Here is a 110,132-nt window from a genome sequence, read left to right as displayed (position 1 = left end):
GGAGGAGCCGGCAGGGCCGTCCAGGGAGAGCGACGACTGTCCGTACTCGGGCAGTGCCGATCCGCGGGCGACGAGCGTGCGCTCCAGACGTGACTCCCCGCGCACGCCACGGCGACGCCCGAACAGCAGGTGCGCCACGGCCAGCAGCACGAGGTTGACGACGACGGCCACGGCGAACAGCAGGAGGGGGCTGAGGTCGATGCCCGCGCTGTCGGCCGTGCCCCACGTGATGATGCCGAACAGGCTCGTGGGCGCGAAGGCACCGGCGCTCAGTCCGCAGCCCATCGACAGGGCCATGAGGATGGGATCGATCCCGCGCTTCCGCGCGATGCTCATGCCCATCGGCGCCATCACCAGGCCGCCGAGGGGCGCGCCCATGGCGGAGACGGCGGCGGTCAGCAGGAAGAACGTCGTCGGGAGCACCGCGTCGCGGTCCCCGACCTTCGCCAGCGAGGTGTCGATGAGCCAGTCGATGGTGCCGTTGCTGTGGGCGATGCCGAAGAAGTAGGTCACGCCGACGAGCAGCACGAGGATGCTGAGCGGGAACCCGGCGACCACCTCCTCGAGCGTCATGTCGGCGAGCCAGAGGCCGACCACGGCGGCGACGGGGAACAGGACGATGCCGATGTTCACGTTGCGGGCGGCGGCGATGCCGAAGACGACGACGAAGATGCCGAGCGCGACCAGCTGACCGGTCATGGTTCCTCCAGGGTCGGTGGGGGACGAGGCGACCTGGTCCGTCTGGTGGACCGACGTGCCGCCTGTCGGAACGAGCGTGTAACGTAGACCACACAGCGACCAGGAGCAAGCGGGACAGGGAGGCGACATGACGACGGCCAGCGTGGTCACGGCCTTCGCCGTGCTCGAGCACGTCGCGGAGCACCAGCCGGTCGGGCTGTCGGACCTGGCGCGTGCGGCCGACCTCCCCAAGAGCACGGTGCAGCGGTGCCTGCTCACGCTGCAGGAGATCGGGTGGGTCGAGAGCTCGGGGTCGGCGCCGACGCGGTGGTCGATGTCGCTGCGCGCGCTGTCGGTCTGCGGGACCGCCGGGGCCCGCGAGAGCCTGCGCGACCTGGCGCTGCCGATCATGAGCGACCTCCAGCTCGTGACGACCGAGACGGTGCACCTCTGCGCGCCGGACGGCGACGTGCTCGTCCTGCTGGAGCGGCTGGACACGTCGCACGCGCTGAGGGCCTTCCTGCCGCTCGGCGAGCGCATCCCCCTGCACGCGTCCGCCACCGGCCTGGCCTACCTCTCGGCCTGCGACGACGCCACCGTCGAGCGGTACCTGGCCGGCCCGCTCGAGCCCCGCACACCGAGCTCGCTGGTCGATCCCGACACGATCCGCGCCGAGCTGGTGCGCATCCGCGAGCGCGGCTACTCCGTCAACGAGAACGGTCTGTCGAGCGGCATCAGCTCGGTCGGTGCCGCCGTGCTCTCCCGGTCCGGCGTCGTGGGAGCCCTGTCCGTGTCGGGCCCGTCGATCCGCATCGAGCCCTCGAGGTTCACCGAGCTGGGCACCCAGGTGGTCGAGTCGGCGAGGCGGCTGAGCCGCCTCCTCTGAGAGCTCAGGCCGGGGGAGTCCCGTCGCCGAACGGGGAGCCGCCCAGCTCCTCGCGGTGGTGCGCCGTCGTCCACCCGGACAGGTCCGGGCCCTTCGGCACGATGCTCGTGGGGTTGATGTCGGTCTGCACCACGTAGTAGTGCTGCTTGATCTGCTCGAAGTCGGTCGCGTCACCGAAGCCGGGGGTCTGGTAGAGGTCGCGTGCGTAGCCCCAGAGCGCCGGCATCGTCGCGAGCGTCTGGCGGTTGGCCTTGAAGTGCCCGTGGTAGACCGCGTCGAAGCGGGCCAGCGTCGTGAACAGGCGCACGTCGGCCTCGGTGATCGAGTCGCCCATGAGGAAGCGACGCGTGGTCAGGCGCTCCTCGAGCCAGTCCAGCGCCGTCCAGAGCCGGTCGTAGGCGGAGTCGTACGCCGCCTGCGACCCGGCGAAGCCGCAGCGGTAGACGCCGTTGTTCACCTCGGTGAAGACGCGGTGCATCACGTCCTCCATCTCGTCGCGCGTGGCCTCGGGCCAGAGGTCGGGGGCTCCGTCGCGGTGGTGGTCGGTCCACTCGAAGAAGAAGTCGTGGGTGATCCACGGGAAGTCGTTCGTGACCACCTGGCCGCTGGCGACCTCCACCACCGCGGGCACGGTGATGCCGCGCGGGTAGTCGGGGTAGCGCGCGAAGAAGGCGTCCTGCAGGCGGGGGATCCCCAGCACCGGGTCGACGCCGTCGGGGTCGAGGTCGAACGTCCAGCTGCGCTTGTCGTGGGTGGGTCCGGCCAGGCCGAGCGAGATCGCGTCCTCGAGCCCGAGCAGACGTCGCACGATGACCGTGCGGGTGGCCCACGGGCACGCGAGCGCGGCGACGAGGCGGTAGCGGCCGGCCTCGACGGGCCACAGGGGAGCGTCCTTGGCCGGGGGCTTGCCCGTGCCGGCGCCGCGGTCGTCCACCGGCTCGCCGCCGGTGCGCGTGATCCGGTCGGGGATGTAGTTCATGTCGCGGTCGAACTCCTGGCCGCTGGTCACGTAGGAGCCGGTCGTGGACTGGTCGCTGCTCATGCCCCCAGTCTGGCCGACCTCGGGGAAGGGTGCAGTGCGGTAGGGGTGTCTGGGCGGTGGGGGTGTCTGGACGGTGGGGGAGTCCGGGCAGTGGGGTAGTCTGGTCTGCGATGTACGCGAGCCGACTCCTTCTCTGCCGCGTCGAGGTCCACTAGGTCGGGCCCCTCGGCGCGGAGTTCGTCATGCACCGGCCGCACGATGACCCAGACGAACACCCCGAGGAAGAGCCCATCATGACCGAGCCCACCCGCTCCCAGCCCGGCCACCACGGCCTGGCCAGCAACGTCGTCTCGCCGCAGAAGGCGTCGCCCATGCCGTTCGGCCGCTACCGCCCCTTCGCGCCGATCGACCTGCCCGACCGCACGTGGCCCGCGCAGACCATCACGCAGGCGCCGCGCTGGCTGTCCACCGACCTGCGCGACGGCAACCAGGCCCTCATCGACCCCATGACCCCGGTGCGCAAGCGCCGGATGTTCGAGCTGCTCGTGCGCATGGGCTACCAGGAGATCGAGGTCGGGTTCCCGTCCGCGAGCGAGACCGACTTCCAGTTCGTCCGCTCGCTCATCGAGGACGACGTCATCCCCGACGACGTGACGATCTCGGTGCTGACCCAGGCGCGCGAGGACCTGATCGAGCGCACCACGCAGTCGCTGGCCGGCGCGCGACGGGCCAACATCCACCTGTACAACGCCGTCGCGCCGCTGTTCCGACGCGTGGTTTTCAACGCCTCGCGCGACGAGGTGCGGGCCATCGCCACGCGTGGCACGGAGCTGGTCATGAAGCACGCCGAGCAGAACATGGCCGGCACCGCGTTCGGCTACCAGTACAGCCCCGAGATCTTCACGGGCGCCGAGCTGGAGTTCAGCGTCGAGGTCTGCAACGCCGTCATGGACGTCTGGCAGCCCGAGGACGGCCGCGAGATCATCCTCAACCTGCCCGCCACGGTCGAGATGGCCACGCCCAACACGTACGCCGACCAGATCGAGTGGTTCGGCCGCAACGTCCAGCACCGCGAGAACGTGGCGATCAGCCTGCACCCGCACAACGACCGCGGCACGGCCGTCGCCGCCACCGAGCTGGCCATGATGGCCGGCGCCGACCGCGTCGAGGGCTGCCTGTTCGGCCACGGCGAGCGCACCGGCAACGTCGACCTCGTCACCGTCGGCATGAACCTGTTCAGCCAGGGCATCGACCCGCAGATCGACTTCACCGCCGGTGGCATCGGCATCGACGAGGTCCGACGCACGGTCGAGTACTGCACGAGCCTGCCGGTGCACCCGCGTCACCCGTACGCGGGCGACCTGGTCTACACCGCCTTCTCCGGCTCCCACCAGGACGCCATCAAGAAGGGCCTGGAGGACCTCGACCGCATCGCCGCCGAGCAGGGCGTCGACGTCTCGGAGGTGCCGTGGGAGGCGCCCTACCTGCCGATCGACCCGCACGACGTCGGCCGCACGTACGAGGCCGTCATCCGAGTCAACAGCCAGTCCGGCAAGGGTGGCGTGTCCTACCTGCTGAAGACCGAGCACCAGCTCGACCTGCCGCGACGTCTGCAGATCGAGTTCAGCCGGGTCGTGCAGACACTGACCGAGGGCGAGGCGGGCGAGATCACTGCCGACGGCATCTGGGCGGCGTTCAGCGGCGAGTACCTCGAGCGCGAGGAGCCGTACTCGCTCGTGACCTTCAGCTCCACCACGTCGGCCGACGGTCACGACCAGCAGGTCGTCGACCTCGTCGTGCGGGGCCAGGAGCGCTCGTTCAAGGGCGAGGGCAACGGCCCGGTCGACGCGTTCGTCGACGGCATGCGTCAGGCCGGGTCCGACATCCGGGTGCTCGACTACACCGAGCACGCGCTGTCGTCCGGTGGTGACGCGCTCGCCGCGGCCTACGTGGAGTGCGAGATCGCCGGCGAGATCGTGTGGGGCGTGGGCATCCACGCCAACATCGTCATGGCCTCGCTGCGCGCGGTCGTGTCGGCCGCCAACCGGGCCGAGGCCACCACGATCCCCACCGCCTGACCGGCTCGTCCGGTCGACGCGGTGCACGTCGACGAGCACGGTGGCGGGACGCCGGGTCCACGAGATCCCCGGCCCCGCCTCCGTCCTCGACGACGTCGACCGTGACGGACGTGGCGGCTTCACCCAATCGTCACCACTGCACCGTCCGGTCGGTACAGACACGGGCTCTCCTGCTGACTAGCATCGGTGTGACGCCGACCACCCCTCGGTGTCTTCCGTACGCGACGTGACCCGTCGCCGGCTGCAGGAGGTCCCGTGTCCCGATCCATCAACACCGTCGCGGTGTTCGGACTGGGGAAGGTCGGCGAGCTCGTCGCCGACCTCCTGGTCCGCGCCCAGTTCTCCGTCGTCGGGTACGACGCAGCGCCGCGCGACGACCTGCGCTTCGCGTCGCACGCCGTCGACGTCTCCGACACCACGGCCGTGCGCAAGGCCCTCACCGACGTCGACGCCGTCGTCTCCTGCCTGCCGTACCACCTCAACATCGCCGTGGCCGAGGCCGCGTACGACACCGGGACGCACTACTTCGACCTCACCGAGGACGTGCCCACCACCAACCGGGTGGTGGAGCTGAGCGCCAAGCGTCCGGAGTCGGCGTTCGTGCCGCAGTGCGGCCTCGCCCCCGGTCTCATCGGCATCGTCGGCGCCTCGCTCGCCGAGGGCTTCGAGCAGATCCGCAACATCGAGCTCAAGGTCGGCGCCCTGCCGCAGAACCCCACGGGGCTGCTCGGCTACGCCTTCAACTGGTCGGCCGAGGGCGTGGTGAACGAGTACCTCAACGACTGCGAGGTGCTGCGCTCCGGCCGTCGTCAGATGGTGCCCGCGATGACCGAGAAGGAGCGCGTGTTCATCGCCGGCATCGAGCTGGAGGCCGCACTCACGTCCGGTGGCCTCGGCACCATGTGCCAGACCTACGATGGACGGGTCAGCCGCCTCGACTACAAGACGCTGCGCTACCCCGGCCACTTCCGCCAGATGCACTTCCTGTTCGACGAGCTCAACCTGCGCGAGCGTCGCGAGGAGGTCGGCCGCATCCTCGTCGACGCCAAGCCTCCGGTGAACGACGACATCGTCTACCTGCACGCCGCGGTCGAGGGCACCAAGGCCGGTCAACCCTTCCGCGAGAACTACGTCCGCGGCTACCTGCCCATCGACATCGACGGCCGCACCTGGCGTGCCATCAGCTGGACCACGGCCGCCTCGGCGGTGTCGGTGGTCGAGCTCGTCGCCGACGGCGTGCTGCCGCACGCCGGCTTCGTCGCCCAGGAGGACATCCGCCTGGCCGACCTCTTCGCCACCACCTCCGGCCAGCTCTTCGCCTCCCACGGAAAGGTCTCCCCGGCATGACCGACGTCAGCACGCGTGCCCTCGACATCCTCCAGCGCCTCGGCGCCGGTGATCCCTTCGACGCCGCAGGTGGCCTGTCGGCGACGTCGCCGATCGACGGCCACGAGATGGGTCGGCTCGTCGCGCACTCCGCCGCCGACGTGGCCGACGCGGTGGGTCGTGCCCACGAGGCGTTCCTGCAGTGGCGCACGGTGCCCGCGCCGGTGCGTGGCGCGTTCGTGCGTGAGCTGGGCGAGCTGCTGCGCGAGCACAAGGACGACCTCGGCGCCCTGGTCAGCATCGAGGCCGGGAAGATCCTGAGCGAGGGCCTGGGCGAGGTGCAGGAGATGATCGACATCTGCGACCTCGCGGTCGGCCTGTCGCGCCAGCTGCACGGCCTGACGATCGCGACGGAGCGTCCGGGTCACCGGATGATGGAGCAGTGGCACCCGCTGGGCGTCGTCGGCGTCATCAGCGCCTTCAACTTCCCGGTGGCGGTGTGGTCGTGGAACGCGGCGCTCGCGTTCGTGTGCGGTGACGCCGTCGTGTGGAAGCCCTCGGAGAAGACCCTGCTGACGGCGCTCGCGTGCCAGGCGCTGGCCGCCGAGGCCGCGCGTCGCACGGGTGCGCCGGAACACCTGTCGCAAGTCGTCCTGGGTGCCCGGGAGGTGGGGGAGGCGCTCGTGGACGACCCGCGCGTGCCGCTCGTCTCGGCCACCGGCTCCACCCGCATGGGCAAGGAGGTCGCACCCCGCGTGGCGGCGCGCCTCGGCCGCACGCTGCTCGAGCTCGGCGGCAACAACGCCGCGATCGTCGCGCCCAGCGCCGACCTCGACCTCGCCGTGCGTGGGATCGTGTTCTCCGCCGTCGGCACGGCCGGCCAGCGGTGCACGTCGCTGCGCCGCGTGATCGTGCACCACAGCATCAAGGACGAGCTCGTCGAGCGCCTCGCCAAGGCCTACGGCACGCTGCCGATCGGCTCGCCGCTGGAGCCGTCGACGCTCGTCGGGCCGCTCGTGGACCAGACGTCGTTCCGGGCGTTCGGCGACGCGATCTCCCGCGCCCAGGGCGACGGCGGCACCCTCGTGACCGGCGGTGGGCAGGACGTCGCGGCCAGCGACGCGACCGGCGGTGGCTACTACGTGCAGCCCGCGATCGTCGACATGCCCGCCCAGACCGACGTGGTGAAGGAGGAGACCTTCGCGCCGATCCTCTACGTGCTCGGGTACGAGACGATGGAGGAGGCGCTGGTCCTGCACAACGACGTCACCCAGGGGTTGTCGTCGTCGATCTTCACCCTCGACGTCCGCGAGGCCGAGACGTTCCTCTCGGCCGTCGGGTCCGACTGCGGCATCGCCAACGTCAACATCGGGCCCTCCGGCGCCGAGATCGGTGGCGCCTTCGGAGGCGAGAAGGACACCGGCGGCGGCCGCGAGTCCGGCTCGGACGCCTGGCGCGCCTACATGCGCCGCGCGACGAACACGGTCAACTACTCCACCGAGCTCCCGCTCGCCCAGGGCGTGGAGTTCGTGTGAGTGGGGTGGGTCCCACCGAGCTGCGAGCGCGGTTCGCCCGGTCCCTCTCGGAGCTCTACGGCTCGGAGGTGCCGGCCTACACCACGCTCGTGGACGCGTGCGAGCACGTGAACGCCGAGGTGCTCGAGCGGCGGGGTGAGGACGCTGAGCGGCTCGGCTCCATCCAGCGCGTGACGGCCGAGCGGCACGGGGCGATCCGGGTGGGCACGGCCGCCGAGCTCGCCCAGGTGGGCCGGGTCTTCGGCGCGTGCGGCATGTACCCCGTGGGGTTCTACGACCTGCGCGAGGCCACCCCGCCGATCCCCGTCGTGAGCACCGCGTTCCGTCCCACCTCGCGCCTCGAGCTCGCCGAGAACCCGTTCCGCGTGTTCACCTCGGTGCTGGTGGTCGACGACCGGCGTTTCTTCGACGAGCGCACCGAGGCGCAGCTGCGGGAGTTCCTCGACGCGCGCACGCTGTTCCCCGACGAGCTGCTCGACCTCGCCGACCGCATGGAGAGCGAGCACGAGCTGTCGCACGACCAGGCCGACCGCTTCCTCGAGCTGGCCACCGCGTCCTTCGCGCTGTCCGACGAGCCGGTCGACCGCACCTGGTACGAGCACCTCGAGTCGATCTCGAGCGTCGCGGCCGACATCGGCGGGGTCACGTCCACGCACATCAACCACCTCACCCCGCGCGTGCTCGACATCGACGCGCTCTACGCGCGCATGGGCGAGCTGGGCGTCGAGATGATCGACCGCATCCAGGGCCCGCCGAGGGTGGAGCCGGGTCAGGGCGTCGACGTGCTGCTGCGGCAGACGTCGTTCCGAGCGCTCGACGAGCCGCGGCGCTTCCGCGAGGCCGACGGCTCGGTGGTCGAGGGACGACTGCGGGTCAGGTTCGGCGAGGTCGAGGCGCGCGGCGTGGCCCTGACGCCTGCCGGCCGCAACCTCTACGACGGGAGGGGCTTCCGCGCCTTCCCGACCACGGACGAGGACCTGCACCGCACCGGTCTGGCCTACTACACGCGCGACCACGCGGGCCGGCTCCAGCCGATCGTCTACGAGGACTTCCTGCCGAAGTCCGCCGCCGGCATCTTCGCCTCCAACCTGACGTCCGACGGCACGGCCGACACCCGTCGACGCGCCTCGGTGCGTGACGCCGCCTGGATGCAGGAGGCGCTGGGCCGCGAGCTGCACGACCCCTACGCGCTCTACGAGCGCGAGAGGGGGGGAGGGCGGGGCAGCTACTCGACGCGCTCCATGACGGACTTGTAGCCGGTCGCGGTCTGGGTGAACGAGTCCTCGCTGCACGTGTACTGCACGGGCCCGCTGGCGGGCTGCAGCTCCTGCTCGCTCTCCTTGCCGTCGGCCAGGCGCACGGTGAGGCTGCCGTCGACCTCGCCGAGCACGAAGCTCATGGTGTCGCCGCTCGTGCTCACGTCGTAGGTGACGGTGCCCTCGAAGATCGCCTCGCCGCCCGCGGCCTCCAGGGCGAGCGTGGCGGGCGTGCCGTCGTAGGTGACCGTCTCGGTGCCGTCCTCGGTGATCTCGAGCGTGCGCTTCACGTCGGAGATGGTGAACTTCCCCTGCTCGGTGTCCACCGTCTCGGTGTGCTCGGTGGTGCGCCACGTGCCGACGAGGCACTCGTCGAGGCCGCCTGCCGCTGCGTCCTGGTCGGCCGGCGCCTCGCTCGAGGGGGCGGACCCGCCGGCCGCGGACGGTGCCGTGGCGGTGTCACCGTCGGACGAGCGCCCGAACGCGAATCCCGCGGCCACGGCGCCTCCGATCACCAGCACGGCGCCGAGGGTGATGGCCACGACGACCCACGTCCGTGGTGGTTGCTTCTGCCCGCCCTGCGGCTCCGGCTGCGGAATCACCTGGGTGTCGTCGTCCACGATGCCCTCCCGAGACATTCACCTGCTGCGTGCTCGCAGACACCTTCGCACGGATCGAGCACAGCGTCGACGTCCCCGTCCCGATCACTCCTCGCGTCGTGAAGGATTTGCGATGATCCGGGCGTCGTGGAACGTCGAGAACCCTTCGAAACGCGGAGCGGGGCGGGTTCAGACCCAGATGGGGGCGCCGTCGGCGGGGTCCTCGGAGAGGCGCAGCGCCGTGCCGCGGGCGATGCGGCGTGCCGTCCACGCGGCGGCGCCGGCGTCGAGCAGGTCGTCGAGGGCGGCTCCGCGTGGCGGGCTCGTGGGGAGCTCGATGCCCTCGGAGCGCAGGAGCGCGCGACGTCGGGCCGCCCCCTCGGCGAGCTTCTTGCGCTCCACCAGCGGCTCGCCCGCCAGCTCGGCGAAGCTCGACTCCGGGTGCACCTCGTGCACGGGGACGTCGGGATCGGTGGCCAGCCAGTCGCGCACGTCGCGGATGGCGGGGAAGAGGCCGAACGACTGGCGGCTCAGGCCCAGGCCCGTGGCCTCGCGGTTCAGCCGGTTCGCCTCGGCGTACTCCGTGGCGTCGACGGCGGAGGCGGCCGGGGAGTTGAACACCGTGGACGCCCGGCCCGGCAGACGTCGCCGTGCCTCCCGCTCGGCTGCGCGCCCCTGCGTCTCGGGCAGCGCGAGCGGGATGTCGATGCCCACGACGTCGACCGGTCCCGCCGCGTCGACCAGCTCGCCGATCGTGGGCGCGACGAGGACCAGCACGAGGTCGCCCTCGCTCCAGCGCACCCCGATCCAGCCGCCGCGGCAGCCGTCGACGCCCAGGACCTCCACGTCGGCATCCTGGCAGCGTCGTCGGACCCTGTCGGTGGGTGGGGGCAGTCTGGACCCATGAGCAAGGACGTGCAGATCACCATCGACTGCGACGGGCCCGGTGCCCTCGCCGTCTTCTGGGCCGAGGTGCTCGGCTACCAGGTGCAGCCCCCACCGCCGCCCTTCGCGTCGTGGGAGCAGGCCCTCGACGCGTTCGGCGTGCCGGAGTCCGAGCGCGACTCCCGGTCCGCGGTGGTCGACCCCGCCGGCATCGGGCCGCGGGTCTTCTTCCAGCGGGTCCCTGAGGGCAAGCTGGTCAAGAACCGCGTGCACCTGGACGTCAGGGTGGCGCCGGGTCTGGAGGGCGAGGAGCGGATGGCCGCGCTGCAGGCCGAGTCCGACCGGCTGCGGGGTCTCGGCGCCCGCGAGCTCTACCGCGTCGAGCCCGACGGGGGCACGGAGGCCGGGTTCATCACCATGGCCGACCCCGAGGACAACGAGTTCTGCCTGGACTGACGGCCTCGCCGGCCCCGAACCGTCGGCCCGGCCAGGCATGATGGTGCAGTGAGCCTCTATCGAGACCAGGGTGTGGTGCTGCGCACCCACAAGCTGGGCGAGGCCGATCGCATCATCACGCTGCTCACCCGTCAGCGTGGCCTCGTCCGCGCGGCCGCCCGGGGGGTGCGCAAGACGTCGTCGCGGTTCGGCGGCCGGCTCGAGCCGTTCATGCACGTCGACCTCCAGCTCGCGGAGGGGCGCACCCTCGACACGATCGTGCAGGTCGAGACGCTCGGTGCCTACGCCCGCGACCTCGGTCTCGACTACCCGGCCTACACGGCGGGCACGGCGATCCTCGAGACCGCCGAGCGGCTCGTCACGCACGACGGTGAGCCGGCCGTGCAGCAGTACCAGCTGCTCGTCGGCGCGCTGGCCGCTCTCTCGACGCGGCGCCAGCCGCCGAGCACGCTGCTCGACTCCTACCAGCTGAGGGCGCTCGCCGTGGCCGGCTACGCCCCCAGCTTCTCCGGCTGCGCCCGGTGCGGGCTCGAGGGACCGCACCGCAACCTGCACGTCCCCTCCGGCGGCATGCTGTGCGACGGCTGCCGCCTGCCCGGGTCGTCGGCACCCTCGCCCTTCGCCGTCACGCTCCTGGCCGCGCTGCTCGCGGGTGACTGGCCGGTGGTCGCCGAGGCCGACGACCGCACCCGCCGCGAGGCCGCCGGTATCGTCAACGCGTACCTGTCGTGGCACCTGGAGCGCGGTCTGCGCTCCATGGGCCACGTCGACCGTTGAGCCACCCCGAACCCGGCCAGGAGTCATGAGCCCCGCACCCGCCCGTCCTGCCCGCGGCCGCCCCGAGCCGCGCGCGCCGGAACCGCACCCGTCGGGTGCCCGCCCGCCCCAGCTCGAGCCGCACCAGGTGCCGCGCCACGTCGCGGTGGTCATGGACGGCAACGGGCGGTGGGCCAAGGAACGCGGCCTGCCGCGCACGGAGGGTCACAAGCGCGGCGAGTTCGCCCTGCTCGACGTCGTCAAGGGCGCCATCGAGGTCGGGATCGAGGCCGTGAGCGTCTACGCCTTCTCCACCGAGAACTGGAAGCGCTCGCCCGAGGAGGTCCGCTTCCTCATGGGGTTCAACCGCGACGTGGTGCACCGTCGCCGCGACGAGATGCACGCCCTGGGGGTGCGGGTCCGTTGGGCGGGTCGTCCTCGCCGGCTGTGGCGCAGCGTCATCAACGAGCTCGAGACGGCCGAGCGCCTCACCCGGCACAACGACGTCCTGAGCCTCACCATGTGCGTCAACTACGGCGGCCGGGCCGAGATCGCGGACGCCGCCGCGGCACTCGCCCGCGACGTCAAGGCGGGCAAGGTCGACCCCGACCGCGTCACCGAGCGCACCTTCGCGCGCTACCTCGACGAGCCCGACCTGCCCGACGTCGACCTGTTCTGGCGCACGTCGGGCGAGCAGCGCACGAGCAACTTCCTGCCATGGCAGTCGGCCTACGCCGAGCTGGTGTTCTCCGACATCGCCTGGCCCGACGTCGATCGGCTGGCGCTGTGGGCCGCGGTCGAGGAGTACGCAGGTCGCCAGCGTCGGTTCGGGTCGGCATGAGCACGGGCGACATGGAGCCGGGCGGCATGGACATGGGCGGCATGGACACGGGCGGCACGAGCACGGGCGGGGGCGCACCCGTGCGCGGACCCAAGGCACCACCTCGGCGCCTGCTCACGGACTGGACCACCACGGCCGGCGTGGCCGGCGACGGGCTCGCGGCCCTGGTGGCCGCCGACGACGCGGTGGCCGAGGCCATCCATCTCGCGACGCTGGGCTACGAGGTGTTCGTGCTCGACACCGTCACGCCCGACGACTCCACGCCGCCGCGGGTGCACGTGGTGCCGATCTCCGCGGCCGAGGTCCCGGAGGTCTGGCACGACCGGTTCGCCCTGGTCGTGGCCGACGTCGCGTCGTCGGCAGCGGTCGTGCCGTGCGTGGCCGAGGCCGGTCTCCTCGTCGTCATCGGCGACGCGCCGGTGCCGTCCGACCTCGCGCCCGGCCTGGTCGAGGTGCGCGTGGAGGTGGGACCCGATCCGGACTCCCCGGTCGTGGAGCGGTTCCGGGCGGTCCACGCCCGGCTGTGAGGGTTCTCTACGATCCCTGCATGCGCCTGCGTCGAACCGCCGTCCTGCTCGCTGTCGTCCCGCTGCTGGGTCTCGCCGCCTGTGGCGACGACTCGGACTCCTCGGGCGCCGCCTCCGACGAGGGGTGCTCGTGGGTCGAGACCGGTGGTGCGGCCAAGCAGGTCGACCCGCCGGCCGACGACGCGGAGCCGGCGGGCTCGGTCGTCATCACCATCAACGGGCAGGACGTGCCGGTCGAGCTGCTCCCCGAGCCGGTGTGCGCCACGACGTCGTTCACGTCGCTCGCCGAGCAGGGCTACTTCGACGACGCCCCCTGCAGCCGCGTCAGCGACCCGGCGGCCGTTCCCTACGGCATCATCCAGTGCGGCGACCCGACCGGCACCGGGACCGGTGGGCCGGGATACTCCTTCGCCGACGAGCTGACGGGGGAGGAGGCCTACCCGGCGGGCAGCGTCGCGATGGCCAACGCCGGGCCCGACACGAACGGCTCGCAGTTCTTCCTGAACTTCGCCGACTCGGACTTCCCGCCGGACTACACGGTCTTCGGCACGATCTCGGCGGACGGCCTGGCCGCGCTCGAGGACGTCGCCTCGGTCGGCGCCGAGGGTGGCGCCCCCGACGGACCGCCGGCCGAGCCGATCGTCATCGACTCGGTCCGTCCGGTCGAGTAGCGCCTGCCCCGGCTCGGTAGGGTCGAGGCATGCGTGTAGCCAGGTTCGCCGGGGACGACGATCCCCGTTTCGGAGTGGTCGGTGACGAGGACGGCACCCCCACGATCGCGGTGCTGAAGGGTGACCCGCTGTACGCGGGGTACGAGCTCACGGGCCAGAAGGTCGCGATCGACGACGTGCGCCTGCTGGCGCCGGTGATCCCCCGCAGCAAGGTGGTGGGCATCGGCAGGAACTACGCCGCGCACGCGGCCGAGCTCGGCAACGACGTGCCCGAGACGCCGCTCGTCTTCCTCAAGCCCAACACCAGCGTGGTCGGTCCCGGTGACCCGATCGTCTACCCGGCGCAGAGCTCGGACGTGCACTTCGAGGGCGAGCTGGCCGTGGTGATCGGGCGCATCTGCAAGGACGTGCCCGCCGAGGACGTCGACAAGGTGATCTTCGGCTACACGGTGGCCAACGACGTGACCGCACGAGACCTGCAGCGCACGGACGGCCAGTGGGCCCGCGCCAAGGGCTTCGACAGCTTCTGCCCGCTCGGCCCGTGGATCGAGACCAACCTCGATCCCGCCGACCTCCGCGTCACCACCGAGCTCGGCGGCGAGGTCAAGCAGGACGGCCGCACCAGCGACATGGTGTTCTCCGTCGCCGACATCGTCGCCTACGTCTCCTCGTTCATGACGCTGCTGCCCGGCGACGTCATCCTCACCGGCACCCCCGACGGCGTCGGACCGATGCAGGTCGGCGACTCGGTGAGCGTCACCGTCGAGGGCATCGGCACCCTCACCAACCAGGTGGTCTCCCATGACTGACGTCAGCCCCGAGACGACCAGCACCGCTTCCGTCCCTACCGTGGGCGACGACGTGCCGGTGGTCGCCCGCTTCTGCCCCTCGCCGACCGGCAACCCGCACGTCGGCATGGCGCGCACGGCGCTGTTCAGCTGGGCGTACGCACGCCACCGCGGTGGCCGCTTCGTGTTCCGCATCGAGGACACCGACGCGAGCCGCGACAGCGAGGAGTCCTACGACCTGCTGATCGACGTGATGCGGTGGCTCGGACTCGACTGGGACGAGGGCGTCGAGGTGGGCGGCCCGAACGGGCCGTACCGCCAGAGCCAGCGGATGGAGGTGTACGCCGACGTCGCGCAGCGCCTTCTCGACGCGGGACTGGCGTACAAGGCCTACGACACCGCCGAGGAGCTGGAGCAGCGTCGTGACGCGGCGCGGGCCGCCGGTCGGCCCAGCGGCTACGACGGACTGCACCGTGACCTCACGCCCGAGCAGCGGGCCGCCTACGAGGCCGAGGGCCGGCAGCCGGTCATCCGGTTCAAGATGCCGCAGAAGGACTGGACCTTCGACGACCTGGTCCGCGGACCGATCACGTTCGGCGCCGAGAACGTGCAGGACTTCGTCATCGTGCGCGCCAACGGTCAGCCCCTGTACACGCTGACGAACCCCACCGACGACGCGCTCATGGGCATCACCCACGTGCTGCGCGGCGAGGACATCCTCAGCTCTACGCCCCGCCAGATCGCGATGTACGAGGCGTTCGCGCAGATCGGCCTCGGTCACGGCATGGTCCCGCGCTTCGGCCACCTGCCCTACGTCACGGGCCAGGGCAACAAGAAGCTGTCGAAGCGCGACCCCGAGTCCAACCTCCTCGGCTACCGGGAGCAGGGCTTCCTGCCCGAGGGGCTGCTCAACTACCTCGCCCTGCTGGGCTGGTCGCTCCCGGCGGTCGACGGCGTCGAGCGCGACGTGTTCACGCTCGAGGAGATGGTCGAGGCCTTCGAGATCTCCCGGGTCAACCCCAACCCGGCCCGCTTCGACCTCAAGAAGTGCGAGGCGATCAACGGCGACCACGTGCGGCTGCTCTCCGACGAGGACCTCCGCGCCCGGCTCGTGCCGCGGTTCGCGGCCGAGGGCCTCGTGCAGGATCCGCCCACGGAGGCGCAGAGCGCCATGCTGGCCGCCGCGGTGCCCCTCGTCCACGAGCGGATGGGGCTGCTCACCGAGGCCGTCTCCATGCTGCGGTTTCTGTTCGTCGACGAGGCGGACTTCACGATCGACCCCGACGACCGTGCGAAGCAGCTCGACGAGAAGGGCCTGGAGGTGGTGCAGGCCGCCCTCACGGCGCTGGAGGCCATCGGCTCGACCGTCGAGTGGTCGACGCCCACGATCGAGGGCGCGCTGCGCGCTGCGCTGGTCGACGACCTGGGGCTCAAGCCGCGACTGGCCTTCGGTCCGGTGCGGGTGGCCGTGACCGGCAGCCGCATCTCGCCGCCCCTGTTCGAGTCGATCGAGCTGCTGGGTCGGACACGCACGCTGGAGCGTCTGCGCGCGGCGCTCTGACCCGACCCGGACGTCGAGGCGGGGGCCGCACCCGGTTTGGGGGAGCGCATCGGCGTCGGGTAAGGTTTCTCCCTGGTTCGGACGCCGTTCGCAAGGACGGTGCTCGATACCCCCATGGGGTATGGTGTAATTGGCAACACAGCGGTTTCTGGTACCGTCGTTCTAGGTTCGAGTCCTAGTACCCCAGCGAAGACCGGGTCTGTGATCCGGTCCGCGCCCCGTTGGTCTAGCGGTTATGACGCCGCCCTCTCAAGGCGGAGATCGCCGGTTCGAATCCGGTACGGGGTACGAAAGGGTGCTGTACGTGCCGCAGGCACGACCAGTCTCTTTCACACGGCTCTTCGGGGCCGGGGCCCCGTTGTGTAGCGGCCTAGCACGTCGCCCTCTCAAGGCGGTAGCGCGGGTTCGAATCCCGTCGGGGCTACCACGCACCACCGCAGACCCCTCGACCCCTGGTCGGGGGGTCTCGTGCGTTCCTGCGACCGCATCGTGGTGCGTTGCTCGGCTCGGTGGCGTGCTGCGGCTGCTTTGGGGCTGGCGGGGCTTCGAGCTGCGGCTGCGCTCCTCCGGCTGGGCTTTGACCTGCGGCCGCGTCGCTGTGGCCGCGAGTCGACCCGCCCTCCGAAAGGGCCTCGACCGGCGGCGGGGTCCGGGCTCGGGTGATCTTTCGGAGTGCGGCTGGGGGTGACGCAGGATTCTGCGTTCGTGCGTGATGGATCGAAGGATGCTGCGTTTGCTACGGGATCCCGTCGTGAACGCAGCATCGTTCGGGTTTGTGCACGCGAAGGCAGAATCTTGCGTCCGCAGGGGGCGACTCGTGCGGCGGGTGGGCAGGGATTCTCCCTTCGCGCGGGACGGTCCACGCGAAGGGAGAATCCCTGCCCTCCAGGGCGCCAATTCGTCGCCACGATGCTTCCTTCGCGAGGAACGGTCCACGAGAAAGGCGAATCGTGGGTGGATCCCGCGCAGATGGAGAATCGTGGCCGCGCCCCGCAGACCCACCCGAGCCCGGACCCACCGCTCCGGTCGAGGCCCTTTCGGGGAGCAGGTCGACTCGCAGCCACAGCGACGCAGCAGTGAGTGCGAACCCGACCGGGCACCGCAGACCCCATCAGGACGAGGATCCCGCTCCGGTCGAGGCCCTTTCGGAGACCGTCCCGACTCGGGGTCGCAGCGACGCAGCATCAGGTGAGGACGCAGCCACACCGACGCAGCAGCGCGGGAAGGCCCAGCCGAGCGACGCAGCAGCAGGCCGAGACCTCGGCAGCCAGGGAGCGGCGAGGGGAGTGGCGGGAGGCGTGAGCCGGCGCCCCTAGGGTGGACCCATGCCTCCTGCTCGCATCGCCGTGCTCATCGACGCCGACAACGCTCCTGCCTCCAAGATCGGCGCGATCCTCTCGCAGGTCGCGAAGTCCGGGAACGCGCACGTGCGCCGCGCCTACGGCGACTGGAAGAACTCCCACCTCAAGGGCTGGGAGGGCCGGCTGCAGGAGTTCGCGATCGCCCCGGTGCAGCAGTTCGCCTACACGAAGGGCAAGAACGCCTCCGACATCGCCATGGTCATCGACGCCATGGACCTCCTGCACGCGGGCGTGGCCGACGGCTTCGCCATCGTCTCGAGCGACGCCGACTTCACGCCGCTCGTCATGCGCCTGCGACAGTCCGGCGCCGAGGTCCTCGGCTTCGGCGGGGAGAAGGCGCCCAAGGCGTTCCAGAACGCGTGCTCGACCTTCTACAAGCTGGAGACGCTGCGCGAGGACGACGACACCGAGGACGACACCGAGGACGACGCGGACGAGGCCCCCGACGACGCCCCGGCCGCCTCCAACGGCCGGGCACGTCCTTCCTCCCAGCGCGCCTCCCAGCGGGTGGACGGCGCCAAGCTGCGCAGCGACCGACAGCTCGTGCGCATGCTCCGCACGGCCGTCGACGAGGCGGCCGACGACGACGGCTGGGCCCAGCTCTCGAAGGTGAGCGACCAGATCCGCAACCAGTCCTCGATCCAGCCCGGCAACTACGGCTACGCGAAGTTCAGCGGGCTCATCGAGGCGATCGACCTGTTCGAGGTCAAGCGCGCCGACGGCAAGTCGGTGATGGTGCGGCGCAAGAAGCGCGGCGGACGCTGACCCAGCGGCGGAAGGGCACGGCACGGCGTGTCCGATTCCCGCCAGACGTGCTTGCCCCCACGGGGCACGATGGTCGGCATGGAGGACTTCGACGAGCGCTACCGCGCGGTGAGCTCGCGCGACGAGCGCTTCGACGGGATGTTCTTCACCGCGGTGCGCACCACGCGCATCTACTGCCGTCCCTCGTGCCCGGCGACCACCCCGCTCGCCCGGAACGTGGAGTTCCACCGCACGGCCGCGGCGGCAGAGGCGGCCGGCTTCCGCGCGTGCCGACGGTGCCGTCCGGACAGCTCGCCCGGGTCGCCGGAGTGGGACGTCCGGGCCGACGCCGTGGGGCGTGCGGTCCGGCTGGTGCGCGACGGCGTCGTCGAGCGCGAGGGCGTGCCGGGGCTGGCGCAGCGGCTGGGCTACAGCGAACGGCACCTGAACCGCATGATCACCCAGGAGCTCGGTGTGGGACCTCTTGCGCTGGCCCAGTCGCAGCGCGTTCGCACCGCGCGGCTGCTGGTGGAGACGACCGACATGCCCATGTCCGACGTCGCCTTCGCGGCGGGCTTCGCGTCGGTCCGCCAGTTCAACGACGCCTTCCGGCGCGCGTACGACCGCTCGCCCCGCGAGATGCGCCGACGCGGCGCCGGCGGCTCGACGGCGGGGGAGTGCCTCCGACTCCGGCTCGCGCTCCGGCGCCCCTTCGACGCCGACGCGCTCGGGGGCTTCCTCGCCGACCACGCCGTGCCCGGGCTCGAGGTCGGTGAGGGACGCAGGTTCGCCCGGGTGCTCTCGTTGCCGCACGGCACTGCCGTCGCCGAGCTCGTCCTGCACGACGACCACGTGGCGTGCCGGGTGCAGCTGCAGGACCCGCGGGACCTCACGGCGGCCGTCGCCCGGCTGAGGCACCTGCTCGACCTCGACGCCGACCCGATCGCGATCGATCGAGCGCTGGGCGGCGAGGCGGGTGGGGCCAGGGACGTTGGGGCCGGTGACCTCGGCGTCCTGGTGGAGGAGCGGCCGGGACTGCGTGTGCCCGGCACCGTCGACGCGTTCGAGACGGCCGTGCGCACGGTCGTCGGGCAGCAGGTGTCGGTGAGCGGCGCGCGGACCGTCATCGGTCGGCTCGTCGCGGCCTCCGGGGAGCCGGTCGAGCTGCCCCTCGCCCAGGAGCTCGGACTCACCCACGCGTTCCCGACCGCCTCGGCGCTGGCCGCGGTCGATCCCGAGACCCTGCCGATGCCCCGGTCCCGTGGGCGCACCGTCGTCGCCCTGGCCCGTGCGGTCGACGTCGGTGACCTCGTGCTGGACGGCGGCGTCGACCGCGAGGCCGTCAGCCGCGCGCTGCTCGCCGTGCCCGGCATCGGCCCGTGGACCGTGGGCTACGTGCGCATGCGCGGGCTGGGCGATCCGGACGTGCTCCTCGAGACGGACCTGGTGCTCCGGCGGATCCTCGACGCCCGAGGGACCACCGACGCCGACGTCAGGCGATGGGCGCCCTGGCGTTCGTACGCCGGGATGCACCTCTGGACCGAGCACCTGGCACGGCAGGCCTTGACCACGACGAGAGGATCGAGAGCATGAGCACCCGTTGGATGGACTCACCGATCGGCGGACTGCGCCTCCACAGCTCCGCGGGGCTCCTGACCGCGATCGAGTTCGGGGCCGAGCCGCAGGGCCGTCCCGCCCCGGACCCGCTGCTGGACGACGCCCAGCAGCAGCTGCAGGAGTACTTCACGGGCGACCGCCGTAGCTTCGACCTGCCGCTCGCGAACGACGGCACCGAGTTCCAGCGCAAGGTGTGGGGCGAGCTGCGCCGGATCCCGTTCGGGGAGACGGCCAGCTACGGCGAGATCGCCCGACGTCTCGGCTACGAGCCCGTGATCTCGAGGGCCGTCGGCGCCGCCAACGGCGCCAACCCGCTGCCGATCGTCGTCCCGTGCCACCGGGTGGTGGGTTCGGACGGCTCCCTCACCGGCTACGCCGGGGGAGTGGAGCGCAAGAGGGTCCTGCTCGAGCTGGAGCGTCCTGGCCTCTTCTGAGGACTCAGACCTCGGAGGCGAAGACGACCCGGTTCTCGGTGTACCGACCGATCCCGCGGTCGTAGGGTCCCGTGCAGGTGATGAGGCGGAGCTGGGACCCCGCGGCCCTGCCGTAGACGTCCTCGGTGGGAAAGCGGCTGTCCTGCGGCACGTCGCGCACCTCGGTGACCTCGTAGGTGCGGCGCTGTCCGCGAGCGTCGAGGACGCTCAGCCGCTCGCCGACCTCCAGCTCGGTCAGCCGCGCGAACACGGCCGGCCCGGTGCGGGAGTCCTTGTGGCCCACGATGACGGTGGGGTAGGTCTCGCCCGGCTTGCCGCCGCCCGTGAACCAGCCGACGCGGGCCGGATCCTCGGGTACCTCGAGCTCGCCGCTCCCCGCATCGATGCCCAGGCCGATGAGCGACTCGTCCAGACCCAAGGGCGGGATCGTCACGCGGATCGGGGCTGCAGCGGCCCGCGGGGCCTGGCTCGACGGCGCGGCCGTCGTGGCCGTCTCAGCCGGTCGCGGGGCAGGGGCCCGGTCCTGCCCGCCACACCCTGCGAGGAGCGTGACGAGCAGGACCAGGCCGGCGAGTCGGCGAATCTCAGGCACCCTGACGACGACGTACGGCGACGGCGCCCGCAGCAGCGAGTCCGACGAGCGTCAAGGCGACGTAGGGAGCAGCCGGGGTGGAGCCGGCGGTCCCGCCCTCCCCGGTGTCGACCCCGTTGCGCGGGACCACGCGATCCTCGTCGTCGGCGTTCTCCTCACCGGCGTCCTCGTCATCGGTCCCGCCGCTCTGCGGACCGCCGGCACCGTTGGCCTCGTCCAGGAGCTCCTGGCTGAAGGCCAGCTGACCGCGCACGGCGCCGGGGACGTTGGCGGCCGTGTGGGTGTCGGCCGAGAAGCCGGCGGGGTTCGCCTCGATCTGGTCGAGGGTGAAGCCCGTGCCGGTGTCCTGGCCGTCCGCGCTCAGGCCGGTCGTGAACGGTCCTTCGGAGCAGCCGCTGCTGTTGCGGATGTCGGAGTCCTCCGGGCCGGGGTTCGGGAACGACAGGCGCGGGGGCCCGTTCTGGCCGGCCGGCGTCTGGTGGATGTGCGTGGCGGTGCGGGCGGCGCTCTGGTACGGCGGGTCGACGCCCTCGGTGGTGATGTCCCAGCAGATGATCTCCTCGTCGGAGTTGATCAGGAAGATGAACGTGCCGGAGCCGTCCTCCTGGCCCACGCCGACCGTGCCGTCCGGCCCGACGACCTGGTCACCGGTCGCCTCGGCGACGAACGCGCTGGTGAAGGTCTCCGGGCGCTCGACCTGCTCCGTGGTGTCGGCTGTCGCGGTCGAGGCGAGACCGCCGAGTGCCAGAGGCAGTGCGGCGGCGAGGCCGGCCGTTGCGGTCCATCGAGTCGATCGGGTCATGGTCGTCCCTTCGTCGTGTGGCGTCCGGCGACGCCGGTCGTGACGGGATACGCCGCGGAGCGCCGGTGCGTTCACGAGGAAGGCGAGGGATCTTCGTGGAGAACGTTCGCGGCCGACGCGGCGTACACCTCTGCATGACCGCCTCCGTGACCGTGTTGCCGTGCCCCGGCACGCCGACGGGCCTACCGTGGAGCAACCTCGCGAGAAAGGCGGTCCGGATGACGGCTGGGGGCTTCGACGTGCGCTCCGCGTACGCCGAGCACGGCCGTGACCTCCTGGGCTTCGCCGTGAACGCCGTGGGCGACCGGGGCCTCGCCGAGGAGTGCGTGCAGGAGACCTTCACCCGCGCCTGGCAGGCACGCGAGCGCTTCGACCCCGCCCGGGCGTCGTCGAGGACGTGGCTGTTCGCGATCGCTCGCAACGTCGTCATCGACGCAATGCGGCGCCGTGGGCGCCGCCCGATGACGCTGGTGCCGGACGTCAGGGAGCCGCGTGAGGTCCGACCGCCGGAGAGCGACCAGGTGGACGACCACGTCGGCCTGGTGTGGGCGCTGGCGCAGATCTCCGCGGACCAGCGCCGCGTGATCGTGGCGGTGCGCCTGGAGGGTCTCACCTACGATCAGCTGTCCGAGCGCGACGGGGTGCCGGTCGCGACGCTGCGCACACGGATGTTCCACGGCCTGCGCGCCCTGCGCGCGCTGCTCGACGAGGAGGGAGCCTCATGACCACGCCCCAGGAGCGCATCGACCAGCTGCTCGCGGCCGCTGCCACGGGCGACCTCGACGAGGCCGAGGCCGCCGAGCTGGAGGCGTTGGTCGCCGAACGTCCCGAGCTGCGCGCCGAGCTCGACGCGCTGCGCAGCGCCGTGGGGACGCTCGACGAGTGGGCCCTCGCGGGCGGTGCGTGGAGCGACGTGCCGCCCTCGACCGCGCTCGACGCTGCCATCGGCCGGATCGGGGCCACCGGAGCAGCGGCCGTAGCCCCTGCGCCCCGTCCGCGGTCGAGTCGTCGTCGGCTGGGGCTGGTCGCCGCCGCCGTGGCGCTCGTAGCGGCCGGCTCGGCGACCACGCTCGGCGTCCAGGCCGTCCTGGGCGACGGCACCGTCGAGGGCCCGCCCGGCACGCTCGGCGCCGTCGAGCGGCTCGCTCCCTCGGTCAGCGACGACAGCCCGCTGCCCGGGCGCGTCGATGCGGCGTTCGTCGCCCACACGTGGGGCACGGAGGCCGTGCTCGACGTCGCCGGCACCCGGCCCGGTGAGGTCTACGTCGTCTACGTCGTGGACGAGCAGGGGCGCGACGTGGAGGCGGGCGCCTTCCTGGGCTCGGCGGTGGAGGTCCACTGCCGCATGAACGCCGCCGTGCTGCGCGAGGACGTCGCGGGCCTGCGCGTCGCGGACGCCTCCGGCGTCACGGTGGCGACCGCCACGGCGCCCACGCTGTGAGCTGGACCCCGGGCCCGCGCAGGTTCACCTCCGCGTCACCTCCGTCTGCCATGATTCGGCCGAGTCCGACCATGCGAGGAGCGAGATGGCCAAGGTGAAGAAGTCCGAGAAGGCGTCCGGCGGCGGCGTGAAGAAGTCCTCGAAGAAGGGCGGCCCGAGCAGCGAGAAGGAGCTGGCCAAGGCGCAGTGGCAGGTCGAGAAGCTGCGTGGCTCGGTGGATCAGCTCGAGCGCAAGCTCGAGAAGGCCAAGGGCAAGGCGGCGCAGTGGAAGGCCGAGGCTCGGCAGGAGCGATCCAAGGTGGCCAAGCTCGAGGCCAGGCTCCGTCGCGCCACCCGTGACGCCCCGGTCGACCACGCTCCGCCTGCGGAGCGCGGGGACCTTCCCGTCGAGGAGTCGCCCGTCCCCGATGAGTCCTGGACCGTGGTGCGGCTGCGCGCGGCGGCCCGCGAGAAGCAGGTCCCCGGTGCGTCCCGGATGACGAAGGGCGCGTTGCTCGAGGCCCTGCGCGCGTAGACGGAGGTCAGCCGGCGCGGCGCAGGCTCTGGCTGAGCCGTTCCGCGGCGGCGGCCACGGCAGGCGCGTGCATGCGCCCCGGCTGCCGGGTCAGGCGTTCCAGGGGGCCGGAGACCGACACGGCGGCGACCACCTTGCCGGAGGGGGAGCGGACGGGGGCGGAGACCGATCCGACGCCCGGCTCGCGCTCGCCGACGCTCTGCGCCCATCCGCGGCGACGCACGGCGGACAGCTCGGCGGCCGAGAAGGTGGCCTTGAGCAGCCCCTTGTTCATGCGCTCGGGGTCCTCCCACGCCAGCAGGATCTGGGCAGCGGACCCGGCGGCCATGGTGAGCTGGCCTCCCACGGGGATGGAGTCGCGCAGACCGGTCGGACGGTCCGCCGCCGCCACGCACACCCGGAAGTCGCCCTGGCGGCGGTACAGCTGCGCCGACTCGCCGGTGATGTCGCGCAGACGCGCGAGCACCGGTCCCGCAGCGGCCAGCAGGCGGTCCTCGCCGGCCGCGGCGGCGAGCTCGCCGAGCCGCGGTCCGAGCACGAAGCGACCCTGCATGTCGCGGGAGACGAGACGGTGGTGCTCGAGCGCCACGGCGAGCCGGTGGGCCGTCGGCCGTGCGAGGCCGGTCGCGGCGACCAGCCCGGCGAGGGTGGCGGGTCCGGGCTCGAGGGCCGAGAGCACGAGAGCGGCCTTGTCGAGCACACCCACTCCACTGGCGTTGTCCATGCCTTGATACTGCCGTATCGTATGGTGAGACGCAAGTGCTAGGCTGACGCTGCACTGACGACGACGCAGAGGAGAGATGATCGCGATGGGCAGGACGCTCGCGGAGAAGATCTGGGACGACCACGTCGTCCGCACGGGCTCCACAGACAACGGGGGCGAGCCCGACCTGCTCTACATCGACCTCCACCTCATCCACGAGGTCACGAGCCCGCAGGCGTTCGACGGCCTGCGGCTGTCCGGCCGCCCCGTCCGCCGGCCCGACCTGACCCTTGCCACCGAGGACCACAACATCCCGACGACGGACCTCGACAAGCCGATCGCCGACCCCGTCTCCCGCACCCAGGTCGAGACGCTGCGTCGCAACGCCGAGGAGTTCGGCGTCCGCCTGCACCCGATGGGTGACATCGACCAGGGCATCGTCCACGTGGTCGGACCGCAGCTGGGCCTCACCCAGCCGGGCATGACGATCGTGTGCGGTGACTCCCACACCTCCACCCACGGCGCCTTCGGGTCGATCGCCTTCGGCATCGGCACGAGCGAGGTCGAGCACGTGCTCGCCACCCAGTCGCTGTCGCAGGCCAAGCCGAAGATGATGGCCGTCGACGTCGACGGCACGCTGCCTCCCGGGTCGACCGCCAAGGACCTGATCCTCGCGCTCATCACCCAGGAGACGACCGGTGGCGGCCAGGGCTACATCGTCGAGTACCGCGGCGAGGCGATCCGTGCGCTCTCCATGGAGGAGCGCATGACGATCTGCAACATGAGCATCGAGTGGGGAGCGAAGGCCGGGCTCATCGCTCCGGACGAGACCACCTTCGAGTACATCCAGGGCCGTCCGCACGCTCCGCAGGGCGAGGCGTGGGACGAGGCCGTGGCGTACTGGACGAGCCTCACCACCGACGACGACGCCCACTTCGACAAGGTGATCCGGATCGACGCGTCCGAGATCACGCCCTTCGTCACCTGGGGGACGAACCCCGGCCAGGGCGCACCGCTCTCGGGCACGGTGCCGGATCCGGAGAGCTTCGAGGAGCCGACCGAGCGCGAGGCAGCCGCGAACGCCCTCGCCTACATGGGTCTGGAGGCCGGCACGCCGCTGCGTGACATCAGCGTCGACACCGTGTTCGTCGGCTCGTGCACGAACGGCCGGATCTCCGACCTGCGCCGCGCCGCCGAGCTCATCGAGGGCCGCACGGTGGCCGAGGGCACGCGCATGCTCGTCGTGCCCGGCTCGGTGCGGGTTCGGCTGCAGGCCCAGGAGGAGGGTCTCGACCGGATCTTCACCGACGCCGGCGCGGAGTGGCGCGGAGCGGGATGCTCCATGTGCCTCGGCATGAACCCGGACCAGCTGACCCCGGGGGAGCGCAGCGCCTCCACGTCCAACCGCAACTTCGAGGGACGCCAGGGCAAGGGCGGCCGCACCCACCTCGTCTCGCCCGACGTCGCCGTGGCCACGGCCGTGCTGGGCCACCTGGCCAGCCCGGCCGACCTCGAGCCCGTCCCCGCGACCGCAGGAGCCTGATCACGATGGAGAAGTTCACCTCGCACACCGGCGTCGGCGCCCCGCTGCGGCGCAGCAACGTCGACACCGACCAGATCATCCCTGCCGTCTACCTCAAGCGCGTCACGCGCACCGGCTTCGAGGACGGACTGTTCGCGGCCTGGCGCAACGACCCCGAGTTCGTCCTGAACCGCGACGCCTTCCGCGACGCGACCGTGCTGGTGGCCGGTCCGGACTTCGGCACCGGCTCGTCGCGCGAGCACGCCGTCTGGGCCCTGCAGAACTACGGCTTCAAGGCGGTCGTCAGCTCACGGTTCGGTGACATCTTCCGTGGCAACTCCGGCAAGGCGGGGCTGCTGGCCGCCCAGGTGGACGACAAGGTCGTGCAGCGCCTGTGGGACCACCTCGACGCGAACCCGGGCGCGACCGTCACGGTCGACCTCGAGTCGCGCACGGTGCGTGCCGGTGAGGGTCCCGACGCCATCGAGGACTCGTTCACGATCGACGACTACACGCGCTGGCGCCTGCTGGAGGGTCTCGACGACATCGCGATCACGCTCTCGCACGACGACGACATCGCCACCTACGAGAGCCGGCGCCCCGCGTTCAAGCCCGCCACGCTCTGACGGCACGCCCCGAGCGGTACCGGGGCGCTACTCTCCGTCCATGACGACGGGGGTGGTCCGGAGCAGGACCAGACGTGCTGCCGCGAGGGTCCTGGCAGGTCTCGTGGCCGCGGCGGTGCTGACGGGCTGTGGCGTCGACGACGACGACGTGGCCGCGCTCGAGGAGCTCGCCGGCGTCGAGCGAGCGAGCTCAAGCTGCGAGCTGGGCCGCTGCAGCGTCCGCGTGGAGGTCCGCCCGACCATCCGCGCGGCGCAGCTCACCACGGTGTTCGGCGAGGCTCGCGACACCGGCGCCACCACCGTGGAGGTCGTCGAGGGTGAGACCGACGACGCTGCGTCGTCCGAGCCGCGTGACTCCGACCCCCGGGTCTCCGTGTCGCTCGACGAGGACAGCGAACGATCCGCGGACGCGGCCACGGCGCGCCTCGCCGTGGCCAGCTTCGAGCTCGCCGGTGTCTCGTCGTGGGGCCTGACGCGTGCCGCCGACCGCAGCACGCTCACCGCGTCGGTGCAGGAGTCGCCCGATCTGCGGTGGCCGACGGGCCGTGACCTGTGGGACGGCGTCGCGACGCTCCCGAGCCCGGAGATGGTCCTCACGACCCGGCCGGAGAACCGGTCCGGGGCCAGCCGGCTCGTGGTCTCCGAGGAGTACCCCGAGCGTGCCGTCGCGTTCACGGTCGCGGTGGCCGAGGAGTTCGGGGCGTCCCGTCTCACCGGGGTGAGCATCGGGTCCCGGCCCGAGGTCGAGGAGCAGGAAGGGCAGGAGGGGACGGGGGTGCTCCTCGGGGTCCGGTCCGCCTCCGACGCGACCGCGCTGGAGTCCCTCCTCGAGGACGCGCGGGGTGGAGACGGACTCGCGGTGGCCGTCGTGGTGGCCGACAACGTGCTCGCCGCCCGTCCCGACCCGACGCAGGATCCCGACGGCGGCGACACCGGCACGGAGGCCGACCGCCGCGCCCTGCTCAGCAGCCTCGAGGACGAGCCCGCCGTGAGCGCCTCGGTCCAGGCCAACACACTCCGGGTTCGTGCCCTGGGCCCGCTCGACGAGGTGCGCGCGGCCCTCGAGCGCGCCCGCCGCGCACATCCCGACGCCTACGCACGCGTGCCCGTGACGGTCGAGCCCGACACCGTGCTGTCCGGTACCGGTTCGGGCGATCCGGAGGAGCAGGAGATCGACCTGTCGACGGTCGGCAGCCTCGACCTGCTCGACCTCGTGGCCGACCTCGGCGAGGTCGACGGCGCCGGTGCGGTCGGCGTGCAGGCGCACGGCGAGAAGTACGACTACCTGAAGCCGCCCTCCGACACCGACGCCTTCGTCTCCGTCCGTGCGGAGCGGCCCGGCATCGACGAGCTGGACGCGCTCGTGCAGGACGTGGCCCGGGTGCTGTCCCGCTGGAAGGGCCCCGAGACGTCTCTCAGCATGTCGATCGGCGTCGAGGACCCGGAGGGGCGTCAGGCCTCGGTGGTCCTGCGCATCGACCGGCGCGCGGGCACGTGGGTCGCCAGCTCCTCGGAGCGCGGGACCGAGGACAGGATCGCGAGCGGCATCCGGGCGTGGACGTCGGCGTCGTGAGCGGACCGCGATGACCAGGGTCGTCGTGGAGGTCGCCTCCGTCGTGCCCGCGCCACAGGAGGTGGTGTGGGCTCGCGTGGCCTCGGTCGAGGGCATCGACCACGAGCTGCGCCCGTGGCTCTCGATGGCGTTGCCTCGTGGCGCGACGGGCCTCGACGTGCACTCGCTCCCGGTGGGTGTTCCGCTGGGGAAGGCGTGGATCCGTCTGTTCGGGGTGCTTCCGGTCGAGTACGACGACCTCACCGTGGTCGAGCTCGACCACGGCCGTCGGTTCCACGAGGTCTCGCGGATGCTCAGCGCGCGGCGGTGGGAGCACGAGCGCACGCTCACGCCCGGCCCCGACGGAGGCACGCACGTGCACGACCGACTCACGGTCGAGCCGCGGCTCGCGCTCGCGGCCCCCGTGGTCCGCCGGCTCGTCGAGGCGCTGTTCGCCCATCGGCACCGCCGTCTCGCGCGGTGGTGCGCCACGCGGTCGACCGGTCCCTAGGCCTGCTTCGTGACCGCTGCGTGGATCTGGGCGACCTGCTCGGCGATGAGCGGCACCTGGTGCAGCAGCTCCAGCTCGGACTGCAGCTCCGCGAGGAGGTCCTTGACCTCGCCGAGAGCCTGCCGGGTCTCGGCCAGCGTGACGTCGACCGTGCTGAGGGTCGTGTCGACGCTGCCGAGCGTGCCGTCGACACGGCCGAGCACCCCGTCCACGTTCTTCAGCGCCGCGTCGGCACGGTTGAGCACGGCGGCGGGATTCGCGGGGAGGAGGGCCATGCACGACCAACGAGCCGAAGGGCTTCTCGTCACCCCGGGCGCCGACACGGTCCCCACCGCGGGGACCGCGACGTCGAACGAGCCTCTCTCGTCATAGGCTCGCCCCCATGGATCGCCCTGCGGATCGCCTCGTGCTCCCGAGAGCCACGCGGTGGATCGTCCGGATCCTCCGTCCGTTCCTCATGGTGGCGACGAAGCGGGACTGGCGCGGCGTCGAGAAGCTGCCGACGGACGGTGGCTACGTGCTCGCCCCGAACCACCTGTCGCACCTCGACCCGATCCTCATCAGCCACTTCATGGTCGACCACCAGGTCGCGCCTCGGTTCCTGGCGAAGGACACGTTGTTCTCGGTGAAGGGGCTGGGCGCGATCCTGCACGGCGCGGAGCAGATCCCGGTCCACCGCAGCACCGAGGGCGCCGCCGAGTCGCTGCGCTCGGCCGTGGCCGCCGTCGAGTCGGGCAAGGTCGTCACCATCTACCCCGAGGGCACGATCACCCGCGACCCCGAGCTCTGGCCCATGAGCGGACGGACCGGGGCCGTGCGCGTGGCCCTGGCCACCGGTCGACCCCTCGTGCCCATGGCCCAGTGGGGGGCCCAGAAGATCCTGTGGCCCTACACCAAGGTCCCGAAGTTCCTCCCACGCAAGACCATCCACGTCGTGATCGGCGACCCGATCGACCTGTCCGACCTGAGGGACCGACCGCTCACCGAGGAGGTCCTGCGCACCGCCACGGGTCGACTCATGGACGCGCTCACGGCGATGGTCGGCGAGATCCGCGGTGAGCTGCCGACCGGGCCCCGCATCGACGTGCACACGCTGGCCCGGCCGCGCAGCGACTTCCGGGCGCCCCTCGAGGGCGGCCCCGCCCCCGCACCGCATGACCCCGCACCGCATGACCCCGCACCCGCCGATCCCGGCGGTGCCGACACCCCGAAGGAGCCGTGATGGTCAGGACTGCCGTGATGGGAGCAGGATCGTGGGGCACCGCGTTCGCCCTGGTGCTGGCCGACGCCGGCAACGAGGTGCGGCTGTGGGGACGCCGAGCCGAGCTCTGCGACGCGATCAACGCCACCCACGAGAACGCCGACTACCTGCCGGGGATCGAGCTGCCCGAGGCCATCCGGGCCACGAACGACCCCCGGGAGGCGCTCGACGGCGCGGAGGTGGTCGTGCTGGCGGTCCCGTCGCAGCAGCTGCGTGCCAACCTCGGGGACTGGGGCGCCGCGATCGGTGACGACGCCGTCCTGGTGAGCCTCATGAAGGGTGTCGAGCTCGGGACCCACCTGCGGATGAGCGAGGTCATCGCCGAGCTCACCGGTGCGGGCCCCGAGCGCATCGCCGTGGTCACCGGGCCCAACCTCGCCAAGGAGATCGCCCGCCGCGAGCCGGCGGCCAGCGTCGTGGCCTGCGCCGACCAGGCCGTGGCCGAGCGCCTCCAGCAGCTCTGCCACACCGCCGCCTTCCGGCCGTACACCAACACCGACGTCATCGGCTGCGAGCTGGGCGGCACCACGAAGAACATCATCGGGTTGGCGGTGGGGGTGTGCGTGGGACTCGGGTTCGGCGACAACACCAAGGCGTCGGTGATCACGCGCGGGCTGGCCGAGACCGCCCGCCTGGGCATCGCGATCGGTGCCGACCCGCTCACCTTCTCCGGGCTCGCCGGCATGGGCGACCTGGTCGCGACCTGCTCGTCCCCGTTGTCGCGCAACCGCAGCTTCGGCGAGAAGCTGGGCCAGGGGCTCAGCGTCGAGGAGGTCACCGCGCAGACGCGTCAGGTCGCCGAGGGCGTCAAGTCCTGCCAGTCGGTCGCCGAGCTCGCCGCCGCGCACGACGTCGACATGCCGATCGTCGCCCACGTCGCCGCGCTCATCGCCGGCGAGATGGACCCGGAGAACCTGGTCAAGGCCCTCATCTCGCGCGAGGCCAAGCCCGAGGTGCGCTGACGCGGACGTCGCCCCGAGGCGTCAGATCGACGCGAGGGAGCGTTCCACGTCGTACCAGATGTCCTCGACGTCCTCGATGCCCACGGACAACCGCACGAGGTTCTCCGGCACGCCGGTCGGCTCCTGCTCGTGGCGCCGTCGCCGCTCCCACGTGGACTCCACGCCGCCGAGGCTCGTGGCGTAGGTGATGACGTCGGACAGCTCGGTGACCTTCTGCGCCGTCTCGGGACCGCCCAGGACCTCGAAGGAGACGATCGTGCCCCAGCCGGGGTAGCGGACGCCGGTGACGACCCGCGACGTCTGCAGCCGGCTGGCGATCTCGCGGGCGTTGGCCTCGGCACGGTCCAGGCGCACGTGCAGGGTGCGGATGCCACGGGTGGCGAGCCAGCACTCGAGTGCGCCGGGGATGGCGCCGAGGTTCGCGCGCCGTGCCTCGATGGCCCGGTGCGCGCGGTCGCTCCCGGTGACGACCGCGCCCAGGATCACGTCGCTGTGGCCCGAGATCAGCTTGGAGGCCGAGTGCACGACGAAGTCGGCCCCGAGCTCGAGCGGCTTCTGGCGGAGCGGCGTCGCGAAGGTGTTGTCGACGGCCACGGCCGTGCCGGACCGCGCGGCCTCGCTCGCGATGCGCTCGATGTCGGCCACCTCCAGCAGCGGGTTGGTGGGCGACTCCAGCCACACGAGGGCGGCGTCGTCGGCGGCGTCGATCACGGCCTGGGTGTCGGTGACGTCGACGAGGCGCAGGTCGATGAGTCCGCGCCGGGCACGCTCGCGCAGCTGCACGAGGGTGCCGGAGTAGGCCGCCGCGGGTGCGACGACGGCCGCCCGCGCGGGCACGAGGTCGAACACCGCGGTCGTGGCGGCCTGGCCGGAGGCGAACGCCAGGGCGCGTCCGCCCTCGAGGGCGCCCAGCACCTCCTCGAACGCGGTCCAGGCCGGGTTGCCGTGCCGCCCGTACTCGGAGTCCCCGCCGGGCACGAGCGCGCTCGCGAGCGTGATCGGTGCGTTGAGTGGTGCCCCCGGGGTGCGAGCGGGTCGACCGGCTCCGACGGCGATCGTCGAGGAGGAGAGGTCGGGTCCGTGCATGGCCACCATTGTGCCCGGCCGGTCCGCATCGGCCCAGGGCCCGGGGACCCCCTTCCGTCGGTGACGTGGCGCACGCTCGGGAGCGGGGTGTCCGGGCTAGGCTGTCGTGCGATGAACTCCAGCGCACCGGCAGTGACTCCGACGGGGGACTCGACCGCTCGACCCAGGGTCGCCGTCGTGTTCGGCGGTCGGTCCAGCGAGCACGGGGTCTCGTGCCTCACCGCCCGCAACGTGGTGTCCGTGATCGACCGGGGTCGGTACGACGTGACCACCGTGGGGATCACCCCCGATGGACGATGGGTGCGCGACGACCTCGGGGGCGTCGTCCCCGACGGTGGTCTGCCGCACGTCGATCCCGACGGGGCGCCGTTCGCGTGGGAGGAGCTGCGTGACGTCGACGTGGTGCTGCCGCTGCTGCACGGCCCGTGGGGCGAGGACGGCACGATCCAGGGTCTCCTCGAGATGGCGGGCGTCCGGTACGTCGGCGCAGGGGTGCTCGCGAGCTCCGTCGGCATGGACAAGCCGTTCACCAAGACCGTGTTCTCGGCCGCCGGGCTGCCGCAGATCGCCTACGTGACGATCACCCCGCGCCAGTGGGAGCTCGAGCGCGAGAAGGTGCTGGACCGGGTGCGGGCGCTGCGGCTCCCCGTGTTCGTGAAGCCCGCACGCGCCGGCTCCAGCTCGGGGGTGACGAAGGTCGACGACCCCTCGCAGCTCGTGGCCGCGGTGGAGGCGGCCCGTGAGCACGACCCGAAGGTGATCGTGGAGGCGGCCGCGATCGACAAGCGCGAGCTCGAGGTCGGCGTGGTCCAGCGTCTCGACGGCACGGCCGAGGCGAGCGTGGTGGGCGAGGTCCGCAACGACGACGCGACCCACGACTTCTACGACTTCGAGGCCAAGTACCTCGACGGCTCGAGCGCCAACCTCGTGCCCGCCGACATCTCCGACGTGCTGTCCGAGCGGATCCGCGCCTACGCGATCCAGGCCTTCGAGGCGCTGGGCTGCGAGGGGCTCGCCCGCGTCGACTTCTTCCTCACCGGCACGGCCCCGGACGGTCTCGTGGTCAACGAGATCAACACCATGCCGGGCTTCACCTCCACGTCGATGTTCCCCGTGCTGTGGGAGGCCAGCGGGGTCTCGTACGCCGACCTGGTCGACCGCCTGCTTCAGCTGGCCCTGCAGCGCGAGCCCGGTCTGCGCTAGGCCGGTCTCGGCCGAGTGGCCGCGGCGAGGGTGGTGCCGGACTCACGCACGATTCTGCCTTCGAGAGTGAGCCTCCGAAGGATTCTGCAGTCGCGACGGGATCCCGTCGCGAACGCAGCATGGTTCGAGCTTCCGCGCACGAACGCAGAATCTTGCGTCACTCCGGCGGCGCTCCGGGTGCCGCCTGATTCCGGACCCGACGCTCAGCCGCGGCAGGGCTGCTCGACCGGCAGGTGCTTGTCGATGCTCTCGGCGAGGTCGACGAGCACGTCGGCCGCGGGGTCGTGCACGGCCGGGACGTCGACCTCGACGTTCGCGCGTCGGCCGACGGTCGTGAAGCGGAAGCCGTCGGCCGTCTGCTCGTCGAACCAGTCGACCCCGTCGACGAGCTTGCACTCGGAGGTCGGCTCGAACGCCTCCGGCGTGGGGACGCCGCAGCGCAGCACCACGGGTGGGTCGCCCCACGCTGCGGCGGGGACGTCCTGCTCGAGGGTGCGCCGGTCGAGGCCGTCCACCGACGAGGGCAGGTCGGCGATCAGTGCCGCGCAGTCGACGTCGGTGCCCGGTGCGGTGGGGTAGGCGTCGACGAGCACGCCGCTGCCGCAGGCCGCGAGCGGAAGGAGGCTCGCGGCGACGACGAGGCCGAGACGGCGCCCGGCGTGGCGGGGCACCGTCAGATCTTGACGACGGGGCAGGTCAGCGTGCGGGTGATCCCGGGGACCTTCTGGATGCTCTGGACGACGAGCGTGCCGAGCTGGTCCATCGAGGGACCTTCTGCGCGGACGATCACGTCGTACGGGCCGGTGACGTCCTCGGACACCGTGACACCCTGGATCGCGGCGATCTCCTGCGCGACCTGGGAGGCCTTGCCGACCTCGGTCTGGACGAGGATGTAGGCCTGGACCGTCATGCTGACCTCCGTGCTCGGGAACCTCGACACCATACTCGACCTCGCAGGTGGGTCGCCGCCCGGCTGGTCCACAATGGGCGGGTGCCAGCACAGGAGCAGGGAGCGGCCGACGGCTCGAGTCCGTCGTCGGTGTCCGACGTGGGCGAGTTCGGCCTCATCGACCAGGTGCGGGCGGCCGCGGGATCGCACCCGCGGGTGCTGATCGGACCCGGTGACGACGCTGCGCACGTGCGGACCCACGACGGGACGTTCGTGGTCTCCACGGACCTGCTCGTGGAGGGTCGGCACTTCCGGCGCGACTGGTCCTCGGCGCTCGAGATCGGCCGCAAGGCCGCCGCGGCGAACCTGTCGGACGTCAACGCGATGGGGGGTGTGGCCACGGCGCTCACGGTCGGGCTCGGCGTCCCCGCGGACACCCCGTCGGCCTGGGTCGTGGAGCTGGCGAAGGGGTTCGAGCAGGAGGCCGCCCTCGTCGGTGCACACGTGGTGGGTGGCGACATGACCGCCAGCGACGTCGTGGTGGTCGCGGTCACCGTCATGGGCGACGCGCCGCGACCGGTGCGCCGGTCGGGCGCCTTGCCCGGCGACGTCGTGGCGGTGGCAGGACGGCTGGGCTGGTCCGCCGCCGGCTACGCCGCGATGAGCCGCGGTTTCCGCTCGCCGAAGGCTGCGGTGGAGGCGCACCGCTGCCCCCGGCCCCCGTACGCGGCGGGTCCGGCCGCCGCCGATGCCGGTGCGACGGCGATGATCGACGTGAGCGACGGCCTCCTCGCCGACCTCGGCCACGTCGCCGTGGCCAGCGGTGTGCTCATCGACCTGCGGTCGTCGACGCTCGCGATCGACGAGCCCGTGCGCACCGTGGCGGAGGCGCTCGGCACCGATCCGCTCGCGATGGTCCTGACCGGGGGCGAGGACTTCGCCCTCGCGGCCACGTTCAGCTCGGCGACCGAGCTGCCGGACGGGTGGTCCGTCATCGGCTCGGTGCGCGACGTCGCGGGGGACGAGTCGCCCGCGGTGCACGTCGACGACGCCCCCTGGGACGGCGACACCGGCTGGCAGCACTGGCGCTGACCGGCGAGACCCTCCCCGCCGTCGCCACGGCTGCGCTGCGCCGTCCTGCCGTCCGCTGATCGAGTAGCCGCCCCGGCGACGAAGGAGCACGGGGTGGCGTATCGAGATCGAGGCCCTGGCGCCGCCGAGCGGGAGCGTCAGTCCTGGATGCGCGCGAACGGCTGGGCGGCCTCGAGCTCGTAGGACAGCTCGAGGAGGGTGCGCTCGTCACCGTGCAGGGCCTGCAGCTGGACACCGATCGGCAGACCTTCGCCCGTGCGACCCATCGGCAGCGAGATCGCGGGGGAGCCCGTCGCGTTGTTGAGCGGGGTGAACGCGGCGTACCGCACGAGGCGCTCGAACATCTCCGGGAACGGGACGTTCGGCGACAGGTGACCCAGCCTCGGCGTGGTGTGCGCCAGGACGGGGGAGAGGGCGGTGTCGAGCCGGTGCTGCGCGAAGTGCTCGCGCAGCTCGCGCTCGCTGCGCTTGAGCGTGCGCAGCGCGCCCGGGGTGCGCCAGAACGACCGCGCGAAGCGCCGTGCCAGGTGCTGCGTCAGCGGGTCGGTGGCCGACTTGTCGAACTGCGGGTGCATGACCCGCTTGCCGAAGTGGTGGGTCGAGAAGGCCAGCATCGCCCAGTAGTGCTTGAACGCCTCGGCGAAGGCGTCCGCGGCCGGCAGCGGCACCTCCACGACCTCGTGCCCGAGCGACGTGAGCACGTCGGCGGTGGCCAGCGTGGCGGCGCGGGTCTCGTCGTCGGTGGGCGAGTCGGGGACCGAGTCGACGACCAGGCCGATGCGCAGTCGACGGTCCCCGGGGCCCTCGACCAGGCCGACGAGCGGCAGCCCGGGGGCGGTGCGGTGGGCCTCGGCGGCGGCCAGGAAGTGCGCCGTGTCGCGCACGGTGCGGGTGACGACGCCGTTGCAGACGACGTCGACGGGCATCTGGGCGGCGTGGGCGTCGGGCGCCAGCCGGTCCCGGGTGGGCTTGAGCCCCACGAGGCCGCACGCGGCGGCGGGGATGCGGATGGAGCCGCCGCCGTCGTTGGCGTGGGCGATCGGCACCACGCCGGACGCCACGAGCGCAGCCGCGCCGCCGGACGACGCGCCGCTGGAGAAGTCGGTGTCCCACGGGTTGCGGGTGGGATCGGCCTGGTCGAACTCCGTGCTGGCGCTCCAGCCGAACTCCGGCAGGGAGGACTTGCCGAGCGGGACGAGGCCGGCGGCACGCAGCTGCGTGGTGAACGGCGCGTCGGCCGCGGCCGCTGTCGGCGGGATGGCGCGCGAGCCCTGCCGCGTGGGCAGGCCCGCGACGTCGGTGTTGTCCTTGACGAACGTCGGGACGCCGGCGAGTCGACCCGTCAGGGGGCCGGACGCCAGGGCGAGCGCACGCTCGAAGTCGTCGACGACGATCGCGTTGAGGTGCGGCTCGACCACGGCTGCACGGGCGACGGCAGCCTGAGCAGCCTCTACCGCGCTGATGCTTCCATCGGCGATCGAGGCTGCCACGCCGACGGCGTCGAGCTCACCGAGAGCATCGTCGCCGAAGGCATGGACGTGCTTCAGCGGCTCACCTTGCCGGCCTTGAGGCACGACGTGCAGACGTTCAGGCGCTTGGGGGTGCCGTCGACCACGGCGCGCACGCGCTGGATGTTGGGGTCGAAACGACGCTTGGTGCGTCGGTGCGAGTGGGACACGTTGTGGCCGAAGCCAGGTCCCTTGGTGCACACGTCACAAACCGCTGCCACAGTGACCACTCCTGCTAACTCGATACGGGGATTCGTCGGACGACGAAAGATGAGGGGCGCCCGCACGGCGGGCAACCGCTCAAGGATAGCCGATGGCCACCGGGCGGGGCCAATCGCCCGTCGCGGGTGCCGCCGGTACGTCCTGGGGCCACGCTAACCTCACCCCATGGTGCTGCGCCTGCGTCCCGACGCCTTCCGTGCGTGGACCCAGCTGTGCGTGCAGGCGCTGTCGGCCACCCGGGCCGAGATCGACGCGCTCAACGTGTTCCCGGTCCCCGACAGCGACACCGGCACCAACGCCTACCTGACCTTCGTGGCCGGGGCCGACGCGGTGGCGGCGCTGCCCGACGACGTCGCCCTCGCCGACCTCGTCCGCGCCCACACCGACGGTCTGCTCACGGGAGCCAAGGGCAACAGCGGCGTCATCCTCTCCCAGCTCGTGCGCGCCACCTTCCACGACCTGTCCCTCGACGCCGCCGTCGAGCCCGCCGACGTCGCGCGGTCCTTCCGCGCCGCGTCCGACGCCGCGCACGCCGCCGTGGGCCGGCCGGTCGAGGGCACCATCCTCTCCGTGGCCCGGGCGGCGGCCGAGGGGGCCGAGCACGCGGTGGAGTCCGGCGCGGAGGCCCGCGACGTGTTCGCCCTGGCTGCCGCGTCGGCGCGGGTCGCGCTGGCCAGGACGCCCGAGCAGATGCCGAGGCTCGCCCAGGCCGGCGTGGTCGACGCGGGCGGGCGCGCCCTCGTGGTGGTGCTCGACGCCACCGAGCGCGCCCTCACCGGCCGCGCTCCCGAGCCGGCCGCCCATCACGTGCCGCGCCCCGTGGCGCCCGCGGGCGACGACTTCGTCGAAGGGGGTCCGGGCTACGAGGTCATGTACCTGCTCGACGCCGACGACAGCGAGATCCCCGCACTGCGCACCGCGCTCGACGGGCTGGGCGACTCGCTCGTCGTCGTGGGCGGCGAACGGCTGTGGAACGTCCACGTGCACGTCGACGACGTGGGCGCCGCCATCGAGGCAGGCATGCAGGCCGGCCGGCCGTACCGCATCGCCGTCACCCACTTCGCCGACCAGATCGCCCGTCAGCGGGGCGAGGCCGCGGTCGGTCGTGCCGTCGTGGTGGCCGCCACCGGCGCCGGGCTGGCCGACCTGTGCCGCGAGGCCGGCGCGCACGTCCTCGAGTTCACCCGTGACCGTCCCGTCGACGTCGCCACGATGCTCGGGACGCTGCGCTCCCTCGACGTCGCGGAGATCGTGGTGCTCCCCAACAACCAGCGCTATGTCGGCCTGTTCGACGCGGCGGCCAAGCAGGTGCGCGCCGACGGCGTGCGCGTGGCCGTCATCCCCACGCACGCCCAGGTGCAGGGCCTGGCGGCACTGGCGGTCCACGACCCCGGCCTGGACTTCGACGAGGACGTCGTCGCCATGTCGAGCGCGGCCGCCCACACCCAGCACGGCGCCGTCACGGTGGCCACCGAGCCGGGCATCACGATGGCCGGCCCGTGCGACGTCGGCGACGTGCTCGGCGTCGTCTCCGGCGACTTCGCGGTGGTCGGTCACGACGTCGCCGAGGTCGCGGGTGCGGTCCTGGACCGGCTCGTGTCCCCGGCGGCCGAGCTGGTCACCCTGGTCGTCGGCGACGGAGCCGACGACGACGTCGCGCAGGAGCTGTCCCGCCGCCTCCGGGCCGAGCGGGTCGACGTCGACGTGGTCGTCTACCAGGGCGGCCAGGAGAACTACCCGCTGTTCGTCGCGGTGGAGTAGGAGTGGGGCAGTGAGCACGACCCCCACCGGCACGCCGACCAACCCGCCGGCCAACCCGCCGCATCGTCGGTTGCGCTCGGTCGTCGGCGACGCGACGGCCAAGAAGCTGGCCACGCTCGGGCTCGAGACCATCGACGACCTGCTGCGCCACTACCCGCGGCGCTACGTGTCGCTGGGCGAGATGACCGACCTCGCGGCGCTCCAGGTCGGCCAGTACGCCACGGTCATGGCCCGCGTGGTCGAGACGGTGAACCGACGCTTCGGCCCGGGCGGTCGCAAGACACGTACGGAGGTGACCATCACCGACGGGAACGCGCGGATCACCCTCACCTTCTTCTCCCAGCCGTGGCGGCAGGCGCAGCTGGCGCCTGGCACCGTCGGGCTGTTCGCCGGTGAGGTCGGGGCCTTCAACGGCCGTCTCCAGCTCACCCACCCGTTGTACGAGCCGCTCGAGGGCCCCGACGCCATGGAGGGGCGGATCGCGCGCGGCATCATCCCGATCTACCGGGCGAGCGCGAAGATCCCCTCGCTCGCCATCGAGCGCTCCGTCGAGACGGTGCTGGCGATCGCCGACGTCGAGGACCCGGTCCCGGCCGACGTCCGGGCGTCCCGGGGCCTGCCGGCCGCCCCCGAGGCGTTCGAGATGATCCACCGGCCCCGCTCCACCGAGCAGTGGCAGCTCGCGCGCGACCGCTTCCGCTTCGAGGAGGCGTTCGTGCTGCAGACGGTGTTCGCCCAGCGTCGGCACGCCGCCCTGGGTCAGTCCGCAGCACCGCGACCCCGTCGCGTCGGCGGTCTGCGCGACGCCTTCGAGGAGCAGCTGCCGTTCACGCTCACCGACGGCCAGCGCGCCGTGGTGGCCGAGATCGAGGCCGATCTCGCCCGCGAGCACCCGATGCACCGGTTGCTCCAGGGCGAGGTCGGCTCGGGCAAGACGATCGTCGCGCTCCTGGCCATGCTCCAGGTCGTCGACGACGGGGCTCAGGCCGTGCTCCTGGCGCCCACCGAGGTGCTGGCCGCGCAGCACCACCGTGGCATCACGGCCATGCTCGGGGCGCTCGCGCAGGGCGGGATGCTCGGGGGAGCGGCCGAGGGCACGCGCGTGCGGCTGCTCACCGGGTCCATGGGGGCCAAGGCGCGCAAGGAGGCCCTGCTCGACGCCGCGTCCGGTGCCGCCGGGATCGTCATCGGCACCCACGCGGTGCTGCAGGACACCGTGCAGCTGGCCGAGCTCGGGCTCCTGGTGATCGACGAGCAGCACCGGTTCGGCGTCGAGCAGCGCGCCGTGCTGGTCGACCGCACGGAGGTCAAGCCACACGTCCTCGTCATGACGGCCACCCCCATTCCGCGCACGATCGCGATGACGGTGTTCGGCGACCTCGAGACCTCGACGTTGAGCGAGCTGCCCGGCGGACGTCGGCCCATCCAGACCACGGTGGTCCCGGCGGCGGAGCGGCCCGACTGGCTCGCCCGGGCTTGGGACCGGGTGCGCGAGGAGGTCGCCGACGGCCGCCAGGCCTACGTGGTCGTGTCGCGGATCGGCCAGGACGCCGAAGGGGCAGCGGCCGAGGCCGCCGACCCCGACGCGCCACCGACCCGGTCGCTGCTGGACCTGCACGACGAGCTGGCTGCCGGGCCGCTCGAGGGCCTGCGCCTGGGCATGCTGCACGGACGCCAGCCGGCCGACGAGAAGGACGCGACGATGACCGCCTTCGCCCGGGGCGAGATCGACGTGCTCGTCGCCACGACGGTGATCGAGGTGGGGGTCGACGTGCCCAACGCCACGGTGATGGTGGTCGTCGACGCCGAGCGGTTCGGCGTGTCGCAGCTGCACCAGCTGCGCGGACGGGTCGGTCGTGGTGGCCACCCCGGCCTGTGCCTGCTGGTCACCTCAGCGGAGGAGGAGTCGCCGTCGCGCGAGCGTCTCGACGCGGTCGCGTCCACGTCCGACGGCTTCGCCCTGTCGCGGCTCGACGCCGAGCAGCGGCGCGAGGGCGACGTGCTGGGTGCCGCCCAGTCGGGCATCCGCAGCAGCCTGCGCCTGCTGTCGGTGGTCAAGGACGAGAAGGTCATCGCCGACGCGCGCGAGGTCGCGACCGCCTTCGTCGAGTCCGATCCCGCGCTCGACTCGGCACCGGACCTGCGGCTCGCCGTCGACCGGCTCGAGCAGTCCCGGCAGGCCGACTACCTGGAGCGCACGTGACGCGGGTGATCGCCGGTCGGTGGGGCGGCCGCCGGCTCCGCACGCCCCCCGGCGACGGCACCCGTCCCACGTCCGACCGTGTGCGCGAGTCGCTCTTCGCCTCGTTGGTCTCGCTGTTCGGGGGCCTGGACGGGCTCCGGGTGCTCGACGTCTACGCAGGATCCGGTGCGCTCGCCCTCGAGGCGCTGTCGCGTGGTGCCGCCTCGGCCGACCTGGTCGAGTCCGACCGTCGGGCAGTGCAGGTGGCGCAGCAGAACGTCCGCGACCTCGGCGCCGAGGCCGTCGTGCACCGCACGAGCGCGGCGAGCTTCGTCGGGTCGGCGACGGGTCCCTACGACCTGGTCCTCCTGGACCCGCCCTACGCCGTCAGCACCGACGACGTCGCGGCCGTCGTCAGCGGGCTCCACGCGGTGCTGGCCGACGACGCCGTGGTGGTCGTGGAGCGCTCGACCCGCACGCCGTTCGTGTGGCCGCCGGGCTTCGAGGGCTTCCGGGAGCGGGCGCACGGCGAGACGACCGTGTGGTTCGGAGCCCGCAGCGACGAGCCCTGATAGCGTCGGCGCCGTGACCCGTGTCGTCTGCCCCGGCTCCTTCGACCCGGTGACCAACGGTCACCTCGACATCGTGCGCCGGGCGTCCCGGCTGTTCGACGAGGTGGTCGTGGCCGTCCTGGTCAACGAGAACAAGAAGAGCCTGTTCTCGCTCGAGGAGCGCATGGACCTGCTCGCCCGAGCCACCTCCGACCTGCCGAACGTGTCGGTCGACTCCTTCCAGGGCCTGCTGGTCGACTTCTGCACCGAGCACGACGTGTCGGCCATCGTGAAGGGCCTGCGGGCGGTCTCGGACTTCGACTACGAGCTGCAAATGGCCCAGATGAACGGCAGCCTCACCGACGTCGACACCGTGTTCATCCCCACCAGTCCCGAGTACTCCTTCCTGGCCTCGAGCCTGGTCAAGGAGGTCGCGAAGGGCGGGGGAGACGTGAGCGGGCTGGTGCCCGACTTCGTGCTCGCGCGCCTGGACGAGGTCTTCGGCCGCTCCTGAGCTCCGGCGGACGGCTCAGTCGTCCGGCAGGGTCGGCATGGCGGGCCGCTCGCCCCGCCCGAGCTGGGCACCTCGACGCACCGCGCGTGCTCCGAAGCGGTCACGCACGGCGTCGACCGCCGAGTCGAGCCCGGGGTCGTCGGCGGCCGTGAGCGGGAGCAGCAGCTGCTCGCCGTGGTCGTCGAGGCCGGCAGCCTGGAAGCCGACGAGGGTGATGCCCCGCCGAGCGATCTCGCCGTGACGCGATCGCAGCAGGTGCATCACCGCCTCGAGCAGCACCTGGGTGTGGGCGCTCGGCCGGGGCAGCGTGTGCGAGGTGGTGGAGCTGGTGAAGTCGTCGAACCGCACCCGCAGCACCACGGTCGACGCCGTCCGCCCCGCCGAGCGCAGACGCCGCGCCACGCGGTCGACGAGGCCGAGCAGCACCACCTCGACCTCCTGAGGGGTGCGTTCACCCCGGCCGAGGGCGTGCTGGGCCCCCATGGAGCGCCGCGACGGACGGGCCCGCACCCGCCGCGGGTCGTGGCCCGAGGCGAGGGCGTGCAGATGTCCGGCCGCGCCGGCACCGACCAGCGAGGCGAGCTCGCCCCGCTCCAGGGCGGCGACGTCGGCGATGGTGCGGATGCGGGCGGCGTGCAGCTTCTCGGTGGTGCGCGGCCCGACGCCCCAGAGGGCCTGGACCGGCAGCGAGAGTAGGAAGCGGCGCTCGTCGTCGAGCGGGATCACGAGCAGACCGTCGGGCTTGGCCATGGCGCTGCCGACCTTGGCGAGGTACTTGGTGCGCGCGACGCCCACCGAGATGGGCAGCCCGACCCGCTCGCGCACGTCGGCGCGCAGCTGCGTGGCGATCTGCGAGGGCGCGCCCCGGATGCGTCGGAGCCCACCGACCTCGAGGAAGGCCTCGTCGATCGAGACGCCCTCGACCAGCGGGGTGGTGTCGTCGAAGACGGCGAACACGTCGCGGCTGGCCTGGGTGTAGGCCGCCGGACGGGGCGGCACCACCACCAGGTCGGGGCACAGCCGGAGGGCCTGCCGCAGCCCCATCGCCCCCTTCACGCCACGCGCTCGTGCCTCGTAGGAGGCCGCCATGACCACCCCGCCGCCGACGGCCACGGGCCGGCCGCGCAGCGCGGGGTCGTCGCGGATCTCGACGGAGGCGAAGAAGGAGTCGAGGTCGGCGTGCAGCACCGTTCCCTCGCGCTCCGCCGACGTCTCCACGGCTCGAGGGTCCCACCGTCCACCGACATACGGGGGCCCGTCGGTCCGGGGAGGCCCTGAAGGGTCCGGGCGGCTCGGAGGGTGCAGGTACGCGATTGGTGTCGCGGTGCGGGCACCGGTTATGATGGACGGCGGCCTGCTTGCAGGCCGTGATCTGCTGTGCACATCGACGGACGGACGTGAACGTGCAACCGGGCCCCTTGGTCTTCGACACCCAGGTGTTGGGACGCCGACCAGGGACCGAGCGTACGTTCACCAGGACCATCGAGGCGCCTGCGGATCTGGGCCACGACGTCTACGGCGTGCCCGAGGGATCGTCCATCGATCTCGAGCTCCGGCTCGAGGCCGTCATGGACGGGGTGCTGGCCACCGGTACCGCCTCGGCGCGAGCAGTGGGCGAGTGCGTCCGCTGCCTGGACCGGCTCGACGACACCGTCGTGGTGGACCTGCAGGAGCTGTACCTGTACGACCCGATCGGCGCCGGCGACGGTGCTGAGGAGGACGGGGAGGAAGACGAGCTTCCGGCCCTCGAGGACGACCTGCTCGACCTCGAACCCGTCCTGCGGGACGCGGTGGTGCTCGCACTGCCGCTCAACCCCGTGTGTGATCCGGAATGTCCGGGACTGTGCCCCGAGTGCGGGGCGCGCCTCGCGGACGATCCAGACCACACACACGGCGATCCGATCGACCCCCGCTGGGCGTCGTTGGGCCGCTTGACCCAGAACCTCCCGGGCGATGTCCCGGGGCCGAACAAGGAGTAGATCGTGGCAGTTCCGAAGCGGAAGATGTCGCGCAGCAACACGCGCCACCGCCGTTCGCAGTGGAAGACCACGGCGACCACCCTCGTCGACTGCGCCAACCCCGCCTGCGACTCGAAGGTCGTCCCGCACCGTGCGTGCGGTGAGTGTGGCCAGTACGGCGCGCGCGGTGAGCGTCGACAGGTCCTCTGATCCTCAGGGCCACGAAGCCCTGAGGGAGGTGCTCGGCGTCCCCGACCTGGACGCCGATCTCCTCGAGCACGCCCTGACGCACCGCTCGTACGCGTACGAGAACGGTGGACTGCCCAACAACGAGCGCCTGGAGTTCCTGGGCGACTCGGTGCTGGGTCTCGTCGTCACGGACGCGCTCTTCACCAACCACCCCGACCTCGCCGAGGGGCGGCTCGCCAAGCTGCGGGCCGCCGTCGTGAGCGCCAAGGCGCTCGCCGAGGTCGCGCACACCCTCGACCTCGGCTCCCACATCCGTCTGGGCCGCGGCGAGGAGGCCACGGGCGGACGCAACAAGTCGTCGATCCTCTCCGACACGGTCGAGGCCGTCATCGGGGCGATCTACGTGCAGTTCGGCATCGAGCGTGCCTCGGAGGTCGTGCACACGGTCTTCGACCCGTTCATCGCCCGTGCCGCCGACCTGGGCGCCGGGCTGGACTGGAAGACGTCGCTGCAGGAGATCGCCGCCAACCACGACCTCGGCGTGCCGCGCTACGCGATCGAGAGCGAGGGCCCCGACCACGACAAGACGTTCGCGGCGGCCGTGCTCGTCGGGGACCGGCGGTACGAGGGCGGCACCGGTCGTTCCAAGAAGGAGGCCGAGCAGCAGGTCGCCGAGATCGCGTGGCGGGCCATCACGGCCGAGGTGAGCCCGGCCGACGCCGTCGAGGTCTGAGCGGTACGTGCCCGAGCTGCCCGAGGTCGAGGTCGTCCGGCGAGGCCTGGACACCCATGTCGTCGGTCGTACGGTCACGGCCGTCACGGTGCACGACGTGCGCTCGCTGAAGCGCCACCTGCCCGGCGCCGCCGACTTCGTCCCGCGGCTCGTCGGCCGGCGGGTCGTGTCGGCGCTGCGTCGGGGCAAGTACCTGTGGCTGGTGCTCGACGGCGACGAGGCGCTGCTGTGCCACCTCGGCATGAGCGGGCAGATGCTCATCAGCGACGCCGACGCTCCCGCGCCCAGGCACCTGCGCATCGTCCTGGACCTGGACGACGGACGCCAGCTGCGTTTCGTCGACCAGCGGATCTTCGGCGGCATGATGCTCGCCGACGTCGACGACGAGCAGGTCCCGACGACCATCGGCCACATCGCCCGCGACCCGCTCGACCCCGCGTTCGACCCCGCCCTGTTCGCCACGCGCCTGCGCCGACGTCGCACGGGCGTCAAGAGGGCGCTGCTGGACCAGACGCTGGTGTCGGGGGTCGGCAACATCTACGCCGACGAGTCCCTGTGGCGGGTGCCGCTGCACTACGCACGCGCCACCGAGAACCTGCGCGTGCGCGAGGTCGAGTCGCTGCTGGGCCACGTGGTCGACGTGATGGGCGAGGCGCTCGAGCAGGGCGGCACCTCCTTCGACGCGCTGTACGTGAACGTGAACGGCCAGAGCGGCTACTTCGACCGCTCCCTCGCCGCCTACGGCCAGGAGGGCGAGCCCTGCCCGCGCTGCGGCACCCCCATCCGCCGCGACGCGTTCATGAACCGCAGCTCCTTCACCTGCCCCCGCTGCCAGCCCCGCCCCCGCAACGGCCGCTTCTGACCCGGTCCCGCACCCCCGGGGCGGGACCAGCGATTCCCATCAGCTGATGGGAATCACGAGCTCACCTCGGTCTTCTGCGACTCACCCTGGCGTGCCTGCCGAGGTGAGTGGGGGAGAACCATGGTCAGTGCGGGGCCTCAGCGCCCGTCGCGGGGGCCGAACGTGGTGAGGGCCTCGACGTCGCCGGCTGGGCGGCGCAGCGTCTCCTCGGCCCAGGCCGCCACCCCCGACCAGCTCGATCCCGCGACGACGTCGCGCACCAGCTGGTCGTGGTCGAGTGCGGTCCGCCCGAACGTGACCTGCCCGCCCGACAGCACCGCCCAGCTCGCGCCGTCGTGCCCGTACGGGAGCCCGACGCTGCCGGGGTTCACGACCAGGCGACGGTCGACCAGCCGCAGGTACGGCATGTGGGTGTGGCCGCAGACGACCGTGCGCACGTCGTCGGGCAGGTCGGCGAGCACCTCGGCCCACCGCTCGAGCCGGCTGTCGACGAGCACGACCTCCTGGTCGTCGCGGGGTGTGGCGTGGCAGAAGCGGACGGGACCGAACCCCTCGATCTCCAGCGTCACCTGCTCCGGCATCGCGTCGAGCAGCTCCTGGTGCGCAGTGGTCATCTGGCCGGCTCCCCACACGGAGAGGGGGTCGTCCGCCAGTCCGACGTCGACGCCGCGCGACATCTGCAGCAGCTCGCGGTCCGCATTGCCGCGCACCAGCAGGACCGCCGCGCCGAGCCGCTGGAGCCGGTCGAGCACCTCGGCCGGCTGCGGCCCCCACGTGTGGTCGCCGGTGACGACGACGAGGTCGGCGTCGGCCACGCCCGGCTCGGCGAGCACGGCCTCCAGCGCGGGCAGCACGCCGTGGACGTCGGAGAGCACCGCGACCGTGGAGAGCACACCGACAGCCTGGCACGCCGTGCGCTGCCGCCGTGGCTGCACCACGCGGTAGCGTTCCCGCCGTGGAGAGTCCGTACGGCATCGAGTCGCGGGCGCGGGTCGTCGCGGAGCCGACGAAGCGGGCCGGACGCACCCCGTTCGAGCGCGACCGCGGACGCGTGGTGCACTCCGCGGCGCTGCGCAGGCTCTCGGCCAAGACCCAGGTGATGGGCGCCGGGTTCGACGACTTCGTCCGCAACCGGCTCACCCACACCCTCGAGGTCGCGCAGGTGGCTCGCGAGCTGGGCGCCACCCTCGGCTGCGACCCCGACGTCGTCGACTGCGCGGCTCTCTCGCACGACCTCGGCCACCCGCCGTTCGGGCACAACGGCGAGGTGGCGCTCGACCTGGCCGCGCGCGACGTCGGCGGGTTCGAGGGCAACGCCCAGACGTTGCGCATCCTCAGCCGGCTGGAGGCCAAGACGGTCGACGCCGACGGCCGGAGCGTGGGACTGAACCTCACGCGCGCGACCCTGGCTGCCTGCGTGAAGTACCCGTGGGCGCGCGGGGACGCACCGGACGGCGGCCCGAAGTTCGGCGTCTACGCCGACGACCGGCCGATCTTCGACTGGCTGCGGCTCGGTGCTCCGGAGGGTCGCCGCCCGGTCGAGGCGCAGGTGATGGACCTGGCCGACGACATCGCCTACTCCGTGCACGACGTGGAGGACGCCGTGGTGGGCGGGTGGTTCAGCCTGCTGCCCGGGCGTCTCGACCTGGCGAACGTCTACCACGTGGCGCGCGACTGGTACGACCCCGACGCCGACGACGACCGTCTCGGTGCGGCGCTCGAGAGGCTGCGCGCGATGCCGGAGTGGCCGCGCGAGGACTTCGACGGGAGTCGTGAGGCGCACGCGGTGCTGAAGAGCCTGACCAGCGGACTGATCGGCCGGTTCGCGGTGTCCGCGGAGAGAGCGACGGTCGAGCGCTGGGGGCCGGGGCCGCTCACCCGCTACGGCGCCGACCTGGAGGTGCCGGCCGACACCCGCGACGAGATCGTCGTGCTCAAGTCCATCGCGGCGCACTACGTGATGCGCTCGGACGACCGCGCTCGGCAGCTCACCGCCCAGCGCGAGGCCCTCGGCTCCCTGGTCGCGCTGCTGGTCGCCACGGGCGACGAGCACCTGGAGCCGGAGTTCCGCGCCGACCTCCTGCGTGCCGACGACGACGCGGCGCGCACCAGGGTCGTGATCGACCAGGTGGCCGGCCTGACCGACGTGTCGGCCCGGCTGTGGGCCGACCGGCTCCTCGGTTGACGGCCACGGCCTAGGATCGTCTCGTGGCGGGACTGATCAACGACGAGGACATCCAGCTCGTCCGCGAACGCGCCCGCATCGACGAGGTCGTCGAGCAGTACGTCACGCTGCGCCGTTCCGGCGGGACCATGAAGGGCCTGTGCCCGTTCCACGACGAGAAGACCCCGTCGTTCCACGCCAACCCCGCGCGCGGCACCTTCCACTGCTTCGGCTGCGGCGAGGGTGGCGACGCGATCGCCTTCATCCAGAAGATCGAGGGCCTGAGCTTCGTCGAGTCGATGGAGCGGTTGGCGGCCAAGTACGGCATCCAGCTGCGCTACGAGGAGGGCGAGTCGCGCGGGCCTCGTCGCGACCCTCAGCAGCGCCAGCGGCTGCTCGAGGCCCACCGCCTGGCCGGCGAGTTCTACGCGCAGACCCTCGCCTCGGCCCCCGAGGCGTCGCCGGGGCGCCAGTTCGTGACCGACCGCGGCTTCGACCAGCGCGCGGCCGAGACATTTGCGATGGGGTGGGCCCCGCGGTCCGGCACCGCTCTCATCGCCCACCTCAAGGGCAAAGGCTTCACCGACGACGAGCTGGTGACCGGTGGGCTGGCCCGGCGCTCCAGCCGCGGGCTGTTCGACGCCTTCCAGGGCCGGCTGCTGTGGCCCATCCGCGAGATGACGAGCGAGATCATCGGGTTCGGTGCCCGGCGGATGTTCGAGGACGACTTCATGCAGGGCAAGTACGTGAACACCTCGGAGTCGCCGATCTACAAGAAGAGCCAGGTGCTGTACGGGGTCGACCTCGCACGGCGCCAGATCTCCTCGGAGAGCCGGGCCGTGGTGGTCGAGGGCTACACCGACGTGATGGCCTGCCACGAGGCCGGTGTGCGCACCGCCGTGGCCACCTGCGGCACGGCGTTCGGCGAGGGTCACGCCAAGGTGCTGCGACGCATCCTGCTCGACGACGGCGCGATGCACGGGGAGGTCGTGTTCACCTTCGACGGCGACGAGGCCGGCCAGCGTGCCGCGATGAAGGCGTTCGAGGGCGACCAGCAGTTCGCCGCGCAGACCTACGTCGCCGTGGAGCCGCGCGGGATGGACCCGTGCGACCTGCGCCTGGCCGACGGCGACGCCGGGGTGCGGGCACTCGTCGACGCGCGCATCCCGCTGTACCGGTTCGTGCTCGACAACGTGCTCACCCGGTACGACCTCGACCGCGCCGACCAGCGCGTCGACGCCGTGCGGGAGGCCGTCGGTCTGGCCACGTCGATCCGCGACAAGAGCAAGGTCGAGGAGTTCCTGCGCGAGGTGGCCACGCGCGTCGGCGTCGACGTCGACCAGGTGCGCATGGAGCACCGTCGGTACAAGCCGGCGGTCAAGCCCGAGCGTCGGGTGCCGACGCAGCAGGCCGAGACGCCCGCGCCCGCGCCGCCGCCGCAGCCCTTCGTCAGCTTCGGGGCGCGCCAGTTCGCCGACGAGCGCGAGGCGCTGAAGGCGCTCGCGCAGCACCCTCACCTGGCTCGCGTCCCGGCGGAGAGCCTCGACGACGACGACTTCACGCACCCGGTGGCGCAGGAGATCTGGCGCACCATGCTGAAGGTCGGCCTGCCGGAGCAGACCGATCCCACGTTCGTGCCGCGGGTCTCCGACGCGCTGGTCTCCGACGACCTGCGCCGAGTGCTGAGCCTCGCCGCCATGGAGCCGTTGAGCTCCACCGAGGGCTCCACGGCGCGCGTGGTGACCGCGGTCATGGCCCGGCTCCGCCTGCTCACGGTGGGACGCCTGGTGGAGGACCTGCGGTCCAAGCTGCAGCGCACCGACCCGGCGGAGCAGCCGGACGAGTACCGCGAGGTGTTCAGCCAGCTGCTCGCTCGTCAGGGCGAGTACCGCGAGCTGCGCGACAAGACCTTCGGCGGCGAGTAGCTCCACCGCCTCGTCCCCAGCCGCGGGTCGGGTCGGGACTGGCCCCGCACTGTCGTCCACAGCTGCGCCGAGCACCCTGGATCCCGTCGGCCCCGCGCAGCACGGTGGAGCCATGGACCTGGTGCGCCGTCTCCTGCAGGAGCCACCGCTGGCGCCGGGGGAGGAGCGTCGGCTCGCGCTGGCGTCCCGATCCGGCGACCTCCAGGCGCGCGAAGAGCTGGCGCGAGGCTCGTTGCGTCTGGCGGCGATGCGGGTGCGGGCCCTCGGATTCGGACCGGGTGAGATCGACGACGCCTTCCAGGTCGGCGCGATGGCGCTGCTGGCCGCCGTGGCCCGCTTCGACCCCGACCGCGGCGCCCGTCTCGCGACCTACGCCTGGCCGTGGATCACCCGCGCCCTACAGGAGCACCGTCGTGCCCGGCCCGAGGTGCCTCACGACGTGGTTCCGGAGCCTCCGTCAGTCCCAGGAGGGCACCAGGTCCCGGCTCTTCTCGACGACCTCTCACCCCTGACGTCGGCCGAGCGCGACGTGCTCCTGCTGCGCTTCGGGAGGGCTTCCGACGGGACCTGTCCGACCCCTTGGGCCGACGTGGCGCAGCACCTCGGCGTGAGCGTCTCGACGGCACGACGCACGGGGGAAAGGGCTGTGTCACGACTCCGTCAGGAGGTTGGTAGAGTATGCGATCGGGCTCCCCGAGTGGGAGCCATTCCCCCGTAGCTCAATTGGCAGAGCATTCGACTGTTAATCGAAGGGTTGTTGGTTCGAGTCCAACCGGGGGAGCAAGTCCGTCACTTCGACGCCCGTGGCCAGCGCGATACGCACGACCTCCTCCGCGCGCCACGGGCGCTTGCCTTGCATCCTCAGGGTCATTGACGACTGACCGATGCCGGCATCTGCCGCCACCTGATTCTGTGTCTTGCCTGAGTCGAAGATGGCGAGCTTCACGCGGCGACCAATCTGACGGTCGTAGTCCGGGAACGGGATTACTTCTGCGGTCATAGCGGAAAATCTAGCACCGACACGGCGTGTCGTTGTCATTTTGGCATTCGCGTCTGCATAGATACATCTCATGACGAGAACAAGCGATCGCAACGACAAGGGTCACCGCATCCGCCGGCGCACCCTCGGGCTCGCCGCCACGAGCGAGCGGGCCACGATGGGCAAGGCCTACGAGAACTACGCCACGGCGCAGTCCCTCCACGTCCAGGCCCACAACGCCTACATGGCTGCCCGCCGGCGCGCCGGCGTCCGAGGACGAGGGGCCCTGCCCGATTGGGCCGAGACCGACGCCGGCATCCGCAAGGCCCTCGCGCAGGCCAGCGAGACCGCCATGTACCTCCACGACGCCAAGGCGCAGTACGCCCTCGCCCGACGCGCCGCCGAGCTCGCAGACCGGAACGCCGCATGAGCGCCCCCGTGCCCGAGGACGAGGCCCAGGCCGCAGGGGAGGCCTTCGCCAACCTCCGCGCCGCCAAGGCCGAGGAGCGCGAGCGAGCCAAGGAGCGCGAGCTCGCTCGGCAGAACCTCGACGGCGCCAACAACCGCCTCAAGGAGGCGAGCGCGGCCGTGGAGCGTGCGCTCATGGTGATCGACGATCTGAGCGACGTCCCGTGAGGCGCCGACTCGTGTGCCTCCTCAAGGACCACCGGTGGTGGACCGTGCCCGGCCTCATCGTCGCTCGCGCCGGCTTCATCCACGGCGTGGAGGAGTGCGGGCGCTGCGGCAAGAACAGGATCAAGCCGTGAGGGCCCTCAAGGCAGCCGGCTACGCCGCCATGGCCATCGGCTACGGCGCCGGCGTGCTCTGGCTCGACGCCCTCGCCCGATCGGGGGCCCTCCGATGATCCTGGCCTTCAATCACCGCCACGCCTGCCACATCGCCGGCGAGCAGGTCCAGGACACCGGGATGCGGCAGCGGATCTCCAAGCGCCGGATCGTGAACGCCTCGTGGTGGACCGTCGAGCAGCTCGACGAGCCTGTCGGGCCTCGCAAGCCGCGCGCGATCGCCCCGGTCATCTACTACTCCGACCGGCAGATCTTCCCTCAAGGCACATTGCCCCCGCCGGGCGCCGCCGGCGGCAGCCTCCTCCAGCGTCTCGCACGCGCCCAGGGCGAGCGCCGGCGGAGCCGGTGAGTGCCGTGCGCGCCCCGCATGGCTGGGTGCAGGGCCGACTGCCTGCACCGGCGGATGGTCCTGGACTACCGCCTTGCCAGGACGGCCGAGGAGGCCGTCGCGGAGGAGGTCTCGATCGGCTACGCGACCGAGTACGCCGAGTACGTCGCGGAGCACCCGCTCATCACCTTCAAGGACTGGCTCATAGGCCACCGAACCCGAGAGGAAGTGGTCCCATGAGCCACCTGGAGCACCTCGAACACGAGATCCTCAACGTCCCCGACCACGACGGCGTGTTCCTCGCGATCAGCGCCCAGAACTACGCCGACGCCGACCTCGCCCTCTGGCGCCTCAAGCGCGCCCTGGAAGGCACCGAGCCGTCGCCGGCGCAGGCCGAGCACATGGAGCAGCTCCGACAGAACCGCCGCGAGTGCTATAGCGACCTGCGCGACTGGATGAACGCCCTGGAGGCCGAGCGCCTCCGCCTCACCGAGGGAGTGCGCCCATGACCGAGATCCTCCTGGCCTACGTCGCCGGCGGCCTGTCTGCCACCTGGGGCCTGTGCTTCGTCCAGCTCGTGCGCACCACCAAGCGCGAGGACGACTGAGCCATGGTCTACGCGTACATCGGCTTCCAGGGCCCCTGCGGCTACTGGAAGGACCACCACGCCCTCGACGTCGACACGGTCGTCTACGTGGCCGACCGGCACGACCTCGCCGGCCTGGTCGGCGTCCTCATCGTCGTCGAGGCCATCGCCACGCGCGAGCAGCAAGACGCCCTGGACTTCGCTGAGCAGATGGTCGCGGCCGGCCTCGCGTCGTGGTGGGTCAAGCCGTGAAGCGCGTCGGATACCAGACCGTCTACCTCTGGACCTGCCCCGACTGCGGGGCCCTCTGGCAGCTTCGCAAACGCCCCCGTGCGGGCCGCGACGTCGCCTGTGCGCCCTCCGGGGTGCAGACCCAAGTCAAGCCGCGCGTGTGGACCGGAGCTGGGAAGCGCGGCCACGAGGCCGTCCCGTGCGGTGCAGTGAACACCTCCAAGGGAGAGCGCCAGGGGGTGCCGCCCACCCTCTACGTCTGACAACTCAAGGCCGGTGGAGCGAGACACGCGCGACCGGCCGGGGCGAGAGCCCCACACAACTCAGCGGCACCGAGAGGCCTTCGGGCCCGCCTGGCGTAGTGACCAGGTAACAGACAAGAGCCCCGTGGCGTGGTGCCGGGGCAGGGCACGGCAAGCCTCCCGTACAGGGGCCGGCCGCACCCGATCAGCGCAGGACCAGCGCCCGACAGGGCGCTATCAAGCGAGCCCAAGCGACTGATTCGACCACCTTGTGGGGCACTAGTGGGGGACCACTAGGGGGAAGAGAGACGACGGTGAGGGCGCCGGGAGGCGCTCCGCTGGAGACACATACACCACACCTGAGATACCGAGCCCGACCCAACTGCACAACCTTGCAACCGACTGGATGGAGACGCACATGGCAGGACGCCCCGCCTACGCCGCTGAGCATGGCTGGCTGGAGGACCTCAAGGTCGAGGTCAAGCACAACCGCAAGAACGTGACCACCGCCGCCGCCTCGCTGGGGATGAGCACGGCCACGGCCTACCGCCTGATCGCTGAGGCCAAGGCCAAGGGGGAGTGGTGACGTGGCCGGCAACCACGAGCACATCAAGAACCTGGCAGCGTGGAAGGTCTGCCGTGCTGAGGTGCTGGACCGTGACGAGCACCAGTGCCTCAGGTGTGGCAGCGAGGACGACCTCACCGTCGACCACGTCACCCCGCTCGACGTGCTGTTCGCCCATGGTGTGACCCCTGAGGCCCTGGCCTGGGCGTGTGACCCCGATAACTGCGTCACCCTCTGTCGACGCTGCAACGGCCGCAAGGGCTCCACGATCGAGCACGAGCTCACCCGCACCACCTGGGTTGCGCCGGCCTACGTCGACCGCCTCGCGTGGCTGTTCGACGACCGCGAGCCCGACGACGTCGACGAGGTCGGCATCGTTCTTTGAGAGCGACGGCCAGAAGACCCTCGCCCTCTTCCTTTTTCACCCGAATGAGAGGAAAAATCCGGGATGACTACAGATCAGACACCACCCCCGCGAATCACCGTCTACACCGACGCGATCGCGGAATATCTCGACGCGCAGACCTGGCTCACGGCCGCCGACGCGCCGCTCAAGGTCCACGCCCAGCAACTCGCCCGATCGCTCGACCAGCAGCTCAACGCCAAGGGCGAGATCCAGTCGGCGCTCGCGTCGAGCTTCGACAAGGTCATGGTCCGGCTCGACGCACGCCGGCCCAAGCCCGTCGCCGGCCCGCAGCAGCTCGACGGGCAACTCGACATCTTCTCGGTCACGCAGACCGACTGATCCTGAGAAACCTGACCGGACCATAGACCCATGACAACCGCCGTGTTCGCGCCCACCGAGACGTCGCGGCGCGCCCACGAGCCGGTGGGCGACTGGAAGCCGGCCCGGTACACCGACACCCTCACCGGCACCGACGAATTCACGTCGGCCGCCGACGGGCTCCTCATCGTCGTCATGACCGTATGGCGCTCGACCGAGGGCCCGCTGGAGCTCGACCCGTGGCAGGTCTGGCTCTTGCGCCGGATGCTGGAGACCTACCCCGAGGACTGGCCCGTCGAGCACCTCCGGGGCCGGCTGCGCTACAAGCGCCTCCTGATCTCCATGGGCCGGCAGAACGGCAAGAGCGTCATTGCCGCAATCCTCGCCCTGTACCTCCTCGTCCGCCACGTCCCCGGCCCCAAGGTCGGCGGCTTCGCCTCGATCGAGTCTCAGGCCGGCATCGTCTACGACCGCCTCCGGTTCGCGATCGACAACAGCCCGCAACTGTCCGAGCGCCTCAAGACCACCAAGACGCGCGGCATCGAGTACCGCGACGGCACCGGCAGCTACAACACGTTCCCCGCCAAGGAGGACTCCCTCCAGGGCGAGCCGTTCAGCGGCGCGATCTACGACGAGCTCCACCTGGGCGACATGGCCCTGTGGGATGCGATCGTTCTCGGCCAGCGGTCCAAGCCCGGCGCCATCCTCGCCGGCTTCACCACCGCCGGCGACGACGAGAGCCTCCTCCTCAAGCGCCTCTACGACGAGGCCGACGACGCCCTCGCCGGCGACGACGAACGCATGGGCGTGTTCATCTGGGAGTCGGCCACCGACGAGTTCGGCGCCGACTACGTCCCCACGCCGGCCGACGTGATCGCCGGCAACCCCGCCATCGCCTGCGGACGCATCCCGCTCGACGAGGCCATGGCCGACGTGCTCAAGATGTGGCGAGCCGGCCCCGACGAGAAGGGCGTCACCGGCCGCGATCGCGTGATCCGCTACACCATGAACCGCTTCGTGGAGGGCGCCGCCGACGCCTGGGTGCCGGCCGTCCAGTACAACGCGCTCCGCGGCCTCCTGCCCGACGACCTCGACACGCCGCCCGTCTACGGCCTCCAGCGCACCGAGGATTGGGAGCACGCCACGATCACCGCGAACTACGCCGCCGGCGGCCGGCTCTACTCGAGCCCGGTGGCCACGATCGAGCGACCCACCCAAGAGATCCTCCTGCGCGCCTGCCGCGACCTCGCCAACGCCGAGCGCTGCGCGTTCGCCATGCCCGCCAAGACCCTTCGGCCGCTCATGAAGGCGCTACGCGACGACGGCCACGAGGCCTGGGCCCTGGGCCATGCCGAGCTGCAACAGGCCTACGCGACCGTCCGAGGAGCCGTCAAGACACGCACCCTCACCCACGCCGGCGACCCGCTCACCCGGCTCCAGTCGTCCCGAGCCAAGCCGCGCAAGACCGAGGACGGCACGCGGCTGAGCTCGACGCTGTCCGTGGGCGAGATCGACGCCCTGGAGGCCCTCCACGCCGGCGTCTTCGTCGCCTCGATCCGCGAGGACAGCGGCCTGCAACTGTTCTGATTTTCTCATCTTGAGAACGTCGGCCCGATGGTTGTCCACGTGGGAAACCTTCGCAACCTCGCCCTCCAGGCTCTCGGCGTCGAGGCCCTCGCCGCGCCGACCACCAGCAAGCTCAAGATCCCCGCCCGCGATCGCGCCGGCAAGACCCCGAGCCTCAAGGAGGTCGTCGGGCTCACCGGCGCCTACCGCTCGATCGGACTCCTGGCCGGCATCGGCTCCGGCGTCCCGTTCGCCGCCTGGAAGGGCGCCGAGCTCGTCGAGCGCCAGCCCCAGATCATCCGCAAGCCCGACCCCTGGATCAGCCGCAAGCGTTGGGCCCGTCAGGGCATCACCAGCATGGCCGTCGACGGCAACATGTTCCTCCGCCTCGCTGCCGACCCGCTCGACTCCAGCGACACGCCGCGACCGATCGCCGGCCCGGTCATGAACCCCTTCATGGTCCACCCACGCCGCAAGAACGGCCGCCAGGTCTTCGACGTCGTCGAGAACGGCAAGGCCACCACGCTCTCGGCCGAGCAGGTGCTCCACATCCGCCTCAACGACTTCCCCGGCTTCGACCGGGGGATCTCCCCGGTGACCGCCTGCCGGCTCGCCCTCTCCGGCGCGATCGACACCCACGAGTACGCGTCGACGATCTTCGACGTGGGCGCCATCCCGCCGGGCATCCTCACCAGCGACCAAGTCATCACGCCGTCTGAGGCCACGGCCGCCAAGGAGCAGTGGCACAGCGACGACTCCCGGTTCATCAAGGTCACCGGCAAGGGCCTCAACTTCGTCCCCGTGATCCTCAAGCCCGAGGACGCGCAGTGGATCGAGGCCCAGCGCTTCAACGTCCTGGAGATGGCCCGCATGTGGGGCATCCCGCCGGTCCTCCTCGCCGCCGCCGTCGAGGGCTCGTCTCTGACCTACCAGAACCTCCAGGACGTCCAGCAACACCTCATCGCCACCACGCTCGGCCCCGAGTACCTCGACACCATCGCCGCCGAGCTCACCGAGATCACGCCCAACGGCCAGGAGGTCCGCCACGACTACAGCGGCATCCTCCGGCGCGGCGACAAGGAGCGCATGGAGACCCACAAGATCGCGATCGACGCCGGCGTCTACGACGCCGACTACGCCCGAGGCATCGAGCGCATCCCCGGCCCCGCACCCAAGCGCCCCGCCACCAAGCCCGCCCAGCAGGAGGAGCCCGCAGCATGACCCTCACCGCCCCCGAGATCTTCGGCGCCAGCGCCACCTTCGACGACAAGACCGGCGCCCCGCTCACGCTCCACGTGACCACACCCCTCGTCCTGGCCGAGGCCGCCGAGGGCGAGGCCCGTCGCGAGTTCACCGCCCTGGCGACCACCTACGAGGTGGAGGTCAACCGCCCCAACTGGCGCACCGGCACCGTCCTGTTCCGCATCGCCAAGGGCGCCGCCACCTTCCGCGCCGACGCCAAGGTCTTCTACGGCCACGACTGGCAGAGCGACGGAACGCCCATCGGCCGCGTGGTCTCGGCCACCGAGGCCGTCGAGGGCCCCCGCATCCTCGCCCGCCTCTGGCAGACCACCAAGGCCGACGAGATCTACGCCCTCATGAAGCCCGACGAGGACGGCGTCCCCGTCCTGGACAAGATCTCGATCGGCTTCTACATCACGGCCTACACCGTCGAGGGCGCCGACACCGACGCGCCCGTGCTCGTCGTCACCGGCGCCGACGTGTTCGAGGCCTCCGTCGTCCCCTACCCGCAGTTCGACGGCGCCGCCGTCGACGACGTCCTCCAGATCCGCGACCGCAACACCAGCCCCCAGAAGGAGCCCGACATGACCAGCACCATCACCGAGCCCGGCGCCGACACCGACGTCCTCGCCGCTCTCGCCAAGCTCGACGGCCTGCCCGAGGCCGTCGACACCCTCTCGGCCAAGATCGCCACCATGGGCGCCACGACGGCGCCCGACTCGACGGCCGAGCTGTTCGGGTCGTCCTACGGCGAGTTCGTCAAGGCCATGGCCTCCGGCGACGCCGACGCCAAGAAGTTCGCCGAGGCCCTGGCCGAGGGCGACTACGCCGGCGGCACCTCCGGCGACACCATCTGGGGCGAGACCTGGGTGGGCGACATCGTCAAGCTGATCGAGAACGCCCGCAAGGTGTGGAACCTGTTCGACTCCGCACCGCTGCCCGCCGAGGGCATGAAGCTGGAGTACGGCAAGCTCGCATCCAACACGATCGACGTCCAGGAGCAGGCCGAGGAGGGCGACGCGATCGTCATGGGCAACGTGAAGATCACCACCGCCTTCGCGGACGTCTTCACCTTCGCCGGCGGCTCGCGCCTGACCCTCCAGCAGGTCAAGCGCTCCAGCATCGCCGTCCTGGACCTGCACTGGCGAGCGCTCGCCATCGCGTTCGCCAAGGCCACCGAGGCCAAGGCCCGCGCCATCCGCGCCGCAGCCGCCGCGCACACCACGGGCAGCCTGGGCGAGCTCGACGACTTCGACGGCTGGATCGACTTCCTCGTCGACGGCGCCGTGCACCTCGACGACAAGGGCCTCCAGCCGGAGTACCTCAACCTCTCGGCCACGCAGTTCAAGCGCCTGGCCAAGATCCGCGAGGGCGTCGACGGGCCCTACCTCCTGTCGCGCGACACCGGCCGGATCAGCCTCCTGGACCAGACCGGCGACGTCGCCGGCCTCAAGATCGCCTTCGGTAAGGACGAGAGCCTCGGTGCCAACTTCGTCGAGATGGGCAACAGCTTCGCGCTCAAGACCTTCGAGAGCGCCGGCGCTCCGGCCCGCCTGGGCCCCCAGGAGGAGATCACCAACCTGACCGAGGAGATCGGCGTCTACGGCTTCGGCGCGATCGCCGTCCAGGACGAGAAGGCCCTCGTCCGGCCGGGCGTCTGAGCCATGCCCGACACCCCCGTAGAGGCCACCGCCGCCGATCTCGCGCGCCGCGCCAAGAAGGAAGCGAACGACCCCGACGTCGTCGCCGCCTTCCACGCGGCCGTCGAGCTCGTCGACGAGGCCGTGGTCGACGCCTGGAGGCCGGTGCCGTCTTACGTGCGACGCGAGTGCGTCCTGTCGGCCGGCTACGCCATCCTCGACCGGACCAAGTCCAGCCACGGTGTCGGGCAGCTCACCACCGTCGAGGGGGGCGCGGTCGTCCGCGCCCCCCGCGACCCCAAGGCCTCCATCCGCACCATCCTGGCCGAGTACGTCCTGGGGTTCGGATGAGCCTCTACGCCGCGCGCGCAGACCTCGCGGAAGCCCTGGGGACCGTGACCGGCTACCGGTTCGACGACCACGTGCCGGCGCAGGTCGAGCCCCCCTGCGGCTTCGTCGAGCCGGCAGACGACTACGTGCGCCACACCGACACCTACGACACCGCCGAGGTGTTCGTCACCGTCCGCCTGTGGCTCCTCGTGCCGTTCGTCGACGGCGCCAACGACACCGCCACCAACGACCTCGACAAGTTCCTCAAGGAAGTCGTCACCCGCCTTCCCGAGGACTACACGATCGCCGGTTCCGGCCAGCCCGGACCCGTCACCGCCAACGGCTGGCTGGCCCACGGCATCCACCTCGACCTCACCACCCTCACCACCCTCTAGAAGGAGCACCCCATGGCAGTCTCGACCCGCCTGCGCGGCAACACCGGTCTCGTCCTCAAGCTCAAGGTCGGCGCCGCAGCCGCCATCGAGTTCGGTGGCGACGTCAAGAGCGCCCGCCTCACCACCGAGGACAAGGACGACAGCGACCTCACGTTCGAGGAGGCAGCGAGCGGCGACGTCAAGGACTTCATCCTCGCGCTCACCGCGATCCAGTCCACCGACGCCGGCAGCCTGTGGCGCTTCCTGTGGGACAACCCCGGCGCCGAGATCGTCGTCGTCTACGGCCCCCACGGCAACACCGCCGCCTCCGTGTCCAAGCCGCACTTCACCTTCACCGTGAAGGCGGACGGCAAGCCCGAGGTCGGCGGCGAGGCCCGTCGCACCACCGAGGGCCAGGAGTTCGAGTACGAGCTCAAGGCCACCACCGCCGTCACCCTGGTCACCGCCTGACATGGCCACCGCCGGGGCGCGGGTCGTCGGCCTTCGGGAGACCATCCGCGCCCTGGAGCGGTACGGCGTCGAGGCCCAAGACCTCAAGGACGTTATGGAGCGCATCGGCACCAACGTCGTGCGCGTCGCCCACGGCCGCGTCCGGGTCAAGAGCGGCGCCCTCGACAACTCCATCCGAGCCTCCAAGACCAAGAACAAGGCCGTGGTCCGAGCCGGCGGCGCCCGCGTCCGATACGCCGGCGTCCAGAACTACGGATGGCCCGCCCACGGCATCGCCGGCGACCTGTTCCTCAACAAGGCCGCCGACGACACCCTCGCCGAAACGATCGCCCTCATGGAGGAAGGGCTCCGAGATCTCGCCCGCAAGTACAACTTCACCACTCTGTAGGAGACAACCATGACCGCAGCAACCCCCGAGCAGCCCCAGGCCCCCGGCCCCCAGGCATCCGACTTCGTCTTCACGGACGGCCCCGCGCCCGTCCAGGCCCCCGAGCCGGCCCCCGAGCCGGCCCCCGAGCCGGCCCCCGAGCCGGCCCCCGAGCCGGCCGAGCCCGAGCCCGACCACGACGCCCTCGCGGACGTCGTCCACAGCATCACCAAGATCTACAAGCCCGAGAACATCCCGAACGCCTTCATGCTCCGGGCCCGCATCCGCCTCGACGCGTCCGGGGAGGAGATCCTCGACGACGGCGTGCTCCTGAGCATCGTCTGCGCCGTCTACAGCGAGTTCCAGGCCACCGGCGTCGAGGACTGGGACAAGTGGCTCAACGCCAGTCCGCTCCAGACCGCCCAGATCCTCGCCAAGGCCGCGGGGGTCGACTCCACCGACCCCAAAAGCTGAGGCCGCGACGCGGCAGGAGTACGCCCGGGAAAAGGCCCTGTTCTGCCTTGCCACCGGCATCGCTCCCAGCGAGTACGACCAACTGACAGCGGCCGAAACTGACGCCTTCATCGACGAGATGAACCGCCAGGCCGAACGACGAAAGCACTAGAGGAGGAACCCCAGGTGGCACGACAGACCATCGCCGTCAGCGCCTTGCTCGACGCCGCCGGCATCCGCAAGGGCGTCGACGAGTCCAACCGCCACCTGGGGCGCCTCTCCAAGGGCGCAACGTCACTGTCCCGCCTCCTCAAGGGCGCCCTGGCCGGCGCCGCGATCACCGCCGGCTTCCGGGCCGTCGTCACCGAGGCCAGCGACGCCCAGCAGTCCGTAGGCGCCACCGAGGCCGTGTACGGCAAGTACGCCAACAGCGTGATCCGCTCGTCCAAGAAGGCCGCCGACGCAGTCGGTCTCTCGAGCAACGAGTACCGCGAGCTCTCCAACGTCATGGGCGCCATGCTCAAGAACAGCGGCACCCCGCTCAAGGGCCTGGCCAAGCAGTCCGACCAGCTCGTCCGCCTGGGCGGCGACCTGGCCGCCACCTACGGCGGCACCACCAAGGAAGCCGTCGAGGCCCTGTCGAGCCTCCTGCGCGGCGAGGCCGACCCGATCGAGCGCTATGGCGTCTCGATCAAGCAGAGCGACGTCAACGCCCGCCTCGCCGCCAAGGGCCAGGACAAGCTCACCGGCGCCGCCCGCAAGCAGGCCGAGCAGATGGCCCGCCTCAAGCTCCTCAACGAGCAGACCACCGACGCTCAGGGCCAGTTCTCCCGCGAGTCCTCCACCTACGCCGGGCAGCTCCAGCGCGCGTCCGCGCAGTGGGACAACCTCAAGGCCGCGATCGGCACCCGAGCCCTGCCCGTGCTCACCAAGGCCCTGACCTACATCAACACCAAGGGCCCCGCCGTCGTCTCCCAGCTCCGGGGCGGCGCCGCCGTCATTCGCCAGTTCTTCGACAGATTCACCAGCGGCAGCGGCCAGGCCAGCGAGAAGTTCGCTCAGATCCAGACCACCGTCACCAGCGTTTGGGCCTCGATCAAGAGCACCTTCACCAGCGGCGTGCAGATCGTCCAGAGTCTCTGGGGCACGTTCGGCGCCACCATCACCTCCTACCTCTCCAACACCCTCACCAACACCCTGACGCTCCTGCGGGGCGCGTTCACCGTCATCCGAGGGATCTTCCAGACCTTCTCCGCCGTCCTGCGCGGGGACTGGTCCGCCGCATGGTCCGGCGTCAAGACCATCGTCTCCGGCGCGTTCACCATCGTCCGGGCCGTCGTCGCCCAGGCCCTCAACATCATCCGCAGCCTGGCCCGCGCCGGCCTCGCAGCCCTGCGCGGCATCGTCTCCGGCGCCATGAGCGGCGTGCGCGCAGCCTTCGCCGCCGGCTGGAACGGCGCCAGGAGCCTCGCCGCATCTGCCTGGGCCTCGATCCGCTCCACCGTCAGCAGCGGCGCCAGCCGCGTCGTCGGCTTCGTCAAGGGCCTGCCCGGCAAGATCAAGGGCGCCTTCGGTGACGCCAAGAGCATCCTGTCCGGCGTCGGCCGAGACATCATGCGCGGCCTCACTGCCGGCATCGCAGACGCCGGCCGAGCGGCCGTCCAGAAGGCCAAGGACATCGCCGGCGACGTCAAGGGCGCCGTCACCGGATTCTTCAAGATCAAGAGCCCCAGCCGGCTCATGCGCACCATCGGCCGCTTCATCGGCAAGGGCATGGAGCTCGGCCTCACCGACTCCACCGCCTCCATTCTCAAGGCCGTCCGCCGCCAGGGCGTCAACACCAAGAAGGAGTACCTCAAGCAGGCCCGCGATCTCTCGCGCACCCTCTACGCCAACGCCAAGGCCCGCTACACCCAACTGCGCGACCAGGCCCGCGCCTACTCCGTCGAGGTGCGCGACGCCGCCAAGAGCTACGCCAGCCTGACCAACCTGGGCACCGACCAGCCCGTCACCGGCGCCAGCATCAACCAGTTCCTCACCAGCCGGCTCGACGCCATCCGCGACTTCCGCGACAAGCTCAAGGGCCTCAAGGGCAAGATCTCCAGCGACCTCTACCGCCAGATCGTCGGCATGGGCGTCGAGCAGGGTGGAGCGTTCGCCACCGCGCTCGCCGGAACCTCGCCCGAGGCCCTCAAGGAGCTCAACGCGCTCAACAGCGCCATCGGCAAGGAGAGCGCCGCTCTCGGCACACAGACGTCGGCGGCCATGTACAAGTCCGGCGTCGACGCCGCACGCGGCTTCCTCGCCGGCATGAAGTCCCTGACCTCCCAGATCTCCAAGGCCGGCTCCGGCATGGGCAAGGCCCTGGTCAAGGCGCTCAAGAAGGCCCTGGGCATCAACAGCCCCTCCCGCGTCCTCGCCCAGCTCGGCCGATACAGCGTCGACGGCCTGCGCCTCGGCCTCGACCCCGCAGTCGTCAGCCGGCAGGGCGCGCGCCTGTCCAGGGCGCTCGTGCAGGGATTCGAGCGCCCCCAGCTCTCCGCCGACGTCAGCCGAGCCGGCTTCCGCGTCGGCGCCACCGTCAACCACTTCAAGGTCTACGTGTCCCTCGACGCCTCCATGAGCGAGGCGCAGATGGGACGCGCCTACAAGCGAGCCATCAAGGCCGCAGAAAGCCTCGGTATCGCATGAGCGCCACGCTTCCCTTCCTCTCGCTGGAGATCTCCGCCACCAACACCGGCTCCCGCTGCCTCAACCCCGACGCCCGCTACGGCCTCGCCCGCTGGACGGCCACCGGCGTCACCGCCGACGCCGCCGGCTTCTTCATGGGCCAGCCCAACTCCGGCACGTCGACCATGACCTACGACCCCATCCTCGTGAGTGAAGGTCAGTGGGTCGGGACGACCTACGCCCCCACCGTCGCGAACAGCAGCGGGGGAGGCGGCTTCCGCCAGGTCAGCAGCTTCGTCGACTTCTACAACGGCGCCACCCTCCTGACGTCCGTGGAGGTCCGCCGGATCCTCTGGCAGCCCGGTAGCGGGCCCGTCATCTCCGGCGGCTCCACGGTCAACCAGGGCGCCGCCCAGGCCCCCGCCAGCACGACCAACGCCCGAGTCCGCCACACCAGTACCGGCGGGAGTAGTGCCGCGTCTGTGTGGCTGCGCAGGATTGCCATCCGAGTCGCCGGCAACCGCGTTGACGCCGGCCGGGGCCTGAGTGCCGAGACCTGGACCCCGATCGTCGCCAAGGCCCTCAGCATCGAGACCGAGACCGGCGTCGACGTCGAGGGCGTCGACGAGACGATCGCCGCCGACTCCCTCATCGTCACCATCACCGACCCCACCCTCGACGGCGCCACCAGCACGGCCCTTCGACGGGGGACCGCCATCCGCCTCCGACGCGCCGGCGGCTCCTCGGACCCCATCTGGACCGGCACGATCGAGACCGCCGACACCGACTACGAGAAGGACGGGCGCACCCTCATCGACGTTGTGGCCACCGGCTCCGGCCGCACCCTCAACGACGCCGCAGCACCCATCCTCACCGGCGCCACCTTCACCGAGCAGGGCGCCAGCGCGTGCGCCGCCGCTGGCCTCGGCCTCCAGGACTTCGCCGGCGCGTTCGCAGCCGCCAGTACCGCGCTCCTGGCCCGCGACGACAGCGCCAACGCGGCCACCTGGCTCAAGCGCCTCGTGGCCACCCATGGCGCCGCCATCTACATCGACGCCAACGGCGCTCCCCGCTACCTGACCGCCGGCCAGCTCGCGATCACTCGCACCCCGGCCCTCACCTTCACCGACGTCCCTGGCCAAGCCGGCGTCCGATACACCGGCCTCAAGCTCGCCTACGGCTCCAGGGCCCTCGTCAACGCCCTCAACGTCCGCAAGATCAACCTGGCAGAGGTCGACCCGTCCGGCGTCGTCTACGGCCCCTACGTCGCCGTCGACTCCGAGCTCGACTACGGCCGCGTCTCGGCCGACGTCGAGATCGTCGACGGCGTCCCCTCGACCATCGCCCAGCGCCTCCTCGGCGCCTACGCCACGCCCCGCCGATTCCCCACCGAGCTCACCGTCGACACCCTCGACAACCTCGCGAGCATCCTCGCCCTGTACCCCTACCGGGCCGTCCGCGTCGTCCGTAACGGACTGTTCGACGAGGTCGTGCGCGTGGCCAGCATCAGCCACAAGATCACCGCCACCGGTTGGAAGACCACCCTCAAGTTCAAGCCCCTGGAGACCAGCACCACCGTCGAGCTCCAGGTCCCCACCGCCGGCAGCGAGACCGGCCCTCGTGACGTCGTCATGGTCGACTTCCCCCAGCTGGCCCACCGCACCCGCTCGGCAGCCACTCAGGCCCTCCCCAACAACACCACCACCGTCGTCGCGTTCGATGGCCAGGTCGCCGGCGAGGGCATCCCCTATGACTCCGCCACGCGCACCTTCACCATCGTGCGCGACGGGCGCTACCACCTCAGCGCGTCGTCCGGGATCTCCCCGAACGCCACCGGCGCCCGCGTCCTCGACCTACGCGTCAACGGCACCGCTCGCTTCCGTAGCCGCATCGTCGGATGGGCCAGCACCGACAACATCGTCGCCGCCGGTGGCTCCATGCGACTCAAGGCCGGCGACACCATCGACGTCGCCCTCCTCCAGAACAGCGGCGCCGCCCTCACCATCGTCAATCAGGCCGCGTCCACGTTCATCACCATCGCCCACCTGGGGGCCTGACGTGACGTTCTTCCCCGCTCTCGCCCTCGTCTCAGCCGCCGACCTCGTGCACCCCGGCATCACCCTCGGGACGCCCATCCTGGCCGGCCTGTTCGGACTCCTCGCGATCTACCTCAAGCACCGCCTGGACCGCCAGGACGCCGCGCAGGCCACCGCCATCAAGGAGGCCGCCAAGGCTGCCGTGAGCGCCGCTCTCGCCGCCGACCGATCGGCACCCACCGGCAACGGCTACGCCGGCCGCACCGAGCGCGCACTGGAGCACCTCGTCGACGCCGTGGGCGAGATCAAGCGCGACGTCGGGGGACTGCGCGCCGACCACCGACACCTCGCCCAGAGGGTCGACCGCCACATCGACAGGAGCCACTCATGACCACCACCTACCTCAACCGGTCCGCCTGGACCACCACGCCCAACGGACGAGCCGGACGACCCCTCAAGGCCTCCCGCGTGCTCGGCATCGCCCTGCACTGGCCCACCGGCAAGGCCCCGGTCCTCAACGCCTCCCGAGAGAAGGTGGCCGAGCTCCTGCGCGGCTACCGCGCCGGCCACCTCGAAAAGAAGTGGGCCGACATCGGCTACAACTTCGCCGTCGACGGCTCCGGCCGCGTGTGGGACCTCACCGGGTTCAACATCGGCGCCCACGCCGGCACCGCCGGCAACCCCACTCGCGTCGGCATCGTCCTCATCCTCAGCGAGAACGAGACGCCCAACGCAGCCATGATCTCCGCCGTCCGCGACCTCCGGGGACGCGTGCTCGTCCGCTACCCCAACGCCACCGGCATCGCCGGCCACCGACAGATCCCCGGCAACTCCACTGCCTGCCCCGGCCCCTACGTCCTGCGTCTCATCGCAGACGGCACCTTCCTCAGCAAGGCCACGGCACCCACCAAGCCGACCGTCCCGGCCAGCCGGCTCGGCTCGAGCGGGTTCATCGTCAACTGCGCCAGCCGGCACGCCCGCTGGACGACCCGCGTCCACACCCTGGCTTCGCAGATCCTCGGCAGCGACGCCAGCATCATCTACTGCCTGGAGCTCTACGCCGAGCGACGCGGCGCGCTCACCCGTCTCATCGGCCACCGCTACGTCTTCGCCGGCGTGTCCAAGGGTCGCGTCGTCTACGTCCGCAAGGACCGGTGGAAGGCCGTTGCCGGCACCGACCGGCGCACCGTCCTGGGCCGCGCCAAGAAGGCCATCGTGGGCGTCAAGATCCAGCACGTGGCCACGGGCAAGCGCCTCAACCCCATCGCCGTGCACCTCACCTACCAGCTCGACCGGGGCGCCTACCGCAAGGAGGAGGCCCGCCAGATCGTGCCGTGGGCGCTCAAGAACTTCCCCAGCAACCGGCTCATCATCGCCGGCGACTTCAACACCCCGGCCAAGGCGCGCGGGCGCGTCGACGACGTCGGCCAGATCATGGCCGCCGCCGGCTACCGCGACGTCGCGGAGAAGACCACGACCCCGCCGGAGTACCGGCTCCTGCGCATGTTCGTGGGCGCCTCGGTCGACGTCGACCGCGTCCGCACCTTCGCCAACACCGGCAGTGACCACCGCACTGTCCTCGTCGAGTTCAACGTCCCCCTCTGAGAAAGGCACACATCATGACCCCCTTCACCATCCTCGCCGGCGCCCTCCAGGCCGTCCCGCCGATCGTCCGCCAGGGCCTCCTCGTCCTCTGGGCGCTGGCCATCGTCGCCGTGGGCGGCCTGGAGGTGGCCGACGTGGCCACCGGCAAGGCCAACGACGTCCTCCTCTACATCGGGCTCTACCTGGGCGTGCAGTCCGCGGCCAACGTCGACACCGTGGGCCCCACGGGCGACGTCGAGGAGCTGCCTGAGGCCGACTGAGACCTCCTACCGCCTGTCTCCCGGTAGGAACGGCAACGGCCCCCACGCGATCGCGTGGGGGCCGTTCGCTGTTCGGGTCAGCTTGAGGCTTCGAGCTTGTGAATCTGGCCGCGCCAGCCCGTGACCACACCGACCGGCGTGTCCGGCGCGATGCCGGCCTCCTGCGCTCGCTCGACCCAATGGGCCACCTCTCCCAGCGTCATGCCGCGCTTCTTGTCCTCGTCGTCTACCGACCCTGTGATCGTCACTCCGTTGGCCATGCGTGCATCCTTCCTCATCGGTTGGTCTGTCCGTACCTCATCTGGACCGCCTGCCGGCTCGTGCCGAGCCCTCGTGCGATCTCCGCCCACGAGCGCCCGTGCCGCTCGCGCTGGCCTCGGATGGCCGACGCGATCGCCGCGTCCACCTCGTCGCGCAGCGCCACCAGGTCGACGAGATCCTCCGGGTCCGCATCACCCACGCGCCGGCCGGCTGCGCGGATCATCCGGGGGAGCATCCCCCGTAGGTACTCGGTGGTCTCGATCGCCATGCTGGGCGCCTCTCGTCGTTCTCATGGTGCGAATACCTAAGCATGATGCGAACGTCGATCTACTGTCAAGTCGCGCTTGACACCCCTCACGCGGCCGCGCGGGCAGCGGCCCGCAGCTTCGCCACGCTCACCTTCGTGTAGACCTGGGTCGTCCCGACGCTCGCGTGCCCGAGGAGTTGCGAGACCGCGAGAATGTCCCCGGTGCCTTCGTAGGCCGTCGACGCGTACCGATGCCTGAGCGTGTGCCCGGTCCAGTCGGGCCCCAGCGCCTCCGAGAGCAGCCGCGACACGTAGCCGGCTGTCAGGTGCCCCGACGTCGACGAGGGCGACGGGAAGGCCCACGTGTCGACACGACTGAGCATCGTGTGCAGCTCGTCGTTCTCGACCGGGACCAGGCGCTCCTTGGCACCCTTGCCATGGACCAGGAGGACGCGGTTGTGACGGTCGTAGTCGCGCCGGTGGACCTGCGCCACCTCAGCGGCCCTGAGGCCGCAGTGAGCCGCCAGCGAGGCCATGAACCTCGACCGCTCGCGCGGGTCGCTCACGACGTGGTCGACCAGGCGCTCAGGGGTCGGCCGGGGGAGCCGGCGCGGCGAGGAGATCGCCGGCAGTTGCTCACCGATCCACTCATCCATGTAGCCCCGGCCGTGGCACCAGCGATAGAAGCCGCGCCACACCGACCGCGCCGAGCGCCTGGCATCGGCCTGCCACGTCGGCCGATCGAGCATCGCCACGAGATCCCCGTGGGTCACCGCGAGCGGGTCGGCGTGCGCCTCGGCCAGCACCTTGAGGTAATGCCGGTGGAGTTTGATCGTGCCCGCGCTGCGCCGGATGGCGCGCATCTGTTGCACGTATGAACTAGTAAGACTCTCCCAATCCTGGCTCATGCCCCCGAGCGTGAAGCCAGTCACACCGTTTTGCAGGTCGAGGAGATCATGGCCGGCGCTTCGCCGCTCGGATCAGTGACCGCCGCGACACGATTGGTGCGACGTCGTGCACGTGGTCGTTCAAGGCAGCGCCGGGGCCGTGGAGCCAGGCGAGCGCCTCGTCCTCGTCCTTGAACTGCACCACACGGTTGCCCTCGCCCAGGTCGATCAGCAGCGCCACGCGCGAATCAGCCATGACGCAAATCTCTCATATCCGAGAAGTCCGTACGACTACGGGCTCGGTACGCCGCCAGGTCCACCACGACGCTGTAGTAGGGCCAGGTCGACCACACGCACCCGCCCGCGTGGCCCATTTCCAGCGTGCAGTAGCGGCCGTCATCGAGCCCGGCCGGGCACGGGCGATAATCACGCGCATAGCCGAAGGGTTATTGGTTCGAGTCCAATCGGGGGAGCAAGACGAGCCCGGCGTCCCACAGGACGGCGGGCTCTCTGCTTGTCCGGCAGGGGTGCGCGCGGTCTACCGACCGAGCAGCGCGTCCAGGCCCACCGCGAACGCGGCGGCCAGGCGCACGTCGACGCGAGGGTCTGGTACCGAGACCTCGTAGCGGTCACGTACCGACGCAGCGCGCTCGACCGACATCAGCGGTGATCCGGTGGCGTCGTCGACGACGTCGAAGTGGAAGCGCAGGAACGGCACGTCGGTGAAGCGCCTCAGCACGGCGACGAGCTGGCTGCGCTCCTGCCCGGTGCCGGTGAACCCGTCGCCCTCGAGGACGAACGTGGTGCGCATGAGGCTCTGGCCGAAGAGCTTGCGGAACGAGCCGAGCGAGGCGCCCTCGGCATCGACCACGTCGTAGCCGCCGCCGAGGTCCATCACGTTGCGCGCCGTGAAGGAGAAGGCGGGCCGGGTGCGGGCCTCGTCGGCGAAGAACGTCACCTTCTCCTTGAGGGCCATGCGCTTCTGCTCGGCGAAGCCGATGGGCGTGCCGTCGGAGGCGACCACCTCGTAGCGGTTGGTGGTCATCGCGAAGCGCTGCGCGACGGTGAACGAGGGCACGTGCTGCACGGAGGTCACGCTCGGAGCCTACGACGGCTCGTGGCGAGGACGCGGGTCATTCGCCCCAGGTCATCGACACGACCTCGAAGGCGGCGCCGTGGGTCACGCCCAGGCGTGATCCCGTGGGGCGCGACATGCCCTCGAGGAACTCGGCGGCGTCGAAGTGCTCCCAGCCCAACCCGTCGATGTAGGCACGGTGCGCCTCGAGCGAGGCGACGCCACGGTCGAACGTGGCGGTCGTGTCGACGCCGTGCCCGGCGACGGGGGAGCCCGCCACCCAGACCTGACGGACGTCGCCCCACGGCTCGAGCCCGTCGGTCAGCTGCTCGCGGTGGATCCACCGGTTCCCCGCGTCCTGCACGGCGTGGAGGGTGGCCCGACCCACGGCGATGTGGTCGGCCTGGTTGGGCGAGCTGCCGCCCCACGTGTCGTGGTGGTTGCCGGTGACGACCACGTCGGGACGGTGTCGGCGCACCTGCTCGGCGATGGCGGCGCGCAGGGCGATGGTCGGCTCGACGACGCCGTCGGGGAAGCCGAGGAACTCCACGACCTCGACGCCGACCACGCGGGCGGACTCGACCTGCTCGGCCTCCCGCACCGTGCGGCACTCGTCCGGCGGGAGCGCGTCGATGCCGGCCTCGCCGCTGGTGACCATGCAGTAGACGACGGTCTTGCCCTGGTCGGTCCACCGGGCGACGGCGGCCGCGGCACCGAACTCGACGTCGTCGGGGTGGGCGACCACCACGAGAGCACGCTCCCAGTCCTCGTCGAGCGGCGTGAGCGGTGCAGGAGCGTCGTCGGCCATGGCCTCAGGCTACGTCCGAGGCCTACGCTCGGGCCATGGCTGAACAGGAGTGGCCCACGAAGGGTCCCGCGTCGTACTTCCCGTCGATCGAGAAGACCTACGGGAAGTCGATCGACCACTGGATGGGTGTCATCAGCGCGCTGGGCGACGCGAAGCACATGGAGAAGGTAGCCGCGCTGAAGTCCGAGCACGGCCTCGGGCACGGCCACGCGAACGCGCTCGTGGCGTGGCACCAGGAGCACCACGCGTCCTAGGTGCCCGAGACGAGGGCGGCCTCGCCGGGTGTTGGTGCACCACGGCGAGGCCTTGACCTGAAGTCCTCTAGATAGGGAGGAGCAACGGGCCCACCACGACTTTACCGCGACACGGCGGCGTCATCCGGCGCGGGAGTCGGGTGCGGTCCGGGCGGGAGGGCGCTCACCCTGGCGACGAGGCGTTCGAGGGGTCCGCGACCGACGAGCGCCACCCAGCCGCTCGCGATCACGACCATCGCGAGCGACGTCCAGCCCCACAGGGTGTTGGTGGGGTCGTCGTATCCGCCGAACGGGCCGCCGGCGAGTCCCACCGCCAGGAGCAGGTGCCCCGTGTACGCGGTCAGCGGCATCGAACCCAGCGCTGCGAGCGGGAGCAGCAGCGGCCGCAGTGGTCGCGCCAGGAGCAGGCTGAGCCCGATGACGGCCACGGCGAAGCCGCCGGACCCGACGATCTCGGGCGCCCCGCCCGTGTGAGGCTTGTACTGCATCGCCGTGCTCCACACGCGCTCGATCTCGTCGGACTCCCGCAGACGGGTGAGGTAGCCGGGCTCGTTCGTCGCGTTGCCGTTCTCGTCGGTGTAGTCCGGCCCGAAGAGGTAGGCGACGGGCTCGTCCCGGTCGGACCCGATGAGGTGGCCGGCCCCGTACCCGAACACAGCGAGCACGATCCCGCCGAGCAGCAGCGCGGCGCCGGTGCGGACGTCGGTGAGCTGCAGTCGTCCGATCGCCATGCCGGCGAGCAGCATGGCCAGCCAGGCCGTGACGGGATACAGCCCGAAGAGCGTCAGGTTGAGCCCTCGGCCGTAGGCGTCGAGGCTGAGGGCGTGCAGCAGGGCCACGACGAAGGGGCCGAGGACGGCCAGTGACGCCGACACGATCCAGAGTCGTCGTGTGGTCCAGTGCAGCACGAGGGTGGAGAGGACGAACAGGATCCCGTACAGCGGGAGGATGACGGCCACGCCGGTGTTCAGCAGCTCGATCACCAAGCCGATCGCCAGCACCGCGAGGCCGCGGCGCACGAGGGTCACCTGCAGGCGGTGGTCGTCCCGACGCACCCTGCCACGGCTGATGAGCGTGATGGAGACGCCGGCGAGCATCGCGAACAGCAGCGACGAGCGACCGTCGACGAGGCCGTCCCAGGTCGACGGGTCCGACCAGGTGACGTCGTCGGGGGTGTCCCCGAGGTGCGCTCCGACCATCCCGAGCACGGCGAGTCCCCGCGCCACGTCGATCCCGAGGAGTCGCGGCGGGCGCCCGAGTGCCCGCAGTCGCTGAACCGGACCCGCACGCCGGCGTGACGTCGTGCTCTCGTCGACCACGGTCGTCGTCACCTCGCTGCCTCGTCCCTGACACGCCTGGGCAGAGCATGCACCACCGGCGTGCGTCGAAGCCGCAGGCACGACCGTGCCCGCAGCGTCGGGCCGGACCTTCTCATGCATCAGCGATGGCTGTACTGTTCAGCACATGCTGACGCTCGAGAGCCAGGTCGACGTGATGGCGCGGCTCGGTCGCGCCCTGGCCGATCCGACCCGTGGCCGCATCCTCCTCGCCCTGGCCGAGGGTCCTCGGTACCCGGCCGCCCTCGCCGGCGACCTCGGCCTCACGCGGTCCAACGTCTCCAACCATCTCGCGTGCCTTCGTGGATGCGGACTCGTCGTCGCCACGCCGCAGGGTCGCCACATGCGCTACGAGCTCGCCGACGTGCGTCTGCGCGACGTGCTGGCGCTGGTCTTCGAGCTTGAGCTCGTCGTCGAGTGCCCCGACGACTGCACGCCTGGCGCAGGACCTGTCGCGTGAGCGTCTCCGTCGATCTCCTCGCGCCGGGGCGGCGAGCCGTCCTCGTCCGGAGGGTGCAGGTTCTCGTCGCGTGCACCATCGCCTACAACGTGGTCGAGGCCGTCGTCGCGCTGGTGTCCGGAGCCGCCGCCTCCTCGATCGCCCTCGTCGGCTTCGGCCTCGACTCCGTCGTGGAGGTGGCCTCGGCGGTCGCCGTCGCCTGGCAGTTCTCGGCGAGGACGGACGCCTCGCGCGAGGCACGGGAGCGTCGGGCGCTGCGGGTCATCGCCATCTCGTTCTTCGCCCTGGCGACCTTGGTCACGGTCGGTGCCGTGAGCGCTCTCCTCGGCGCCTCGGAGCCGCAGCACTCCACCGCGGGGATCATGATCGCCGCGCTCAGCCTCGCCATCATGCCCGCGCTCTCCTGGGCCCAGCGGCGCGCCGGCCGTGAGCTCGGCTCGGTCACGGCGGTGGCGGACTCCCGACAGACGCTCCTGTGCACCTACCTCTCCGGGGTGCTCCTGGTCGGACTGGTGCTCAACAGCGTCTGGGGGCTCGGGTGGGCAGACTCCGTCGCAGCCCTGGTGATCGCGGCCGTTGCCGTGAAGGAGGGGCGCGAGGCGTGGCGGGGCGAGACCTGCTGCGGGCCGGCGGCGTCGCTGGACGCGACGTCGAGCGAGAGCTGTTCGGACGGGTGCTGCGCGCCACCCCCGGGATGAGACCCGCGACGCACGTGGGGGTCGCGAGGCGTGGTGGGGCGGGTGGGGCTCGAACCCACGACCCAAGGATTATGAGTCCTCTGCTCTGACCGGCTGAGCTACCGCCCCGGGACGCACAGCCTAGCGAGACGGCACACTGGGGCCATGACCGACGCCGTGATCGCCGACCTCGACGGAACGCTGGTCGACGTGTCCTCGATCCGCCACCTGGTGGAGGGGGAGGACCGCAACTTCCACGCCTTCCACGCGGCGTCGAAGGACTGCCCGCCGAGGCCCGAGGTGGTCGACGCCGTGCGTGCCGCGCACGCGGCGGGTCGCGCCGTCCTGGTGGTCACGTCGCGCGAGTTCATCTGGCGCGACCTCACCCTGGACTGGCTGCAGCAGCACGATGTCCCGTACGACCAGCTCGTCATGCGCATCGTCGGCGACTACCGGCCCGACCACGTGGTGAAGGCCGAGATGCTCGACACCCTCGAGGCCGACGGCTTCGCGGTGCTCGAGGCGTGGGAGGACAGCGACGACATCGTCGAGCTGTGGCGCTCGCGTGGCGTCACGGTCCACGTCGTGGACTGAGCCAGCCTACAGGCCGAACGTCGGTCGCTCGTCGACGGGCACGAGGTCGAGGTGCTCGGGGTGGTCGCGGATCACCTTGGGCACGAACGGGCAGTAGGGGAGCACCTGGCCGCCCCGCTCGGAGATCTGCTCCAGTGCCCCCACGATCAGCTGCGAGCCGATGCCGCGACCCTCGAACGCCGGCAGCACGCGTGTGTGGGGAAGGGCGTAGACGTCGCCGTCCACGCGGTAGTCGACCCAGCCCGCGAGATCACCGTCGACGGTGATCTCGAAGCGTGACGACGACGGGTTGTCCAGCACCTCGGTGGTCATGGAGTCATCGTCACACGACTCGCCGCTCGCGGCGCGCGACGCGCGACGCGGGGGAAACCCGTACCAGTGGTGCACGAGGGGCTCATGGGGCTAGCATGGGCAGGACGCGGAACGATGACGCGTGGCTCCGTGAGGTCGCTGGGGAAGGCGGATCTCGAGCTAGGAGGCACGATGAGCATCCCCACCCGTGGAGTTCTGTATGTCCACTCCGCGCCCTCGGCCCTGTGCCCACACGTCGAGTGGGCCGCTGCCGGCGTGCTCGGCGGCTCCGTCGACCTCGACTGGCAGCCGCAGCCCGCGGAGGCGGGGACCTACCGCGCCGAGCTGTCCTGGCAGGCCCCGGCCGGCTCGGCTGCCTCCATCGCCTCGGCGATGCGCGGCTGGGACCGCCTGCGCTTCGAGGTCACCGAGGAGCCGACCGCCTCGAGCGAGGGCGCGCGCTTCTCGTGCACGCCGGGCCTCGGCATCTTCCACGCGATGACGGGCCTGCACGGCGACGTGCTCATCCCCGAGGACCGCATCAAGGCGTTCCGGGTCAAGGCCGCGCTGGGCGAGATCACGATGGACGAGGCCCTCGACGGCCTGCTGGGCGTCAAGTGGGACGCCGAGCTCGAGCCGTTCCGCCACGCGGGCGAGGGCGCTCCCGTGCGCTGGCTCCACCAGGTGGTCTGAGCCGCTCGCGACGCCAGGTCAGCCGATCGTCACCTTGGCGGACGGCGACTCGGTGTCGCTGCCCTCGTGCACGACGCGGAACTCGCGCTCGCCGGTGCGCGACGTGTAGATCTTCGTCTCGAAGCGGCCTCCGTCGCGGGTCTGCACCGAGACCGGGAAGTCGTCCCAGCTGCCGCCGGGGTCGCGCACCTGCACCTGGAGCACCTCGCCGTCGTCGAGCGAGGGGAAGCGGCCGGAGATGGTGAAGCGCTGACCGGGTGCCACGCGATCGCTCTCGACGGAGAACGTCGGCTTCTCCTCCTGGTCCTCGGTGGTGGCCGTCGGAGTGGGGGTGGGCGTGGGCGTGGCCGACGGGGTCGCGCTGGGCGTGGGCGAGGTGATGGGGGGCAGGTCCACGCCACCGAGGCCGGTGGCTCGCACCACGGTGGCTCCGGCGAAGCCGAGCGCGCCGCCGATGGCCAGACCTGCGACCACGAACCAGAGTGCGAGGCGCCAGAAGGCGTCGGTGCGTCCGCGGCCGCCTCCGTCGTCCGTGCGCGACTTCTCCCGCGCGGGTGGGCGTCCCTCGGAGGCGAGCGAGACGGGCGCCGTGGGTGTGCGGCGCCCCCGTGCCGTGCCGGGCCGGTGGTCGACCACGGCCGCGACGGCGTCGGCCACGGTCACGAGGCCGTCGACCGTCTCGTCGGCGAGATGGAGCCCGAAGCGACGTCCGAGCTCGTCGGCGACCTCGACGGCGGCGAGCGAGTCGACCCCGAGGTCGTCGAGCCGAGCGTCGTCGGTGACCTGCTCAGGAGTGCAGTCGACGACGCTGACGAGGATGTCGGTCAGCTGTGCGCGGACCTCGGCGGGGGTGGGCACGCCCCGAGTCTAACGAGGCGCACGTCATGGTCCGATGCGGCGCGGCCGAACCCGCGCACCTCCTACGATGGCCGGATGGACCGGGGAGACGAGCTGCAGTTCGTGGTCGTGCACGGCTACCGGCGCGCCTACCGGCGTCGCGGCTCCGGACCCGCCCTCCTGCTGCTCCATGGCCTGGGGTGCGAGTCGTCCACGTGGGAGCCGGTGATCGACGCCCTCGCCGAGCACTACACGGTCATCGCCCCCGACCTGCTCGGGCACGGTGAGTCCGACAAGCCCGACGCCGACTACTCGCTCGGCGGGTACGCGAACGGGATGCGCGACCTGCTCACCATCCTCGGCATCGAGAAGGTCACCGTCGTCGGCCACAGCTTCGGTGGTGGCGTGGCCATGCAGTTCGCCTACCAGTACCCGGACCGCACGGAGCGGATCGCACTCGTCTCCTCAGGGGGACTGGGCCGGGAGGTCTCCCCGCTCATCCGCTTCCTGACCCTGCCGGGCAGCGGCGCGGCGCTCTCCGTGGCCACGTTCCGACCGTGGCGCCGTGCGGTCGCAGGCGGCATGCGGGGGCTGTCGCGCACCGGTCTGGCGCCACTGCGCGACCTCGGCGAGGTCGCGGCGATCTACGAGTCGTTCGCCGACCCCCGCGCCCGCCAGGCGGTGCAGCGCGTCACCAGCCACGTGCTGGACTGGCGCGGCCAGTACGTCACGATGACCGACCGCACCTACCTCGCACGGATCGTCCCCGTGCTCGTCGTGTGGGGCGCCGACGACCACGTGATCCCGGCCGCTCACGCCGACATCGCCCGCCAGCAGGCGTGGTCGGACGTGCACGTGCTCCCGCGCTCCGGACACTTCCCGCACCGCGACCACCCGGCGGAGTTCGCCCGCCTGCTGCACGAGTTCGTGCGTGACACCGAGCCCGCCGCCTACCGACGCGGCACGTGGCGCTCGATGCTGCGCCAGGGTCAGCCGGCGGTGGAGCCCGAGCCGTCCGACGGCCCGGGAGCGGTCACCGTGGCCGGCTGATCGCCCACCTCGGCCAGACGTCGCCTTCGCCGTCGTCCGCGGTTGCCCGACGCCCAGGCGCCGAGGGACACCGAGGCCCAGCCGATCGCGATGCCGGCGACGTCGTCGGCGAGGTAGTGCCACCCGAAGTAGATGGTCGCCAGCACGGTGACCACGAAGAACGCCCACGTGATCACGCGGATGGCGAGCTTCTGCCCCGTCCGCTGCATGAACAGCGCGGCCGTGAAGGTGACCGACACGTGCAACGACGCGAACCCCGCGACGCCGTGGATCTTCTCGCTGGCCCAGGGGTCGGTGAGGACGTCTACTCGATTGCGGAACAGAGATCGTTGCAGCTCGGTCACGTCGGTGGCGGCGAGGTCCCAGTACATCGACGGCTGGGCGAACGCCGGGCCGAGCGTCGGCAGCGCGTAGTAGCTGATCACGCCGAGGATCCAGTTGAGGCACAGCGCCGTCGCGTACCACGCACCGATCGAGAAGTCGCGGTTCAGCACGAGGAACGCGCCGAGGGTGATCGGGATCAGCGGCAGGTAGGCGATGTAGGCGAACGACAGCACGTGGGCCATCACCTCGGTGCCCAGGAGGTCGTGCAGGACCGTCGCCGGGTTGTGGCCGAACATCAGCCAGTGGTCGAGCTCGAGCAGCTGGCGGTCGAACAGCACGCCCTCGCGGTACGTCGGCAGGTAGCTCTTGAGGTTGCGGTAGCTGACGTAGCTCGCGTAGAAGGAGATCAGGCCGGTCGCGATGTAGCCGACCCGCTTGAGCGTCCACTCCTCACGGACGACCTCGCGTGCGCCCTGCGGGATCTGCTTCCAGCCCCGACGTCGCACGGCGGCCGGCACGATGCCGGCCGCGAAGAACAGCAGGGCCAGGGCGGGTAGGCGCACGTAGGCGGGGCCGAGGAAGCCCTCGGGGTCCTTCATCGGAAGGCCGAGGTACCAGGACGAGAACACCGCGGCGCCCGTCACGGCCACGGACAGAGCGACCGCGAACGTGTAGGGCCACTTGAGCATGCCGAACATCCTAGGGTGCCCCAACTTGGATTTACCTGAGACGTCGGTCGCTCCGACCGACGCCCCCGGGCCGCCCCTCAGGCGTCGCCGCCTTCCTGGACCACACCCTGCGTGGCCGTCGGGTCGTCGATCTTCAGCCGCGTGAACGCGTCGCGCACCACGGACTGCTCGACAAGCTCCTGCTGGGCCAGGCTCTGCAGGACCGACACCACGATCGACTCGGCGTCGATCTGGAACACGCGTCGGGCCGCGGCACGCGTGTCGGCGAAGCCGAAGCCGTCGGCGCCCAGGGACTGCCACGGGCCGGGGACCCAGCGCGCGATCTGGTCGGGCACGGCGCGCATGTAGTCGCTCACCGCGAGGGTGACCGAGGCGTGGTCCATCAGCTGCGTGGTGATCCACGGGACCTTCTGGTACTCGCCCGGGTTGTTGAGGTTCCACTTCTCGGCCTGCACGGCGTCGCGGGCGAGCTCGTTCCACGACGTGACCGACCACACGTCGGCGGCGACGTCGTAGTCCTCGGCCAGCATCTCCTGGGCACGCAGCGCCCAGGGCAGGGCCACGCCGGAGGCCATGATGCGCGCCCGGTGCGAGCCCTTGGTGGCGGGGCGGTAGCGGTAGGCGCCCTTGAGCAGGGCGTCGACGTCGAGGTCGTCGGGCTCGACCGGCTGCACGATCGGCTCGTTGTAGACGGTCAGGTAGTAGATGACGTCCTCACCCTGCGGGTGATCATCCGTGGAGCCGTACATGCGCTCCATGCCGTCACGCACGATGTGGGCGATCTCGTACCCGAACGCCGGGTCGTAGTGCACCACGGCGGGGTTGGTCTGGGCGATCAGCGGCGAGTGGCCGTCGGCGTGCTGCAGGCCCTCGCCCGTCAGGGTCGTGCGGCCGGCGGTGGCGCCCACGAGGAAGCCGCGCGCGAGCTGGTCGGCCATGGCCCAGATGGAGTCGGCGGTCCGCTGGAACCCGAACATCGAGTAGAACATGTAGACCGGGATCATCGGCTCGCCGTGCGTGGAGTACGCGCTGCCGGCGGCGATCGCCGAGGCCATGGCCCCGGCCTCGCTGATGCCCTCGTGCAGCAGCTGGCCCTGGGCCGACTCCTTGTAGGCGAGCAGCAGCTTGCGGTCGACGGCCTCGTACGTCTGGCCGGCAGGGTTGTAGATCTTCGCCGACGGGAACATCGAGTCCATGCCGAACGTGCGGTACTCGTCGGGGGCGATCGGCACGACGCGGCGCCCGATCTCGGGATCCTTCATGAGGTCTCGCAGGAGCCGCACGAACGCCATCGTGGTGGCGATCTGCTGCTTGCCCGACCCCTTCGACAGGGCCGAGTAGGAGTCCGGCTCGGGCAGCTTGACCGAGACGGGGTCGACGATGCGCTGGGGGAGACCGCCGCCGAGCGCGTCGCGGCGGGCGCGCATGTACTGCATCTCCTCGCTGTCGTGCCCGGGGTGGTAGAACGGCGCGAGGTCGTCGCCGTCGATCTGCTCGTCGGAGACGGGGATGTTCAACCGGTCGCGGAAGCCCTTGAGGTCGTCCTTGGTGAGCTTCTTCATCTGGTGGGTGGCGTTGCGTCCCTGGAAGGACTCGAGCAGCCAGCCCTTGATGGTGTGGGCCAGGATGACGGTCGGCTGGCCCGTGTGCTTCTGCGCCGCGTCGAACGCGGCGTAGACCTTGCGGTAGTCGTGGCCACCGCGGGGCAGGCGCTCGATGTCCTCGTCGCTGAGGTGCTCGACCATGGCCCGCAGGCGCGGGTCGGGGCCGAAGAAGTTCTCGCGGTTGTAGGCGCCGGACTCCACCGAGAGGGTCTGGAACTCACCGTCGGGGGTGCGGTTCATCTGGTTGACCAGCACGCCGTCGACGTCGCGGGCGAGCAGGTCGTCCCACTCGCGACCCCAGACGACCTTGATGACGTTCCACCCGGCACCGCGGAAGTACGACTCCAGCTCCTGGATGATCTTGCCGTTGCCGCGCACCGGGCCGTCGAGCTGCTGCAGGTTGCAGTTGATGACGAAGGTCAGGTTGTCGAGCTCCTCGCGGGCCGCGAGGCCGATGGCCCCGAGCGACTCGGGCTCACCCATCTCGCCGTCACCGAGGAACGTCCACACGTGCTGCTGGCTGGTGTCCTTGATGCCCCGGTCGTGCAGGTAGCGGTTGAACCGCGCCTGGTAGATCGAGTTGATGCCACCGAGGCCCATGGAGACCGTGGGGAACTCCCAGTAGTCGGGCATGAGCCGGGGGTGGGGGTACGACGACAGACCCTTGCCGGCACCGTGGGAGTGCTCCTGGCGGAAGCGGTCGAGCTGCTCCTCGGTGAAGCGACCCTCGAGGTAGGACCGGGCGTAGATGCCCGGCGCGGCGTGACCCTGGAAGTAGATGTGGTCGCCACCGCCGGGGTGGTTCTTGCCGCGGAAGAAGTGGTTGAAGCCGACCTCGTAGAGGCTGGCCGCCGACTGGTAGCTGGCGATGTGGCCGCCGACGCCGAGACCGGGCCGGTTGGCACGCGAGACCATGACGGCGGCGTTCCAGCGGATGTAGGAGCGGATGCGACGCTCGATCGCCTCGTTGCCGGGGAACCACGGCTCGTGCTCGGGCGGGATGCTGTTGATGAAGTCGGTGCTGCGCAGCGCGGGGACGCCCACGTTCTGCTCACGCGCGCGCTCGAGGAGCTTGAGCATCACGTAGCGCGCACGGGACCGGCCACGCTCGTCGACCATCTGGTCGAGCGAGTCGAGCCACTCGGCCGTCTCGTCGGGGTCGATGTCGGGAAGCTGGGTCGGCAGCCCCTCGTGGATGACGGCGGGACGTTCGGTGGGGGACTGGCCGGTGGGCATGTGCAACTCCTGGGACGTCTTGTGGACCTCTCCATCTTTCCACGCCGAGTTCGCTAGGGTGACACTGGCGGAGGTTGTGAACATCTACCGATCAGTAGGTTTTTGGCCTACTTTTCAGTAGGTCTCGCACCGTCCGACACACCGATCGACACCCCGACCCACCCTGGCCCGCACCCCGTGCCAGAGTTGGTCCACACCACGCACGACGCAACCCCGAGGAGATCCCGTTGGACGCCGCGAGGCTGGGCTTCAGCCCCGACACCGTCATCCAGGAGCTGGGCTGGGACGAGGACGTCGACACCGAGCTCCGAACGGCCATCGAGGGCATCGTCGGTCACGCGCTCGTCGACGGTGAGTCCGACGAGGTCGTCGACGGCGTCATCCTGTGGTGGCGCGACGACGACGGAGACCTCGTCGACGCGCTCTTCGACGCTCTGGCCGACCTCGCCGAGGGTGGGTCCATCTGGGTGCTCACGCCCAAGGTCGGTCGACCGGGCTACGTCACGGGCGCCGACATCGCCGAGGCCGCTCCGGTGGCCGGGCTGTCCACGACGACCACGTCGTCGGCGTCGGCCGAGTGGTCCGCCACCAAGCTCTCGACGCACAAGCGCTGAGCTGAGCCGGCCGTCGCCGGCCACGGTCGTCCGCGCCCGGGTGACCACGTAAATGCTCGTCGGCTGCAGCACCGGCCGGCGTCTAGGCTCGGGCCATGACGATCGAGATCGGCCAGCAGGCACCTGACTTCACGCTCAAGAACCAGCACGGCGAGGACATCTCGCTCTCCGGCCTCAAGGGTCGGAAGGTGGCGCTGGTGTTCTTCCCGTTCGCCTTCAGCGGCATCTGCACCGGCGAGCTGTGCGAGATCCGCGACAACATCGAGGCCTTCTCCGGCGGCGACGTCGAGGTGCTCGCCATCTCCTGCGACCACTTCTTCTCCAACCGCGCCTTCGCCGACGCCGAGGGCTACACGTTCTCGGTGCTCAGCGACTTCTGGCCCCACGGCGAGGTCAGCCGGGCCTACGGAATCTTCAACGAGGGTGCCGGTGCGCCCGAGCGCGGCACCTATCTCGTCGACGCGGAGGGTGTCGTCCGCTGGAAGGTCGAGCACCCGATCGGCGAGGCCCGCGACTTCGAGGCCTACCGCGCGGCCCTCGCGGAGCTCTGACGTGCTCGCGGCGTTCAGCATCAGCCCCGGCGCGGGCGACGAGTCGGGGTCCGTGGCTGCCGGCGTGGCCGAGGCGGTGCGGGTCGTGCGGGCGTCGGGCCTGCCGTGCGAGACCAATGCGATGTTCACGACCGTCGAGGGCGAGTGGGACGAGGTGATGGCCGTCGTGAAGGCGGCCGTCGAGGCGGTCGCGCGGACCTCGTCGCGGGTCTCGCTCGTGCTCAAGGCCGACATCAGGCCGGGGTACACGGGGCAGCTCACGGCCAAGGTCGAGCGGCTCGAGGAGCACCTGCGCGACTGACCGGCGAAGTTTGCTGAGAGTTGAGCCAAACGCCTGCGGTGACGACCACCGATGCGCTTGTATATGAGTGCTGCGGCCGCCCGGGACCCGAGACCCCGGCGGCCGCGGCTCTTTCACGCCGGAGCCGTCCTTCGAGGACGCCGCGCAAGCCCGTCGGTGCGGTAGGGTTCCAGGCGCCCGGTGCCCTTCGCGGTGCCGTCCGGGGCGAATAGCTCAGTTGGTCAGAGCACTCGGTTTACACCCGAGCGGCCGGGGGTTCGAGTCCCTCTTCGCCCACCCTGGACCGACCGACGCCGCCGAGCGCGCGGCGTGCTTGCCCGCCCCTCCCGCGCACCCCGGCGACGCAAGGTTCTGCGTTCGTGGGCGGAGGCTCGAAGGACTCTGCGTTCCCGACGGGATTCCGTCGTGAACGCAGAATCGTTCGGACTTCTGCACGCGAAGGCAGAATCCTGCGTCCGCCGGGGCGGGACCTCCACGAGCGTGTGCGACGGTGGGCCGGTGCGATCCCGACTCGCCGCGGTGGCGGCTCCCTGCACGCTGCTGGCCTTGCTCCTCGCCGGGTGTGCGAACCCGAACCTGTCCGACGACGTGGACGCGCTCGTCGCCGAGCTGCGCGACCTGCCCGGCGTCACATCGGCGGAGGCCGACTACGCCGAGCCGGTCACGCTCGACTCCGGCAAGGTCGCGTTGAAGGTCGAGGCGGAGCCCGACGTCACCTCGCAGCAGCTCCAGGAGGTGGGGCGCGTCGTCTACGAGGCGTTCAGCACCACCCACGAGGGCGAGGAGGGTGACGTCGACGTCACCTTCGGCCCGTCGACGGTGCACCTGCGCTCCTTCGAGCCGGAGGCGACGACCGACGCGGTCGTGCGGGAGTGGGCGCTCGCGCACGACGTCGCGCAGGACGGAGCTGCGGCCGTCGACATCATGACCCAGGACGTGCCCGGGCCGGACCACGTCGAGACCGACGTCGTGCTGACGCTGGGCAAGGGCACCGGAGCCGACGACGTGTCCGCAGCGCTCGACCGGCTCGAGCAGGCGCACGGTGCCGACGACGCGCGCCGCGGCTGGGGCGTCGCGGCTGCCGACGGCTCCTCGGTGAGCGTCGACCGCGGCTTCCCCGGCGACGGGACCATGGACGCGTGGGCGGCGCTGCGGTCCGCCGCCGCGCCCGCCGAGGCGGTGGGACGCGTGGGCGTGGGGATGCGTGAGTTCGCGGAGAAGGACGCCGACCCGGACCGGTACCTCGTGGTGCAGGTGACGAATGGCGGCACGGCGCCCGACCTCGACGACCCGGCCGTGCGCGGGCCGCTGCTCGAGGCGGTGCGCGCGCAGGTGGACCTGCTCGTCGACGGGACCTCCACGTGGAACCTCCGCCTCGAGGTCGGCGGCACGGTGGCCGCCGAGCTCGACCCGATGCTCTGCGAGCCCGGGTCCGCACCCACGGCGCCGCTCGAGGAGGAGCTGCGCGACGACCGGACCTGTCCCGGTCCCTGACCCGCTGTGGACGGGCCGACGCCCGTGTCGGCACCCGCTGACACGATGGGTCCATGACGGCCACCACCACGAGCGAGCACGCCCTCGAAGCCCTGCGACGACTCACCGGCCGCGACGACGCGCAGTTCCACGAGGGGCAGCTCGAGGCGGTCTCGGCCCTCGTCGACGACCACCGCCGTGCCCTCGTGGTGCAGCGCACCGGCTGGGGCAAGTCCGCGGTCTACTTCGTGGCCACGTCGCTGCTGAGGGCGCGCGGCACGGGCCCCACGCTCCTCGTCTCGCCGCTCATCGCCCTCATGCGCGACCAGGTCGCGGCGGCGGAGCGGGCCGGGGTGCGAGCGGTGTCCATCAGCTCGGCCAACGCGCACGAGTGGGACGACGTCCGGGCGCGACTCGACGCCGACGACGTCGACGTGCTGCTCGTCTCTCCCGAGCGCCTCACCAACCCCCGCTTCCGCGACGAGCAGCTGCCCGAGCTGCGCCGACGCATCGGCCTGCTGGTGGTCGACGAGGCGCACTGCATCTCCGACTGGGGGCACGACTTCCGACCCGACTACCGCCGGCTCGCCGACCTCATCGAGTCCATGCCCGACGGTGTGCCCGTGCTTGCCACCACGGCCACGGCCAACGAGCGGGTCGTGACCGACGTCGAGGAGCAGCTCGGCGGGAGTGCCGGGCCGGGGGCGGCGGACGGCACCGGCGGGAGTGCCGGGTCCCAGGGGGAGGTCCTGACGCTGCGCGGGTCCCTGGCCCGCACGAGCCTGCGGCTGGGCAGCCTCACGCTGCCCACGTCGCGTGAGCGGCTGGGCTGGCTGGTCTCGCACCTGGCCGACCTGCCGGGCAGCGGCATCGTCTACACGCTCACGGTCTCGGCGGCCGAGGACCTCGCGCGGCTGCTCGCGGAGGCCGGTCACACGGTAGCCGCGTACACCGGCCGCACCGATCCCGACGAGCGGATCCGCCTGGAGCAGGCGCTCAAGGACGACCAGCTCAAGGCACTCGTGGCCACCAGTGCACTCGGCATGGGGTTCGACAAGCCCAACCTCGGCTTCGTCGTGCACCTGGGTGCGCCGTCGTCACCCGTGGCGTACTACCAGCAGGTGGGGCGCGCGGGCCGTGCCACCGAGTCCGCCGACGTGCTCCTGCTGCCCGGCACGGAGGACGCCGACATCTGGCGCTACTTCGCCACGGCCTCCATGCCCACGCAGGCCAAGGTCGACGCCGTGCTCGGGGCCCTGGGCACCACGCCGTTGTCGGTCGCGTCGCTCGAGGCTCAGGTCGACATCCGGCGCACGCCGCTCGAGCTGCTCCTCAAGGTGCTCGACGTCGACGGCGCGGTCCGGCGTGTGCAGGGCGGCTGGGTCAGCACGGGGGAGCCGTGGGTCTACGACGCGGAACGGTACGAGCGCATCGCCCAGGCGCGTGAGGCCGAGCAGGAGGCGATGCTGGAGTACCAGGCGGGGCGCACGTGCCGCATGGAGCTGCTCCAGCGTCAGCTCGACGACCCCACGGCCGCCCCCTGCGGCCGGTGCGACGTGTGCGCCGGACCCTGGTACCCCACCGGCACGAACGGTGCCGCGGTGGAGCGGGCCACGCAGTCGCTCGACCGGGTGGGCGTGGCGGTCGACCCGCGCGCCCAGTGGCCGTCGGGCGTCGGGCGGCTGGGGGTCGACGTGTCCGGTCGCATCCCGCCGACCGAACGGCCCGAGACGGGCCGGGTGGTCGCGAGGCTGACCGACCTCGGCTGGGGTGGCACGCTGCGCGAGCTCTTCGCCACGGGCGCCCCCGACGTGCCCGTTCCCGAGCCGCTGCTGGGGGCATGCGCGCGGGCGCTGCGCGACTGGCCGTGGGACCAGCGACCCGTGGCGGTGGTCGCGCTTCCCTCGGTGGCTCGGCCCACCCTCGTGGCCTCGGTGGCCGAGGGCCTGGCCCGACTCGGACGCCTTCCGCTGCTGCCCGCGCTCGAGGTCGCGCCCGGTGCGCCGGCCACCACCCAGGGCGGCAACAGCGCCTTCCGGCTGGCCGGGGTGTGGGGCCGGTTCGTCGTGCCCGACGCCCTCCGCGAGGCCCTGGCCGCGACGGACGGTCCGGTGCTCATGGTCGACGACCTCGTCGACAGCCGATGGACCGTCGCGGTCGCGTCCCGCGAGCTCCGGCGGGCCGGCGCCGACGCCGTCCTGCCGTTCGCCCTGGGCTCGGTGGGGTAGCGCGCTCCCGTCACGTCCTAGGGTGGCGGCATGCCCACGCTGCGTGACGTCGTCCGCGTGCTCGACGAGCTCTACGACCCCCGCTGGGCCGACGACTGGGACGCGGTCGGCACGGTCGTCGGGGATCCCGACGCCGAGGTGGGCTCGATCCTGGTCGCCGTCGACCCGGTGCAGGCCGTCGCCGACGAGGCCGTCGCCCGGGGTGCGGACCTGCTCCTCACCCACCACCCGCTGTACCTCAAGGGCGTCACGTCGGTGGCGGCGACCACGCCCAAGGGTCGCGTCGTGCACACGCTCGCCACCCACGGCGTCGCGCTGCACACCTGTCACACCAACGCCGACTCCCCGCCCCTCGGTGTCTCGGAGTCGATGGCCCTCGCGCTGGGGCTGCACGACGTGCGCCCGCTGGACGTCGACACCGATCCCGGCCTCGACGCCTGGGTCGTGCACGTCCCGCGCGGCGACGCCGACGCCGTGGCGGGTGCCATGCACGCGGCCGGAGCGGGGCACGTGGGCGACTACGATTCGGCGGTCTTCCGGTCCGAGGGCACCGGGTCCTTCCGGCCCCTCGACGGTGCGCAGCCCGCGATCGGCGAGGTCGGCGCGCTCGAGCACGTCGACGAGACGAGGCTCGAGCTCGTCGCACCGGCGACCCTGCGTGAAGCCGTGCGGACGGCGCTGCTGCAGGCGCACCCGTACGAGGAGGTCTCCTACCTCGTGCTGCCCACGGCTGCCGCTCCGTCCAGCCGGGGGAGCGGTCGCATCGGCAGGCTCGAGACGCCCATGACGCTGGCCGCGTTCGCGGACCACGTGGCTGCTGCGCTGCCGGCGCACCACGGCGCCACCCGCGTGGCCGGGGACCTCACGAGCGAGGTCACCACCGTGGCACTCTGCGGCGGCTCGGGAGACTTCCTGCTCGGTGCCGCCGACGCTGCGGGAGCCGACGTGTACGTCACGTCGGACCTGCGGCACCACCCGGTCAGCGAGCACCTCGAGCGTCCCGGCGCCTGCGGCGTGGTCGACGTGCCGCACTGGGCGGCCGAGTGGACCTGGCTGCCGGTGGTCGCCTCCGTGCTGCGCGAGCGCCTGGGCGATACGGTGGACGTCCATGTGTCCACGTTGGTGACCGACCCCTGGTCCCACGCGTTGGCTCCCGCACCCAGGAGGACCCCCTGAAAGCCGAACCGTCCGCCCAGCAGGCCCTGTTGGACCTCCAGGACACCGACTCCGCCCTCGCCCGGCTCCAGCACCGCCGTGGCTCCCTGCCCGAGCTCGCCCGCATCGAGGAGCTGACCGCCGAGGTCGCCCAGCTGCGCGGCCGCCAGGTCGAGGTCGAGACGACGGTCAGCGACCTCACGCGCGCCCAGAAGAAGGCCGACGCCGAGGTCGAGCAGGTCAAGACGCGCCGCACGCGCGACGAGGAGCGACTCTCCTCCGGTGCGATCTCCAACCCCAAGGACCTCGAGAACCTCCAGCACGAGCTCGGCGCCCTGGAGCGTCGGATCTCGACGCTCGAGGACGAGGAGCTCGAGATCATGGAGCAGCTCGAGATCGCCCAGGCCGAGCTTCGGGCGGTCACCGCCGACCACGACGCGCTGGTGGCCGAGCTCACGCACGTCACCGCTGCCCGCGACGCCGCGGTCGAGGCCATCGACGCCGAGGTCGTCTCGGTGAACGAGGAGCGCGAGAGCGTGGCTCCGGGTGTCCCGGCCGACCTGCTCGCCCTGTACGACAAAATCCGTCACCAGTACGGCGGGCTCGGTGCCGCTGCGCTGCGTGCGCGTCGGTGCGAGGGGTGTCGTCTGGAGCTCAACGGCGCCGACCTCCGCGAGATCGCCGCCCAGCCCGAGGACGACGTCGTGCGCTGCCCCGAGTGCAGTCGCATCCTGGTGCGGACGGCCGAGTCCGGGCTGTGACCGCCGCCGTCGGGCGGGTCGTCGTCGAGGCCGACGGAGGGTCGCGGGGCAACCCAGGGCCCGCCTCCTACGGTGCGCTGGTGCGCGACGAGTCCACCGGCGAGGTCCTCGCCACACGCGGTGAGACCATCGGCACCGCCACCAACAACGTGGCCGAGTACCGGGGACTCATCGCCGGGCTCGAGCTCGCCGCCGAGCACGCTCCCGATGCCGACGTCGTCGTCCGCATGGACTCCAAGCTGGTCGTGGAGCAGATGGCAGGACGCTGGAAGATCAAGCACGCGTCGATGAAGCCGTTGGCCGAGCAGGCCCGAAGGCTCGCCGACCGGGTCGTCGAGTGGACGTGGATCCCGCGCGACCAGAACGCCGCCGCCGACGCCCTCGCCAACGAGGCGCTGGACGCCCAGGCCCGCACCGGCGAGCCCGCCGTCGTGGGCACGGCCGTCCAGCAGGAGACGACTCCGGTGCCGCCGGCCGACGACGTCACCGCACCGCTCGAGGCGCCGCCGAGTGGTACCGGCAAGGACACCAACCCGCTGCTCGGCTGGAGGGGCGACGTGCACGGCCGCCCCACGACGCTCGTGCTGCTCAGGCACGGCGTCACGGCCAACACCGTGCGCAAGCTGTTCTGCGGCCGCGGAGGCTCAGACCCCGGGCTCGTCGCCGAGGGCGAGGCTCAGGCCGCGCGCGCCGCAGCCTGGATCGCGCGCCACCACGACGTCGACGCCATCATCTCCTCGCCGCTGCGCCGCACCCGCGAGACGGCCGGCTTCGTCGCCCGCGAGACCGGCGTGACGGTCGGCGTCGACGACGGTGTCGAGGAGGCCGCGTTCGGTGACTGGGACGGCCACAGCTTCGCCGAGATCATGGAGGGCTGGCCCGACGAGCTGTCCACGTGGTTGTCCTCGACCGCGGTCGCCCCACCGGGCGGGGAGTCCTTCGACGAGGTGCAGGAGCGGGTGCGGCAGGCGCGCGACCGGATCGTCGAGGCACACGCGGGTGAGACCGTCGTCGTCGTCAGCCACGTGACGCCCATCAAGCTCATGACGAGGCTCGCCCTGGACGGGCCGATGTCGATCATCCACCGCATGGAGCTGGCCCCGGCCAGCATCACGACCATCGCCTGGTGGCCCGACGGCACGCCGTCGCTGCGCGGGTTCTCGATCGTCCCCGAGTAGACGGCCGCGCACAGGCGGGAACGCGTGGATACGCCGATCGTCAGTGGACGCCGGTGGTGACGACGTCGAGACGGGTCCCGTCCTGCTCGACCGTCCAGCCGAGGTCGCGCCACGCCGTGGCCAGCTCGTCCACCGATGCCGGCGAGGCGCCCTCGGTGAGCAGTGCGCGCACCAGCCGACCCTTCGTCGCCTTGTTGAAGTGGCTCACGACGCTGCGGCGGCCGTCCTGCTCGTGCAGCACCCGGACGGTGGCGGTGCGGGGGGCGAGAGCCGCGGACGGCTTGCCCAGGTTCACGTAGGCGCCCGAGCGGAGGTCGACGAGCAGTCCGTCGGCCACCTCGTCGTCGAGGACCTGCGGCAGCACCGGCCGCCAGCGGCCTGCGACGGGGCCCAGACGCGGCAGCGTGACCGTGCCGGAGAGGCGGTAGGCGGGGATCGGGTCGCCGACCCGCACCAGGCCGAACAGGGCGCTCGCGACGGACACGGTCCGCTCGGCCCGGGCGGTGGCGGCGTCGTCGAGCGTGGCGAGGTCGAGCTCGCCGAACAGCACGCCGGTGTACACCTCGCCCGCCGGTGCGCACGGCACCTCGAAGAGGCGGGCGTCGGTCTCCACGGCGTCGGCCTGCGTGGGGCCGAGCCCCAGCACCTCGGCGGCCCGCCGGGTGCCCGCGAGACGGACCAGGGCCCGCGACACCTGGTCGCGCACCTGCGTGAGACGTGGGAACGACAACGCGGCCAGGTCCAGCACGGGTCCGTCGGACGGTGCGGTCTTGCCCTCGGAGGGCGGGAGCACGATCAGCACCGGGCGAGCCTAGCGAGGCGGCGGAGGGCGATCAGCGCAGACCCTCGAAGATGAGCAGCGCTCCGAAGATCGCGAACGCCACCGCGGCGCCGTAGCGGATCGCCCGCTCCGGCAGGTGCTTGCCGAGCACCGCGCCGACACCGATCGCGAGCGCGTCGGCCGCCACCATGCCCACGGTGCTGCCGATCCAGACGCCGAACCAGTCCTCGCGCACGGCGAGGGTGATCGTGGCGAGCATCGTCTTGTCGCCCAGCTCGGCCAGGAAGAAGGCCAGACCCACCGCCAGCAGGGCCGAGCCTGTGGCCTTGCGCGCCTTGTCGGCCTCGCCCTCGGTGAGCTCGTCGCCCCGCAGCGTCCAGAGCGCGAAGCCGAGGAACGCCAGGCCGGCGGCGATCGCGATCCCGGACTGGTACGTCTCGAAGCTCGTGCCGATCCAGTATCCGATGCCCACGGACGCGAGGTGGACGACCGCCGTCGCCGCCGTGATGCCGATGATGACGTCACGCGCCCGGTACCGGGTGGCGAACGTCATCGCCATCAGCTGGCTCTTGTCGCCGAGCTCGGCGACGAAGATGACAGCGGTGCTGAGCCACAGGGCCTCGAACATGAAGAAACTCCTCGTCCCCCAGGACGAGGAGCCATGATCGACGAGCCTCGACCCAGGATCATCAACGATCAATGGGTCGAAAGTCTCGTCCGCCGAGACCGTCTCCGGTCTGGCCCGCTGCACCGGAGGCCAGACCCGAGAGCCCGGCTTCAGTATGTCGACGCAGCGATTGGGGACTACTCCCTTTCGCGGTCCTCAGCCTAGGGCATCGAGGACACGGAGCGCATCGTGACGTCGGTCCCACGGAACCACGAGGTGGTCGTGGTGGAAGCCGGCCACCACGTTGCACGCGATCTCGTCGTCGGCCAGCGCCGCGGAGATCGTGGCCGTCAGGCCGACACCGTCGAGCGCGGAGACCATCGTCAGGGTGATCCAGGCGCCGACGAACTCGTACACCAGACCGTCCTCGTCGGCCTCCGTCTGCTCGACCACGACGGTGAGCCCCTCGGCCTCGCGCACCGCGGCGAGGGCGGTGGACGTGTCGAAGCCCTGCGACACGATCGCGTACACGACGGGCTCGGGATGGAGCCGAGGGCGCAGGTCGCCGACCCCACCTTCGGTCCTCGCCACGGCATCGGACGGCATCTCCTCGACCTCCACGACGCCAGCGTAGGGACCGAAGGTTGCAACGACGTGACGAGCGAGCCCTAGACTGGCCCACGAACGAGGCGGCCGGGCGGCCGCGGCGGGCTCAGGCCCGTCGAGGAAAGTCCGGACTCCACCGAGCACGGTGGTGGCCAACAGCCACCCACGGTGACGTGCGGGACAGTGCCACAGAGAACAGACCGCCAACGGCCCCGAAACCCTCACGGGTGACGGGGTGCGGGCAAGGGTGAAACGGTGAGGTAAGAGCTCACCAGCGACGTCGGTGACGGCGTCGGCTAGGTAAACCCCACCGGGAGCAAGACCAAGAGGGCGCTCCGGCGCCTGCGCTGACGGGCTGCTCGTCCGATGTCAGCGGGTAGGTCGCTCGAGGCGCGCAGCGATGCGTGACCCAGATGGATGGTCGCCCCCCGGTCCTCGGACCGGGGACAGAATCCGGCTTACAGGCCGCCTCGTTCACTCACAGCGCGCTTCTCGAGCTCGTCGAGGGGCAGTGGTCTCGATACGCCCGTTCGTGCTCCTTCGTCGCCGAACGCGCTACTCGACCAGCGCTGGGGGCGGACGCCCGACCAACGGTGGGGCGGGCTACGCGCCGGGCGGGTTCGAGAGGGTGAGGATCTCGGCGCCGTCGGGGGTCACGAGCAGGGTGTGCTCGAACTGGGCGGTGCGGGAGTGGTCCTGGGTGGTGGCGGTCCAGCCGTCGTCCCACAGGTCCCACTCGATCGAGCCGAGGGTCAGCATCGGCTCGATCGTGAAGGTCATGCCGACCTCGATGATCGTGTCGGCCGACGGCTCGTCGTAGTGCGGCACGATCAGGCCGTCGTGGAACGCCGGGCCCACGCCGTGGCCGGTGAAGTCACGCACGACGCCGTAGCCGAAGCGCGCGGCGTAGGCCTCGATCACCCGACCGATCACGTTGATCTGACGGCCCGGCTTGACCGCGCGGATCGCGCGGTGGGTGGCCTCGCGGGTGCGCTCCACGAGCAGGCGCGACTCCTCGTCGACGTCGCCAACGAGGTAGGTCTTGTTCGTGTCGCCGTGGACGCCGTCCACGTAGGCGGTGATGTCGATGTTGACGATGTCGCCGTCCTCGAGGGGACGGTCGTCGGGGATGCCGTGGCAGATGACCTCGTTCACGCTGCTGCACAGCGACTTCGGGTAGCCGCGGTAGCCCAGCGTCGAAGGGTAGGCGTCGTGGGCGACGAGGAAGTCGTGGCCCACCCGGTCGAGCTGGTCGGTGGTCACGCCCGGTGCGATCGCCGCCTCCACCGCGTCGATCGCCTGCGCCGCGATCCTGCCGGCGACCCGCATCCGGGCGATCGTCTCGGCATCGCGCACCGACGACCCGCGGTAGGGCAGGGGAGCGGGCTGGCCGACGTACTCGGGCCGGTCGATGCGCGACGGGACGTGGCGGACTGGGGAGACGCGGCCGGCGACGAGGGGAGACACGTCCCGATGCTACGAGGCCGCTCCGCCTCCGACGATCGCGAGGGGCATCGGCACCGGGGGTGGGGCAGGATGGGTCCATGAGCGCCGAGGCCCCCGCATTCTTCTTCTGTCTCAAGCACCACACCGTCGAGGGTGAGGACGGCTGCAAGGCCGCCGACCGCCTGGGCCCCTACCCGACCGAGGCCGACGCTGCGCGTGCCCTCGACAAGGTCCAGGAGCGCAACGAGTCGTGGGACAACGACCCCGACTGGAACGACGACAAGCCCTCCGCCGACGCGTGAGCCGCACGAACCTGCAGCTCGACCGCTCGGGTCCGTGGATCGGCGTCACCGGGCTCGTGGTGATGCTGTGGCTGGTGATCTCCACCGTGCTCTACGCGCCGTGGTGGGGCGTGCTGCTGCACCTCGTCGTGCTGGCGTGCTTCGTGCCGGTGCTGCGCCGCACCATCGCCACGCAGCCCGCCCGCGCCACCTGGGTGCCGCTCTACGCCCTGGCCGCCTGGTTCGCCGTCAACGCCGTCGGCGTCTCGCTGTTCGACTGGCGCACCTGAGTCGGGCCACGTCGGCCGGGCTCGGTCAGGAGTCGAAGGTGTGCTCCGGCCCGGGGAACGTGCCGCCCGCGACGTCGGCCGCGAACTCCTGGGCGGCGCCCAGGATCACCGAGTGCAGGTCGGCGTAGCGCTTCACGAAGCGCGGCGCCTTGCCCGTGCGCAGGCCCAGCATGTCCTGCCAGACGAGCACCTGGGCGTCGCAGTCGGCTCCGGCCCCGATGCCGATCGTGGGGATGTGCAGCGTGCGGGTGATCTCGGCCGCGATGGGGGCGGGCACCATCTCCATGACGACGGACGAGGCGCCGGCCTCCTGCACGGCGAGGGCGTCCTCCATCAGCTTCGCCGAGGCGTCGCCACGGCCCTGCACCCGGTAGCCACCGAGCGCGTGCTCGGACTGCGGGGTGAAGCCGATGTGCGCCATGACGGGGATCGCACCCTTCGTGAGCAGCTCGATCTGCGGAGCCATCTCGGCCCCGCCCTCGAGCTTCACCACGTGGGCCTGGCCCTCCTTCATGAACCGCACCGCCGTGTCGTACGCCTGCTCAGGCGAGCGCTGGTAGGACCCGAACGGCAGGTCGGCGACCACGAGGGCACGCCGGGCGGTGCGGGTGACGGCCTTCACGAGCGGGAGCAGCTCGTCGACCGTGACCGGCAGGGAGGACTCGTACCCGAACACGTTGTTGGCCGCGGAGTCGCCGATGAACAGCACCGGGATGCCGGCCTCGTCGAACGTGGCGGCGGTGTACTGGTCGTAGGTCGTGAGCATGACCCACTTGTGGCCCTGCTCCTTCCACTGCTGCAGGTGGTGCGTCCGCACGCGGCGGATCGCCGGGTCGGTCGTCGGGCCGGCGGCCACGGGTGTGGCGGGGCTCGAGCCGGGGGAGTCCGGCGCGGAGGTGGTCGCACTGCCGTAGGGGGCAGGCTCCTCGGCCGACGTCGGGGCAGGGGTGTGCTCGGTCATGGTGGGTCCCTCTCTTCTCGCAGCCCCTCGGTGGGGGTCCACGGACACGTCCCATCCTGCCGCATCGACGCCGGTTGTCGCGTCGATGTGCGGGACGTCACGAGTCGAGCGACTCGCGCCACGCGTTGGTCATGGGCACGCGGCGGTCACGGCCGAAGTTGCGGCGGCTGACCTTGGGTCCGGGCGGGTACTGGCGACGCTTGTACTCGGCCTTGTCCACGAGGGTGACCACCCGCTCCACGAGCGCGGCGTCGAAGCCCTCGGCGATCACGGCCGCCGAGCCGAGGTCGCGCTCCACGTAGGCGTCGAGCACGGCGTCGAGCAGCTCGTAGGGCGGCAGGGAGTCCGAGTCCAGCTGACCGGGACGCAGTTCGGCCGACGGCGGCTTGCTGATGGTGCTCTCCGGGATCGGGGGCTGCTCCCCGCGCTCCTCGGCCCACGCGTTGCGCCACCGCGCGACCTCCCACACCAGGGTCTTCGGGAGGTCCTTGATGGGGGCGTACGCGCCCACCGCGTCGCCGTAGATCGTGGAGTAGCCGGTGGCCAGCTCGGACTTGTTGCCGCAGGCCAGCACGAGGTGTCCGTGCTGGTTCGACAGGCCCATCCAGACGACGGCGCGGATCCTCGCCTGCAGGTTCTCCTCGGCGATGCCGTCGAGCCGGGTCGTCGTCTGGCCCAACGTCGACTGGAACGCGTCGAAGATGGGCCCGATCGGCACGGTGTCGAGCTGCAGACCGGTGCGGCGCGCGAGCTCGGCGGCGTCGCTGCGGCTGTGCTCGGACGACCAGTCGCTCGGGTTCGAGACGCCGAAGACGTTCTCGGCGCCCAGGGCGTCGACCGCGATCGCGCCGACGAGGGTGGAGTCGATGCCGCCGGACAAGCCGAGCAGCACCGACGAGGCGCCGTTCTTGCGCACGTAGTCGCGCAGGCCCAGCACGATCGCCCAGTAGCGCTCACCCAGGTCGTCCCACCGCTCGGCCACCGTCGCCACCGTCGGCTCGTAGGCCGGCAGGGGATCGGAGGAGATCACGGTGCGCTCGACCCGCAGGCCGTGGAAGCGCGTGCCGGGGTCCGGCATGGGCGCGGTGGCGGCGGGGAGGTCGAGGTCGACGACAAGCAGCTCCGGCTCGAACTGCGCGGCGCGTGCCACCAGCTCACCCGCGGCGTCGACGACGAGCGAGTCGCCGTCGAAGACCAGCTCGTCCTGCCCGCCGACGAGGTTCACGTACGCCAGTGCGCAGCTGCCCTCGCGTGCCCGACGGGCGCACAGGTCGAGCCGGACGTCGTCCTTCGCCGCCTCGTACGGAGAGCCGTTGAGCACCACGAGGAGTCCCGCCTCGGCGGCGTCGGCGGCCGCGGAGGGTCCGTCCTGCCAGATGTCCTCGCAGATCGCGATCGCGACGTCGACCCCGTGCACCTGCACGACCTGGGTCTCGTCGCCGGGCACGAAGTGGCGGAACTCGTCGAAGACGCCGTAGTTGGGGAGGTGGTGCTTGTCGTAGCGCGTCACGACCCGGCCACCGGTCAGCACCGACGCGGAGTTCGTGGGCGCGTTCTTGGGCACGCCGAGCCGGTCGGTGTCGACGTGGTCCTTCGCGGTGTCGAGGTGCCCGACGACGACGACGAGGTCGCCGAGGCCCTCCTCGACGAGACGCGCGGCGAGGGCGGGCACGCGGTCGCGCGTGCCCTCGATGAACGACAGCCGGTAGGCCATGTCCTCGACGGGGTAGCCGTTGAGGACCATCTCGGGCATCACGAGCAGGTGGGCCCCGGCCATGGACGCGTCGTGCGCGGCCGCGACGACGAGCTCGACGTTGCCGTTGAGGTCCCCGACGCGGGGGTTGACCTGGGCGAGGGCGAGACGCAGCTGGGGCACACGGCCAGCCTAGGGCTCGATCGACCATGATGGAGCCATGGCCAGGACCTGTCCGTGCGGCACCGGCGACGCCTACGCGACGTGCTGCGGGCCGTTCCTCGCCGGTGGTGCGGCACCGACGGCCGAGCGGCTGATGCGGTCGCGCTACACCGCATACGTGCTCGGTGACGGCGGCTACCTGCTGCGCACGTGGCACCCCACGACCCGGCCGGCGCGCATCGACCACGACCCGGCCCTGGTGTGGACCGGGCTGGAGGTGCTGCGCACCGAGGCGGGTGGGCCCGACGACTCCTTCGGCGTCGTTGAGTTCCGCGCGGCGTGGGGCGGGACCGATCGTGAGGCCGGGCTCGGCGTGCTGCACGAGGTCAGCCGCTTCGTGCGCAGTGACGAGGGGTGGCAGTACGTCCGCGGACGGATGGTCGAGGGCACGTCGTCACCCGCCCCGTGAGGCGCGTCGGCCACGTAACATCGCCGTAACACGACCCGTGCGAGACTCAGCCCCATGGGTAAGCAGGAAGACTTCGTCCTCCGGGCGCTCGAGGAGCGCGACGTCCGCTTCGTGCGGCTCTGGTTCACCGACGTCCTCGGGTCTCTCAAGTCCGTCGCGATCGCTCCCGCCGAGCTCGAGGGCGCGTTCGCCGAGGGCATCGGCTTCGACGGGTCGGCCATCCAGGGCTTCGCCCGGGTGCACGAGGCCGACATGCTGCTCAAGCCCGACCCGTCGACCTTCCAGATCCTGCCGTGGCGGGGCGAGGCCCCCGCGACCGCGCGCATGTTCTGCGACATCGCGATGCCCGACGGCAGCGCGTCCTTCGCCGACCCGCGGCACGTGCTCAAGCGCACCCTGCACAAGGCGTCCGAGGCGGGGTTCACCTTCTACACGCACCCCGAGATCGAGTTCTACGTCTTCCGTGGCAAGCCCGACGTCGGCGGTCGGCCCGTCCCGGTCGACGACTCGGGGTACTTCGACCACACCGCCCAGGGCGGGGGACAGGACTTCCGTCGCGAGGTCATCACGATGCTCGAGAACATGGGCATCAGCGTCGAGTTCAGCCACCACGAGGGCGGACCCGGCCAGCAGGAGATCGACCTGCGCTACGCCGACGCCCTCTCCACGGCCGACAACGTCATGACCTTCCGCACCGTCGTGCGCGAGGTGGCGCTCAGCCAGGGCAAGTGGGCCTCCTTCATGCCCAAGCCGTTCACGGACCACCCGGGCTCGGCGATGCACACGCACCTCTCGCTCTTCGAGGGTGACGAGAACGCCTTCTACGAGGCCGGCGCCGAGTACCAGCTCAGTGCCACGGGCCGCTCCTTCATCGCCGGGGTCCTGGAGCACACCCCCGAGATCACCGCCGTCACGAACCAGTGGGTCAACTCCTACAAGCGTCTGGCCAGCGGCTACGAGGCCCCCAACTACCTGAGCTGGGGCCACAACAACCGCTCCGCCCTCGTGCGGGTGCCGATGTACAAGCCGCACAAGAGCGGGTCCGCCCGCGTCGAGCACCGTGGCATCGACGCCGGCTGCAACCCCTACCTGACCTACGCGCTGGTGCTCGCCGCCGGGCTCAAGGGCATCGAGAACGGCTCGAGCCTGCCGCCCGAGACCGAGGACAACGTGTGGTCGCTGACCGACCGTGAGCGCAAGGCGATGGGCCTCACCCCCATGCCGCGCAACCTGGACGAGGCGATCCGCGAGATGGAGAACAGCGAGCTCGCGGCCGAGACCCTGGGCGAGCACGTCTTCGACTTCTTCCTGCGCAACAAGCGCCAGGAGTGGGAGGCCTACCGGTCCCAGGTCACCCAGTTCGAGATCGACCGGCTGCTGCCCGTGCTCTGAGGTCGGCGCTTCGGGCTGGCGGGAGACGCGACTGCTTGCGGGGGCTTCGGCTCGCTGCTGCGTCGCCCGCGGGGGCTTCGGCTCGCTGCTGCGCTGCTTCGGCCCGCGCCGGGGTCGGCCTCCGAGAGGGCCTCGACCGGGCGGCTGGCGCGGGACGCGGTCCGGGTTCTCGGGCTGTGGCGGGTGCTGGTCGGACGCACGATTCTTCCTTTGCGCGTGTGGGACGCAGGATTCTGCGTTCGCGCGTGGGGGACGCAGGATGCTGCGTTCGTGCGCTGGGGGGCGAGCGCTTCTGCGTTGGTGTCGGGATCCGGTCGTGAACGCAGCATCGTTCGGGCCGGTGCACGTGAACGCAGCATCGTGGCCGCCTGGCTGCGCGGGGTGGCAGGGATTCTCCCTTCTCGTGGACCGGTCCACGAGAAGGAAGAATCCCTGACCCTGCGCCCCCGTCATCGGTGGATCCTCAACCTCTGCGGGCCGTCTGCGGTTGAGGATCCACCGATGGCACGCACGAACGAAGAACCCTGCGCCAAACACGCGCTAAAGAAGAATCGTGCGTCACCCCCAGCACCAGACCGGACCCCGCGACCCCGGACCGCGTCCCACCGAGCTCCCCGGTCGAGGCCCTTTCGGAGACCAGTCCCAGCGTGAGCCGACGCAGCGCAGCAGCAGGCCCACGACCACTGCAGGCAGCGCAGCCGCAGGGCCACGTGGACCGCAGGCAGCGCAGCAGTAGGTCCACGGCGACCGCGGGCAGCGCAGCAGCGCGTCGAAGCCCCAGCAGCAGGAGCAAGGCGACCGGAGCGAGCACGGCAACGTAGCCACGTCCACCACCAGCCAGCGCAGCCGGCGGGTCCCACCACGTGCCGTAGCCTGCAGCCGTGTCCACCGAGTCCCCGGAGCTGGCCCTTGCCCGACGCGGCTTCCTCGACGGGGCTGCGGCGGCCGCGCACCTGGCACGTCTCGAGGGCATCGACGACGCCCTGGTCGAGCAGGTGGCGGCCGTGGCCAGTCCCGACACGGCGCTCTCCTCCCTCGTCGCGATCGCCGAGGCGTGGGGCACCGACCGGCTGCTGACGACCCTGCGGGCCGACGACGAGCTGCGCCAGCGCCTGCTCATCGTGCTGGGCACGAGCGAGGCGCTCGGCGACTTCCTGGCCCGCCACCCCGAGCACGTCGAGGACCTCGGCGCCGACCGCCTGTCGCCCGTGCCCCTCGACCTCGCGACGATGCGTGAGCAGCTGGGCGAGGTGGCCGACGCCGACGAGCTGCGGGTCGCGTACCGGCGCAAGCTGCTGCACGTCGCCGCCCGCGACCTGACCGCGCTCACCGGCTTCGAGGAGTCCGCCGGGGAGCTGGCGGACCTCGCGGTGGCCACGCTGGGTGCAGCGCTGGACCTGGCGCGCCGGCAGGAGCCCGACTCCGACAGCGTGCGGCTCGCCGTGATCGCCATGGGCAAGACCGGAGGTCGCGAGCTCAACTACGTGAGCGACGTCGACGTGATCTTCGTGCACGAGCCCGCGGAGGGTGCGGACGAGCAGACCGCCTCCCGCGTGGCCGCACGGCTCGCGTCGACGATGATGCGCCTCTGCTCGGACCACACGCGCGAGGGCACCATCTGGGAGGTCGACGCCAACCTGCGACCGGAGGGCAACCAGGGCCCCCTGAGCAGGACCCTGCGCAGCCACGTGGCGTACTACGACCGGTGGGCCTCCACGTGGGAGTTCCAGGCTCTGCTCAAGGCGCGGTTCGCCGCCGGCGACGCCGAGGTCGGGCAGGCCTACCTGGACGCGCTGTCGCCGAAGGTGTGGGAGGCGAGCACGCGCGAGAACTTCGTGCGCGAGGTGCGTGCCATGCGCACCCGCGTGATCGAGAACATCCCGTCCCAGCAGCGCGAGCGCCAGCTCAAGCTGGGCGCGGGTGGCCTGCGCGACGTCGAGTTCGCGGTCCAGCTGCTCCAGCTCGTGCACGGGCGGGGCGACGAGTCGCTGCGCAGCCCCACCACGCTGGAGGCGCTGCGCGAGCTGACCGAGGGCGGCTACGTGGGCCGGCGCGACGGTGCCGCCATGGAGGACGCCTACGAGTTCCTGCGCACCCTGGAGCACCGCATCCAGCTCTACCGGCTGCGGCGCAACCACGTCGTGCCCGACGACCTCGAGGACCTGCGCCGCCTCGGCCGGTCCATGGGCTACCGCCAGAACCCGGCCGAGGGCCTGGAGAAGGACTGGAACGCCCACAAGCGCCTCGTGCGGCGCCTGCACGAGAAGCTCTTCTACCAGCCGCTGCTGGAGGCGGTCACGTCGTTGCCGGACGAAGGGCTGCGACTCACGCCGGAGGCCGCCCAGGCACGTCTCATGGCTCTGGGCTTCGTGGACCCCAAGGGCGCGCTCGGCCACATCCAGGCGCTCACGTCCGGGGTCTCGCGGCGGGCCGCCATCCAGCGGTCGCTGCTCCCGGCGATGCTGCAGTGGTTCGCCGAGTCGCCGTCCCCCGACGCCGGCCTGCTCACGTTCCGGCGGATCAGCGAGTCGCTGGGCGAGTCCCACTGGTACCTGCGCAAGCTGCGCGACGAGGGTGAGGGCGCCGAGCAGCTCGCCGCGGTCGTCGGCTCCAGCCGCTACGTATCCGACCTCATCCAGCGCGCCCCGGACTCGGTCGCCCTGCTCGGCGACGACGACGAGCTCGTGCCGCGCGACGCGGAGCGTCTGCGCGGCGAGATGCAGCTGGCCGCCCGACGACACACGACGCCGGAGCAGGCCATCAAGGCCGTGCGGCGGGTCCGTCGTCGCGAGCTCTCCCGCGTCGGGATCGCCGACGTGCTCGGCCGGCTCGACGTCGACGAGGTGGGCGTGGCGCTCTCCGGCATCGCGGAGGCCACCCTCGCGGCCGCGCTCACGGCCTGCATCGACGCCGTGACCCGGCAGCGCGAGGAGGCCGGCAAGGACCCGTTCCCCACGCGGATGGCCATCGTGCTGATGGGCCGGCTCGGGGGGCGGGAGTCCGGCTACGGCTCGGACGCCGACGTCATGTTCGTGCACGAGCCCCGACCCGGTGCCGACGACGGCGAGGCGGCGGCTGCGGCGACCGCGGTCGCGACCACGCTGCGCAAGGTCCTCTCGACCCCGGGGGACGACCCGCCGCTGGAGGTCGACGCCGACCTGAGGCCCGACGGTCGCAACGGACCGCTGGTGCGCTCGTTCGCCGCCTACGTCTCCTACTACGAGAAGTACTCGGCCGTGTGGGAGGCGCAGGCGTTGCTGCGTGCCCGGGCGAGCATCGGCGACCCGGAGCTCTGCGAGCGGTTCACCGAGCTCGTCAACCCGCTGCGGTGGCCGGAGCAGGGCATGTCCGAGGCCGAGGTCCGCGAGATCCGCCGGATCAAGGCGCGGGTCGAGTCGGAGCGGCTGCCCCGCGGCGCGAACCCCCAGACCCACCTGAAGCTCGGACGCGGCGGCATCGCCGACGTCGAGTGGACGGTGCAGCTGCTGCAGCTGCAGCACGCCCATGCCGTCCCGGGCCTGCGCACGACGTCGACGCTCGGCGCCCTGTCGGCGGCCGCCGAGGCGGATCTGGTGACGGCCGAGGACGCCGAGGTGCTGAGCCGCGCCTGGCAGCTGGTGAGCCGGCTGCGCAACGCCGTCGTCCTCATGCGTGCCAAGCCCGCCGAGTCCATGGTGGAGCAGTCCGACGAAAGGGCAGGCGTGGCGCACCTGCTGGGATACGGTCAGCAGCACAGCGAACGCATGATCGACGACTACCTGCGCGCCACCCGGCACGCACGGCAGGTCGTCGAACGAATCTTCTGGGAGTGACCACGGTGCTGGGGACGGACGGGGGGCCGGGAACCGACGCGGTCACGACCCATGATCGGGCGACGTCGCGCCGCGGTGCGGTCCACTCCGTGGTGGCCGCCCTGCTGCTCGCCCTCGTGGCCACGGTCCTCGGCGCCACGTCGGGGCCTGCGCAGGCCGACGAGGTGCCGGAGCCGCCGGTGGCGACCGCGGTGGTCCCGGTCGAGCCGCCCGCGGTGACGGGCACGTCGCGCTACGGCTCGACCCTCACCGCATCGCCGGGCACGTGGAGCCCCACCGACGCCTCCGTCGCGTACCAGTGGCTGCGCGACGGTGCCCCGATCAGCGGGGCGACCGCCGCCACCTACCGCCTGGGTGCCGCCGACCACGCCCGCGCGGTCTCGGTGCGGGTCACCGCCTCGAGCCCGGAGCTCGCCGACGCCGTCACGACCACGGCACCGACCACGGTCGGTCCGGCCCTGCTGGTCTTACGCGCCCGGCCCGTCGTCTCGGGCACCCGTCGCTACGGCAAGACCCTGACCGCCTCGGCGGGACGGTGGAGCACCGGGGGAGTCACGTTGCGCTACCGCTGGTACCGCGACCGCAAGCCGGTCGCCGGTGCCACCCGGCGCACGTACACGATCAAGTCCGGCGACGTCGGCCACCGGCTGGCGGTGCGGGTGACCGCCTCCAAGCGCTACCACCAGACGCGCTGGGCGGCCTCGCTCTCGACGGGCCTGGTCAAGCACCGGCGCGACGTGCGACGCACCATCACCTACTCGGTGCGGCGCAACGGCTCGAAGGCGAGCCTGTCCACGTTCCGCACCCAGGCCGCTCAGACGTTGGCCGACGCACGCGGCTGGCGTGGCGGAGGCATCCGGTTCAAGGAGGTCTCGAAGGGCGGGTCGTTCACCCTCGTCCTCGCGAAGGCCTCCCGCGTGCCGTCGTACTCCTCGGGATGCAGCTCCACGTACAGCTGCCGGGTCGGGCGCAACGTCATCATCAACGAGACGCGCTGGAACAAGGGCACGTCGGTGTGGTCGAAGGCCCGGCGCTCGATACGCGACTACCGGCACATGGTGGTGAACCACGAGGTCGGACACTTCCTCGGCAAGGGTCACGCGCGCTGCCCGGGGAAGGGCAAGGCGGCCCCGGTCATGCAGCAGCAGTCGAAGGGCCTGCAGGGATGCAAGGCCAACCCCTGGCCGAAGACCAGCGAGCTCTGACCCGGCTCAGCCCGCCGCGCGCAGCAGGTGCTCGCGCTCGGTCTGGTTGAGCCCGCCCCAGACGCCGAACGGCTCGCGCACGGAGAGCGCGTGGTCGAGACACTCCTGGATCACCGGGCAGGTCGCGCACAGCGCCTTCGCCGCGGCCTCGCGCCGACGTCGGCGCGGCCCACGCTCCGTCTCCGGCGGGAAGAACGTCTCCGTGTCCACGCCACGGCACGCTCCCGCGTGCTGCCACTCGTACGATTCCTGGATCGGATCCGGAAGTCGGCTGGTGCTCGCCACGATGCCCTCCTGACGCTGCGGGAGATTTCCCTCATCAGGGGTTCGGCGCCACCACCCAGGGGGATGGGTGGTTCGGGTGTGACGAAGTTCAGGCAGTGCGCTCCATGCGCAGCTGGAAGACGTCGAGGTAGCCCACGGCGAAACCGGCCTCGCAGTAGGCCAGGTAGAACTGCCAGAGCCGGCGGAACGTCTCGTCGAAGCCGAGCGCCGCGATCTCCGACCAGTTCTCGTCGAAACGGTCACGCCACAGCCGCAGCGTGCGGGCGTAGTCCTGCCCGAGCGAATGGCGCTCGGTGACGGCCAGGCCCTGCGTGTAGGAGGCGAGCGACTGGTCGATGGCCTCCGGGGAGGGGATGAGCCCGCCCGGGAAGATGTACTTCTGGATCCAGCCGTAGGAGTTGCGCGTCGTCAGGTAGCGGTGGTGCGCCATCGTGATGGCCTGGATGGACACCTTGCCGCCGGGCGCGAGGACCTCGTCGATCTTGGCGAAGTACGTCGGCCAGTACTCCTCGCCGACGGCCTCGATCATCTCGCAGCTGACGACGGCGTCGAACTCGCCGGTCACGTCGCGGTAGTCCTGCAGACGCAGCTCGATCCGGTCGGCGACCCCGGCCTCGGCGAAGCGCTCCTGCGCCAGCGCCGCCTGCTCGGAGGAGATCGTGATCGTGGTGACCTTCGCGCCGCGACGCGCGGCCCGGATGGCCAGCGACCCCCAGCCGCTGCCGATCTCGAGGACGCGGGTGCCCTCACCCACGCCGGCCTGGTCGAGGATGCCGTCGAGCTTGCGCTCCTGCGCGCGCTCGAGCGACTCGTCGGGGCTCTCGAACCATGCGGCCGAGTACGTCATCGACGGGTCGAGGAAGCGCTGGAACAGGTCGTTGGAGAGGTCGTAGTGGCGCTCGATGTTGGAGCGCGACCCCTCCTTGGTGTTGCGCTCGTGCTGGGGCAGGCTGCGGTCGACGAGCCCGCGCAGCTTCTGCAGCGACGGCGGGACGATCGTGGTGAGCCGGGCGGCGAACGGCGTGAGCAGGTCGGCCAGGTCGGTGCCCGGGCCCTCGGTCCAGTCGCCGGCCATGTAGGCCTCGCCGAACCCGATCTTGGTGTCGTGACCGAGGCGGCTGAAGAAGGCGGCCGGTCGACGGACCTGCATCTCGGGGGCGTCGGGGCCACCGGCGCCCCACACCGTGCCGTCGGGGAACGTCAGGCGGACGGGGAGCTGGTTCACGCCGGGGCGCACCACCGCCTTCGCCACACGGGCCTTGAACGGGGTGCGCGGCGTCTGCGCGATGCCGGGCCAGCGAGTGGCGAGGGTGTCGGTCATCGGGTCGTGCCTTTCTGGGGTTCGTGAGCCGGTCGTGGCACGACCGGGAGTCGGCGCAGCCAGAGCCACACACCATGGATTCGGATCAGCAGGCTCACCCGATGGGTCATGAGGGGCATGGCGACGAGGAGGCGCGCGAGCCGGGTCGCGGTGACGGGTCGGGGCTCGCCGCGGAACGTGGCGCTGAAGACCGCCTCGCCGGGCGCGGTGGCGGGTGAGCCGTCGTCGGAGGGCGACTGGCGCAGGATCACGGTGCTGGCCACGGCCTCGGCCTGGAGGCGGAACTGCAGGTCGTAGCGGCCGGCGACCGTGAAGAAGGGCGAGACGTAGAACGCCTTGTCGGTGCTCGTGCGGCCCTGCGGGTCGGGCCGCAGGAAGTAGGCGTGCCGCTCGCCGTAGGTGTTGTGCACCTCGGCCACGATCGCCTCGGTGCGGTCGCCGTCGAGCACCCAGAAGACCGTCAGCGGGTCGAACACGTGCCCGAGCGTGCGGGCGTTGGCCAGCATGAGGATGCGGCGGCCTCTCGCGTCGAGGCCCTGCTCGCGGCAGAACGTCTCGACGTTCTCGCGCAGCGTCCGGTCCGGGTCGCCGATGTGGTCGGCGGCTCGGAAGGTCGAGAAGGGGCGCAGCCACCGGGGAAGCCGCGGCAGGTCGTCGACGTCGACCAGCCACTGGTACATGCGGTACCGGAACCGGTGCCGCACCGGCACGCGCCGGGTGTGCGAGACAGCGCCCACGACGAGTGCGGGCACGGCGGGCAGGCCGGACGAGCCGGCGCCGGCGCTCGAGGAGGTGTCCTCGACGTGGGTGGTCACCAGCTCGCCCCGAGCGATCGAGCCGCCTCGACGCCGGAGCGGCAGCCGTCCTCGTGGAAGCCCCAGCCGTGGTACGCGCCGGCGAAGGCCGTGCGCCCCCCGGACAGCGACGGGAGGTCCTGCTGCGCCGCGACCGACGTCGGCGTGTACACGGGGTGGGTGTACTGCATGGTGGCCAGCACCGACGTGGGGTCGATGCGGCTCGTGGAGTTGAGGCTCACGAGGTACGGCTTGCTGCTCTCGATGCCCTGCAGCCGGTTCATCCAGTACGTGACCGCCGTGCTGTCGCCGCGGCCGCTGCACGTGTCCATCCGGTAGTTCCACGCGGCGCGGGCGTCGGTGGCGCGCGGGAGGACGCTCGGGTCCTGGTGGAGGACGGTCTCGTTGCGTGAGTACGTGAAGGAGCCGAGCACGCGACGCTCCTCGTCGGTGGGGTCGGTCAGCAGGGCCAGCGCGTCGTCCGCGTGCGTGGCGATGACCACGGAGTCGACCTGGTGCTCGGTGCCGGAGGCGTCGAGCACGACGACGCCGTCGGGCTTGCGCGAGATCGCGCGCACGGGGGTGGAGGAGCGGACGTCGCCGATGGCCGCCGTCACGCGCTGCACGTAGGAGCCCGAGCCGCCCTGGACGGTGAACCACTGCGGCGAGCCGGAGATGGACAGGAAGCCGTGGTGGCGCAGGAAGGCGAAGAGGTAGCGCGCCGGGTACTGCAGAGCCGTCTCCTGGCCCGACGACCACACGCACGACACGACCGGGATGGCGTAGTGGGCCACGAAGTGCTGCGAGAAGCCGTGCGTGGTCAGGAAGTCGCCGTACGTCTGGGGCTCGGAGGCGTCCGGCTCGGAGTCGAGCAGGGCCAGCGCCGCGCGCTGGAACCGCTTCACGCCGGCCAGCATCGCGAGGTAGGTGGGGTCGAACGCGCGGCGGCGCTGGGCGAACAGTCCGGGCAGCTTGCGGCCACCGGCGTACTCCAGGCCGCAGCCCTCGCACCGGATGCTCATGGACATCTCGGTGGGGTGCACGTCGACGTCGAGCTCGGCGAACAGGCGACGCAGCAGCGGGTAGGTGCGGTCGTTGTGCACGATGAAGCCGCTGTCGACGTGGTGCGTGGTGCCGTCGGCCTCGAGCGCGTGGGTGTGGGCGTGGCCGCCGAAGCGGTCGTCGGCCTCGAAGAGGGTCACGTCGTGGGTGCTGCGCAGCACGTAGGCGGCCGTGAGGCCGGAGACGCCGGAACCGACGACGGCGACGCGGGGGCGACGCTCGGAGGTGGGGGAGCCGGACGTCGGAGAGCTGGTCATGAAAGGGATTCGCCCTCAGTCGTCCTGCGGATGGGTGGGTGTGACGCGTCCGGCGTCGTCGGCTTCCTCACCTGCGCGGCGGCTGGCCTCGGTGATCTCGAACAGCTCGGTGCCGAACGCCCCGACCTCGGTCGTGACGCGACGCGCGGTGTCGAAGAGGATGGCGCTGATGCGCCCGCTCGTGGTGATCGCCGCCTCCACGCCCTGCTGCACCGCGTCCTTCGCGATCTCGCGCCGGCTCATCGTCATGGCCGTCTCCTCGAGGGTGGGTCGTCCGGTCGCCTCCATTGTGGCGTACCGCCGGGATGCCGCACGACGACGCCCCGGGGGTGCCGGGGCGTCGTCTGGGTGGCGGACCTGGGGCTCGTTCAGGCCGCCGCGTGCTCGGACTCGCGCTGCTGCGCGGCCTCGCGCTTGGCGCGACGCAGTGCCTTGGACTCCGGGCTCTTGCCCTGCTTGTAGGGGTCGTCGGGCTTGCGCGAGAAGCCGGCGAGCTGTCGAGCGACGCTGGCGAGCTGCTTGCTGAACCGGCCGCTGTTGTACTGCAGGCCGTGCTTCTCGCAGATCGCGCGGATCTCGCGGGCGACCTCGGGGTACCGGCGCGCCGGGATGTCGGGGAACAGGTGGTGCTCGATCTGGTGGCTCAGGTTGCCGCTCATCACGTGGAAGGCGCGGCTGCCGCTGATGTTGGCCGAGCCCAGCAGCTGGCGCAGGTACCACTGGCCGCGGGTCTCGTTCTGCGCGTCCTCCTCGGCGAAGGTCTGCACCTCGGCGGGGAAGTGGCCGCAGAAGATGATGAGGAAGGTCCAGATGTTGCGGATCAGGTTGGCCGCGAAGTTCGCGCCCAGGACGGCGAGCGGGGCCCACCAGCCGACGAAGGGCACGAGCGCGACGGCCAGGACCGGGTAGGTCACGTAGTCCTTGAGCACCTGGCGGCGAGCCTTGCGGGCGGCGCGGCTCTTGCGGTCGCGGAACTCCTTCTTCGTCATCTTGCCGCCGAGGTACTCGTCGAGCTCGAGGCCGTGGTACATCACGCCCCACTCGAAGAAGAGCATCAGCGCGAAGGCGAGCGGCAGGTTGAAGCGGTGGTTCGGGTACCAGGGCTGGTCGTCGTCGATCCGCAGCAGGCCGTAGCCGATGTCGCGGTCCATGCCGTGGATGTTCGTGTACGTGTGGTGGATGTAGTTGTGGCCGTGCTTCCAGTCCTCGGCCGGTGCCACGTTGTCCCACTCGTAGCGCTTGCCGTCGACCAGCGGGTCGTTCATCCAGTCGTACTGGCCGTGCATGACGTTGTGGCCGATCTCCATGTTCTCGAGGATCTTGGAGAGGCCGAGGAACACGATGCCGGCCACGAAGGTGGGCCAGAAGAACGGCGTGAAGATGCCGATGCGGCCGAGGACCTCGAACGTCTGCTGGATGCGGATGACCCGGCGGATGTAGTCGGCGTCGGCCTGGCCGAGCGAGTCGAGGGTGCGCTGGCGGATGGCGTCCAGCTCCTCGCCGAAGCCCTCCAGCTCCTCGTAGCTCATGTACTCGAGGCCGATGGTGGACCGCTTGGAGGCGTCGGCGCCGACGAGCGGCTCCGGTGCGGCGTTGTGCTCCGAGGCGCTGAACGGTGCGATCGGGGTGCGCTTGCGAGACATGGGGACTCCCTTTCCTTAGAGTGCGACGCTGACGTCGCCGACAGGGACGTTGACGCAGACCTTGATGGTCTCGTCGGTGTTGGCGCTGACCTCGCCGCTGACGACGTGGCGGACGGCGCCGCTGAGCTTCTTGACCGCGCAGGTGTTGCAGACGCCCATGCGGCAGCCGAAGGCGGGCGTGAGGCCGGCAGCCTCGGCCTGCTCGAGGATGGTGCTGCCGCTGTTGTCGGTGCTGGTGCCGGCGTCGTCGAAGCTGAGGGTGCCCGTGGCGTCGGCCGCGTCGAGGTCGACGGAGGGGACCTTGAAGTACTCGGTGCGCAGCAGGTCGCGTGCGCCGAGCTCGTCGTAGGTGTCGCGGACGGTCGCGATCAGGCCGGCGGGCCCACAGCAGAAGGTGGTGGCGACCGTGGGGTCGACGCCGAGCCGGCGCAGGTGGTCGAGCATGAAGCGGCCCTCGAGCTCGGCCCCGACCTCGGGCTCGCGCGTGTAGACGCGGACCACGGTGGCTCCGGGGAGCTCGGCGGTCAGGCGGTCGAGCTCGGGGGTGAACATCTCGTCGTCGCGCGAGCGTGCGTAGTGCAGGAAGGTGACCCGGCCGCGGTGCCCGCGGTCGCGCAGCGTCCGCGCCATTGACATGACCGGGGTGATGCCGGACCCGCCGCTCAGCAGCAGGAGGTCGTCGGGCACCTGCGCTGGGAGCACGAACTCGCCCTCGGCCTGCGACAGGTAGACGACGGTGCGGGGCCGGAGCTCGCGGTGAAGGAACTGGGAGACGTAGCCGTCGGGGTGGGCCTTCACCGAGACGCTGAAGGTGCCGTCGGACGCGGCCTGGGAGCTGGAGACGGAGAACACCCGGACCTTGCGGGTGCCGTCGACCTCGATGCCGAACTGCACGTGCTGGCCGGGCACGAAGCCCTTCCAGGCACCGTTGGGGCGCAGCACCACGGTGCTGGCGTCGCCGGTCTCGCGTCGCACCTCGACCACCCGGGCCCGCACGGCCTCGACGGTCCACAGCGGGTGGACCTGATCGAGGTAGTGGTCGAGGGACTTGGGCGAGGTCAGGGAGGCCACGGTGCGCGAGGCAAGGGCGGCGCGGACGAGTCCCATGCGGTTCCTCTCCAGTCGAAGTCGTTCGGTGTACAAGCGTACACTCAAAGTGTGCGGGTGTGAACCACCGCAGGGCAAGAGGGCGTGTCGGTGACCTCGCACACGGCGACACACGCGTTCACCGAGGCGACGACGACGGAACGGCCTAGACTCCAGGCGTGGCGGAAGCAGGACGAGCCGCGTCGCCCCGTGCGGAGACGACGCGCCAGGCGCAGAAGGAGCGCACGCGCGACGCGATCCTCGCGGCGGCCCTCGAGCTGAGCCGGGACCAGGGCTTCGCCCAGATCAGCCTGCGCCAGGTCGCCCGCCAGGCCGGCGTGGTCCCGACGGCCTTCTACCGGCACTTCGCGTCGATGGACGAGCTCGGGCTCGCGCTCGTGGAGCAGTCGTTCGGGACCCTGCGGGCGATGATCCGCGACGCGCAGCGCGACCCCGAGACCTTCGCCGACATCATCGACGCGTCGGCCGAGATCCTGGTGCGGGTGGTCAAGCAGAACAAGGCCCACTTCGGCTTCGTCGCCCGGGAGCGCGCCAGTGGGTCCGACGCCGTGCGGCAGGCCATCCAGCGCGAGCTCGAGCTGTTCATCTCCGAGCTCGCCGTGGTGCTGGCGCGGCTCCCGCACATCGAGACGTGGTCGGCCGAGGACGTCAAGCTCGCCTCGGGGCTCTTCGTCCGCAACATGGTCTACCGCGCCGAGCAGGTGGTGCAGACGCCCGACGGTCGCACCGACCTCGAGGAGGAGATCAAGCGCAAGGCCCGCCGCGAGATGCGTCTCATCGTGCTGGGCTTCCGCGACTGGCGGAGCTGACCGCCCACCCACTCGAAGGGAGCGTGGGCTCAGGGTCCGGTGGTACCGTGAAGGAACTACCACCATCAGTCAGGCGGTGCTGCGCATGAACGATCTCGGCACGCTGCTCGACGACGTGACGCGCGAGCACGCCGTGGGCGTGACGGCCGATGGTGAGCGCCTCGTCGCGCTGCGGGTGGCCGATGAGTGGTCGGTCGGGCTGCGCCTGCACCGCGAGGGCAGTCATCGGCAGTGGTCGGTGCGCGAGCTCGTGGTGCGGCGGGGGACCGGGGACCGGTCGTTCGCCGGCAACGACGTGCGAGAGCTCCCGCTCGGCGCTCTCGTGGCCGAGGCGCGACGCCTGGCCACCCGCAGCGCCGGCCAGGACGCCGAGCCGCTCACCACCGTGCAGACGTTGCTGCAGGAGCGATCGGGACGGCTCGGGCGCGACGACCTCGCGCTCGCAGCCGTGGCGCTGGAGTACACGCGGATCGTCGAGCGCGGGGAGCGTGCGCCGTCGAAGCGGATGGCCGAGGCGCTGGGCGGCAGCGCCGGCACCTGGACGAACCGCGTCGCCGAGGCGCGGCGCAGGGGGTTCCTCACCGAGGTCCCGCGCGGCGCCGCCGGCGGCGCACTGACGGACCAGGCCCGCGAGGTGCTGGGTCTGGTCCGGGCCTGAGGCAGGCGCTCGGGCGACTCTCAGGCCAGGACGTTGGCGGCGTGCTGGTCCTGGGCGGCGGTGGCCAGCTTGTCGAGGGCGAGGCGGAACACGTCGTCGCCGAGCTGGTCCTCCAGCAGGTGGAT

Annotated in this window: 122 protein-coding genes, 6 tRNA genes and 1 other RNA gene (2 of these 129 cut by a window edge); 88 read left to right on the top strand and 41 right to left on the bottom strand. The window is 71.5% G+C overall.

Annotated elements, in window-relative coordinates; genetic code table 11:
• Positions 1-699 carry the 5' portion of an SLC13 family permease gene (locus RQG84_RS07065; protein WP_311209436.1) on the bottom strand. 648 nt of this gene lie to the left of the window's left edge, so the window shows 699 of its 1,347 coding nt (coding positions 1-699); its start codon is at positions 697-699; its stop codon lies beyond the left edge, outside the window.
• Positions 700-826: 127 nt separating this feature from the next.
• Between RQG84_RS07065 and RQG84_RS07060 the strand changes: the two genes are divergently transcribed.
• A complete protein-coding gene (locus RQG84_RS07060; RefSeq protein ID WP_311209435.1) occupies positions 827-1,564 on the top strand; it encodes an IclR family transcriptional regulator in 738 nt (245 codons plus the stop codon).
• Positions 1,565-1,568: 4 nt separating this feature from the next.
• On the opposite strand, the gene RQG84_RS07055 is transcribed toward RQG84_RS07060, so the two are convergent.
• Positions 1,569-2,606, bottom strand: a complete 1,038-nt coding sequence (locus RQG84_RS07055; RefSeq protein WP_311209434.1) for a glutathione S-transferase C-terminal domain-containing protein — start codon at positions 2,604-2,606, stop codon at positions 1,569-1,571.
• A 311-nt stretch (positions 2,607-2,917) separates the two neighbouring features.
• On the opposite strand from RQG84_RS07055, the gene leuA reads away from it, so the two are divergent.
• The 4 genes from leuA (at position 2,918) to RQG84_RS07035 (ending at position 8,741) form a co-directional block, all read left to right on the top strand.
• Positions 2,918-4,624 (top strand): 2-isopropylmalate synthase, encoded by a 1,707-nt coding sequence (gene leuA / locus RQG84_RS07050; protein ID WP_056576532.1) that lies wholly within the window; start codon positions 2,918-2,920, stop codon positions 4,622-4,624.
• A gap of 255 nt (positions 4,625-4,879) precedes the next feature.
• Positions 4,880-5,971 (top strand): saccharopine dehydrogenase C-terminal domain-containing protein, encoded by a 1,092-nt coding sequence (locus RQG84_RS07045; RefSeq protein ID WP_311209432.1) that lies wholly within the window; start codon positions 4,880-4,882, stop codon positions 5,969-5,971.
• Positions 5,968-7,485: an aldehyde dehydrogenase family protein gene (locus tag RQG84_RS07040; RefSeq protein ID WP_311209431.1), complete on the top strand. Its 1,518-nt coding sequence runs from the start codon at positions 5,968-5,970 to the stop codon at positions 7,483-7,485. Before RQG84_RS07045 ends, RQG84_RS07040 begins: the two co-directional genes overlap by 4 nt.
• Before the next feature lie 5 nt (positions 7,486-7,490).
• On the top strand, positions 7,491-8,741 hold the full coding sequence (locus RQG84_RS07035) for a VOC family protein (protein ID WP_311209430.1): 1,251 nt from the start codon (positions 7,491-7,493) through the stop codon (positions 8,739-8,741).
• Here RQG84_RS07035 and RQG84_RS07030 read toward each other — a convergent pair.
• Both RQG84_RS07030 and RQG84_RS07025 read right to left on the bottom strand, forming a co-directional pair.
• On the bottom strand, positions 8,711-9,361 hold the full coding sequence (locus tag RQG84_RS07030) for a hypothetical protein (protein WP_311209429.1): 651 nt from the start codon (positions 9,359-9,361) through the stop codon (positions 8,711-8,713). The two genes, RQG84_RS07035 and RQG84_RS07030, sit on opposite strands and share 31 nt — an antisense overlap.
• Before the next feature lie 168 nt (positions 9,362-9,529).
• On the bottom strand, positions 9,530-10,186 hold the full coding sequence (locus RQG84_RS07025) for a DUF429 domain-containing protein (protein WP_311209428.1): 657 nt from the start codon (positions 10,184-10,186) through the stop codon (positions 9,530-9,532).
• 57 nt (positions 10,187-10,243) lie between these two features.
• Here RQG84_RS07025 and RQG84_RS07020 point away from each other — a divergent pair, with 57 nt between their 5' ends.
• From RQG84_RS07020 to RQG84_RS06960, 13 genes are all read left to right on the top strand, one after another.
• The gene (locus RQG84_RS07020; RefSeq protein ID WP_311209427.1) at positions 10,244-10,681 is read left to right on the top strand and encodes a VOC family protein; all 438 of its coding nucleotides are present in this window, start codon (positions 10,244-10,246) and stop codon (positions 10,679-10,681) included.
• A gap of 48 nt (positions 10,682-10,729) precedes the next feature.
• Positions 10,730-11,458 (top strand): DNA repair protein RecO, encoded by a 729-nt coding sequence (recO, locus tag RQG84_RS07015; protein ID WP_055965369.1) that lies wholly within the window; start codon positions 10,730-10,732, stop codon positions 11,456-11,458.
• Between the two features lie 25 nt (positions 11,459-11,483).
• A complete protein-coding gene (locus tag RQG84_RS07010) occupies positions 11,484-12,278 on the top strand; it encodes an isoprenyl transferase (protein WP_055965372.1) in 795 nt (264 codons plus the stop codon).
• A complete protein-coding gene (locus RQG84_RS07005) occupies positions 12,275-12,805 on the top strand; it encodes a hypothetical protein (protein WP_311209426.1) in 531 nt (176 codons plus the stop codon). The genes RQG84_RS07010 and RQG84_RS07005 overlap by 4 nt, the downstream gene beginning before the upstream one ends.
• A 20-nt stretch (positions 12,806-12,825) precedes the next feature.
• Complete coding sequence (locus RQG84_RS07000; RefSeq protein WP_311209425.1) at positions 12,826-13,476, top strand: peptidylprolyl isomerase; 651 nt, start codon at positions 12,826-12,828, stop codon at positions 13,474-13,476.
• A gap of 29 nt (positions 13,477-13,505) precedes the next feature.
• The gene (locus RQG84_RS06995; protein ID WP_311209424.1) at positions 13,506-14,285 is read left to right on the top strand and encodes a fumarylacetoacetate hydrolase family protein; all 780 of its coding nucleotides are present in this window, start codon (positions 13,506-13,508) and stop codon (positions 14,283-14,285) included.
• Positions 14,278-15,825 carry a glutamate--tRNA ligase gene (gene gltX, locus RQG84_RS06990; RefSeq protein WP_311209423.1) on the top strand — a complete coding sequence of 516 codons (1,548 nt, stop codon included), beginning with the start codon at positions 14,278-14,280 and terminating at the stop codon, positions 15,823-15,825. Before RQG84_RS06995 ends, gltX begins: the two co-directional genes overlap by 8 nt.
• 115 nt (positions 15,826-15,940) lie before the next feature.
• Positions 15,941-16,012, top strand: a tRNA-Gln gene (locus tag RQG84_RS06985).
• A gap of 28 nt (positions 16,013-16,040) precedes the next feature.
• Positions 16,041-16,113, top strand: a tRNA-Glu gene (locus tag RQG84_RS06980).
• 63 nt (positions 16,114-16,176) lie between these two features.
• Positions 16,177-16,252, top strand: a tRNA-Glu gene (locus RQG84_RS06975).
• Positions 16,253-17,150: 898 nt separating this feature from the next.
• On the top strand, positions 17,151-17,951 hold the full coding sequence (locus RQG84_RS06970; RefSeq protein WP_311209422.1) for an NYN domain-containing protein: 801 nt from the start codon (positions 17,151-17,153) through the stop codon (positions 17,949-17,951).
• Between the two features lie 78 nt (positions 17,952-18,029).
• The gene (locus RQG84_RS06965; protein WP_311209421.1) at positions 18,030-19,523 is read left to right on the top strand and encodes an Ada metal-binding domain-containing protein; all 1,494 of its coding nucleotides are present in this window, start codon (positions 18,030-18,032) and stop codon (positions 19,521-19,523) included.
• Positions 19,520-19,981, top strand: coding sequence for a methylated-DNA--[protein]-cysteine S-methyltransferase (locus tag RQG84_RS06960; RefSeq protein ID WP_311209420.1), 462 nt, complete (start codon positions 19,520-19,522; stop codon positions 19,979-19,981). Before RQG84_RS06965 ends, RQG84_RS06960 begins: the two co-directional genes overlap by 4 nt.
• Before the next feature lie 4 nt (positions 19,982-19,985).
• Here RQG84_RS06960 and RQG84_RS06955 read toward each other — a convergent pair whose 3' ends face one another.
• Complete coding sequence (locus RQG84_RS06955; protein WP_311209419.1) at positions 19,986-20,399, bottom strand: class F sortase; 414 nt, start codon at positions 20,397-20,399, stop codon at positions 19,986-19,988.
• A gap of 166 nt (positions 20,400-20,565) precedes the next feature.
• Positions 20,566-21,375 (bottom strand): CHRD domain-containing protein, encoded by an 810-nt coding sequence (locus tag RQG84_RS06950; RefSeq protein ID WP_311209418.1) that lies wholly within the window; start codon positions 21,373-21,375, stop codon positions 20,566-20,568.
• Positions 21,376-21,593: 218 nt separating this feature from the next.
• Between RQG84_RS06950 and RQG84_RS06945 the strand changes: the two genes are divergently transcribed.
• The 3 genes from RQG84_RS06945 to RQG84_RS06935 all read left to right on the top strand — a co-directional run bounded on the left by RQG84_RS06945 (position 21,594) and on the right by RQG84_RS06935 (position 23,330).
• Entirely contained in the window at positions 21,594-22,100 is a 507-nt protein-coding gene (locus RQG84_RS06945) for a sigma-70 family RNA polymerase sigma factor (RefSeq protein WP_311209417.1), read from the top strand.
• Positions 22,097-22,816: a hypothetical protein gene (locus RQG84_RS06940; protein WP_311209416.1), complete on the top strand. Its 720-nt coding sequence runs from the start codon at positions 22,097-22,099 to the stop codon at positions 22,814-22,816. Before RQG84_RS06945 ends, RQG84_RS06940 begins: the two co-directional genes overlap by 4 nt.
• Before the next feature lie 85 nt (positions 22,817-22,901).
• A complete protein-coding gene (locus RQG84_RS06935; RefSeq protein ID WP_311209415.1) occupies positions 22,902-23,330 on the top strand; it encodes a hypothetical protein in 429 nt (142 codons plus the stop codon).
• 7 nt (positions 23,331-23,337) lie between these two features.
• On the opposite strand, the gene RQG84_RS06930 is transcribed toward RQG84_RS06935, so the two are convergent.
• Positions 23,338-24,054 (bottom strand): IclR family transcriptional regulator, encoded by a 717-nt coding sequence (locus RQG84_RS06930; RefSeq protein ID WP_055965411.1) that lies wholly within the window; start codon positions 24,052-24,054, stop codon positions 23,338-23,340.
• Between the two features lie 85 nt (positions 24,055-24,139).
• On the opposite strand from RQG84_RS06930, the gene leuC reads away from it, so the two are divergent.
• Genes leuC through RQG84_RS06910 form a run of 4 tightly spaced genes read left to right on the top strand, consistent with a single transcriptional unit; the run spans position 24,140 to position 28,244 of the window.
• On the top strand, positions 24,140-25,576 hold the full coding sequence (gene leuC, locus RQG84_RS06925; RefSeq protein WP_311209414.1) for a 3-isopropylmalate dehydratase large subunit: 1,437 nt from the start codon (positions 24,140-24,142) through the stop codon (positions 25,574-25,576).
• Between the two features lie 5 nt (positions 25,577-25,581).
• Complete coding sequence (leuD, locus tag RQG84_RS06920) at positions 25,582-26,181, top strand: 3-isopropylmalate dehydratase small subunit (RefSeq protein ID WP_311209413.1); 600 nt, start codon at positions 25,582-25,584, stop codon at positions 26,179-26,181.
• Positions 26,182-26,221: 40 nt separating this feature from the next.
• Positions 26,222-27,754, top strand: coding sequence for a hypothetical protein (locus RQG84_RS06915; RefSeq protein WP_311209412.1), 1,533 nt, complete (start codon positions 26,222-26,224; stop codon positions 27,752-27,754).
• A 10-nt stretch (positions 27,755-27,764) separates the two neighbouring features.
• Positions 27,765-28,244 carry a hypothetical protein gene (locus RQG84_RS06910; protein ID WP_311209411.1) on the top strand — a complete coding sequence of 160 codons (480 nt, stop codon included), beginning with the start codon at positions 27,765-27,767 and terminating at the stop codon, positions 28,242-28,244.
• Here the strand turns inward: RQG84_RS06910 and RQG84_RS06905 are convergent.
• Complete coding sequence (locus RQG84_RS06905; protein ID WP_311209410.1) at positions 28,241-28,519, bottom strand: hypothetical protein; 279 nt, start codon at positions 28,517-28,519, stop codon at positions 28,241-28,243. The genes RQG84_RS06910 and RQG84_RS06905 overlap by 4 nt on opposite strands.
• Before the next feature lie 107 nt (positions 28,520-28,626).
• On the opposite strand from RQG84_RS06905, the gene RQG84_RS06900 reads away from it, so the two are divergent.
• Together RQG84_RS06900 and RQG84_RS06895 are read left to right on the top strand one after the other, a co-directional pair.
• Complete coding sequence (locus RQG84_RS06900) at positions 28,627-29,466, top strand: lysophospholipid acyltransferase family protein (RefSeq protein ID WP_311209409.1); 840 nt, start codon at positions 28,627-28,629, stop codon at positions 29,464-29,466.
• Positions 29,466-30,467, top strand: coding sequence for an NAD(P)H-dependent glycerol-3-phosphate dehydrogenase (locus RQG84_RS06895; RefSeq protein ID WP_055965428.1), 1,002 nt, complete (start codon positions 29,466-29,468; stop codon positions 30,465-30,467). Before RQG84_RS06900 ends, RQG84_RS06895 begins: the two co-directional genes overlap by 1 nt.
• A gap of 21 nt (positions 30,468-30,488) precedes the next feature.
• Here RQG84_RS06895 and RQG84_RS06890 read toward each other — a convergent pair whose 3' ends face one another.
• Positions 30,489-31,553, bottom strand: coding sequence for a PLP-dependent transferase (locus RQG84_RS06890; RefSeq protein WP_311209408.1), 1,065 nt, complete (start codon positions 31,551-31,553; stop codon positions 30,489-30,491).
• 111 nt (positions 31,554-31,664) lie between these two features.
• Here RQG84_RS06890 and RQG84_RS06885 point away from each other — a divergent pair, with 111 nt between their 5' ends.
• Complete coding sequence (locus tag RQG84_RS06885; protein WP_056581019.1) at positions 31,665-32,756, top strand: D-alanine--D-alanine ligase family protein; 1,092 nt, start codon at positions 31,665-31,667, stop codon at positions 32,754-32,756.
• A gap of 203 nt (positions 32,757-32,959) precedes the next feature.
• On the opposite strand, the gene RQG84_RS06880 is transcribed toward RQG84_RS06885, so the two are convergent.
• Together RQG84_RS06880 and RQG84_RS06875 are read right to left on the bottom strand one after the other, a co-directional pair.
• On the bottom strand, positions 32,960-33,427 hold the full coding sequence (locus RQG84_RS06880; protein WP_311209407.1) for a DUF3515 domain-containing protein: 468 nt from the start codon (positions 33,425-33,427) through the stop codon (positions 32,960-32,962).
• A 2-nt stretch (positions 33,428-33,429) separates the two neighbouring features.
• On the bottom strand, positions 33,430-33,666 hold the full coding sequence (locus tag RQG84_RS06875; protein WP_055966413.1) for an Lrp/AsnC family transcriptional regulator: 237 nt from the start codon (positions 33,664-33,666) through the stop codon (positions 33,430-33,432).
• Between the two features lie 81 nt (positions 33,667-33,747).
• Here RQG84_RS06875 and RQG84_RS06870 point away from each other — a divergent pair, with 81 nt between their 5' ends.
• Entirely contained in the window at positions 33,748-34,737 is a 990-nt protein-coding gene (locus tag RQG84_RS06870) for a thiamine-phosphate kinase (protein WP_311209406.1), read from the top strand.
• A gap of 137 nt (positions 34,738-34,874) precedes the next feature.
• Here the strand turns inward: RQG84_RS06870 and RQG84_RS06865 are convergent, their stop codons facing one another.
• Together RQG84_RS06865 and rpmB are read right to left on the bottom strand one after the other, a co-directional pair.
• Positions 34,875-36,311 carry an amidase gene (locus RQG84_RS06865; RefSeq protein ID WP_311209405.1) on the bottom strand — a complete coding sequence of 479 codons (1,437 nt, stop codon included), beginning with the start codon at positions 36,309-36,311 and terminating at the stop codon, positions 34,875-34,877.
• Positions 36,281-36,466: a 50S ribosomal protein L28 gene (rpmB, locus tag RQG84_RS06860; RefSeq protein WP_055965440.1), complete on the bottom strand. Its 186-nt coding sequence runs from the start codon at positions 36,464-36,466 to the stop codon at positions 36,281-36,283. The genes RQG84_RS06865 and rpmB overlap by 31 nt, the downstream gene beginning before the upstream one ends.
• Before the next feature lie 166 nt (positions 36,467-36,632).
• Between rpmB and RQG84_RS06855 the strand changes: the two genes are divergently transcribed.
• From RQG84_RS06855 to coaD, 4 genes are read left to right on the top strand one after another with little or no spacing between them, the layout of a single operon-like run.
• On the top strand, positions 36,633-38,228 hold the full coding sequence (locus RQG84_RS06855; protein WP_311209404.1) for a DAK2 domain-containing protein: 1,596 nt from the start codon (positions 36,633-36,635) through the stop codon (positions 38,226-38,228).
• 10 nt (positions 38,229-38,238) lie between these two features.
• Entirely contained in the window at positions 38,239-40,431 is a 2,193-nt protein-coding gene (recG, locus tag RQG84_RS06850; protein WP_311209403.1) for an ATP-dependent DNA helicase RecG, read from the top strand.
• Entirely contained in the window at positions 40,428-40,982 is a 555-nt protein-coding gene (gene rsmD, locus RQG84_RS06845; RefSeq protein ID WP_311209402.1) for a 16S rRNA (guanine(966)-N(2))-methyltransferase RsmD, read from the top strand. Before recG ends, rsmD begins: the two co-directional genes overlap by 4 nt.
• A 13-nt stretch (positions 40,983-40,995) precedes the next feature.
• Positions 40,996-41,475 carry a pantetheine-phosphate adenylyltransferase gene (gene coaD / locus RQG84_RS06840; protein WP_055965456.1) on the top strand — a complete coding sequence of 160 codons (480 nt, stop codon included), beginning with the start codon at positions 40,996-40,998 and terminating at the stop codon, positions 41,473-41,475.
• A 15-nt stretch (positions 41,476-41,490) separates the two neighbouring features.
• Here coaD and dinB read toward each other — a convergent pair whose 3' ends face one another.
• Complete coding sequence (gene dinB / locus RQG84_RS06835; protein WP_311209401.1) at positions 41,491-42,693, bottom strand: DNA polymerase IV; 1,203 nt, start codon at positions 42,691-42,693, stop codon at positions 41,491-41,493.
• Between the two features lie 302 nt (positions 42,694-42,995).
• Between dinB and RQG84_RS06830 the strand changes: the two genes are divergently transcribed.
• From RQG84_RS06830 to mutM, 4 genes are read left to right on the top strand one after another with little or no spacing between them, the layout of a single operon-like run.
• A complete protein-coding gene (locus RQG84_RS06830) occupies positions 42,996-43,454 on the top strand; it encodes a DUF177 domain-containing protein (RefSeq protein WP_311209400.1) in 459 nt (152 codons plus the stop codon).
• A gap of 3 nt (positions 43,455-43,457) precedes the next feature.
• Entirely contained in the window at positions 43,458-43,643 is a 186-nt protein-coding gene (gene rpmF, locus RQG84_RS06825; protein ID WP_055965465.1) for a 50S ribosomal protein L32, read from the top strand.
• The gene (rnc, locus tag RQG84_RS06820; RefSeq protein WP_156364829.1) at positions 43,621-44,355 is read left to right on the top strand and encodes a ribonuclease III; all 735 of its coding nucleotides are present in this window, start codon (positions 43,621-43,623) and stop codon (positions 44,353-44,355) included. Before rpmF ends, rnc begins: the two co-directional genes overlap by 23 nt.
• A gap of 7 nt (positions 44,356-44,362) precedes the next feature.
• Positions 44,363-45,217 (top strand): bifunctional DNA-formamidopyrimidine glycosylase/DNA-(apurinic or apyrimidinic site) lyase, encoded by an 855-nt coding sequence (gene mutM, locus RQG84_RS06815; protein ID WP_311209399.1) that lies wholly within the window; start codon positions 44,363-44,365, stop codon positions 45,215-45,217.
• A gap of 137 nt (positions 45,218-45,354) precedes the next feature.
• On the opposite strand, the gene RQG84_RS06810 is transcribed toward mutM, so the two are convergent.
• Complete coding sequence (locus tag RQG84_RS06810) at positions 45,355-46,110, bottom strand: metallophosphoesterase family protein (RefSeq protein WP_311209398.1); 756 nt, start codon at positions 46,108-46,110, stop codon at positions 45,355-45,357.
• 62 nt (positions 46,111-46,172) lie between these two features.
• On the opposite strand from RQG84_RS06810, the gene RQG84_RS06805 reads away from it, so the two are divergent.
• The 27 genes from RQG84_RS06805 (at position 46,173) to RQG84_RS06675 (ending at position 66,781) form a co-directional block, all read left to right on the top strand.
• Positions 46,173-47,402: a deoxyguanosinetriphosphate triphosphohydrolase gene (locus RQG84_RS06805; RefSeq protein ID WP_055965474.1), complete on the top strand. Its 1,230-nt coding sequence runs from the start codon at positions 46,173-46,175 to the stop codon at positions 47,400-47,402.
• Positions 47,403-47,425: 23 nt separating this feature from the next.
• Complete coding sequence (gene dnaG, locus RQG84_RS06800) at positions 47,426-49,306, top strand: DNA primase (RefSeq protein ID WP_311209397.1); 1,881 nt, start codon at positions 47,426-47,428, stop codon at positions 49,304-49,306.
• Between the two features lie 112 nt (positions 49,307-49,418).
• A complete protein-coding gene (locus RQG84_RS06795; protein ID WP_311209396.1) occupies positions 49,419-50,024 on the top strand; it encodes a sigma-70 family RNA polymerase sigma factor in 606 nt (201 codons plus the stop codon).
• Positions 50,015-50,087, top strand: a tRNA-Asn gene (locus RQG84_RS06790). The genes RQG84_RS06795 and RQG84_RS06790 overlap by 10 nt, the downstream gene beginning before the upstream one ends.
• Positions 50,088-50,376: 289 nt before the next feature.
• On the top strand, positions 50,377-50,715 hold the full coding sequence (locus RQG84_RS06785) for a hypothetical protein (RefSeq protein WP_311209395.1): 339 nt from the start codon (positions 50,377-50,379) through the stop codon (positions 50,713-50,715).
• The gene (locus RQG84_RS06780; RefSeq protein WP_311209394.1) at positions 50,712-50,921 is read left to right on the top strand and encodes a hypothetical protein; all 210 of its coding nucleotides are present in this window, start codon (positions 50,712-50,714) and stop codon (positions 50,919-50,921) included. Before RQG84_RS06785 ends, RQG84_RS06780 begins: the two co-directional genes overlap by 4 nt.
• A complete protein-coding gene (locus tag RQG84_RS06775) occupies positions 50,918-51,052 on the top strand; it encodes a hypothetical protein (protein WP_311209393.1) in 135 nt (44 codons plus the stop codon). Before RQG84_RS06780 ends, RQG84_RS06775 begins: the two co-directional genes overlap by 4 nt.
• Positions 51,053-51,146: 94 nt before the next feature.
• A complete protein-coding gene (locus RQG84_RS06770; RefSeq protein ID WP_311209392.1) occupies positions 51,147-51,440 on the top strand; it encodes a hypothetical protein in 294 nt (97 codons plus the stop codon).
• A 54-nt stretch (positions 51,441-51,494) separates the two neighbouring features.
• Positions 51,495-51,659: a hypothetical protein gene (locus RQG84_RS06765; RefSeq protein WP_311209391.1), complete on the top strand. Its 165-nt coding sequence runs from the start codon at positions 51,495-51,497 to the stop codon at positions 51,657-51,659.
• Positions 51,656-51,928 (top strand): hypothetical protein, encoded by a 273-nt coding sequence (locus tag RQG84_RS06760; protein WP_311209390.1) that lies wholly within the window; start codon positions 51,656-51,658, stop codon positions 51,926-51,928. The genes RQG84_RS06765 and RQG84_RS06760 overlap by 4 nt, the downstream gene beginning before the upstream one ends.
• A gap of 101 nt (positions 51,929-52,029) precedes the next feature.
• Positions 52,030-52,257 (top strand): hypothetical protein, encoded by a 228-nt coding sequence (locus RQG84_RS06755; RefSeq protein WP_311209389.1) that lies wholly within the window; start codon positions 52,030-52,032, stop codon positions 52,255-52,257.
• A gap of 639 nt (positions 52,258-52,896) precedes the next feature.
• Positions 52,897-53,064 (top strand): hypothetical protein, encoded by a 168-nt coding sequence (locus RQG84_RS06750; protein ID WP_311209388.1) that lies wholly within the window; start codon positions 52,897-52,899, stop codon positions 53,062-53,064.
• A gap of 1 nt (position 53,065) precedes the next feature.
• Positions 53,066-53,428 (top strand): HNH endonuclease, encoded by a 363-nt coding sequence (locus tag RQG84_RS06745; RefSeq protein ID WP_311209387.1) that lies wholly within the window; start codon positions 53,066-53,068, stop codon positions 53,426-53,428.
• 63 nt (positions 53,429-53,491) lie between these two features.
• A complete protein-coding gene (locus RQG84_RS06740; protein WP_311209386.1) occupies positions 53,492-53,788 on the top strand; it encodes a hypothetical protein in 297 nt (98 codons plus the stop codon).
• A gap of 30 nt (positions 53,789-53,818) precedes the next feature.
• Entirely contained in the window at positions 53,819-55,354 is a 1,536-nt protein-coding gene (locus RQG84_RS06735; protein ID WP_311209385.1) for a terminase large subunit domain-containing protein, read from the top strand.
• Positions 55,355-55,393: 39 nt separating this feature from the next.
• The gene (locus RQG84_RS06730; RefSeq protein WP_311209384.1) at positions 55,394-56,554 is read left to right on the top strand and encodes a phage portal protein; all 1,161 of its coding nucleotides are present in this window, start codon (positions 55,394-55,396) and stop codon (positions 56,552-56,554) included.
• The gene (locus RQG84_RS06725; protein ID WP_311209383.1) at positions 56,551-58,236 is read left to right on the top strand and encodes an HK97 family phage prohead protease; all 1,686 of its coding nucleotides are present in this window, start codon (positions 56,551-56,553) and stop codon (positions 58,234-58,236) included. The genes RQG84_RS06730 and RQG84_RS06725 overlap by 4 nt, the downstream gene beginning before the upstream one ends.
• A 3-nt stretch (positions 58,237-58,239) precedes the next feature.
• Positions 58,240-58,566 (top strand): hypothetical protein, encoded by a 327-nt coding sequence (locus tag RQG84_RS06720; RefSeq protein WP_311209382.1) that lies wholly within the window; start codon positions 58,240-58,242, stop codon positions 58,564-58,566.
• Entirely contained in the window at positions 58,563-58,940 is a 378-nt protein-coding gene (locus RQG84_RS06715; RefSeq protein ID WP_311209381.1) for a hypothetical protein, read from the top strand. Before RQG84_RS06720 ends, RQG84_RS06715 begins: the two co-directional genes overlap by 4 nt.
• Positions 58,941-58,952: 12 nt before the next feature.
• Entirely contained in the window at positions 58,953-59,390 is a 438-nt protein-coding gene (locus RQG84_RS06710; RefSeq protein WP_311209380.1) for a hypothetical protein, read from the top strand.
• Position 59,391: 1 nt separating this feature from the next.
• Positions 59,392-59,778, top strand: a complete 387-nt coding sequence (locus RQG84_RS06705) for a hypothetical protein (RefSeq protein WP_311209379.1) — start codon at positions 59,392-59,394, stop codon at positions 59,776-59,778.
• 9 nt (positions 59,779-59,787) lie between these two features.
• The gene (locus RQG84_RS06700) at positions 59,788-60,231 is read left to right on the top strand and encodes a hypothetical protein (protein WP_311209378.1); all 444 of its coding nucleotides are present in this window, start codon (positions 59,788-59,790) and stop codon (positions 60,229-60,231) included.
• 165 nt (positions 60,232-60,396) lie between these two features.
• Positions 60,397-62,901, top strand: a complete 2,505-nt coding sequence (locus tag RQG84_RS06695; RefSeq protein WP_311209377.1) for a hypothetical protein — start codon at positions 60,397-60,399, stop codon at positions 62,899-62,901.
• A complete protein-coding gene (locus tag RQG84_RS06690) occupies positions 62,898-64,937 on the top strand; it encodes a hypothetical protein (protein WP_311209376.1) in 2,040 nt (679 codons plus the stop codon). The genes RQG84_RS06695 and RQG84_RS06690 overlap by 4 nt, the downstream gene beginning before the upstream one ends.
• A 1-nt stretch (position 64,938) precedes the next feature.
• Positions 64,939-65,307, top strand: a complete 369-nt coding sequence (locus RQG84_RS06685) for a hypothetical protein (RefSeq protein WP_311209375.1) — start codon at positions 64,939-64,941, stop codon at positions 65,305-65,307.
• A complete protein-coding gene (locus tag RQG84_RS06680; protein ID WP_311209374.1) occupies positions 65,304-66,521 on the top strand; it encodes an N-acetylmuramoyl-L-alanine amidase in 1,218 nt (405 codons plus the stop codon). Before RQG84_RS06685 ends, RQG84_RS06680 begins: the two co-directional genes overlap by 4 nt.
• 14 nt (positions 66,522-66,535) lie before the next feature.
• Positions 66,536-66,781, top strand: coding sequence for a hypothetical protein (locus RQG84_RS06675; protein WP_311209373.1), 246 nt, complete (start codon positions 66,536-66,538; stop codon positions 66,779-66,781).
• Between the two features lie 77 nt (positions 66,782-66,858).
• Here RQG84_RS06675 and RQG84_RS06670 read toward each other — a convergent pair whose 3' ends face one another.
• The 6 genes from RQG84_RS06670 to RQG84_RS06645 all read right to left on the bottom strand — a co-directional run bounded on the left by RQG84_RS06670 (position 66,859) and on the right by RQG84_RS06645 (position 70,059).
• Positions 66,859-67,041, bottom strand: coding sequence for a hypothetical protein (locus RQG84_RS06670; protein ID WP_311209372.1), 183 nt, complete (start codon positions 67,039-67,041; stop codon positions 66,859-66,861).
• A gap of 14 nt (positions 67,042-67,055) precedes the next feature.
• Positions 67,056-67,310 carry a hypothetical protein gene (locus tag RQG84_RS06665; RefSeq protein WP_311209371.1) on the bottom strand — a complete coding sequence of 85 codons (255 nt, stop codon included), beginning with the start codon at positions 67,308-67,310 and terminating at the stop codon, positions 67,056-67,058.
• Positions 67,311-67,396: 86 nt separating this feature from the next.
• On the bottom strand, positions 67,397-68,152 hold the full coding sequence (locus RQG84_RS06660; RefSeq protein ID WP_311209470.1) for a tyrosine-type recombinase/integrase: 756 nt from the start codon (positions 68,150-68,152) through the stop codon (positions 67,397-67,399).
• A gap of 91 nt (positions 68,153-68,243) precedes the next feature.
• Positions 68,244-68,432: a hypothetical protein gene (locus tag RQG84_RS06655; protein WP_311209370.1), complete on the bottom strand. Its 189-nt coding sequence runs from the start codon at positions 68,430-68,432 to the stop codon at positions 68,244-68,246.
• Positions 68,433-68,714: 282 nt separating this feature from the next.
• Entirely contained in the window at positions 68,715-69,272 is a 558-nt protein-coding gene (locus tag RQG84_RS06650; RefSeq protein WP_311209369.1) for a hypothetical protein, read from the bottom strand.
• Positions 69,273-69,309: 37 nt separating this feature from the next.
• Entirely contained in the window at positions 69,310-70,059 is a 750-nt protein-coding gene (locus RQG84_RS06645; RefSeq protein WP_311209368.1) for a PIG-L deacetylase family protein, read from the bottom strand.
• A gap of 35 nt (positions 70,060-70,094) precedes the next feature.
• On the opposite strand from RQG84_RS06645, the gene RQG84_RS06640 reads away from it, so the two are divergent.
• Entirely contained in the window at positions 70,095-70,313 is a 219-nt protein-coding gene (locus RQG84_RS06640) for a DUF4287 domain-containing protein (protein ID WP_311209367.1), read from the top strand.
• A 101-nt stretch (positions 70,314-70,414) separates the two neighbouring features.
• Here the strand turns inward: RQG84_RS06640 and RQG84_RS06635 are convergent, their stop codons facing one another.
• Entirely contained in the window at positions 70,415-71,644 is a 1,230-nt protein-coding gene (locus tag RQG84_RS06635; RefSeq protein ID WP_311209366.1) for a heparan-alpha-glucosaminide N-acetyltransferase domain-containing protein, read from the bottom strand.
• Between the two features lie 133 nt (positions 71,645-71,777).
• Here RQG84_RS06635 and RQG84_RS06630 point away from each other — a divergent pair, with 133 nt between their 5' ends.
• Together RQG84_RS06630 and RQG84_RS06625 are read left to right on the top strand one after the other, a co-directional pair.
• A complete protein-coding gene (locus RQG84_RS06630; RefSeq protein ID WP_311209365.1) occupies positions 71,778-72,110 on the top strand; it encodes a metalloregulator ArsR/SmtB family transcription factor in 333 nt (110 codons plus the stop codon).
• Positions 72,107-72,808 carry a cation transporter gene (locus RQG84_RS06625; protein ID WP_311209364.1) on the top strand — a complete coding sequence of 234 codons (702 nt, stop codon included), beginning with the start codon at positions 72,107-72,109 and terminating at the stop codon, positions 72,806-72,808. The genes RQG84_RS06630 and RQG84_RS06625 overlap by 4 nt, the downstream gene beginning before the upstream one ends.
• Before the next feature lie 31 nt (positions 72,809-72,839).
• Here the strand turns inward: RQG84_RS06625 and RQG84_RS06620 are convergent.
• Positions 72,840-72,916, bottom strand: a tRNA-Ile gene (locus RQG84_RS06620).
• A gap of 36 nt (positions 72,917-72,952) precedes the next feature.
• Between RQG84_RS06620 and RQG84_RS06615 the strand changes: the two genes are divergently transcribed.
• Positions 72,953-73,381 (top strand): hypothetical protein, encoded by a 429-nt coding sequence (locus RQG84_RS06615; RefSeq protein WP_311209363.1) that lies wholly within the window; start codon positions 72,953-72,955, stop codon positions 73,379-73,381.
• A 6-nt stretch (positions 73,382-73,387) separates the two neighbouring features.
• On the opposite strand, the gene RQG84_RS06610 is transcribed toward RQG84_RS06615, so the two are convergent.
• Positions 73,388-73,693: a GNAT family N-acetyltransferase gene (locus RQG84_RS06610; protein ID WP_056555437.1), complete on the bottom strand. Its 306-nt coding sequence runs from the start codon at positions 73,691-73,693 to the stop codon at positions 73,388-73,390.
• A gap of 177 nt (positions 73,694-73,870) precedes the next feature.
• Here RQG84_RS06610 and RQG84_RS06605 point away from each other — a divergent pair, with 177 nt between their 5' ends.
• A complete protein-coding gene (locus RQG84_RS06605; RefSeq protein ID WP_082481999.1) occupies positions 73,871-74,365 on the top strand; it encodes a DUF3145 domain-containing protein in 495 nt (164 codons plus the stop codon).
• Positions 74,366-74,383: 18 nt separating this feature from the next.
• Here the strand turns inward: RQG84_RS06605 and RQG84_RS06600 are convergent, their stop codons facing one another.
• On the bottom strand, positions 74,384-75,223 hold the full coding sequence (locus tag RQG84_RS06600; protein WP_311209362.1) for an acyl carrier protein: 840 nt from the start codon (positions 75,221-75,223) through the stop codon (positions 74,384-74,386).
• 75 nt (positions 75,224-75,298) lie between these two features.
• Between RQG84_RS06600 and RQG84_RS06595 the strand changes: the two genes are divergently transcribed.
• Complete coding sequence (locus RQG84_RS06595; protein ID WP_311209361.1) at positions 75,299-76,252, top strand: alpha/beta fold hydrolase; 954 nt, start codon at positions 75,299-75,301, stop codon at positions 76,250-76,252.
• On the opposite strand, the gene RQG84_RS06590 is transcribed toward RQG84_RS06595, so the two are convergent.
• Entirely contained in the window at positions 76,192-77,265 is a 1,074-nt protein-coding gene (locus RQG84_RS06590) for a phosphatase PAP2 family protein (protein WP_311209360.1), read from the bottom strand. The two genes, RQG84_RS06595 and RQG84_RS06590, sit on opposite strands and share 61 nt — an antisense overlap.
• A gap of 77 nt (positions 77,266-77,342) precedes the next feature.
• Positions 77,343-80,105 (bottom strand): pyruvate dehydrogenase (acetyl-transferring), homodimeric type, encoded by a 2,763-nt coding sequence (gene aceE, locus RQG84_RS06585; protein WP_055965528.1) that lies wholly within the window; start codon positions 80,103-80,105, stop codon positions 77,343-77,345.
• A gap of 227 nt (positions 80,106-80,332) precedes the next feature.
• Here aceE and RQG84_RS06580 point away from each other — a divergent pair, with 227 nt between their 5' ends.
• The 9 genes from RQG84_RS06580 (at position 80,333) to RQG84_RS06540 (ending at position 88,366) form a co-directional block, all read left to right on the top strand.
• A complete protein-coding gene (locus tag RQG84_RS06580) occupies positions 80,333-80,719 on the top strand; it encodes a DUF3052 domain-containing protein (RefSeq protein ID WP_082480706.1) in 387 nt (128 codons plus the stop codon).
• 95 nt (positions 80,720-80,814) lie between these two features.
• On the top strand, positions 80,815-81,270 hold the full coding sequence (locus RQG84_RS06575; RefSeq protein ID WP_257727488.1) for a peroxiredoxin: 456 nt from the start codon (positions 80,815-80,817) through the stop codon (positions 81,268-81,270).
• A 1-nt stretch (position 81,271) separates the two neighbouring features.
• Complete coding sequence (locus tag RQG84_RS06570) at positions 81,272-81,571, top strand: thiamine-binding protein (RefSeq protein WP_055965534.1); 300 nt, start codon at positions 81,272-81,274, stop codon at positions 81,569-81,571.
• A gap of 202 nt (positions 81,572-81,773) precedes the next feature.
• Positions 81,774-81,847 (top strand) — tRNA-Val (locus RQG84_RS06565).
• A 222-nt stretch (positions 81,848-82,069) separates the two neighbouring features.
• Positions 82,070-83,065: a hypothetical protein gene (locus RQG84_RS06560; RefSeq protein WP_311209359.1), complete on the top strand. Its 996-nt coding sequence runs from the start codon at positions 82,070-82,072 to the stop codon at positions 83,063-83,065.
• Between the two features lie 53 nt (positions 83,066-83,118).
• Entirely contained in the window at positions 83,119-85,272 is a 2,154-nt protein-coding gene (locus RQG84_RS06555; protein WP_311209358.1) for a DEAD/DEAH box helicase, read from the top strand.
• 30 nt (positions 85,273-85,302) lie between these two features.
• Positions 85,303-86,448 (top strand): Nif3-like dinuclear metal center hexameric protein, encoded by a 1,146-nt coding sequence (locus RQG84_RS06550; RefSeq protein ID WP_311209357.1) that lies wholly within the window; start codon positions 85,303-85,305, stop codon positions 86,446-86,448.
• Between the two features lie 29 nt (positions 86,449-86,477).
• Positions 86,478-87,188, top strand: a complete 711-nt coding sequence (locus tag RQG84_RS06545; RefSeq protein WP_311209356.1) for a C4-type zinc ribbon domain-containing protein — start codon at positions 86,478-86,480, stop codon at positions 87,186-87,188.
• Positions 87,185-88,366, top strand: coding sequence for a bifunctional RNase H/acid phosphatase (locus RQG84_RS06540; RefSeq protein ID WP_311209355.1), 1,182 nt, complete (start codon positions 87,185-87,187; stop codon positions 88,364-88,366). Before RQG84_RS06545 ends, RQG84_RS06540 begins: the two co-directional genes overlap by 4 nt.
• A 40-nt stretch (positions 88,367-88,406) precedes the next feature.
• Here RQG84_RS06540 and RQG84_RS06535 read toward each other — a convergent pair whose 3' ends face one another.
• The 3 genes from RQG84_RS06535 to RQG84_RS06525 form a co-directional block, all read right to left on the bottom strand.
• Positions 88,407-89,168, bottom strand: a complete 762-nt coding sequence (locus RQG84_RS06535) for a peroxide stress protein YaaA (protein ID WP_311209354.1) — start codon at positions 89,166-89,168, stop codon at positions 88,407-88,409.
• A 31-nt stretch (positions 89,169-89,199) separates the two neighbouring features.
• Positions 89,200-89,775 carry a TMEM165/GDT1 family protein gene (locus RQG84_RS06530; RefSeq protein ID WP_311209353.1) on the bottom strand — a complete coding sequence of 192 codons (576 nt, stop codon included), beginning with the start codon at positions 89,773-89,775 and terminating at the stop codon, positions 89,200-89,202.
• Positions 89,776-89,970: 195 nt separating this feature from the next.
• Positions 89,971-90,375: an ACT domain-containing protein gene (locus RQG84_RS06525; RefSeq protein WP_311209352.1), complete on the bottom strand. Its 405-nt coding sequence runs from the start codon at positions 90,373-90,375 to the stop codon at positions 89,971-89,973.
• Between the two features lie 64 nt (positions 90,376-90,439).
• Between RQG84_RS06525 and rnpB the strand changes: the two genes are divergently transcribed.
• Positions 90,440-90,837: RNase P RNA component class A (gene rnpB / locus RQG84_RS06520), an RNA gene on the top strand.
• Between the two features lie 126 nt (positions 90,838-90,963).
• On the opposite strand, the gene map is transcribed toward rnpB, so the two are convergent.
• Positions 90,964-91,827 carry a type I methionyl aminopeptidase gene (gene map, locus RQG84_RS06515; RefSeq protein ID WP_311209351.1) on the bottom strand — a complete coding sequence of 288 codons (864 nt, stop codon included), beginning with the start codon at positions 91,825-91,827 and terminating at the stop codon, positions 90,964-90,966.
• Positions 91,828-91,904: 77 nt separating this feature from the next.
• Between map and RQG84_RS06510 the strand changes: the two genes are divergently transcribed.
• Complete coding sequence (locus tag RQG84_RS06510) at positions 91,905-92,108, top strand: hypothetical protein (protein WP_055965552.1); 204 nt, start codon at positions 91,905-91,907, stop codon at positions 92,106-92,108.
• On the top strand, positions 92,105-92,377 hold the full coding sequence (locus tag RQG84_RS06505) for a hypothetical protein (RefSeq protein WP_055965554.1): 273 nt from the start codon (positions 92,105-92,107) through the stop codon (positions 92,375-92,377). The genes RQG84_RS06510 and RQG84_RS06505 overlap by 4 nt, the downstream gene beginning before the upstream one ends.
• A 25-nt stretch (positions 92,378-92,402) precedes the next feature.
• Here RQG84_RS06505 and panB read toward each other — a convergent pair whose 3' ends face one another.
• The gene (gene panB, locus RQG84_RS06500) at positions 92,403-93,338 is read right to left on the bottom strand and encodes a 3-methyl-2-oxobutanoate hydroxymethyltransferase (RefSeq protein ID WP_311209350.1); all 936 of its coding nucleotides are present in this window, start codon (positions 93,336-93,338) and stop codon (positions 92,403-92,405) included.
• Between the two features lie 97 nt (positions 93,339-93,435).
• Positions 93,436-95,214, bottom strand: coding sequence for an NAD+ synthase (locus RQG84_RS06495; protein ID WP_311209349.1), 1,779 nt, complete (start codon positions 95,212-95,214; stop codon positions 93,436-93,438).
• A gap of 37 nt (positions 95,215-95,251) precedes the next feature.
• Here RQG84_RS06495 and RQG84_RS06490 point away from each other — a divergent pair, with 37 nt between their 5' ends.
• From RQG84_RS06490 to RQG84_RS06475, 4 genes are all read left to right on the top strand, one after another.
• Positions 95,252-95,662 carry a YchJ family metal-binding protein gene (locus tag RQG84_RS06490; RefSeq protein ID WP_311209348.1) on the top strand — a complete coding sequence of 137 codons (411 nt, stop codon included), beginning with the start codon at positions 95,252-95,254 and terminating at the stop codon, positions 95,660-95,662.
• Between the two features lie 54 nt (positions 95,663-95,716).
• Positions 95,717-97,054 carry a glutamine synthetase family protein gene (locus RQG84_RS06485; protein WP_055965561.1) on the top strand — a complete coding sequence of 446 codons (1,338 nt, stop codon included), beginning with the start codon at positions 95,717-95,719 and terminating at the stop codon, positions 97,052-97,054.
• 881 nt (positions 97,055-97,935) lie between these two features.
• A complete protein-coding gene (locus RQG84_RS06480; RefSeq protein ID WP_311209347.1) occupies positions 97,936-100,866 on the top strand; it encodes a bifunctional [glutamine synthetase] adenylyltransferase/[glutamine synthetase]-adenylyl-L-tyrosine phosphorylase in 2,931 nt (976 codons plus the stop codon).
• Positions 100,863-102,071, top strand: a complete 1,209-nt coding sequence (locus tag RQG84_RS06475) for a DUF3152 domain-containing protein (RefSeq protein ID WP_311209346.1) — start codon at positions 100,863-100,865, stop codon at positions 102,069-102,071. Before RQG84_RS06480 ends, RQG84_RS06475 begins: the two co-directional genes overlap by 4 nt.
• Positions 102,072-102,077: 6 nt before the next feature.
• On the opposite strand, the gene RQG84_RS06470 is transcribed toward RQG84_RS06475, so the two are convergent.
• The 7 genes from RQG84_RS06470 to RQG84_RS06440 form a co-directional block, all read right to left on the bottom strand.
• Entirely contained in the window at positions 102,078-102,356 is a 279-nt protein-coding gene (locus tag RQG84_RS06470) for a WhiB family transcriptional regulator (RefSeq protein WP_257727473.1), read from the bottom strand.
• 88 nt (positions 102,357-102,444) lie between these two features.
• On the bottom strand, positions 102,445-103,677 hold the full coding sequence (locus tag RQG84_RS06465) for a cyclopropane-fatty-acyl-phospholipid synthase family protein (RefSeq protein WP_311209345.1): 1,233 nt from the start codon (positions 103,675-103,677) through the stop codon (positions 102,445-102,447).
• Complete coding sequence (locus RQG84_RS06460; protein WP_257727471.1) at positions 103,674-104,492, bottom strand: DUF1365 domain-containing protein; 819 nt, start codon at positions 104,490-104,492, stop codon at positions 103,674-103,676. Before RQG84_RS06460 ends, RQG84_RS06465 begins: the two co-directional genes overlap by 4 nt.
• On the bottom strand, positions 104,489-105,790 hold the full coding sequence (locus RQG84_RS06455) for an FAD-dependent oxidoreductase (protein WP_311209344.1): 1,302 nt from the start codon (positions 105,788-105,790) through the stop codon (positions 104,489-104,491). Before RQG84_RS06455 ends, RQG84_RS06460 begins: the two co-directional genes overlap by 4 nt.
• A 15-nt stretch (positions 105,791-105,805) precedes the next feature.
• Positions 105,806-106,039, bottom strand: a complete 234-nt coding sequence (locus RQG84_RS06450) for a hypothetical protein (RefSeq protein ID WP_257727469.1) — start codon at positions 106,037-106,039, stop codon at positions 105,806-105,808.
• A gap of 119 nt (positions 106,040-106,158) precedes the next feature.
• Complete coding sequence (locus RQG84_RS06445; protein WP_257727468.1) at positions 106,159-107,433, bottom strand: acyl-CoA desaturase; 1,275 nt, start codon at positions 107,431-107,433, stop codon at positions 106,159-106,161.
• A gap of 15 nt (positions 107,434-107,448) precedes the next feature.
• Positions 107,449-108,540 carry a ferredoxin reductase gene (locus RQG84_RS06440; protein WP_311209343.1) on the bottom strand — a complete coding sequence of 364 codons (1,092 nt, stop codon included), beginning with the start codon at positions 108,538-108,540 and terminating at the stop codon, positions 107,449-107,451.
• A gap of 158 nt (positions 108,541-108,698) precedes the next feature.
• Here RQG84_RS06440 and RQG84_RS06435 point away from each other — a divergent pair, with 158 nt between their 5' ends.
• Together RQG84_RS06435 and RQG84_RS06430 are read left to right on the top strand one after the other, a co-directional pair.
• Positions 108,699-109,349: a TetR family transcriptional regulator gene (locus RQG84_RS06435; protein WP_055965577.1), complete on the top strand. Its 651-nt coding sequence runs from the start codon at positions 108,699-108,701 to the stop codon at positions 109,347-109,349.
• Between the two features lie 85 nt (positions 109,350-109,434).
• Positions 109,435-110,007 (top strand): hypothetical protein, encoded by a 573-nt coding sequence (locus RQG84_RS06430; RefSeq protein WP_311209342.1) that lies wholly within the window; start codon positions 109,435-109,437, stop codon positions 110,005-110,007.
• A 20-nt stretch (positions 110,008-110,027) separates the two neighbouring features.
• Here RQG84_RS06430 and RQG84_RS06425 read toward each other — a convergent pair whose 3' ends face one another.
• A protein-coding gene (locus RQG84_RS06425; RefSeq protein ID WP_311209341.1) for an SRPBCC family protein crosses the window boundary here: on the bottom strand, positions 110,028-110,132 show its 3' end. Its footprint extends 300 nt past the window's final position; the window shows 105 of its 405 coding nt (coding positions 301-405); the start codon falls outside the window, past its right edge — the gene reads right to left on this strand; it ends in the stop codon at positions 110,028-110,030.

Origin of the sequence: Aeromicrobium sp. WCS2018Hpa-31, from assembly GCF_031843905.1 — a bacterium.
GTDB lineage: Bacteria > Actinomycetota > Actinomycetes > Propionibacteriales > Nocardioidaceae > Aeromicrobium.
Note: the sequence above shows the minus strand (reverse complement) of the source record. Positions and strands in the feature narration are given on the sequence as shown.

What these genes read in the sequence shown, in the direction of transcription:
- RQG84_RS07060 (WP_311209435.1), top strand. Translation starts at nt 827, where the DNA reads ATGACGACGGCCAGCGTGGTCACGGCCTTCGCCGTGCTCGAGCACGTC.
- RQG84_RS07055 (WP_311209434.1), bottom strand. Translation starts at nt 2,606, where the DNA reads ATGAGCAGCGACCAGTCCACGACCGGCTCCTACGTGACCAGCGGCCAG.
- leuA (WP_056576532.1), top strand. Translation starts at nt 2,918, where the DNA reads ATGCCGTTCGGCCGCTACCGCCCCTTCGCGCCGATCGACCTGCCCGAC.
- RQG84_RS07040 (WP_311209431.1), top strand. Translation starts at nt 5,968, where the DNA reads ATGACCGACGTCAGCACGCGTGCCCTCGACATCCTCCAGCGCCTCGGC.
- RQG84_RS07020 (WP_311209427.1), top strand. Translation starts at nt 10,244, where the DNA reads ATGAGCAAGGACGTGCAGATCACCATCGACTGCGACGGGCCCGGTGCC.
- RQG84_RS07010 (WP_055965372.1), top strand. Translation starts at nt 11,484, where the DNA reads ATGAGCCCCGCACCCGCCCGTCCTGCCCGCGGCCGCCCCGAGCCGCGC.
- RQG84_RS07005 (WP_311209426.1), top strand. Translation starts at nt 12,275, where the DNA reads ATGAGCACGGGCGACATGGAGCCGGGCGGCATGGACATGGGCGGCATG.
- RQG84_RS07000 (WP_311209425.1), top strand. Translation starts at nt 12,826, where the DNA reads ATGCGCCTGCGTCGAACCGCCGTCCTGCTCGCTGTCGTCCCGCTGCTG.
- RQG84_RS06995 (WP_311209424.1), top strand. Translation starts at nt 13,506, where the DNA reads ATGCGTGTAGCCAGGTTCGCCGGGGACGACGATCCCCGTTTCGGAGTG.
- gltX (WP_311209423.1), top strand. Translation starts at nt 14,278, where the DNA reads ATGACTGACGTCAGCCCCGAGACGACCAGCACCGCTTCCGTCCCTACC.
- RQG84_RS06970 (WP_311209422.1), top strand. Translation starts at nt 17,151, where the DNA reads ATGCCTCCTGCTCGCATCGCCGTGCTCATCGACGCCGACAACGCTCCT.
- RQG84_RS06965 (WP_311209421.1), top strand. Translation starts at nt 18,030, where the DNA reads ATGGAGGACTTCGACGAGCGCTACCGCGCGGTGAGCTCGCGCGACGAG.
- RQG84_RS06960 (WP_311209420.1), top strand. Translation starts at nt 19,520, where the DNA reads ATGAGCACCCGTTGGATGGACTCACCGATCGGCGGACTGCGCCTCCAC.
- RQG84_RS06950 (WP_311209418.1), bottom strand. Translation starts at nt 21,375, where the DNA reads ATGACCCGATCGACTCGATGGACCGCAACGGCCGGCCTCGCCGCCGCA.
- RQG84_RS06945 (WP_311209417.1), top strand. Translation starts at nt 21,594, where the DNA reads ATGACGGCTGGGGGCTTCGACGTGCGCTCCGCGTACGCCGAGCACGGC.
- RQG84_RS06940 (WP_311209416.1), top strand. Translation starts at nt 22,097, where the DNA reads ATGACCACGCCCCAGGAGCGCATCGACCAGCTGCTCGCGGCCGCTGCC.
- RQG84_RS06935 (WP_311209415.1), top strand. Translation starts at nt 22,902, where the DNA reads ATGGCCAAGGTGAAGAAGTCCGAGAAGGCGTCCGGCGGCGGCGTGAAG.
- RQG84_RS06930 (WP_055965411.1), bottom strand. Translation starts at nt 24,054, where the DNA reads ATGGACAACGCCAGTGGAGTGGGTGTGCTCGACAAGGCCGCTCTCGTG.
- leuC (WP_311209414.1), top strand. Translation starts at nt 24,140, where the DNA reads ATGGGCAGGACGCTCGCGGAGAAGATCTGGGACGACCACGTCGTCCGC.
- leuD (WP_311209413.1), top strand. Translation starts at nt 25,582, where the DNA reads ATGGAGAAGTTCACCTCGCACACCGGCGTCGGCGCCCCGCTGCGGCGC.
- RQG84_RS06915 (WP_311209412.1), top strand. Translation starts at nt 26,222, where the DNA reads ATGACGACGGGGGTGGTCCGGAGCAGGACCAGACGTGCTGCCGCGAGG.
- RQG84_RS06910 (WP_311209411.1), top strand. Translation starts at nt 27,765, where the DNA reads ATGACCAGGGTCGTCGTGGAGGTCGCCTCCGTCGTGCCCGCGCCACAG.
- RQG84_RS06905 (WP_311209410.1), bottom strand. Translation starts at nt 28,519, where the DNA reads ATGGCCCTCCTCCCCGCGAATCCCGCCGCCGTGCTCAACCGTGCCGAC.
- RQG84_RS06900 (WP_311209409.1), top strand. Translation starts at nt 28,627, where the DNA reads ATGGATCGCCCTGCGGATCGCCTCGTGCTCCCGAGAGCCACGCGGTGG.
- RQG84_RS06895 (WP_055965428.1), top strand. Translation starts at nt 29,466, where the DNA reads ATGGTCAGGACTGCCGTGATGGGAGCAGGATCGTGGGGCACCGCGTTC.
- RQG84_RS06890 (WP_311209408.1), bottom strand. Translation starts at nt 31,553, where the DNA reads ATGCACGGACCCGACCTCTCCTCCTCGACGATCGCCGTCGGAGCCGGT.
- RQG84_RS06885 (WP_056581019.1), top strand. Translation starts at nt 31,665, where the DNA reads ATGAACTCCAGCGCACCGGCAGTGACTCCGACGGGGGACTCGACCGCT.
- RQG84_RS06875 (WP_055966413.1), bottom strand. Translation starts at nt 33,666, where the DNA reads ATGACGGTCCAGGCCTACATCCTCGTCCAGACCGAGGTCGGCAAGGCC.
- RQG84_RS06855 (WP_311209404.1), top strand. Translation starts at nt 36,633, where the DNA reads ATGGTGCTGCGCCTGCGTCCCGACGCCTTCCGTGCGTGGACCCAGCTG.
- RQG84_RS06795 (WP_311209396.1), top strand. Translation starts at nt 49,419, where the DNA reads ATGGACCTGGTGCGCCGTCTCCTGCAGGAGCCACCGCTGGCGCCGGGG.
- RQG84_RS06785 (WP_311209395.1), top strand. Translation starts at nt 50,377, where the DNA reads ATGACGAGAACAAGCGATCGCAACGACAAGGGTCACCGCATCCGCCGG.
- RQG84_RS06780 (WP_311209394.1), top strand. Translation starts at nt 50,712, where the DNA reads ATGAGCGCCCCCGTGCCCGAGGACGAGGCCCAGGCCGCAGGGGAGGCC.
- RQG84_RS06770 (WP_311209392.1), top strand. Translation starts at nt 51,147, where the DNA reads ATGATCCTGGCCTTCAATCACCGCCACGCCTGCCACATCGCCGGCGAG.
- RQG84_RS06765 (WP_311209391.1), top strand. Translation starts at nt 51,495, where the DNA reads ATGGTCCTGGACTACCGCCTTGCCAGGACGGCCGAGGAGGCCGTCGCG.
- RQG84_RS06760 (WP_311209390.1), top strand. Translation starts at nt 51,656, where the DNA reads ATGAGCCACCTGGAGCACCTCGAACACGAGATCCTCAACGTCCCCGAC.
- RQG84_RS06755 (WP_311209389.1), top strand. Translation starts at nt 52,030, where the DNA reads ATGGTCTACGCGTACATCGGCTTCCAGGGCCCCTGCGGCTACTGGAAG.
- RQG84_RS06750 (WP_311209388.1), top strand. Translation starts at nt 52,897, where the DNA reads ATGGCAGGACGCCCCGCCTACGCCGCTGAGCATGGCTGGCTGGAGGAC.
- RQG84_RS06740 (WP_311209386.1), top strand. Translation starts at nt 53,492, where the DNA reads ATGACTACAGATCAGACACCACCCCCGCGAATCACCGTCTACACCGAC.
- RQG84_RS06735 (WP_311209385.1), top strand. Translation starts at nt 53,819, where the DNA reads ATGACAACCGCCGTGTTCGCGCCCACCGAGACGTCGCGGCGCGCCCAC.
- RQG84_RS06725 (WP_311209383.1), top strand. Translation starts at nt 56,551, where the DNA reads ATGACCCTCACCGCCCCCGAGATCTTCGGCGCCAGCGCCACCTTCGAC.
- RQG84_RS06720 (WP_311209382.1), top strand. Translation starts at nt 58,240, where the DNA reads ATGCCCGACACCCCCGTAGAGGCCACCGCCGCCGATCTCGCGCGCCGC.
- RQG84_RS06715 (WP_311209381.1), top strand. Translation starts at nt 58,563, where the DNA reads ATGAGCCTCTACGCCGCGCGCGCAGACCTCGCGGAAGCCCTGGGGACC.
- RQG84_RS06710 (WP_311209380.1), top strand. Translation starts at nt 58,953, where the DNA reads ATGGCAGTCTCGACCCGCCTGCGCGGCAACACCGGTCTCGTCCTCAAG.
- RQG84_RS06705 (WP_311209379.1), top strand. Translation starts at nt 59,392, where the DNA reads ATGGCCACCGCCGGGGCGCGGGTCGTCGGCCTTCGGGAGACCATCCGC.
- RQG84_RS06700 (WP_311209378.1), top strand. Translation starts at nt 59,788, where the DNA reads ATGACCGCAGCAACCCCCGAGCAGCCCCAGGCCCCCGGCCCCCAGGCA.
- RQG84_RS06690 (WP_311209376.1), top strand. Translation starts at nt 62,898, where the DNA reads ATGAGCGCCACGCTTCCCTTCCTCTCGCTGGAGATCTCCGCCACCAAC.
- RQG84_RS06680 (WP_311209374.1), top strand. Translation starts at nt 65,304, where the DNA reads ATGACCACCACCTACCTCAACCGGTCCGCCTGGACCACCACGCCCAAC.
- RQG84_RS06675 (WP_311209373.1), top strand. Translation starts at nt 66,536, where the DNA reads ATGACCCCCTTCACCATCCTCGCCGGCGCCCTCCAGGCCGTCCCGCCG.
- RQG84_RS06670 (WP_311209372.1), bottom strand. Translation starts at nt 67,041, where the DNA reads ATGGCCAACGGAGTGACGATCACAGGGTCGGTAGACGACGAGGACAAG.
- RQG84_RS06665 (WP_311209371.1), bottom strand. Translation starts at nt 67,310, where the DNA reads ATGGCGATCGAGACCACCGAGTACCTACGGGGGATGCTCCCCCGGATG.
- RQG84_RS06660 (WP_311209470.1), bottom strand. Translation starts at nt 68,152, where the DNA reads ATGCGCGCCATCCGGCGCAGCGCGGGCACGATCAAACTCCACCGGCAT.
- RQG84_RS06655 (WP_311209370.1), bottom strand. Translation starts at nt 68,432, where the DNA reads ATGGCTGATTCGCGCGTGGCGCTGCTGATCGACCTGGGCGAGGGCAAC.
- RQG84_RS06645 (WP_311209368.1), bottom strand. Translation starts at nt 70,059, where the DNA reads ATGGCCGACGACGCTCCTGCACCGCTCACGCCGCTCGACGAGGACTGG.
- RQG84_RS06640 (WP_311209367.1), top strand. Translation starts at nt 70,095, where the DNA reads ATGGCTGAACAGGAGTGGCCCACGAAGGGTCCCGCGTCGTACTTCCCG.
- RQG84_RS06630 (WP_311209365.1), top strand. Translation starts at nt 71,778, where the DNA reads ATGCTGACGCTCGAGAGCCAGGTCGACGTGATGGCGCGGCTCGGTCGC.
- RQG84_RS06615 (WP_311209363.1), top strand. Translation starts at nt 72,953, where the DNA reads ATGACCGACGCCGTGATCGCCGACCTCGACGGAACGCTGGTCGACGTG.
- RQG84_RS06610 (WP_056555437.1), bottom strand. Translation starts at nt 73,693, where the DNA reads ATGACCACCGAGGTGCTGGACAACCCGTCGTCGTCACGCTTCGAGATC.
- RQG84_RS06595 (WP_311209361.1), top strand. Translation starts at nt 75,299, where the DNA reads ATGGACCGGGGAGACGAGCTGCAGTTCGTGGTCGTGCACGGCTACCGG.
- RQG84_RS06590 (WP_311209360.1), bottom strand. Translation starts at nt 77,265, where the DNA reads ATGCTCAAGTGGCCCTACACGTTCGCGGTCGCTCTGTCCGTGGCCGTG.
- aceE (WP_055965528.1), bottom strand. Translation starts at nt 80,105, where the DNA reads ATGCCCACCGGCCAGTCCCCCACCGAACGTCCCGCCGTCATCCACGAG.
- RQG84_RS06575 (WP_257727488.1), top strand. Translation starts at nt 80,815, where the DNA reads ATGACGATCGAGATCGGCCAGCAGGCACCTGACTTCACGCTCAAGAAC.
- RQG84_RS06555 (WP_311209358.1), top strand. Translation starts at nt 83,119, where the DNA reads ATGACGGCCACCACCACGAGCGAGCACGCCCTCGAAGCCCTGCGACGA.
- RQG84_RS06550 (WP_311209357.1), top strand. Translation starts at nt 85,303, where the DNA reads ATGCCCACGCTGCGTGACGTCGTCCGCGTGCTCGACGAGCTCTACGAC.
- RQG84_RS06530 (WP_311209353.1), bottom strand. Translation starts at nt 89,775, where the DNA reads ATGTTCGAGGCCCTGTGGCTCAGCACCGCTGTCATCTTCGTCGCCGAG.
- RQG84_RS06510 (WP_055965552.1), top strand. Translation starts at nt 91,905, where the DNA reads ATGAGCGCCGAGGCCCCCGCATTCTTCTTCTGTCTCAAGCACCACACC.
- panB (WP_311209350.1), bottom strand. Translation starts at nt 93,338, where the DNA reads ATGACCGAGCACACCCCTGCCCCGACGTCGGCCGAGGAGCCTGCCCCC.
- RQG84_RS06490 (WP_311209348.1), top strand. Translation starts at nt 95,252, where the DNA reads ATGGCCAGGACCTGTCCGTGCGGCACCGGCGACGCCTACGCGACGTGC.
- RQG84_RS06485 (WP_055965561.1), top strand. Translation starts at nt 95,717, where the DNA reads ATGGGTAAGCAGGAAGACTTCGTCCTCCGGGCGCTCGAGGAGCGCGAC.
- RQG84_RS06465 (WP_311209345.1), bottom strand. Translation starts at nt 103,677, where the DNA reads ATGACCGACACCCTCGCCACTCGCTGGCCCGGCATCGCGCAGACGCCG.
- RQG84_RS06455 (WP_311209344.1), bottom strand. Translation starts at nt 105,790, where the DNA reads ATGACCAGCTCTCCGACGTCCGGCTCCCCCACCTCCGAGCGTCGCCCC.
- RQG84_RS06450 (WP_257727469.1), bottom strand. Translation starts at nt 106,039, where the DNA reads ATGACGATGAGCCGGCGCGAGATCGCGAAGGACGCGGTGCAGCAGGGC.
- RQG84_RS06445 (WP_257727468.1), bottom strand. Translation starts at nt 107,433, where the DNA reads ATGTCTCGCAAGCGCACCCCGATCGCACCGTTCAGCGCCTCGGAGCAC.
- RQG84_RS06440 (WP_311209343.1), bottom strand. Translation starts at nt 108,540, where the DNA reads ATGGGACTCGTCCGCGCCGCCCTTGCCTCGCGCACCGTGGCCTCCCTG.
- RQG84_RS06430 (WP_311209342.1), top strand. Translation starts at nt 109,435, where the DNA reads ATGAACGATCTCGGCACGCTGCTCGACGACGTGACGCGCGAGCACGCC.